At 34.9% G+C, this 115,343-nt stretch carries 89 protein-coding genes, 1 CRISPR repeat array and 2 riboswitches (1 of these 92 running past the window's edge); of the genes, 52 read left to right on the top strand and 37 right to left on the bottom strand.

Features of this window, described 5'->3' with window-relative positions:
* From M0051_RS00445 to M0051_RS00425, 5 genes are all read left to right on the top strand, one after another.
* On the top strand, nt 1–829 hold the 3' portion of the coding sequence (locus M0051_RS00445) for an iron ABC transporter permease (RefSeq protein ID WP_306739577.1). It extends 224 nt beyond the left edge of the window; the window shows 829 of its 1,053 coding nt (coding positions 225–1,053); its start codon lies beyond the left edge, outside the window; the stop codon is at nt 827–829.
* Entirely contained in the window at nt 822–1,868 is a 1,047-nt protein-coding gene (locus tag M0051_RS00440) for an ABC transporter ATP-binding protein (protein WP_306739576.1), read from the top strand. Before M0051_RS00445 ends, M0051_RS00440 begins: the two co-directional genes overlap by 8 nt.
* A 62-nt stretch (nt 1,869–1,930) precedes the next feature.
* A riboswitch (cobalamin riboswitch) is annotated at nt 1,931–2,141 on the top strand.
* A 161-nt stretch (nt 2,142–2,302) separates the two neighbouring features.
* Nucleotides 2,303–4,426 (top strand): TonB-dependent siderophore receptor, encoded by a 2,124-nt coding sequence (locus M0051_RS00435; protein ID WP_306739575.1) that lies wholly within the window; start codon nt 2,303–2,305, stop codon nt 4,424–4,426.
* A gap of 139 nt (nt 4,427–4,565) precedes the next feature.
* Nucleotides 4,566–4,771: riboswitch (cobalamin riboswitch) on the top strand.
* 91 nt (nt 4,772–4,862) lie between these two features.
* Nucleotides 4,863–6,848 (top strand): TonB-dependent siderophore receptor, encoded by a 1,986-nt coding sequence (locus M0051_RS00430; RefSeq protein ID WP_306739574.1) that lies wholly within the window; start codon nt 4,863–4,865, stop codon nt 6,846–6,848.
* 11 nt (nt 6,849–6,859) lie between these two features.
* Nucleotides 6,860–7,936 (top strand): hypothetical protein, encoded by a 1,077-nt coding sequence (locus tag M0051_RS00425; protein WP_306739573.1) that lies wholly within the window; start codon nt 6,860–6,862, stop codon nt 7,934–7,936.
* 396 nt (nt 7,937–8,332) lie between these two features.
* Here M0051_RS00425 and M0051_RS00420 read toward each other — a convergent pair whose 3' ends face one another.
* From M0051_RS00420 to M0051_RS00400, 5 genes are all read right to left on the bottom strand, one after another.
* Nucleotides 8,333–8,968 (bottom strand): hypothetical protein, encoded by a 636-nt coding sequence (locus tag M0051_RS00420; protein ID WP_306739572.1) that lies wholly within the window; start codon nt 8,966–8,968, stop codon nt 8,333–8,335.
* 108 nt (nt 8,969–9,076) lie between these two features.
* On the bottom strand, nt 9,077–10,279 hold the full coding sequence (locus M0051_RS00415; protein ID WP_306739570.1) for a 6-phosphofructokinase: 1,203 nt from the start codon (nt 10,277–10,279) through the stop codon (nt 9,077–9,079).
* Nucleotides 10,280–10,639: 360 nt separating this feature from the next.
* Nucleotides 10,640–11,302 carry a DUF4159 domain-containing protein gene (locus M0051_RS00410; RefSeq protein WP_306739569.1) on the bottom strand — a complete coding sequence of 221 codons (663 nt, stop codon included), beginning with the start codon at nt 11,300–11,302 and terminating at the stop codon, nt 10,640–10,642.
* A 1-nt stretch (nt 11,303) separates the two neighbouring features.
* Complete coding sequence (locus M0051_RS00405; protein WP_306739568.1) at nt 11,304–12,005, bottom strand: 16S rRNA (uracil(1498)-N(3))-methyltransferase; 702 nt, start codon at nt 12,003–12,005, stop codon at nt 11,304–11,306.
* Nucleotides 12,006–12,056: 51 nt separating this feature from the next.
* Nucleotides 12,057–13,250, bottom strand: coding sequence for a Pycsar system effector family protein (locus M0051_RS00400; protein ID WP_306739567.1), 1,194 nt, complete (start codon nt 13,248–13,250; stop codon nt 12,057–12,059).
* Nucleotides 13,251–13,423: 173 nt separating this feature from the next.
* Between M0051_RS00400 and M0051_RS00395 the strand changes: the two genes are divergently transcribed.
* The 3 genes from M0051_RS00395 (at nt 13,424) to M0051_RS00385 (ending at nt 20,560) form a co-directional block, all read left to right on the top strand.
* Nucleotides 13,424–14,353, top strand: a complete 930-nt coding sequence (locus M0051_RS00395) for an SdiA-regulated domain-containing protein (protein ID WP_306739566.1) — start codon at nt 13,424–13,426, stop codon at nt 14,351–14,353.
* Between the two features lie 43 nt (nt 14,354–14,396).
* Nucleotides 14,397–18,002, top strand: a complete 3,606-nt coding sequence (locus tag M0051_RS00390; protein WP_306739565.1) for a BamA/TamA family outer membrane protein — start codon at nt 14,397–14,399, stop codon at nt 18,000–18,002.
* A gap of 194 nt (nt 18,003–18,196) precedes the next feature.
* Nucleotides 18,197–20,560 carry a type IA DNA topoisomerase gene (locus tag M0051_RS00385; RefSeq protein WP_306739564.1) on the top strand — a complete coding sequence of 788 codons (2,364 nt, stop codon included), beginning with the start codon at nt 18,197–18,199 and terminating at the stop codon, nt 20,558–20,560.
* 56 nt (nt 20,561–20,616) lie between these two features.
* Here the strand turns inward: M0051_RS00385 and M0051_RS00380 are convergent, their stop codons facing one another.
* From M0051_RS00380 to M0051_RS00355, 6 genes are all read right to left on the bottom strand, one after another.
* A complete protein-coding gene (locus M0051_RS00380) occupies nt 20,617–21,114 on the bottom strand; it encodes a histidine phosphatase family protein (RefSeq protein WP_306739563.1) in 498 nt (165 codons plus the stop codon).
* A gap of 32 nt (nt 21,115–21,146) precedes the next feature.
* Nucleotides 21,147–23,252, bottom strand: coding sequence for a polyphosphate kinase 1 (ppk1, locus tag M0051_RS00375; RefSeq protein WP_306739562.1), 2,106 nt, complete (start codon nt 23,250–23,252; stop codon nt 21,147–21,149).
* Nucleotides 23,253–23,541: 289 nt separating this feature from the next.
* Nucleotides 23,542–24,015 (bottom strand): transposase, encoded by a 474-nt coding sequence (locus tag M0051_RS00370; protein ID WP_306739561.1) that lies wholly within the window; start codon nt 24,013–24,015, stop codon nt 23,542–23,544.
* A 146-nt stretch (nt 24,016–24,161) separates the two neighbouring features.
* On the bottom strand, nt 24,162–24,623 hold the full coding sequence (locus M0051_RS00365) for a hypothetical protein (RefSeq protein ID WP_306739560.1): 462 nt from the start codon (nt 24,621–24,623) through the stop codon (nt 24,162–24,164).
* Between the two features lie 15 nt (nt 24,624–24,638).
* Nucleotides 24,639–25,079 (bottom strand): hypothetical protein, encoded by a 441-nt coding sequence (locus M0051_RS00360; protein WP_306739559.1) that lies wholly within the window; start codon nt 25,077–25,079, stop codon nt 24,639–24,641.
* A gap of 15 nt (nt 25,080–25,094) precedes the next feature.
* Complete coding sequence (locus M0051_RS00355) at nt 25,095–25,337, bottom strand: putative signal transducing protein (RefSeq protein ID WP_306739558.1); 243 nt, start codon at nt 25,335–25,337, stop codon at nt 25,095–25,097.
* Between the two features lie 304 nt (nt 25,338–25,641).
* On the opposite strand from M0051_RS00355, the gene M0051_RS00350 reads away from it, so the two are divergent.
* Nucleotides 25,642–26,115: a hypothetical protein gene (locus tag M0051_RS00350; protein WP_306739557.1), complete on the top strand. Its 474-nt coding sequence runs from the start codon at nt 25,642–25,644 to the stop codon at nt 26,113–26,115.
* Between the two features lie 567 nt (nt 26,116–26,682).
* Nucleotides 26,683–28,490: direct repeats of the CRISPR family, unit length 36 nt; unit sequence GGTGTTAATAGTTTTCAAAAAGAAACCTATCACACC.
* 9 nt (nt 28,491–28,499) lie between these two features.
* Here the strand turns inward: M0051_RS00350 and M0051_RS00345 are convergent.
* Both M0051_RS00345 and M0051_RS00340 read right to left on the bottom strand, forming a co-directional pair.
* Nucleotides 28,500–31,838, bottom strand: a complete 3,339-nt coding sequence (locus M0051_RS00345) for a hypothetical protein (protein ID WP_306739556.1) — start codon at nt 31,836–31,838, stop codon at nt 28,500–28,502.
* Nucleotides 31,839–31,889: 51 nt separating this feature from the next.
* The gene (locus tag M0051_RS00340) at nt 31,890–32,543 is read right to left on the bottom strand and encodes a hypothetical protein (protein WP_306739555.1); all 654 of its coding nucleotides are present in this window, start codon (nt 32,541–32,543) and stop codon (nt 31,890–31,892) included.
* Nucleotides 32,544–32,922: 379 nt separating this feature from the next.
* On the opposite strand from M0051_RS00340, the gene M0051_RS00335 reads away from it, so the two are divergent.
* The gene (locus M0051_RS00335) at nt 32,923–33,120 is read left to right on the top strand and encodes a YwbE family protein (protein ID WP_306739554.1); all 198 of its coding nucleotides are present in this window, start codon (nt 32,923–32,925) and stop codon (nt 33,118–33,120) included.
* 363 nt (nt 33,121–33,483) lie between these two features.
* Here M0051_RS00335 and M0051_RS00330 read toward each other — a convergent pair whose 3' ends face one another.
* The 5 genes from M0051_RS00330 to M0051_RS00310 all read right to left on the bottom strand — a co-directional run bounded on the left by M0051_RS00330 (nt 33,484) and on the right by M0051_RS00310 (nt 41,616).
* On the bottom strand, nt 33,484–37,956 hold the full coding sequence (locus M0051_RS00330) for a hypothetical protein (protein ID WP_306739553.1): 4,473 nt from the start codon (nt 37,954–37,956) through the stop codon (nt 33,484–33,486).
* A 161-nt stretch (nt 37,957–38,117) separates the two neighbouring features.
* Nucleotides 38,118–38,954 carry a 50S ribosomal protein L11 methyltransferase gene (gene prmA / locus M0051_RS00325; RefSeq protein ID WP_306739552.1) on the bottom strand — a complete coding sequence of 279 codons (837 nt, stop codon included), beginning with the start codon at nt 38,952–38,954 and terminating at the stop codon, nt 38,118–38,120.
* Nucleotides 38,955–39,054: 100 nt separating this feature from the next.
* Nucleotides 39,055–39,810, bottom strand: a complete 756-nt coding sequence (gene tpiA, locus M0051_RS00320) for a triose-phosphate isomerase (protein WP_306739551.1) — start codon at nt 39,808–39,810, stop codon at nt 39,055–39,057.
* 8 nt (nt 39,811–39,818) lie between these two features.
* Nucleotides 39,819–41,057, bottom strand: a complete 1,239-nt coding sequence (locus tag M0051_RS00315) for a BT_3928 family protein (RefSeq protein ID WP_306739550.1) — start codon at nt 41,055–41,057, stop codon at nt 39,819–39,821.
* 16 nt (nt 41,058–41,073) lie between these two features.
* A complete protein-coding gene (locus tag M0051_RS00310; RefSeq protein ID WP_306739549.1) occupies nt 41,074–41,616 on the bottom strand; it encodes a DUF1599 domain-containing protein in 543 nt (180 codons plus the stop codon).
* 139 nt (nt 41,617–41,755) lie between these two features.
* Between M0051_RS00310 and folP the strand changes: the two genes are divergently transcribed.
* The 17 genes from folP to M0051_RS00225 all read left to right on the top strand — a co-directional run bounded on the left by folP (nt 41,756) and on the right by M0051_RS00225 (nt 64,973).
* Entirely contained in the window at nt 41,756–42,589 is an 834-nt protein-coding gene (gene folP / locus M0051_RS00305; protein WP_306739548.1) for a dihydropteroate synthase, read from the top strand.
* Nucleotides 42,590–42,642: 53 nt separating this feature from the next.
* Nucleotides 42,643–43,434, top strand: a complete 792-nt coding sequence (gene cdaA, locus M0051_RS00300; RefSeq protein ID WP_306739547.1) for a diadenylate cyclase CdaA — start codon at nt 42,643–42,645, stop codon at nt 43,432–43,434.
* 65 nt (nt 43,435–43,499) lie between these two features.
* The gene (locus tag M0051_RS00295) at nt 43,500–44,354 is read left to right on the top strand and encodes a TIGR01777 family oxidoreductase (RefSeq protein ID WP_306739546.1); all 855 of its coding nucleotides are present in this window, start codon (nt 43,500–43,502) and stop codon (nt 44,352–44,354) included.
* 219 nt (nt 44,355–44,573) lie between these two features.
* Complete coding sequence (locus M0051_RS00290) at nt 44,574–47,015, top strand: response regulator (RefSeq protein ID WP_306739545.1); 2,442 nt, start codon at nt 44,574–44,576, stop codon at nt 47,013–47,015.
* 36 nt (nt 47,016–47,051) lie between these two features.
* Entirely contained in the window at nt 47,052–48,440 is a 1,389-nt protein-coding gene (locus tag M0051_RS00285; RefSeq protein ID WP_306739544.1) for a sigma-54 dependent transcriptional regulator, read from the top strand.
* Nucleotides 48,441–48,787: 347 nt separating this feature from the next.
* Entirely contained in the window at nt 48,788–49,213 is a 426-nt protein-coding gene (locus M0051_RS00280) for a hypothetical protein (RefSeq protein WP_306739543.1), read from the top strand.
* 153 nt (nt 49,214–49,366) lie between these two features.
* Nucleotides 49,367–49,555, top strand: coding sequence for a helix-turn-helix transcriptional regulator (locus M0051_RS00275; RefSeq protein WP_054720643.1), 189 nt, complete (start codon nt 49,367–49,369; stop codon nt 49,553–49,555).
* A 186-nt stretch (nt 49,556–49,741) separates the two neighbouring features.
* On the top strand, nt 49,742–54,517 hold the full coding sequence (locus M0051_RS00270; RefSeq protein WP_306739542.1) for a gliding motility-associated C-terminal domain-containing protein: 4,776 nt from the start codon (nt 49,742–49,744) through the stop codon (nt 54,515–54,517).
* 1 nt (nt 54,518) lies between these two features.
* Nucleotides 54,519–55,538: a PorP/SprF family type IX secretion system membrane protein gene (locus M0051_RS00265; RefSeq protein WP_306739541.1), complete on the top strand. Its 1,020-nt coding sequence runs from the start codon at nt 54,519–54,521 to the stop codon at nt 55,536–55,538.
* Nucleotides 55,539–55,650: 112 nt separating this feature from the next.
* Nucleotides 55,651–56,232, top strand: a complete 582-nt coding sequence (locus M0051_RS00260; protein ID WP_306739540.1) for a CsgE family curli-type amyloid fiber assembly protein — start codon at nt 55,651–55,653, stop codon at nt 56,230–56,232.
* An 18-nt stretch (nt 56,233–56,250) separates the two neighbouring features.
* Complete coding sequence (locus M0051_RS00255) at nt 56,251–56,673, top strand: curli production assembly/transport component CsgF (RefSeq protein ID WP_306739539.1); 423 nt, start codon at nt 56,251–56,253, stop codon at nt 56,671–56,673.
* Between the two features lie 39 nt (nt 56,674–56,712).
* The gene (locus M0051_RS00250) at nt 56,713–58,167 is read left to right on the top strand and encodes a CsgG/HfaB family protein (RefSeq protein ID WP_306739538.1); all 1,455 of its coding nucleotides are present in this window, start codon (nt 56,713–56,715) and stop codon (nt 58,165–58,167) included.
* A gap of 364 nt (nt 58,168–58,531) precedes the next feature.
* Nucleotides 58,532–60,247: a hypothetical protein gene (locus M0051_RS00245; protein ID WP_306739537.1), complete on the top strand. Its 1,716-nt coding sequence runs from the start codon at nt 58,532–58,534 to the stop codon at nt 60,245–60,247.
* Nucleotides 60,248–60,594: 347 nt separating this feature from the next.
* A complete protein-coding gene (locus tag M0051_RS00240) occupies nt 60,595–62,235 on the top strand; it encodes a hypothetical protein (protein ID WP_306739536.1) in 1,641 nt (546 codons plus the stop codon).
* Nucleotides 62,236–62,307: 72 nt separating this feature from the next.
* Nucleotides 62,308–62,841, top strand: coding sequence for a hypothetical protein (locus M0051_RS00235; protein ID WP_306739535.1), 534 nt, complete (start codon nt 62,308–62,310; stop codon nt 62,839–62,841).
* A 173-nt stretch (nt 62,842–63,014) separates the two neighbouring features.
* Nucleotides 63,015–63,401: a hypothetical protein gene (locus M0051_RS00230; protein ID WP_306739534.1), complete on the top strand. Its 387-nt coding sequence runs from the start codon at nt 63,015–63,017 to the stop codon at nt 63,399–63,401.
* Between the two features lie 30 nt (nt 63,402–63,431).
* Complete coding sequence (locus M0051_RS00225) at nt 63,432–64,973, top strand: carboxypeptidase regulatory-like domain-containing protein (RefSeq protein WP_306739533.1); 1,542 nt, start codon at nt 63,432–63,434, stop codon at nt 64,971–64,973.
* 108 nt (nt 64,974–65,081) lie between these two features.
* Here M0051_RS00225 and rplS read toward each other — a convergent pair whose 3' ends face one another.
* The 3 genes from rplS to M0051_RS00210 all read right to left on the bottom strand — a co-directional run bounded on the left by rplS (nt 65,082) and on the right by M0051_RS00210 (nt 69,389).
* Nucleotides 65,082–65,429: a 50S ribosomal protein L19 gene (gene rplS, locus M0051_RS00220; RefSeq protein WP_306739532.1), complete on the bottom strand. Its 348-nt coding sequence runs from the start codon at nt 65,427–65,429 to the stop codon at nt 65,082–65,084.
* Between the two features lie 370 nt (nt 65,430–65,799).
* The gene (locus M0051_RS00215) at nt 65,800–67,518 is read right to left on the bottom strand and encodes a dipeptidase (protein WP_306739531.1); all 1,719 of its coding nucleotides are present in this window, start codon (nt 67,516–67,518) and stop codon (nt 65,800–65,802) included.
* Nucleotides 67,519–67,661: 143 nt separating this feature from the next.
* Entirely contained in the window at nt 67,662–69,389 is a 1,728-nt protein-coding gene (locus M0051_RS00210) for a M23 family metallopeptidase (protein ID WP_306739530.1), read from the bottom strand.
* A gap of 135 nt (nt 69,390–69,524) precedes the next feature.
* Here M0051_RS00210 and M0051_RS00205 point away from each other — a divergent pair, with 135 nt between their 5' ends.
* The 3 genes from M0051_RS00205 to rny all read left to right on the top strand — a co-directional run bounded on the left by M0051_RS00205 (nt 69,525) and on the right by rny (nt 71,837).
* Entirely contained in the window at nt 69,525–69,821 is a 297-nt protein-coding gene (locus M0051_RS00205; RefSeq protein ID WP_306739529.1) for a hypothetical protein, read from the top strand.
* Nucleotides 69,822–69,830: 9 nt separating this feature from the next.
* Nucleotides 69,831–70,121 carry a cell division protein ZapA gene (locus M0051_RS00200; protein WP_110361748.1) on the top strand — a complete coding sequence of 97 codons (291 nt, stop codon included), beginning with the start codon at nt 69,831–69,833 and terminating at the stop codon, nt 70,119–70,121.
* A 183-nt stretch (nt 70,122–70,304) separates the two neighbouring features.
* Entirely contained in the window at nt 70,305–71,837 is a 1,533-nt protein-coding gene (gene rny, locus M0051_RS00195) for a ribonuclease Y (RefSeq protein WP_306739528.1), read from the top strand.
* A gap of 53 nt (nt 71,838–71,890) precedes the next feature.
* Here the strand turns inward: rny and M0051_RS00190 are convergent, their stop codons facing one another.
* Nucleotides 71,891–72,736, bottom strand: a complete 846-nt coding sequence (locus tag M0051_RS00190) for a transglutaminase family protein (protein WP_306739527.1) — start codon at nt 72,734–72,736, stop codon at nt 71,891–71,893.
* A gap of 92 nt (nt 72,737–72,828) precedes the next feature.
* A complete protein-coding gene (locus M0051_RS00185) occupies nt 72,829–73,701 on the bottom strand; it encodes a nucleoside phosphorylase (RefSeq protein ID WP_306739526.1) in 873 nt (290 codons plus the stop codon).
* Between the two features lie 190 nt (nt 73,702–73,891).
* Between M0051_RS00185 and M0051_RS00180 the strand changes: the two genes are divergently transcribed.
* The 3 genes from M0051_RS00180 (at nt 73,892) to M0051_RS00170 (ending at nt 78,032) form a co-directional block, all read left to right on the top strand.
* Complete coding sequence (locus M0051_RS00180) at nt 73,892–74,704, top strand: prohibitin family protein (protein WP_306739525.1); 813 nt, start codon at nt 73,892–73,894, stop codon at nt 74,702–74,704.
* A gap of 319 nt (nt 74,705–75,023) precedes the next feature.
* Nucleotides 75,024–77,372 carry a DUF5916 domain-containing protein gene (locus tag M0051_RS00175; RefSeq protein ID WP_306739524.1) on the top strand — a complete coding sequence of 783 codons (2,349 nt, stop codon included), beginning with the start codon at nt 75,024–75,026 and terminating at the stop codon, nt 77,370–77,372.
* A 198-nt stretch (nt 77,373–77,570) separates the two neighbouring features.
* The gene (locus tag M0051_RS00170; RefSeq protein WP_306739523.1) at nt 77,571–78,032 is read left to right on the top strand and encodes a DUF4293 domain-containing protein; all 462 of its coding nucleotides are present in this window, start codon (nt 77,571–77,573) and stop codon (nt 78,030–78,032) included.
* Nucleotides 78,033–78,270: 238 nt separating this feature from the next.
* Here M0051_RS00170 and M0051_RS00165 read toward each other — a convergent pair whose 3' ends face one another.
* Nucleotides 78,271–78,882 (bottom strand): flavin reductase family protein, encoded by a 612-nt coding sequence (locus M0051_RS00165; protein WP_306739522.1) that lies wholly within the window; start codon nt 78,880–78,882, stop codon nt 78,271–78,273.
* 406 nt (nt 78,883–79,288) lie between these two features.
* On the opposite strand from M0051_RS00165, the gene M0051_RS00160 reads away from it, so the two are divergent.
* Together M0051_RS00160 and M0051_RS00155 are read left to right on the top strand one after the other, a co-directional pair.
* Nucleotides 79,289–79,465, top strand: a complete 177-nt coding sequence (locus M0051_RS00160) for a hypothetical protein (protein WP_306739521.1) — start codon at nt 79,289–79,291, stop codon at nt 79,463–79,465.
* Between the two features lie 126 nt (nt 79,466–79,591).
* Entirely contained in the window at nt 79,592–79,882 is a 291-nt protein-coding gene (locus tag M0051_RS00155) for a tetratricopeptide repeat protein (protein WP_306739520.1), read from the top strand.
* Between the two features lie 160 nt (nt 79,883–80,042).
* Here M0051_RS00155 and M0051_RS00150 read toward each other — a convergent pair whose 3' ends face one another.
* From M0051_RS00150 to M0051_RS00120, 7 genes are all read right to left on the bottom strand, one after another.
* Nucleotides 80,043–80,933, bottom strand: coding sequence for a DNA adenine methylase (locus M0051_RS00150; protein WP_306739519.1), 891 nt, complete (start codon nt 80,931–80,933; stop codon nt 80,043–80,045).
* Between the two features lie 109 nt (nt 80,934–81,042).
* A complete protein-coding gene (locus tag M0051_RS00145; RefSeq protein WP_306739518.1) occupies nt 81,043–82,650 on the bottom strand; it encodes a ParB/Srx family N-terminal domain-containing protein in 1,608 nt (535 codons plus the stop codon).
* 142 nt (nt 82,651–82,792) lie between these two features.
* Nucleotides 82,793–83,008: a hypothetical protein gene (locus tag M0051_RS00140; RefSeq protein WP_306739517.1), complete on the bottom strand. Its 216-nt coding sequence runs from the start codon at nt 83,006–83,008 to the stop codon at nt 82,793–82,795.
* Between the two features lie 77 nt (nt 83,009–83,085).
* The gene (locus tag M0051_RS00135; RefSeq protein ID WP_306739516.1) at nt 83,086–83,721 is read right to left on the bottom strand and encodes a hypothetical protein; all 636 of its coding nucleotides are present in this window, start codon (nt 83,719–83,721) and stop codon (nt 83,086–83,088) included.
* Between the two features lie 154 nt (nt 83,722–83,875).
* Nucleotides 83,876–84,697, bottom strand: coding sequence for an ion transporter (locus M0051_RS00130; protein ID WP_306739515.1), 822 nt, complete (start codon nt 84,695–84,697; stop codon nt 83,876–83,878).
* Nucleotides 84,698–85,031: 334 nt separating this feature from the next.
* Nucleotides 85,032–86,171 carry an MBL fold metallo-hydrolase gene (locus M0051_RS00125; RefSeq protein WP_306739514.1) on the bottom strand — a complete coding sequence of 380 codons (1,140 nt, stop codon included), beginning with the start codon at nt 86,169–86,171 and terminating at the stop codon, nt 85,032–85,034.
* A gap of 21 nt (nt 86,172–86,192) precedes the next feature.
* Complete coding sequence (locus M0051_RS00120) at nt 86,193–87,101, bottom strand: AraC family transcriptional regulator (protein ID WP_306739513.1); 909 nt, start codon at nt 87,099–87,101, stop codon at nt 86,193–86,195.
* An 882-nt stretch (nt 87,102–87,983) separates the two neighbouring features.
* On the opposite strand from M0051_RS00120, the gene M0051_RS00115 reads away from it, so the two are divergent.
* From M0051_RS00115 to M0051_RS00105, 3 genes are all read left to right on the top strand, one after another.
* Nucleotides 87,984–90,350, top strand: coding sequence for a GAF domain-containing protein (locus M0051_RS00115; protein WP_306739512.1), 2,367 nt, complete (start codon nt 87,984–87,986; stop codon nt 90,348–90,350).
* Between the two features lie 24 nt (nt 90,351–90,374).
* Nucleotides 90,375–92,579 carry a patatin-like phospholipase family protein gene (locus tag M0051_RS00110; protein WP_306739511.1) on the top strand — a complete coding sequence of 735 codons (2,205 nt, stop codon included), beginning with the start codon at nt 90,375–90,377 and terminating at the stop codon, nt 92,577–92,579.
* 95 nt (nt 92,580–92,674) lie between these two features.
* On the top strand, nt 92,675–93,769 hold the full coding sequence (locus M0051_RS00105; protein ID WP_306739510.1) for a DUF6268 family outer membrane beta-barrel protein: 1,095 nt from the start codon (nt 92,675–92,677) through the stop codon (nt 93,767–93,769).
* 51 nt (nt 93,770–93,820) lie between these two features.
* Here the strand turns inward: M0051_RS00105 and lysA are convergent, their stop codons facing one another.
* From lysA to M0051_RS00080, 5 genes are all read right to left on the bottom strand, one after another.
* Nucleotides 93,821–94,975 (bottom strand): diaminopimelate decarboxylase, encoded by a 1,155-nt coding sequence (gene lysA, locus M0051_RS00100; protein WP_306739509.1) that lies wholly within the window; start codon nt 94,973–94,975, stop codon nt 93,821–93,823.
* A gap of 28 nt (nt 94,976–95,003) precedes the next feature.
* A complete protein-coding gene (locus M0051_RS00095) occupies nt 95,004–96,314 on the bottom strand; it encodes an aspartate kinase (RefSeq protein WP_306739508.1) in 1,311 nt (436 codons plus the stop codon).
* Nucleotides 96,315–96,654: 340 nt separating this feature from the next.
* A complete protein-coding gene (locus tag M0051_RS00090) occupies nt 96,655–96,999 on the bottom strand; it encodes a phenylpyruvate tautomerase MIF-related protein (protein ID WP_306739507.1) in 345 nt (114 codons plus the stop codon).
* A gap of 126 nt (nt 97,000–97,125) precedes the next feature.
* Nucleotides 97,126–97,479, bottom strand: a complete 354-nt coding sequence (locus M0051_RS00085) for an arsenate reductase family protein (protein ID WP_306739506.1) — start codon at nt 97,477–97,479, stop codon at nt 97,126–97,128.
* Nucleotide 97,480: 1 nt separating this feature from the next.
* A complete protein-coding gene (locus M0051_RS00080; RefSeq protein ID WP_306739505.1) occupies nt 97,481–98,389 on the bottom strand; it encodes a LysR family transcriptional regulator in 909 nt (302 codons plus the stop codon).
* Between the two features lie 94 nt (nt 98,390–98,483).
* Here M0051_RS00080 and M0051_RS00075 point away from each other — a divergent pair, with 94 nt between their 5' ends.
* The 10 genes from M0051_RS00075 to M0051_RS00030 all read left to right on the top strand — a co-directional run bounded on the left by M0051_RS00075 (nt 98,484) and on the right by M0051_RS00030 (nt 107,941).
* Nucleotides 98,484–99,155, top strand: coding sequence for a type 1 glutamine amidotransferase domain-containing protein (locus M0051_RS00075; protein WP_306739504.1), 672 nt, complete (start codon nt 98,484–98,486; stop codon nt 99,153–99,155).
* Between the two features lie 20 nt (nt 99,156–99,175).
* The gene (locus tag M0051_RS00070) at nt 99,176–100,330 is read left to right on the top strand and encodes an iron-containing alcohol dehydrogenase (protein ID WP_306739503.1); all 1,155 of its coding nucleotides are present in this window, start codon (nt 99,176–99,178) and stop codon (nt 100,328–100,330) included.
* Between the two features lie 203 nt (nt 100,331–100,533).
* Complete coding sequence (locus tag M0051_RS00065; protein ID WP_306739502.1) at nt 100,534–100,860, top strand: helix-turn-helix transcriptional regulator; 327 nt, start codon at nt 100,534–100,536, stop codon at nt 100,858–100,860.
* A gap of 46 nt (nt 100,861–100,906) precedes the next feature.
* Complete coding sequence (locus M0051_RS00060; RefSeq protein WP_306739501.1) at nt 100,907–101,332, top strand: arsenate reductase ArsC; 426 nt, start codon at nt 100,907–100,909, stop codon at nt 101,330–101,332.
* A gap of 160 nt (nt 101,333–101,492) precedes the next feature.
* Entirely contained in the window at nt 101,493–102,575 is a 1,083-nt protein-coding gene (gene arsB / locus M0051_RS00055; RefSeq protein WP_373568293.1) for an ACR3 family arsenite efflux transporter, read from the top strand.
* Nucleotides 102,576–102,846: 271 nt separating this feature from the next.
* Nucleotides 102,847–104,373, top strand: a complete 1,527-nt coding sequence (locus M0051_RS00050) for a cell wall metabolism sensor histidine kinase WalK (RefSeq protein ID WP_306739498.1) — start codon at nt 102,847–102,849, stop codon at nt 104,371–104,373.
* Between the two features lie 29 nt (nt 104,374–104,402).
* A complete protein-coding gene (locus M0051_RS00045) occupies nt 104,403–105,092 on the top strand; it encodes a response regulator transcription factor (protein WP_306739497.1) in 690 nt (229 codons plus the stop codon).
* Between the two features lie 282 nt (nt 105,093–105,374).
* Complete coding sequence (locus M0051_RS00040) at nt 105,375–105,740, top strand: hypothetical protein (protein WP_306739496.1); 366 nt, start codon at nt 105,375–105,377, stop codon at nt 105,738–105,740.
* A gap of 56 nt (nt 105,741–105,796) precedes the next feature.
* Nucleotides 105,797–106,852 carry a beta galactosidase jelly roll domain-containing protein gene (locus M0051_RS00035; RefSeq protein ID WP_306739495.1) on the top strand — a complete coding sequence of 352 codons (1,056 nt, stop codon included), beginning with the start codon at nt 105,797–105,799 and terminating at the stop codon, nt 106,850–106,852.
* 15 nt (nt 106,853–106,867) lie between these two features.
* A complete protein-coding gene (locus M0051_RS00030) occupies nt 106,868–107,941 on the top strand; it encodes a beta galactosidase jelly roll domain-containing protein (RefSeq protein ID WP_306739494.1) in 1,074 nt (357 codons plus the stop codon).
* Nucleotides 107,942–108,242: 301 nt separating this feature from the next.
* Here the strand turns inward: M0051_RS00030 and M0051_RS00025 are convergent, their stop codons facing one another.
* Nucleotides 108,243–108,521, bottom strand: a complete 279-nt coding sequence (locus M0051_RS00025) for a hypothetical protein (protein ID WP_306739493.1) — start codon at nt 108,519–108,521, stop codon at nt 108,243–108,245.
* 621 nt (nt 108,522–109,142) lie between these two features.
* On the opposite strand from M0051_RS00025, the gene M0051_RS00020 reads away from it, so the two are divergent.
* The 4 genes from M0051_RS00020 (at nt 109,143) to M0051_RS00005 (ending at nt 114,959) form a co-directional block, all read left to right on the top strand.
* A complete protein-coding gene (locus tag M0051_RS00020) occupies nt 109,143–109,766 on the top strand; it encodes a hypothetical protein (protein ID WP_306739492.1) in 624 nt (207 codons plus the stop codon).
* A gap of 554 nt (nt 109,767–110,320) precedes the next feature.
* Nucleotides 110,321–111,748, top strand: coding sequence for a biopolymer transporter ExbD (locus M0051_RS00015; RefSeq protein ID WP_306739491.1), 1,428 nt, complete (start codon nt 110,321–110,323; stop codon nt 111,746–111,748).
* A gap of 188 nt (nt 111,749–111,936) precedes the next feature.
* Entirely contained in the window at nt 111,937–113,493 is a 1,557-nt protein-coding gene (locus M0051_RS00010; RefSeq protein ID WP_306739490.1) for a VPA1262 family N-terminal domain-containing protein, read from the top strand.
* Complete coding sequence (locus M0051_RS00005; protein ID WP_306739489.1) at nt 113,475–114,959, top strand: hypothetical protein; 1,485 nt, start codon at nt 113,475–113,477, stop codon at nt 114,957–114,959. The genes M0051_RS00010 and M0051_RS00005 overlap by 19 nt, the downstream gene beginning before the upstream one ends.
* Nucleotides 114,960–115,343 lie beyond the last annotated feature (384 nt).

Genomic DNA, 115,343 nt, shown 5'->3' with positions numbered 1-115,343 from the left:
ATCAGTAACAGGATTGATGATGCAAACATTGTTTAGAAATCCATTAGCGGGCCCTTTTGTTTTGGGAATTAGTTCAGGTGCTAGCTTAGGTGTTGCATTAATGGTAATGGCCTCGGCAATTGTTCCAGCCTTTTTTGGAGTTGTTTCTGCTTTTCTCGGGAATTGGGCTTTGGTGGTTGCTGCTGTTGCAGGTGCTTCACTTGTGTTTTTGCTGGTAGCGCTGGCCTCAATTCGAATATCCGATAGTGTCTCTTTATTGATTATTGGAATCATGTTCGGGAGTATTACTGGAGCAATCGTTAATATATTGCAATACTTTAGTGAACCCGAACAGATACAGAGTTTCATTGTATGGACATTTGGTTCTTTGGCCGGTGTAACATGGACTGAAATGCAGGTAATGGGGCCCATTGTATTTACAGGTTTAATTTTGGCATTCTTCCTGATAAAACCTATGGATGCACTGTTGTTAGGTGAGAATTATGCCAGAGGAGTTGGAATATCGGTAAATAAAACCAGAATTGCTGTAATCATTAGCACGGCTTTAATTGCTGGAACATTAACGGCATTTACTGGTCCGATTGCTTTTGTGGGTGTTGCGGTTCCGCATATTGCTCGTTCCATTTTTAGAACAGCAAGTCATAAAGTGTTAATGCCTGCTGTAGTTCTCATTGGAGCAGCAATCATGTTAATCTGTGATATATTTTCTCAATTACCGGGTAATCAAAATACATTGCCTATTAATTCTGTAACTGCTTTATTTGGAGGGCCGGTTGTAATATGGGTAATCATGAGGAGTAGAAATGTAAAAGCATCCTTTGGTGGATAATGGAAGTATGAAAGAGGAGAGAGAGCATCAAAATATATTGGTTACCAAAGATCTTGCAATTGGTTACAAACAATCGAAAAAAGATACTTTGTGTCTGCTGTCTGATATTAACCTAACGATTCGTAAAGGAGAGATGGTTTGTTTACTTGGCCCTAATGGAGCTGGTAAATCAACTTTAATGAGAACCATTGCCGGTATACAATCTCCATTGGATGGTCGCACTTTGGTAGAGGACATTCCCATTCGAGATAGAAACTTTAAAGAAATTGCACAGCTTCTTAGTATTGTTCTTACGGAAAGGATTAATGTTGGTAATCTTACGGTGTATCATATCGTTTCTTTGGGGCGTCATCCGTATACTTCCTGGATGGGGAAATTATCTGATGCTGATAATGAAAAAATAAAATGGGCTCTCGAACAAGTTGGATTACTGCATTACGCAAATCACTATATTAATCAATTGAGTGATGGTGAACGTCAGCGAGTAATGATAGCAAAGGCTTTGGCACAAGATACTCCTTTGATCATGTTGGATGAACCTACAGCGCATCTCGATCTGCCGAACCGTGTTGAAATTATGCGTTTATTGCATCGTTTGGCAAGAGAAACCAACAAAGCCATTTTGATGTCTACTCATGAGTTGGATTTGGCTTTACAAGCAGCCGATTTAATTTGGTTGATGGCAAGAAATCAACCCGTAAAGGTAGGTGCTCCTGAAGATTTGGTATTGAATGGTAGCATTGAAGATACTTTCCAGAATAAATCTTTCAATTTCGATAGAAAGACCGGTAATTTTATCATGAATTACCAGAAAAAACAAACCATTCAACTTTTGGGTAATGATGTAATGGGATTTTGGACACAGCGTGCCTTGTCTCGTGAAGGATACCAGGTTACCTGTGAGCAAGTGGGCGACTGTTGCGTGAAATTAATGGAAGATACCATGAAATGGGAAATCCATCAGAATGGAAGCGTTACATGTTGTAACAGTATTCAGGAGTTAATTGCCTGCCTAAAAGAAACTTTACACACGAATTAATTGAGCTTGAAAAAGATTTTGAATAAACGATCTTTTTAAGAAAGTTGTAGCGAAAATTTGTATACATTTGCGCTGCATTTGGTTTTTTACTTCTCTATTATCAGAAGTAGAAATGAAAAGGGAATCCGGTGAAAATCCGGAACTATACCCGTAGCTGTAAGTTCTAATATAGCTTTTTGAAATACTCCTTGCCACTGTTCCAAATTGTTAGGAATGGGAAGGCCTCAAAAAGTAGAACAAGTCAGAAGACCTGCCACTGCAAACATTAAGTCATTGCTTTCGGGAAAAAGAGCAAGCGAACGAAAAACTAATCAATAACCAAATAAGGATTTTTCTGCCATAACTGGTCCTTTACGGTATATTGTGAAATTTCTTTTAAGCTCCCTGTCTGCATTGCATTAGTTAATCTTATTTTCATTTTATTCTTTAAAAACATGAAAAGAACATTTTTAACTGCTTTTGCATTGCTGTCATTATTTAACGCTGTAGTAAAAGCTGATGAAGTGCCAAATTCAACTGATGACAAAACGGTTGTAAAGCATTTGAATTTAGAGGAAGTTGAAATTAATGCTTCCAGAGTGAATACGAAAATGAAGGATCTTCCTCAAAAGGTAGAAGTAATTACCAAGAGAACGATAGAGGCTACTCCTGCGAAAGATATGGGAGAATTATTGAAGAAAACTGCAGGGGTGGACATTATTCAGTATCCAGGTATTTCTTCGGCAGTTAGTATGAGAGGTTTTGCTCCTTCAACATCAAACAAATATAATGTGATTTTGATTGATGGTAGACCTGCCGGGACAACTAACATTGCTACAATCGATATGTCGAATGTGGAGCGCGTTGAGATTTTAAAAGGACCTTTCTCAGCACAATATGGATCATCTGCAATGGCCGGTGTAATTAATATCGTAACCAAGGAGAGCACAAAGGATATCGCTGGAAATGCTAGTGTTTCTTACGGAAGCTTTGAGAATCTTACTGGAAATGTGAGTGTAGGAGGAGCTTTATCTGAGTCTATGGATTTTGATGTGAGTTATAACCATCAAAAGCAGGGGAAAGATTACAAAATTGGTAAGAAGAACTTCTTTGGAAAGAGCGATGCCAAAGAAATTCTTGATCCTGCCTCTTATGGTGAGAGAATGGAGCATTCTCAGTTCGAAAGACACAATGCAAGTGCGCGTTTGGGATTTATTTTAAACGAAAACTGGAAGATAAATGTACACCAATCGGTATTTGTTGCAAATGGGATTGAAACACCTGGATCTTTCTGGCAGGTGTATGGCAAGAACTCAAAGGATATGAACAAGTATACAACGAGTGCTGATGTGCTTGGAAAGATTGATATTCATAACCTAAGTCTATCACCATTTCACAGCAAAGAGGAATCCACTTTGTTTAATTCCAGGTATGGAGATACCGAAAACATTCATAAGAATTATGGTTTCATTTTGCAAGATGCTTTTAAGCTAGGAGATCATTCTTTTGCATTTGGTATCGATAGTAAAACAGATGAGTTTGAAAGTAATAAATGGACCACTGAAGGAGATGTAACCAAGCCTTCTGCACCAGCTTATAGAAATATTTGTACAGGAGTATTCGGACAGATCAATACTAAGGCATTGGATGGAAAATTGAATATTGCAATGGGAGCAAGATATGATTTGATCGATCTTAAGCTTGACGCAAATAAACTATTGGGAAATGAAGCAAGTTCTGATGAGTACAGAGTATTTACCCAAAATATTGGTGTGAAATATGAAATCTTACAAGGTTTATCAGCGCATTCAAGTTGGGGTAATGCATTTTATGCTCCTGATGCATTCCAAAAGGCTGGTTTATACACTTCTGCTTATGGAACTACCAGAGGGAATGCCGATTTGAAAGAAGAATCAAGTAATACTTTCGATGTAGGGTTGGAATACAAGAACTTTGAGAAAGGAATTATTTTTGATTTTACTTATTTCAAGACTCATCACAAAGATATGATTGTCCGTTATACCGAAGATCCTGATGGTACTCCATATAATGGTGATGAATACACAACTTACAAGAATATTAAGGGAGCAGATATGAATGGTGTTGAGATTGAAGCATCATATGACTTTGGTGCAGTGGCTGATTACAATTATTCTTTGAAATTGTATGCCAACTACACTCATATTATTGATGCTACCGTTATTGAAAGCAAGAAGCAGGAGGATGGAAGCTATAAAAATATAGATAACCAGATGAGATATGTTCGCGATAACAATGCCAACTTTGGTCTTGAGTTCGACAACCTAAATGGATTCTCAACCAGATTGAATGCTCGTTACATTGGACATCGTTATGAAGACAACTGGTTTAGATTTTACGATAATCGTCCAGATGTAAAGGACGAAATTTTGCGCCACCCAGTTTCTATGATTTTTGATTATTCAGCTAGCTACTCTTTTAACGAGAACTATACTATTGGATTATCAATTTCAAATTTATTGGATGAAAATTATACTGAAAAAGATGGTTATAATATGCCAGGTCGAGCATTTATGGCGAAATTCTCATATCAGTTTTAAGATGTAATATTTATGACAAAACAAAGGGAATCTATTGGGGTAGATTTCCTTCTTAGTATAAGCGATTGTTTTGTTAATGACTGATAAACAGCATGTTTTAAAATGGTTTTTTAATAGTGGATTTATTGGTCTTTTTTCATACATTTGCAACGCATTTGGTTCTCGTACATTTGTTTCTTAACAAATTGAGATGAAAAGGGAATCCGGTTCAAGTCCGGAGCTGTTCCCGTAGCTGTAAGCTCAAAAAAAGCTTTTATTCTGCGATACCACTGTCCAACAATAGGGATGGGAAGGTTGATAAAAGTTGAGCAAGCCAGAAGACCTGCCAATCTGCATACAATTTTTCAAAACATTCGGAGAAGGTGTTTGGAAAACGATAGGTTTTAGTAGCTCAGACTGTTGTTATCCCAATGTTTTCTTCATTATATAGATGATAATGAGAAGAGTATTTGTATATGTCCTGTTATTCTTTGTTATAAGTCCGGCTTATTCAAATTATACTGATGGCTATTATAGTTCAAATGACAGTACTTCTGTTTATGCAAATAAGAAGAAAATTGTAACAGTATTTGACACCATTCTGCTGAATGAAGTGGTGAGTTATGGCAAGTTAAAGAAATACCAATCAGGGGCAAAAATCGAAACCATTCCAGTTTTGCAATTTGATGCTCATCGCGATGGAAGTTTAGAGCAATTATTATCAAGAACTCTCCCTATTACCTTAAAATCAACCGCAGGTACATTATCTACAATACGTTTGAGAGGTACTTCACCTGACCATACCAGTGTCAATTTTGGAGGTATTAACCTTAATTCATTAACACTTGGACAGTCGAACATGAGTAATGTTCCCATGTACTTGTTTGATGAGGTAGGTGTTCAATTTGGAAGTGCAAGTACCGTTAATGGTTCAGGAAGTATTGGAGGAGCGATTCATTTGGGACTTAAAAACAATTGGACAAATGGTGTTAAAGCGGAGGCTAGAATATCTCATGGCTCTTTTGGTGAAGAGTTGTATGGTGCAAAAATATATTTAGGTAATGGCAAGTTTGAATCGGTGACCCGTGCCTATTATTATAAAAAAGACAACGATTTTAAATTCACGAATACGGAAGTACGTGATTTTGAAAATGGCATTTTTCAGCAAGAGGATAAACAGCGAAATGCAAATATTGAAAACAAAGGTTTAATTCAAGAATTCAATTATAAATTTTCCGATCAGGAAACACTCATATTTAATCTTTGGTTAGAAAAAGATTGGCATTTGATTCAGCAAAACATGCAAACTAATCTTACGAAACCTGATTTTAAAGAACCATATGAAGACAAGCATATCAGATTGTGGACATCTTATAAAAATCATAAAAGAGCCATTAAGTATGAGATTAGTGGAGGATATGTATACGACAATGGTATTCACAATAGTAATACAGATGATACCATTCAGACTGAACGTATAATTGGAGAGGCATCAATTGAGCACGAGCTGAATAAAAATATAAGTTATAAGATCGGTGCAAAAGCTAGTAGGATATATCCAACGGTTTACACTTATTCCAGTGATTTGGATTACGAAGATAGAGTTGATTTTTATGCTTCCTATTATCACAAAATTAACCGTAAACTAAAGGCAACCATTAATTTGCGCCAAGGTTTGGTAACAGATTACAGTGTTCCTTTTACACCAAGCCTAGGTTTTAAGTATCTTCTGTTTTCAAAAGAAATTCATGCACTAAGTATAAATGGAAATATCGCTAAAAGTTATCGTGTACCTACCTTTAATGACCGTTTTTGGGGTGATCAGGGGAATCCTGATCTGAATCCAGAGAAAGGAATGAATTATGAGTTGGGTTTTAAGTGGAATTATTCAGATAATAAGACAACAGGACACTTACAACTAAATGCTTTTTATTTAAATGTTGATAATTGGATACTGTGGGTGAATGATAATGGTTGGTATCCTAAGAATGTTCAGGAAGTAGAAAGTAAAGGATTGGAATTAATGACACACTTGAATTACTCGCTTTTGGGATTAAAGGCAAGTTCAGGATTAAATTATACTTATACCTCAACAGAACGTAAGAAATCACAGACTAATTCTGGTGCAGTTGGGCGACAAATGGAATATGTTCCATTACATAGCGGTAATGTCTACTCAACACTTACTTATAAGAACACCAATCTTTCGATAGATTGTAAGTATACCGACGAACAATTTACCAACGAAGAGGATAAGAACATTCTGTCATCTTATTTCCTTCTGAATTTTTCCGTAGGACACCAGTTTAAATTGAATGACAAAAATAGAATCAAAATTAAAGGTCTGGTTAATAATATCCTTGATGCTGATTATCAGTCTACATATGGATATGCGATGCCAGGCGTTAATTATAGACTAAGCTTAACTTATAATATCAACTAAAATAAATAGAAATGAAAATCAAGTTCAAATTTTTGGCAATGTTAGCTATTGCTGCTACTTTATTTGCTTCATGTAGCTCAAGTGATAGTGATAATGATCCTGGTGTAGGTACTTGTTATGTGGTTAATTATGGTGGTTATGACGGAGCTAAATCGAGTATTTCGGTTTACGATAAGGAAAGTGATATTTTAACCAATGATCATTACGAAACCGTAAATACTGTTTCAATAATTTCTAATGTGCAATATGCCTACAACTACGATGGTAATGTATACATGATGGGTAACAATGCAGATCAGATTTTTTGGGTGGATAGTAAATCATGGAAACAAACAGCAAATGGACTGGAAGATGACATTATCAAACCACGTTATTGTGTAGCAGATGGAAATTACCTTTATGTATCATGTTGGGGTGGAGATATTTGGAATGATATCACACTTTCTTACATTGCAAAGATAGATTTAGATACTAAAAAAGTTGTTAAGAAAATAGCTTTGGAAGGTGGACCAGAAGGTTTAGCAGTTGTTAATGGTAAACTATATGCAGCATTAAATTATAAAAAGAGCATTGCCGTTATAGATATAGATACAGAAGAAATCAGTTATATTGAAACTCAAGCAGTATCAAGTTATTTTGTAAAAGACAATAAGAATAACCTATATGCTTCTCAGGTTAGCAGTTATTCAACTCCTTCAACAGAAACAGGTTTAGCTTATATTAATACAACAACGAATGAGTATGAATTATATAAACTTGATGGTATCAGTACTAGCTATGTAAACATCATGTCAGCAAATGATAATTTTTCAAAGTTATATGTAATGACTTCAGCTTATGATGCTAATTACAATAAGTCTGGAGCTATTGCAGTATTTGATACAGAGGCCAAAAGTTTTGCAGCTAAAAATTTAGTTGAAGGTGTTTCTGGAATAAATGGAGTAGGATTTTACGATAACAAAGTATGTGTATTTACTTCACCAAGTACGACCGCAAATGGGAAGTTAACAGCTTATGATACAGATGGTAATCTGATTAAGGAATATGAAACAGGCATTTCACCAAAGATGCTTTTAGAGATTAAGTAATAATAAAAGCATGAATTGAATCTAAGAGCAGACGAAAGTTTGCTCTTTTTTTTACATTAAATTTACTCGCAAATTCAACCGTTAAATTAGGAAAAGCATATTCATGCGATGAAGTATGATCACATTTACAGTTAAATCCTATCGTCAGCGTGCAATAATCATCTTCTGAATTGGTTCGAGAACTCATTTTCCCCAAAAAGTACCTCCTGAATTGGCTGAGGAGCTCGTTTTCCCAAAAAAGTACCTCCTCAATTGGCTGAGGATCTCGTTTTCTCAAAGAAAGTACTTCCTCAATTGGTTGAGGAGCTCGTTTTCTCAAAAAAGTACTTCCTGAATTGGTTGAGGAGCTCGTTTTCCCAAAAAGAAACTCCTCAATTGACTGAGGAGCTTTTGTAATTAGTTTAAATTCTTTTTCATGATGGATTTGTTATTCTTTTTGTCTGCTTCAAATCCCATTTTCTCCATGTATTTTAGCATTTGTGTAGAATAACAGTATACCGATTTAATATTGTGATCGCTTAAAGTTTGTTTTAAGCTTTTGTACAAATAGTCACCAACTTTAAAATCTCTGTATTGAGGTAGAGCATAATCTAAGTCTATTCTTAGTTCGTTTTCTTCTTGTGTACCAATGAAAATTCCTGCCACGGCCATATTTCTCAATACGAAAATACCCAGCTGTTTTTCTTTCTTTTCAAAATTAGGATAGAAATTACTAATGTCTTTTTTGTAGTAGTCTAAAAGGTGTATTAGCAATTCATCGTTTTCTTTTATCTCAATTACTTTAAAATCTTCTTTTTGTCCATACATTTTTTTCAAATTGTAAATGTTGGCACAAACAATTAAAAAGTTCATGATTCCAACAGGCAATGAGCCAATTAAAAATCCATAAGTCGAGAAGAGAATAGCTCCTGCCAAATTGTACCATCGAAGTTTTATAATCGATGTCATTGTTAATGATACCAATACAAGAACAGATGCAGCGTATCCAATCCATTCCAATACAGAAATACCTAAAATGTTAAATTCTAACATAAGAGTTAAGTTTAAATAAATAATAAATTAAAATGGGAATGGTTGTGAAAGTAGAAACCTTCCAACACAATGTTGAAAGGCTTCTCAAATGTACAAAATTATGAGGAATTACAAACCTGTCATTAAAAACAATGGCTGAAGTTCAAAACTATTATACTTTGGTCGGAGTCTTTCGATATTGTAATAACGATCAACATCTACCAATTTTTTCGAGCTGGTAACAATGTCAATAGGTGCGTTGTCGTATCTTCCGTTGCGCAATGTGATTAAACGCCCATGAATTCCTTTAATAATTAAATCTAGAGCCAAATTACCAAAGGCCATTGGAACAATTGAGTCAATTGCATCCGGATCACCACATCGTACCATATAACCCAGCTTTTGATTGATGACATTAATTGGTTTGGAGTTATTGAATTTAGGAGATAAAATTTTCATCTGTTCCGATACTCGATCTCCAATACCGCCTAGTTTTTTATGTCCATAGTCATCCATTGCATTATCCTGGAAAATCATCTCTTCACCGGAAAAGGCTGCTCCTTCCGAAATCAGTACAACCGAGTATCTACTTGGGTTTGAAAATCGATCCTGAATCATTAATTCAGTAAGACGTTCAATATCGAAATTGTGTTCTGGAATAACACAGCGATTCGCTGCACCTGCCAAAGTAGGCAGAATAGCAGTAAAACCGGCATATCGGCCAAATACTTCAAGTACCAACAAGCGTTCGTGCGAACCTGCCGAAGTTCTTAAGCTGTGAGTAAGTGAAATGGTTCGGGTAATGCATGTACTAAATCCAATGCAATAATCGGTTCCGGGAACATCATTGTCCATGGTTTTAGGAATGGCAATTACCTTAAAGCCTTCCTGGTATAAGCGAACTCCATAGCTTAGAGTATCATCACCACCAATTGGAATCAAATAATCTATATTTAAGAAATCAAGATTGGCAAGCACTTCTTCTGTCAAGTCATTTACATCCTGATCGTATTTGTCTTTTAAATGTGTAGGAACTCTTTCCCTGGATGTTTTAGAAGGATTTACTCTTGAAGTATGCAGAAATGTACCTCCTGTTCGTCCCACTTTATTTACCAACTCTTCGGTTAAAACTTCAAAGTTTTCACTATTGTCTGCCTTTTCATCTCTTACGATATCAATCAGACCTCTCCAGCCTTTTCTAATACCGATTACTTTATAGCCTTCTCTTAATGCTCTAATGGTAACGGCGCGAATTGCAGGATTCAATCCGGGAACATCACCGCCACCTGTTAAGATGCCTATTATCCCTCTACAAGAATTATTATTTTTCATCTGCTTTGTTTTTTATTCATTTATCAGATGGAACTTTTCATTCGCAAATTATTATTGTGGTTCTAGGCTTAATAATAATTTGTTCATGAACGTTTCATAGCAATAAACTTTAGTGATTGATATCAAATGTAATACCTTATCAATTTCAAAATGACTTTGGTATAAAATCACTATAATACCGATTGGTATTTGATAAATTCATTATTGACTTTAGGCGAATAATGAGTATCAAATATCGATAGGCATTATACGACAAATACACAATTAAGTGTATAAGTTATCATTTTGTTAATGAAAATTCAAAATGAGCATGAAATATTAAGGTAGAATTAATAGGGAATCAGTTAATTAAGAATAAATCTAATTACTGAAAGCGAAGGAGATGATGTTAGCGCCCATTTTTAAGGCTTGCAAATGTTTTTCTTCCGTATCATTGTGTACCGAAGTATCTTCCCAGCCATCTCCTAAATCCGTTTCGTAGGTATAGAAGCAAACTAACCTTCCTTTATAAAAAAGGCCAAAACCCTGTGGTGATTTTCCATCATGTTCGTGGATCTTGGGCAGTCCGGTTGGAAATTCATAGACCTGATGATATATGGGATGAGAAAATGGCAGTTCAACCAGATCTTCGTTTGGGAACACTTTTTTTATTTCTCTTCTGAAATAAGCATTCAATCCGTAATTGTCGTCAACGTGCAAGAATCCACCTGCCATTAAATATTTTCTAAGATTAATAACTTCCTGATTACTTAGTACAATATTACCATGTCCGGTTAAGTGGATAAAAGGCAAAGAAAATATTTCCGGGCTACCCACTTCAACAGTTATAGGTTCTGCCTGAATGTTTGCAATTTGATTTTTATTGCAAAACTGAATAAGATTTGGCAATGAGCCCGGGTTTGCATACCAATCACCACCACCATTATACTTTAGCAAACCAATACGCACCGTTGTGTTTTGTGATTGCCCACTAAAGCTAAATAGCAGTATGAACGTGAGGAGTATGTAGTGTGGAAATCTCATTTTAATAATTAGCAAGACTTACGATATTACAGGCAACAACTCCTGCTGTTTCGGTTCTCAGGCGACTTTCGCCAAGGGATATCTCCTGAAATCCATTTGCCTTGGCCAATTCAACTTCTTCGGGACTAAAATCGCCTTCAGGACCAATTAATACCAAACATTTTGCCTTGGGTTTGCATAATTGTTGAAGGTGCGTTTTTTCTCCAGGATTACAATGAGCTATGAATTTATCCCCATCGAAATCAGAAGTTACTAAATCAGCAAATTTGGTCAGGTTGTTTAGCTTTGGATGATATGCTTTTAAAGATTGCTTCACTGCCGAGGTAATTACTTTAAAAAGCCTATCGTGTTTTACCACCTTACGTTCCGAGTGAGAGCTCAAAAGTGGCGTAAACTCACTTGTGCCTATTTCTGTGCATTTTTCAAGAAACCATTCGGTTCTGTCGATGTTTTTTGTAGGAGCCAAGGCCAGGTGTAGCTCATAATCCAACTTGCCAAACTCTTCTTTCTTCTCAATGCATTCAACAGTACATCTTTTAGGATGTGCGTCGATTATTTTAGCTGTGAATAATGTTCCTTTTCCATCAATTAAATGGATTTCATCATCTTCCTTTAATCTTAAAACACGAACACAATGCTTCGACTCAATTTCATCAAGTTGATAATACTGATCTTTTATATCTGGAGTGTAAAATAAATTCATAGTAATCTGCGCTTATTAATTGGGCTGCAAATTTAGTTTTTGTTCAGTTATTTACCACATTAATGGTTGATAAATGGCAGCAAGAATAAATGCGATAACCGATAAAATTAACCCATACATGAAAATTGTATAGGAAATTCTTAAAAAGCGATACTTCTTACCCAGTACTTTTCCTAAATAGTATTGATCTTTAATCAAGCTATCATACAGTTCATCATAGTCGGTCATCATCCCTTTCAAGGCTCGCGAATAAATCCCCAAATCCATATTGTGGAAATTTCCGAAGAAAAGAAGGTTTACTCTTTTCTGTTTTACATCCTCTTCAGAGAATTTACCATCGGTAACAATAGGACGTGTTGCCATAACCGAATAGGTAATGGTAACCAAACAGACGATCAGCAATATAATACATGGAATAATAAAATGAGGAACATCCATTATATTCTTAAAAATAAAGAAGATTGCCGATATGATGATTGAGTTGACAGAGATCATTAAGTTGGCCTTACTATCGGCAATGGAACTCAGGTTAATTTGATTTCGGGCAGTGACCTTGAACATGGTTTCAATACCTCGTTGAGGCATTTTTAGTTTCATGTTCTGACTTTCTAACTTCTCAACCTTCTCATTTAGTTTTCTCAGTTGTTTTTCGTGATATCCCTTGATTTTAGCAACTACTTTTTGGTAATTCTGTTCTTTCTTTTTGGCAAAAAGTTTTTTACCATACTTGGTTTTGTATTTGTGGTTTTGCAAGAATACTAAAGTACCTTCCCAGTATTCTTTTGGGGGAATCTCGCGTTTGTATAAGGCTTGCTTTTCTTCACGCAATTGTTCTGAGCTTTTCATGTAGCTCTTCGAAGCCAAGTGATACAAATCAGCATCGCATAGTGCATTGCAAACGGGGTTTTCACATGGAGGATGAGGAACTTTTGTGTGAAGGATGGCCTGAGTCACCTGATCAATTTTTTCCTCAGGGTAATTACGAGCTTCTAAAAAAACGCTGGCATTACGTGCACTTAGCTCCTCATGATTTGAATAGTCTTCATAATATCCCGAATCATGAAACCAAGCTGCTAAAATAAGAATCTCTTTTTGCTCCTCGCTAAACTCTAATCCTTCACTAATTTTGATGGAATGCTTAACTACATTTTGAGTATGCTCTAAATTGTGATAAGTATATATGGGTTTAATCGCATCTTCAATTAGCTTAGTGACGTATTTTTCAGCCTCCTGGATAATATTCATAATTTGAATTTTTCAGTTCTTGAGATATATTTTTTGATTGAATAAATATAATCATTAAACATGAAATCCTTCTGTTAAATGAATATAAATGCCTCAATTGCCCTTTTTTTATTGGTATTTGAGGCTTATTTGTTAATTTTATGATTCCAATAATTAAAAGATAGATCTTTCGTATGACAAAAATTTTTCACACACTAATTTGCTTATTTGCTCTTGTGTTTTTTCTTGAGGCATGTGCCCAAAAGAAAGATCAGAAAATGATTTATTTATCGGAAAACTATGAAAAGTTTCCATATGACATTTATGAACCAGATAAGAAATATGAACTAAAAGATCATTTGAGAGAAATATCAGCCTTAAGTTATTTTACGGAATATTCTCTGTTGTGCGTGAACGATGAAAAAGGAATTATCTATAAATTCAATCATAAGAAAAAAGAGGTAACCAAAAAATATGAATTCGATAAACCTGGAGATTATGAAGGAGTTGAAATGGTGGATTCATTGGTTTACGTTTTAAGATCGGATGGGAGAATTTTCAAGGTTGATCATTTAAGGGATAAAAACATTCACTCGGTAAAGCGAACCACTCATTTGAATGCTGGTAATGATACCGAAGGCTTGGGATATGATCCTTCAACAAATTCATTGTTGGTAGCCTGTAAAGGAAGTCCGGCACACTCCAATAAATACAGGGGAAAGAGAGCTATTTATGAATTCTCTATAGATAAAAATGAATTGTCGAAAGAGCCAAAGTATCTGATTGATCAAGATCAAATTCGAAGAATATTGGAATTTGATGCCTATTCGAGATTTTCGGTAAGATTAATGGAGAATATAAATCCTGCTCAGGGAGATCTCACTTTTCAGCCATCAGCTGTCGCAGTTCATCCTATTACCAGGAACTTGTATGTGGTAGGTTCTGTAGGTAAGCTTTTAGTGGTGCTTAATCCTAAAGGTGAGATTAAGGCAATTGTGAAGTTGAAGCGTAAAATATTCCGTCAGCCTGAAGGAATTTGTTTTGCACCCGATGGAACCATGTTCATTTCAAATGAAGGGAAAGGAAGTAAGGCAAATATTTTAAAATACAGTTTCAAACAATAATTGAAATCCATTTTTCGTAATTGATTTTATAACATCAAAACTTATGAGAAAGATCTATGCATTTTTAAGCCTATTATTTTTTGCAATGGCGGTTAATGGACAAAACAATGAAGCTCCCAATTCAGATTTATTGAAGCATTCTATATTTTTTATTGGAGATGTTGGAGAAGCTGACATTGTGGATGCCAATATGCAAATGCTTAAATCACAATTAGAAAAGCAAAATGATAAAGCAACACTTGTATTTTTGGGCAATAGCATTTCTAAAGAATACGATAGGGAGGAAATTGAGGTTATCCATTCAGGGGATCAAAATTTAATCAAGCTATTGGATTTGGCTAAGGAATTTAAAGGTGAAAGCATCTTTATTCCCGGAGAAAAAGAGTGGAATCAAGGAAACAAGCATGGTTGGGAAGCCATTATGAATTTGGAAACCTATATTGAGGATTATATTGGCAAGGGAGACGTGTTCTTGCCAACAGGAGGATGTCCTGGACCAGTTGAAATAGAGATCGGAGAGGATATCATTCTTCTTGTAGTTGATTCTCAATGGTGGCTTCATGCCGCTGATAAACCAGAAGCAGAATGTGGACTTGAGAATTCTTCCGATTTTTTGATTCTGTTGAGTGATGCATTAAAGAGAAATAAAGACAAAAAGATTGTATTTGCTTCTCATCATCCAATTTATAGTGCAGGTAAACATGGTGGGAATTTTCCTTTTATAGGGCCAGTAGAATTGTATCGTAAACTTTTCGGAACACCGCAGGATTTTGCATATCCATTTTACAAGCAAATGCGATATATGGGGCGAAAATTAGGGCGAGGATATGAGAGCTTGGTAACAGTTTCTGCCCATGATAATAGTTTACAATTTACTGAAAAGGACAACTCATTTTTTGTGGTTTCAGGTTCTGGAAGTAAATCAGAATATGTATCTGAAAAGAAAATGGATGTTGCTTTGCGAGAAATCGGTTTTACCAGATTAAACTTCTATGCCAATGATGAAGTGTGGTTGGAAATGTGGTCTGTCGGAAAGAATGGTACTGAAGATGCCCGTCTAGCATATCAGACGAAGCTATTTACAAAAACAACGCCTAGCGAAGAAGATCTGGCGAAAAAATACGAAGATTTAAACTTTGCAGATAGCACTATTACTATTGCTGCAAGTGATTTATATTCCACAGATAAAAAGTCGAAAAGGAATTGGTTAGGAAACAATTATCGTAAGGAGTGGGAAACTCCTATTGAGGTTCCGGTTTTTGATATTGGAACGGAAAAAGGTGGGTTGAAAATCTTAAAGAGAGGTGGTGGTCAGCAAACTCGTTCCTTGAGATTAGAGGCAAAAGACGGTAAGCAGTATGTGCTACGATCGGTTGAGAAGTATACAGAAAAAGCAATTCCTCCTGCTTTAAAAGGAACAGTTGCGGCAAAAATAGTTCAGGATGGTATTTCAGAATCCTATCCGTATGCGGCCATTGCAGTGCCTAAACTGGCAGATGCAGCAGGTGTTTATCATACCAATCCAAAAATTGTATATGTGCCAGATGATCCACGATTTGGAATCTACCGGGATGATTTTAAGAATGAATTGTACCTATTCGAGGAACGTCCGAATGATGACATGTCCGATGCTGATAACTTTGGCAATACCAAGGATGTTATCGGAACCGATAAGTTGATTGAAAAAAGATTCAAGAATTCTGATTTGGTAATTGATGAATCAGCCGTTTTACGTGCTAGATTATTCGATATTTTCCTGAATGATTGGGACAGACATGATGACCAATGGCGCTGGGCTACTTTCGAGAAAGATGGAAAAACCATTGCAAGACCAATTCCACGTGATCGAGACCAGGTGTTCTTTTACAGCGATGGAAAAATTCCTTGGTTGATTCGAAGAAAATGGGCGATGCCTAAATTCCAGGTTTTCGAGTCAGTTCCAGAGAATGTTGTGGGATTGGGCTTTAATGCTCGTTATTTCGATCGTAATTTTCTTCAATCCAAGAACAAACAGGATTGGGTTGAAATGGCCAATGAGCTAAAGCAGAAATTGACTGATGAAATCATAGAAAAAGCAATAAAAGATCTTCCCAAAGAGGTCTATGATATTTCTGCTGATGTTATTGTGGCAAAATTGAAATCGAGAAGAGATCTTTTACCAGACTTGGCTGTTGAATTCTACAACTATCTGGCAAAAGAGGTTGATGTTGTTGGAACAAATGGAACAGAGGACTTTGATGCAGAGTGGGATGAGGATGGAAACCTACATGTTAAAGTTCGTCGATTGAGTAAAAAGGGAAATAAGAAAGAAAAACTTTACGATCGCAAATTCATGAAGGATGAAACCAAAGAGGTTCACATTTATGGTTTAGGTGGTAAAGATGAATTTGATATTGACGGAAAATATTCGAAAGGTGTTAAGCTAAGAATCGTTGGAGGAACCGGAAAGGATAAGTTCAAAATTGATAACACTCTAAAATCCAATGTGGTAGTTTACGATAAGTCCAAAACCAAAGTAAAAGGAAATGGTAGCTTCCAAAATCGTCTATCGAAAAATAAGAGTGTGAATGTTTACGACCGAAAATCATTTAAATATGATATTGTTAGTCCGGCAGCCAACTTAAACTATGTAAGCGATGATGGATTGATTCTTGGAGCCGGATTTAATATCAAAAAACAAAGCTTTAGAAAAGAGCCCTATGGTTCTTTCCATAAATTTTTGGTGAACTATGCATTTATGTATCCATCAGCTCAAATTAATTATTCGGGAGAAATGATTGGCGTATTCAAATCTTTGGACCTATTGGCTAAAATTGATTACAATACTCCAAATTTTCAAGGTTATTATTATGGACTTGGTAATGAAACAGAAAGCCCTGAATTGGATGACAAGGAGTACAATCGTATTCGTATGGGAAGAACAGAATTGGCTTTGCACTTGAGAAAAAAAATTGGAACAAATCAGAGTATTTCTTTTGGTACATTCTACGAACAGTTGGAATTAAAGGCAACTCCTGATAGATTTGTAACTGATTTTAGCAATCCGGATAATGACCTGGACCTGCTAAGTGATTTTGATACCAGAAGATATTTGGGGATAAATATCAAACATGAGTGGGATACTCGAGATAGTAAGGTGATTCCTTCTCGAGGAATGTATTGGACGAATTCATGGAGTTTTTATCGCGGTTTAGAAAAAAACGACCATAACTTCCAGAAAATGGAAACCGATATGAGATTCTATACAAGTTTAGGAAGACCACAACGTAGTATTTTAGCACTACGAGTAGGAGCAGCTCACAATACCAGTGGTTATTCTTTTTATCAAGCAAATAAACTGGGATTAAAATCAAACTTAAGAGGATATCGACAAGATCGATTTGCAGGAGATGATATGGTTTATCAGAATACTGATTTTAGATTTAGATTGGCCAGATTTAAATCCTATTATCTTGGAGGGGAAGTTGGTTTGTTAGCATTTAATGATTTTGGCCGTGTATGGATTGATGGTGAAAGCTCTAACAAATGGCATCACGGATATGGTGGAGGTTTTTGGATGTCGCCCTTTAAATTGATGGTATTAACTGCTAATTTTGGCATGTCGGAAGAAGAAAATATTTTCTCATTAGAGTTTAAGTATATGTTTTAGAAATAGAAAGTACTTGGAGTACTTAAAGTGCCTAAAGTACTTACAAGTTTGTCATTTGAAACTTTTAATTTTAAGGAAGTTTGAAGTACAGTTTGAGTAAAACTATGGTGGCTGTTGATTTTATTAAACTATAGGCACTTGTAATTTTAAGTACTTATAACTCAAAATTTAATAATTAACTACTAAGTAAGAATATGAAAGTTTGTATTGCGGAGAAACCTAGTGTAGCACGCGAAATCGCCTTAATTTTAGGAGCAAAATCAAAAAGGGATGGTTATTACGAAGGGAATGGATATCAAATATCCTGGACTTTTGGGCACCTGTGCACCTTGAAAGAACCGCATGAATACGACTTGAATTGGAAATACTGGCATATGAACGATTTGCCTTTAATTCCTCCTCGTTTTGGAATTAGAGTAATTCCCGATACTGGAGTTCAAAAACAATTCGACATTTTGGAGAAATTAATTACAAATGCCGAAGAGGTTATCAACTGTGGTGATGCCGGCCAGGAAGGAGAGGTAATTCAGCGTTGGGTTTTGCACAAGGCAAAATGCAATGTTCCGGTAAAGCGTTTATGGATTTCTTCTCTAACCGAGGAAGCCATTCGTGAAGGATTTGAGAATTTGAGAGAGGGGAGTGATTTTGATCGTTTGTATGCAGCGGGTTCATCAAGAGCAATTGGCGATTGGCTTTTGGGTATTAATGCCACCCGATTGTATACGTTGAAGTATGCTGGTGGTAAATCAGTTCTGTCAATTGGTAGGGTGCAAACTCCTACCTTGGCTTTGATTGTAAATCGCCAAAAGGAAATTGAAAACTTCGTGCCACAAACATACTGGGAGCTTAAAACAGTTTATCGTGAGGTAAGTTTTGCTGCTACCAGAGGTCGATTCGATAAAAAGGAAGAGGGAATTGCATTTCTTGATCAAATTAAATCTGAGCCTTTTGAAATTGTATCGGTTGAAAAAAAGAGTGGAAAGGAACAGCCTCCACGTTTGTTCGATTTAACCTCTTTGCAGGTAGATTGTAACCGCAAATTCAATTTGTCGGCCGAGGATACATTAAGAATCATTCAAACTTTGTATGAGAAAAAGTTGACTACCTATCCAAGGGTAGATACAACCTACCTCTCAGATGATATCTACAAAAAGATTCCTGGAATTTTAAAGAAATTAACGCCTTATAAAGAGTTTGTTGATCCGCTTTTGAAGGAGAAAATCAGAAAATCAAAAAAGGTATTTGATGATAAAAAAGTAACCGATCACCATGCCATTATCCCAACAGGAGTAATTCCTTCAGGACTGCGTTATGAGGAAAAGCAAGTGTATGATTTGGTTACCAAACGATTCATTTCTGTTTTTTATCCAGACTGTAAGGTGAGTAACACCACGGTAATGGGGAAGGTTACTGATATTGACTTTAAGGCAACAGGAAAGCAGATTGTTGATCCAGGTTGGAGGGTTTTATATGCCAAAGATAGCAATGTGGGCGAGGGAGTAATTCTTCCAGCTTTTGTAAAAGGAGAAACTGGTGAACACCAGCCCGATTTGGCTGAGAAGCAAACGCAACCTCCTAAATATTATTCCGAGGCAACCTTATTGCGTGCTATGGAAACCGCAGGAAAGCAGGTGGATGATGATGAGTTAAGGGAGTTGATGAAAGAAAATGGAATTGGTCGACCTTCAACCCGAGCCAACATTATTGAAACCCTGTTCAAGCGTCGATACATTAAAAAGGAAAAGAAGCGATTGGTGGCTACCATAACAGGCATTCAGCTGATTGATACCATTCAGAATGAGCTGCTTAAATCGGCAGAGCTTACAGGGCAGTGGGAGAAAAAGCTTCGTGAGATTGAATTGGGGAATTTTGAGGTGAACCAATTCATGGCAGAGTTGAAGAATATGGTTGTAGGTATTGTTTGGGATGTAAAATCCAGAAAGAATATCAATGCCATTGAGGTAATTGATGAGGAGAAAGAAAAAGAGAAAAAGAAGGCAAAGGCAAAAAAGAAAAAGGAAGCACCTGCTGATTTAACATGCCCTAAATGTAAGGAAGGTAGGATTGTAAAAGGCAAATCGGTTTGGGGTTGTACCAACTGGAAGAATGGATGCGAAATTAGAATTCCTTTCGAGTTTAGCGGTAAGAAACTAACGGATAAACAGGTTGAGACATTGGTGTTAAAGGGCAAAACGCCTAAAATTAAGGGATTTGTTGTTGATGGCAACAAGATCACAGGAAACCTGGTTCTGGATCCTGATTTTAGTTTGAGTATTCTTGAAGAGGAAAAAGAAATATTGACTTGTCCTGTATGTAAATCAGGTACTTTACTGAAAGGAAATGCTGCCTTTGGATGCTCCAATTACAAGAATGGCTGCAAGTTTATTGTGCCATTTGTGTTTATGGAGAAGACGCTGAGCGAAGCTCAAATTAAATCTTTGGTAAAACAACAAAAAACCGGATTAATCAAAGGGTTTACAGATCCTCAAACGCAGGAGAAGGTGAATGGGAAATTGATTTTGGATAATCAGGGAAAAATAATTTTTGGAAAACAGTAAGGACATGCCATGGCATGTCCATCAATGTGGTATATAAGACACGCCATGGCGTGTCTCTACTTGTATTTTTTTGGGAATTCATACAAGCATACCTTACCCGAACGTGCTTCAATATCTTTCCAGTCGTTCACATCGAATTCTATACCGATAACCGTGCAGGTTGGTACGTATTGGTAGAACTCAACACTTAAATTAAAGGCCAGGTACTCAATGCTCGGATTGTGACCAAAAATCATTATCGAATCATTCTCATTGCCGTATTGGTCGAGCATCCCTAAAAATTCGTGGGTGGTAAATCCATCATACAATTCATCTAATTGCACAATGGATTCTTGTTGATAATCCAAGATATCGGCAAACAAACGAGCGGTTTGAATGGCTCTGTTTGCCGTACTGGATATCATTAAATCAGGTTTCACATTTTTTAGCAGCAACTTGTTAGCGATTAGGTTTGAATCGCTGATTCCTCTTTCTTTCAAATTTCTTTGAAAATCAGTAATGTCGTACCTAATTACTTCTGTTTTGGCATGTCGTACCAGAAATAAACGTTTCATAGTGTTGCGATTTAAGTTACTGTGTTTTTGATCTATCTTTTTACCGATTCTTTTTCTTTATGAGCCTTTTCCTTTTCTTTCAGGAATTCTGCAATGGCAATTTGGGATCTCACTTTGAGTTCTCCATCCAATCTTTCAACAGGAATATTATCCAAATTACAGTTTAGGTACCTGGCACTTACATTGTCGGACAGCTGCAGCTTTAAGATGTGAATGATTTCTTTTTTAATATCCGCATCATGAATGGGGAATGCACATTCAATTCTGCGTTGCAGATTGCGATTCATCCAATCGGCAGAAGAAAGATATAACAATTCTTCTCCCTTGTTGTGGAAATAGAATACCCTTGCATGTTCTAAAAATTGATCAACAATTCGAATAATTCTGATGTTTTTAGAATATGGCTGTTCAGGTTTTAGACAGCAAATACCACGAAGTATCAGATCGATTTTTACACCCTTTGAGCTAGCTTCATACAATTTTCGAATCATTTCACGTTCTTGCAGACCATTCATTTTTAAAAGAATGTAGCCTTTTTTTCCATTCTTTACATTTTCAATTTCCTGATCGATTAGTCGAATCAGCTCTCTTTTTAAATTGAACTGACCCACTAATAATTTGTTGAATGTGTAGCCGGGTGTTTTATTTTCAAGATAATCGAATAGCTGTTTCAACTCCTGAATCATAATCTTATCGGAAGTCATGAATCCATGATCGGCATATATTTTGGCAGTTTTCTCGTTGAAATTACCTGTACTTAAGAAGGCATAATCTCTCTTGTCATCCTTTCTGATAACCAAGGCAATTTTTGCATGAACTTTAAGCCCAGGTATGCTGTAAATAATCTTGATACCTGCTTTGCGCATTTCGCGTGCCGAACGTAGGTTGGCTTCCTCGTCGAAACGAGCCTTAACCTCAACAAAAACAGTTACTTTTTTGCCATTGTGTGCCGCGTTGATCAGTGCATTAACCACGGCAGAATTATCGGCAACACGATATTGAGTTGCCTTAATTTCTTCCACCTTAGGATCTAAGGCAGCCTCGTTCAAGAAACGGATAACGTACTTGTACGACTGATATGGAAAGTGTAGAATTCGATCTTTCTTGCGAATGGTTCTAAAGATAGATTTGGTTTCTCCTTTTAATTCCTCAACATTTAGCGGATGATAGGGTTCCAATTCCAAATCAGGATACTTAGGATTTGGAAAGCCAAAGAAATCCTGAAAGTTGTGATATCTTCCACCTTTTACCATGTCGTTAGGTAGCAAGTCGAAAGAGCCTTTCAGGAATCGAAGAAATTCTTTTGGAATCGATTCATCGTAAAGGAATCGGGAAGGAGAACCTGTTTCTCTTTTTTTCAGGCTTCGCTCAATCATATCAATCAAATCGCCCGAATATTCATCTTCAATCAACAAATCGGCATCGCGACTCAGTTTAAAACTAAAGCTTGAATCGATTTTATATCCCGGGAACAGCACCTTCATTCTTAGCTTAACGATATCGTCGAGAAACATGATGTAATGCTTTCCGTCTATTTCAGGTAGCTCTATAAATCTTGGGAAATGATGACATGGAACTTTAATAATGGCATAACGAGCTCTGCGTTTTTTGCTGCTTCCATTTTCTTCTTCCTTTTTGTGTCTTCTCTTATAAAGCTTAACTGCCAGGTAAATGGAGTTGTTTTGAAGGAAAGGTTTAATCTGCTGTTTAAGCAATAACATTGGCTGTGCATGCGGCAGAATATTCTCCAAAAAGAAATCCTTTACAAACTGGTGATGTTCGTTGCACAACATTTCGTCTTGTAACAGAATAATGTTATTCTCACGAAGCTCAGGAATAATATTGTCTCTAAATATCTTTCCAAATTCAATTTGCTGACGATCTACCTCGGCATTAATTTTTTTGAGAATTGTATCTGGATTTTCTCTTAAGTTTTTTTTGTCTTCTGGTGGAAGTTCGGTAAACCTCTTATAAGTTCCTACGCGTACACGGTAAAACTCATCGAGATTTGAAGAGTAAATAGCGAGGAATTTTATCCTCTCGTATAAGGGTAAGTTTGGATTTGTGGCAACTTCCAACACCCTATTGTTGAAAGATAACCAACTTAAGTCCCGGTTAAGGAATTGATATTTTGACATGTATTGATATTGCTAATTGTGAAAATCTATGTCATTAAAAATAGTCAATTTTTTGGTTCTTTGTGTTACGAATGGGTGAAGGATATGGGGATTTTTGGTATTATCGGAATTTCTTGGGAGGATGTCCAAAAAGTTTAATATTATTGTCATTCTGATCCCGAAGGTTCGGGAGAAGAATCTGTCCCTTTGATAAACAGATGTTTCACTTCATTCAACATGACATTATATTCGATTGAACTTACTTTTTGGACATCCTCATACAATAACACATCTATCGACATTTTTAATATTATTCGAAATATTTATCTTCTTTCCAGTTCTTTGGATTGTATTTGATGTAACTGCGAATGCGCTGCAATACTTTTTGATCTCTAATGATATGATCGTAAAATCGGGAATGCCATTCAAATTTTGGATTGATTTTGTGGGCTTCAAATGTAATGCGACCTTTATACCAACGAACCATTTTTGATATATTATCTGATTTCATTGGATTTTCACTTTTACAGACGGCATGAATGCCGTCTCTACCAATACATTTAGAATTCTTTTCAGTGTTTAATTGATCATTATCCGTACAGACAGCATTTATGCTGTCTCGATTATCCTTTCTTTTGCCGACATTATAAGGATCATCAATCACCAAAATGCCATGAATATGATTGGGCATCACAATGAATTCATCCAAATGCACATATGGAAAATGATTAGGGATTTCTCGCCAATAGCTATCAGCCAATTCTCCTAATTCATTCAGGAACATATTTTCATTAGCAACTTTCCGAAGAAATGCTCATTTTCGCAGGTGCAAATCGTAATAAAATATTTGCCATTGCTGCCATAATCCCAATTTTGCAATCGGGTAGAATCGATTCTGAATTTGTTTTGGAATTTGGCAGACATTTCTTTTTAAGCATTGATTATTTCTACTTCTGATTCTTTCAAAAAGGAGATCAACTTATCACATTTACCATCGCTTTTAAATTTGAAGTATTGTTCAAAATCATCATTCAGAACAAATCTGATTTTGGTATTGCGTTTTGTCTTGGCAATGTAAACCGTTTTGATGTCCTCAGGCTTGAATTCTTTGTCGTGCATTCTTTTGGCTTTGCGGTATTTGATGATCAAATAGGATACAATGCACACGCATAAAGAAAAGTTGAATGGATAAATAAACTGATCGAATAGATCGGTGCTATGGTAATGAGAATATAGGCTATAGGCACTAGAAAAGGATAGAAAACTAAATCCCATTATAATCATACCAATTAAACCGGGATCATTTCTAAAACTGATTTTGTGATCGTCAAACAGTAATTCTCCTTTTAGGATTGGTCTACCTTTTAATGTAGTGATTAGTGTGTTTTTCATGAGTTGATAATCCTATTATAAGTAGGTTAAATTTACATCAGCATCCTTTAAAGTCTGAACCAACTTGCCTGAATAGCGATCTTTCGCACAGCCAATTTTGTGGGTGGTATTGTTGTTCAAATGTATGCTGATACGTAAAGAGTTTGCCATTTCTTTGATGGCAACTTCTTCAATATCTTGTGGTGCAAACTCGATGAGGTTAATTTTTCGTGCTGCTAGATATTTAATCACTGAAAATATTCCGAGTACAATTGCTATAAGTCCAATTATAATCGAAGCGATACTAATGCTCGATTCACCAGTAGTATCATAAATGTTGAAAGCACTACTTACTGTAACCAAGCTCATTGCAATCGCACTTAGTAATGCTGCCTTTGGATTGGTATGAAAAGTGATTTTTTCATGATCGAACAGCAAATCACCATCCAGGATTCGCTGTCCGTAAATTTTTGTCATTACAGAATTCATTGTTTATTCTGTTTTGTTTTCCAGAAACTCCTCGATAATGGGTTTAGCGTTTTCTAAATCGCCGCTCGATATGCAAAGTTTTACTGCACCAGCAGTACCTCCGGAGTGGTGAGGAGCAATTATTCCTGTATAACCATCTTTAATAAAGCTATTGATTTTATGATCTTCCAAAATTGTCTTTAGCATTTCAACTTCCCATGAAAGTCCTGTGTATACTTCCATCAATGTATTTTCTGTATTGCTCATATATGTTACGTTTTTTATGTGGTCTTATAAAGATAGTTTTATTGGAGATAAATGCAAATGAATTGAACGTAAAACACAGGCGATTTTAGAGGGTGGAATTGATTTGTAATTTCCAGCTTTTTAAAATATGGGTTTGTGTATGTGTTTGTTGTGTTTCTTAAACTAATCGATATAAAACCAACTGTTAATTAATGTTAAAAGCGGTGAAATACATAATAACAATTGGGATTTTTGAGTTTATGTTTTGTAAATTTAATAGTGGTAATCGATTATTGTAACTTAACTAATCCAAAAACACACAAAAATGGAAAACAAAGTTTCATTCGTATTAAGCGAAGAAGAAAGCACACAAATAATGGATGCATTAAATGTGTTGACTTCAGTTTTAGAACCTAAACTAACCCATTTATCGGCTGCTGATAAAAAGGAGTTGCCGAAAATGGGAGATAAAACAGTAGCCTTTGTTGAAAAATCATTGGAGTATGCAGAACAGTATCCCAATTACATTCCAAATTTTATTGATGTTAACGAGGCTAAAATTGATTTGCAAAGTGTAAGACAATTGCGCCAATTGTTCCTGCCCCTGGAAAGAATTACCAATGGAGTTGATTCTACTATAACATTGGCAGGTAGTGAGGCGTTTAGTTCCTCTCTTTCTATTTATAAAGTGCTTAAAAATGCTTCGGTAATGGGACAATCCGGAGCAAGCGAAGCTGCTGCTGATTTGGGAAGTCGTTTTCCTGGTAAAAAGAAAACGAATGTCGAAACAGCAGAATAAATAGATTTAATTACCCTTTTCGATTACCGCAACTTTACTAACCCGGACCTTATGGTTCGGGTTTATTCGTTAATAATGAGGTCTTATTCTTGCTCTGGAGCCTATGTCAATTGAACAGATAATTTTCCTATTCAGAGAGGGAAATTTCCTTGTTTGAGAGGGAAGATTCCTTTAGGAAGAAGGAACGATGCTATTAAAAGAAGCAATGGTGCTAGTTATTTTTGGAAACATGCTTCCCTGGCAGGCAAAGGTCCTTTCGCAAGAAGGAAACTTGCCTTTTTCATACGCATTAATCCCTATTTCATAGGCAAGCTTCCCTCTTTTTACTCCATATTCCTTATAAAAAGAGGGAATATTGCTGCTTCGGTAGGCAAGTTTCCTTTTTCAACAGGCATCATTTCAATTTGAAATGGCATGTTTGCCTGTTTTATAGTGGTGTTGCTTGTTTGGTTTTGGATAGATGCATCGCATTGCCTTAGATTTAGGGTTTAATAATAGAAGTGCTAGGGTAGAGACGGCATTAATGCCGTCTTTACGTTTTCCACCTATAAATGATGTGTCTAGTTCTCAAAAAGAAACTTACTACACCTTTCAGCCAGTATTCATAGGCGGGACAATGGTGTTAATAGCTTTCAAAAAGAAGCGTACTACACCAAGTTTTGGATATGAATGCACCACAAGCGCGGTGTTAATAGCTCTCAAAAAGAAACCTGCTACACCGATTTAGTTTTAGCGATTGACAGAACAACAGGTGTTTCTAGTCTTCAAAAAGAAACATATCACACCTTAAAAGATCTTAAATAATGACACAAATCAGGTGTTAATAGTTCTCAAAAAGTGACCTATTACACCGACGATTACCTTATTACTTGAAACAAACTAAGGCGTTTTTAGCTCTCAAAAAGAAGCCTACCACACCAAGGACTTCAGAATTTACAATCATGGTATTAATAAGGTGTTATTAGCTTTTAAAAAAGAAGCATACTACACCTAATACGTTATTGTTTCCAAATGACACGCGGTGTTTCTAGTCTTCAAAAAGAAGCCTACCACACCTCAAAGTACTCCTAAAACTAACACAAGTAAGGTGTTAATTGCTCTCAATAAGAAACATATCACACCATTTTCGATGAGTTCCCAAAAACCATTGAAGGTGTTAATAGTTCTCAAAAAGAAACCTATCACACCGTGACAGAATGAAGGAAGTGTTCAACATCAGGTGTTAATAGCTTTCAAAAAGAAGCCTACCACACCAAGGACTTCAGAATTTACAATCATGGTATTTATAAGGTGTTATTAGCTTTCAAAAAGAAGCATATCACACCCTTCTCCCCATCATCTAAGCAAGACAATGGTGTTAATAGCTCTCAAAAAGAAACCTATCACACCTACGTAGGTACCCGTCACTCTCTTGCTATTGGTGTTAATAGTTCTCAAAAAGAAGCCTACCACACCAAAATAAACAAACACAACAAATGTCATGACGGTGTTTTTAGTTCTCAAAAAGAAACATATCACACCACTGAATTTGAAGACCACAACATGTCAACTGGTGTTAATAGTTTTCAAAAAGAAAGATATCACACCGTATTAATAAATTATTTGAAAGAAAACAAAGGTGTTTCTAGCTTTCAAAAAGAAGCCTACCACACCAAAATAAACAAACACAACAAATGTCATGACGGTGTTTTTAGTTCTCAAAAAGTGACCTATTACACCGACGATTACCTTATTACTTGAAACAAACTAAGGCGTTTTTAGCTCCAAAAAGAAACTTACTACACCACGGGCTGTATTTAAGGCGCATTCGATCCAGGTGTTTCTAGTCTTCAAAAAGAGACCTTTTACAACAACGCTTGGTAATATATGCAACATTATTGAGGTGTTTCTAGTCTTCAAAAGAAACCTATCACACCCACGGCAAAGGCATTTATGAGTTTTATCCTGGTGTTAATAGCTTTCAAAAAGAAGCCTATCATACCATTTAAGATACTAATGACTACTACCCTGGTGTTAATTGCTCTCAAAAAGAAACCTATCACACCTTTGATGCTGAATTAACTTTTGAAGCTCTTGGTGTTAATTGCTCTCAAAAAGAAACCTATCACACCCTAATTACTGGCAAAAACTTAAAGTTCTTTGGTGTTAATAGTTTTCAAAAAGAAACCTATCACACCCGCCAAACGATATCCGACGAATGGAAGGCTGGTGTTAATAGTTTTCAAAAAGAAACCTATCACACCAGTACTTATTCTATTGATCATGGTAGTATAGGTGTTAATAGTTTTCAAAAAGAAACCTATCACACCGATGGATCTCGAAATATAGAAGCTCAAATGGGTGTTAATAGTTTTCAAAAAGAAACCTATCACACCATAGCTTTTCTAAGAAATTGCCTCAGAGGCCAAAGCCTCGTAATAGGCATCTTTTTTCTGATATTTTTCGAGCATTTCATCTGTTATTTGTAGCATATTTTTAATTCTATCATCATTTAATTTTTCGTGGTAGCTAAAGTTTTCTGGTATTTTGGCGTGCATGGCATGATTGCGTAGCATGCACAATTCATTTTCATCGGCTTCTGGTAATTCTGCAGCTTTGCAAACCTTCCTGAATTTCAAATATGCCTTTTTGTCTTTGTTCTTGCATTCTATTCTCAAACCTCCTTTAAGCCCATATGGCATGGCATCCACCACTTTTTTCTCCCATTGTAAAATAAAATCGGTACACATTAAAGATTCATAGTAAACCCTGTCCATTTCCTGTTTTAGTAAGGAGTAATCGATTTGATAGTGTCCTTCTTTTTCTTCAATGCCTATTGCTGTTAATTGTTCCTTGCTTTGGTAACGTCGGAAGATTTGGCCAGCCAATTTCTCCAAAGGTTTGCCTGTTATCAGCATAAAATCGCCCAATTGTTTGAATTTTACATTCACGCGGTAAGCTTTGCCTTCATTGGTTTTTCCTTCGTACACGGGAATTGTAGTATTGTGTAGCTGGTTCAGTTGGAAGGTGTCATCAGTCTTGTTGATCAAGAGTTCGGCAATTTCTTTCATAATACCCGAACCAGAATTCTTCAAATAGACCTGAGCCATTTTCCAAACCAATGTATCTAAAGTTTTCAATTGGTTTACCTTGCCTACAATTTTATGCTGGCAGGCTTTCCATTGTTTAATTTCTTGTTTTTCTGCATCGGTATACAAAGAGCTGAGGTAGTTTTCGAATTGGTAATTCTCTTCTATCAGTCCTTTGCTGTTATTGGCATCTTCTCTAAAATCGGAGAACAGGTGCGATACCTGAGGAAAGTTAAATGCTTTCATAACCAAAGCAGGATGCACCAATAACGGCAAGTGTTGCATTTGTTCCAGGTTGTATGCAATATTGGCTTCAGGAACTGGAGTCATTGGGGTTTTAATTCCAAGTTTATTCAGGCAAACTTTCTTCACATCTGGGTTCATGCTTGAAAAATCATCGCGCCACTTTTTAAGTTTGCCTATTGTGGCTTTTAAAACATCATGAAGTAGGCCATCTAAAGAAGTGTTGTCTTCAAGCATTGTATTCAAGTCGTTTGGCAAATGTGTACGAATATCGGTAAACAATTTTCGCCTTAAACCATTTAAATAGGAAACTCTTAAATTTGGTTTAGCCAATGTGTAGTGGTAGATACTCATGAGCTGATATTCGTTTTGTCGCAGAAACTTATATTCGTTGTTGTGTGGATATTTCCAGTCGAAATATTTGTAGCAACGAATCAGCTGGGTATTGATTTCCTTTTTGTTTAACCTGACATCACCATTTGCAATACTTTCAAAATAAGTTACCAAGCTTTCAATTCTTTCACATGCTTTTTGTGTAGCATAAGTCATATTTTCCATATCTAAAACCTCCTTATCGCGCATCATTAGTCTTAAATACCTTGGCATGGTTTTGTTGCACAACAATTTTAAACTCTCATAAGGAAGCTCAATTTGTTTTTGTCCTGCGGCTTGAATTTGGTTGATGTCTGTAATTATTCGTCCCAGAATATTCTCAATAGGCTTATCGTGTATATGAGCAAAAATTAAATTGCGCATGGTAGTTTCTCCAATTCCAAATAAGCGATTGGGTTCATTTTTTAATCTCACCAACACTTGATTATCGCTTAGACTTAAACGATAGCCTTCAGGAATGCAATTGCTGTACGATTTTACTCTTTTTATTTGTGTTTTATCATTTTCACCGGATCTTACTTCTTCGGTTTCGAACTTTTCCATCAACCATTCCCATTCAGGTACCACTTTATGGTCTATCAAGTAATTTACAGCAAACTGCATGAATTGGCTTTCCCTTCTTGGTTTTTGGTCTTTTTCGAAATAGAAGTTGTGATAGATAAGTTCGATGGCATCATCCTTAATCAACTGCAACAATTCGCTCTTGTCCTTATATCCAACACTCTTGTTATTGCTTACTTTATCAATGATTTGCCATAGTTTACCTCTTGTTTTGTCAGGGGCCTTTAGTTTAAAGGTATAATACTCCTGCATTTCGTCTTCTTGTACCAATCCGTTTATAAACTGGTCGAGCTTTTCAGGAAATTCATCTCTGAATTGTGAGAATGTTTTTAGGGTATTATAAAATTCTGTTTCGCGTTTTGGATTGCGAATTACATCTAATAGGAGTTTGTGCAGGGCACTTACTCTAATTTCGAATTGGTAATTGCTGCCTGTATAATTAAACGCAACAGTGTTTTGAATGATATTACCATCTTTATTGCTCAATGTTCCAAATTCACAAAAGCTTAGCAATTCATGATGATATATGAATTCTATAATTTGTTCCGAATTTTTTACTTCTTCGCCATTCCAAAAGAGAGGGAATAGTTTGGTGTCAATCATTTCAACGGGTATATCGCGCAAATATGAAATCATTTTATAAAGCTGGCGAGCGTGAACAATTTCTGTTTGCGATTCCGAATTCAATTGAGAGAAGGCAGTATTCTCGATGCTGTAACGATTTTTGCTTGCACCATCGCGATGTGTGTAGTACCTGTAAAGCAAATGCTTTAGCTTAAATTCAGGTTTGTCATTTCTTTTGCAGCCAGTACGCTGTTGCATGAAACGTGAAATTTCGCCTCGTTTTAAAAAGAAACTTAAAAAGAAGTTTCTACCATCTTGCGAGATAAAATGTTTTCCATCGTGGTGATCAAATAAAGAATTAGATTTACGTTTCTCTTTATACTTGTCCACTTCCTTAGGGTATTCTTTTTGTAATTGGTCCAAAGCATAATCGTGTAAATAGTCTATCCAATTGCAGAACTCTTTCTCACATTCTAAATTAGAGTTTTCGTGCCAGTAGTGAGAATGGAAATTACGAATGTCAGATAACTTTTGAATCATCTGGTGTGTCATTCTTTTGTCTTTCTCGCTTACATTAATATTTGTAGAGTTTTTGGCAAAAAGGTATCCTTTCCAAAGGTAATCTCGGAGCTTTAAATAGTCTGCATCCGAAAGGGTGGAGGTAGCTTCTTCCGTTATGAACTTGTTTATGTATTTTGAATAATCATCGCTCTGGTTTTCGGATTGAGCATTTTTCATATAAGGAGCATATAATGACTTTAAAAAATCACTAATCCACCAGTAAGCAATATTATAGAATACGGCATATTCAGGTGTTTTTGCTCCTGTGAACAAATCATCAATATTAATATCCCTCTTAAAAGGTCTTCTTTTATGGTTGAATGTTCTTTTCATGTTATTAAAGTATTATAGGATTTCGTTTTGAGTTATTTATTTTATTGCTTGCTATTCTTTACTGATATAAACCCAGAAAGTATGATATACAGTTTGCATGGCCATTTTTTTGCGTTGTTTCATCAATTTGGATGAAATAATTAGTGCAGTGAGAAATGATAAGATTAATGTCCAGTTCCAAAGCAGAGCTTTATTAAGTTCTGTAATTCCTAGTAAACTTAAAGCGAACAATACGATTTGAATAATTAATAGAGCAAGCCAGGTACCAGATGTATTCCTAAAGAATCCATATTGTGCCATTAGGGTTTTTATTTTGGAATCTTTCTCTTCCAGTTCTAAATAAGTATAAATGTTATCGTAGGCTTTTCCTGATTCTTTCTGGAGAATAACTCCTTCTTTGTTAATGAAACTTTTGTTCTTGAGTTTACGAATTGATAACTCATTAATTTCCCTTGCCATTTCAGGATTAGATATTAAATAATCCATCCAAAAAGCATGTTTGTGAAAGGTTTCCCTTTCTACTTTTTGTCCTATTAAGCTGAAAAGATGTCCTAATAAATATGATATCACTAAAAAGGGAATGATGAACATTTCCTTCTGATTAATAGTTTGATGAGGTATGCTTAAGCTGAAGTAAAGTACTCCAATGAATGTACCGCCAGGTAGAATGAATGATAAGAAATCATACAAAGTAAATCTTCCCATATTTGTTGTTTTAAGAATTATTCTGTTTGGTAAATACAAATGGAAAGTTAACTAAAAAATATTTTTTAATAGGCAGGGGATGGCATATTTTAGTTGAAAAATAAATATTGTTGCTAGATCCATGACATATCTGTTTTATTCCGATTATATGTCTAGCATCTCCAAGATGCTTGACATGTAGCCTGGAATTTACATTTCAAAAATAATAGGACTAGGGTAGAGACGGCATTAATGCCGTCTTTACTTTGTGCATCAATTAATGGTGTTAGTGGTATTTAAAAAGAAACCAGCTGTACAGATATCAATTACTACCAACATAATATGATAATCTCCCAAAATCGCATTACATTTGTATAAGGGACTATCAAAAACCAAAATTATGAACGAAGGAGATAAAAGAGAAAACATTAAACCTGGATTGAAGGTAAAAATTGTTTTAAAAGAAGATCAGCGCAGCGGAAAACTAACCGAAGGCATTGTGAAAGATTTGCTAACCAATTCGGCTATTCATCCACATGGCATAAAGGTGCGATTGGAAAGTGGGCAAGTGGGACGTGTGCAGGAGATTATGAAATAGGCATAGAAAAATCAAGGTAGAGACGTTGCATGCAACGTCTGTACGAATTAGATAATATTATTTTGTAGAGCCAGCATTTATGCTGGCTTTTGTGTTTTCTGTATAAAAGGGGTAATGGATAGAGAGGGTGTCCAAAAAGTAAGTTCAATCGAACATAGTGTCGTGTTGAATGAAGTGAAACATCTGTTTATCAAAGAGACAGATTCTTCTCCCGAACCTTCGGGATCAGAATGACAATTATATTGAACTTTTTGGACATCCTTTTTGCTATGGAGATATCATAAATAATAACGCCACATTCTAATAGAGTGTGGCGTTATTTGTGTTGCTTTGTGAAACCCTTTGTTATCCTTCGTGTTTAAATCACTTAAAATTCATGCGCTTCAAGAACTTCGTCTTTTTAGAGCGTTGTGTAATAATGTAGGAGTAAGGATTCTTTTTCAATGGATCTTTAAACTCACGTTTGTCTTCTTTGGTTTCGGTAACAATGGTGTTGAACTCATCATTCGACGATCGCACAAACATCACCCCATGATGGTATTGGAAGAAATACCAGGTTGATTTATCGATTTCAAGATAGATGCTAAGTTTGTTACCACTTCGCTTTTTGTCGAGCTCTACCTTGCCTTTAACACTCTTGTTAATTTGCTTGCCGTTGATGTTTCCAATTCCAATATCACCAATCGATTGGTAGGCTTTGGCTTCCTTGTCCCAAATAAAATCGAGGTTGTTGAAGTAAATGGTGTGCTTCAATTCCTTAGGCAGTTCCTTGTATAAGCCATTGGCATCGCGTGTAAACATTGCTTTTTCGGCTTTGGCTTTGCCCATGATTTCGGCAATCTTTTTGGTGTAATTCTTTTTGTGGAGTTTATTGATTGGTAAACTCGCTTTTGCAAAATCATTTTCCATGATTTTCATGGCCTGATCATTCATAAAGAAATCAACTCCATAGATAAGGTCTAGCGTAACGATATCGCTGCTTAAATCGTGCTCGATATTACCCGAAGCCACTTGCGTAATTTGCCCCAATTCTGCACCTAGATCTACTTTGCCTTCTCCTTTGATATTGCAGTTGTTCTGATAGAAGGAAATCATGCTGCCTTGAGTATTCGGATCTCTTAGCTTGTCTTTTTCTGCAATTTGGTAGGCCTGTAATTTTTCGTTGTAGGTAAGGTATCCCTTGGCATCAAGCAAAACATTATCAGTATAGAAAATTCTTCGCGATAGGAATGACGAATAGATGTGAATGGAATCGTTGGTCAGGAAGAATGAGTTGTACAGTTTTAGCCTGTCATCGTCTATGGCATGAAGATCGACAGGAATCAATATCTCATTCGGATCGATTTTCGCTTTAAAATCCAACCAATTGTCTTTAATCTGTCCACACTTGCTGTGTATGTGTGCCTGACCATCAAAAAACAGGGCAGAATCTCTTGCTTCCAGCTTCACTTTCCCCTTGTAATCAAAATGAGGACTTAGGGTAAATGCTTTTTCTTCCGAGATATTTCCCATGGCAATGGTTTGGCCCGTAGAGTCAACATCAATCACATCGAAAGTGAGCAGTTGCTCCTTGTTATCCGCAGTTTTGTAGGTATAACTTCCCGAGCCTGAATAAGAATTCTTGCCATTCACATTAATGGTAGCATCGTAAATTCTGTGGAATTGGTTGATGGTATCGGCAATTACTTCGGCATTTCTGAAAGTTTCCATTCTACCACCTTGCGCAATATTCACAATACCACTGTCCGGATAAAGTTTTGCATCGGCAATGTTTATACTTTCTACAAATTTGGCTGAAATGGTATTGTCCATGGCATCGTATCGAGCAAGTGGAGTTACAAAACTCAGTGAATCTTGTTTCGGATCGATGGAAACAAATGTATTGAGTGATGTTTCATCCAAATCATCAATTTTTCCTGTTTGCCAAAGTGCTGCAAGTGTTGCTTCATCTTCTTTCCCAAAATCGATTATCTGCTCATCCATATACCATTTAAAATTGTTGATATAGCTTAAGTATCGATTATCAGGGAAGATACTTTTTTTGTCGGCATTGGTATTTTCGAAAGCTCCCGTTCGACTCACAAAGTCGATGTTGGCATTTACTGATTCGGTTTCGAAAGAGTACCCGGTTGAATCGGCATTTAAGATTTTAAAACTTGCCGAATCAGCCAAAATGTTTTTTCGGTTGTAGGTAAAATAATCCGATTCAATTTCGGCATTTACCAGCTCCATATTTCCCATACCGGTAATCCCGTTCGGTGTAATCTTAAGCGTCCCCGATAGCGTTGCCAGTTTTTGATACATGTCGAGCGGCAAGGCACTACTCTTCACATACATTTCATCTTTGTATGGAAACCACTGAACGTATATTTGTTTACCGTTTATCTCCGGGTTGTTCATTTTGGTATCGTGCTTCTTCAGTTCGAAACTTTCTGCATTGGTATGCATTTCTTCAGGTCTGAAAATAAAATCATTCGATTTGGTTTCGGATACCAAATAATTTACCGTACCACTACCTCTTAAACCTTGGTTCGAAAGGAAGACTGTATCGGTAAAAATACCTTTGCCGTAGGCCGAAAAACCATTTTCTGGAGTAATGTGTTCAAAACCCAGCGAGTTGTCTTCTCGAATGGTTAAAGGCTCTCTAAAGGTTGGAAAAATGCTATCAGAAACAAAAGTACCTGCCAGTTCAATATCAGAACGATCGAAATTGTTAATGTTCATGATGGTGTAAGGATCCACCTTAAAGTAGAACTCATCGCGTTTGTAAACACCATCCTGGATATGTGGTTTGTCGTAATAAACGTAACTGGAATCAACACTATTGAAGATAGGGTAGTCGGCAAAATTTTTATTTCCAGACTTGTTGTTCGGATCGTCAATCAGTAAATCTCCCGATATGTTCTCTACTACACTACCCAGCAAATTGGTGTATCGATTCCCAAAATTGCTTAAGGAATCAACTACCACATTCATTTGCAGGGAATCGATAGATTTTAGGTCAATCTTAAAGTTATCGTAGGAAAAATCGAAACCTTCACCATGAAGATCAATCAAGCCAGCCATTAGTCGGCCATCAAACTCAAAGTCGCGGTTCTTTTTCAAGACAATTCTGCGATGCTTAGGGAAAATTACCACATTTTGTGAATCACTCACCGCAATTTGTCGAACTCCATTAATCTGTAGGTTCGAACTGCCAATAAAATAAATGGCATCGGATTCTTTGTCCCCGGTTTGTGTGGTAAACTGTATCACATCGTAATCCTGGCGTCCCATTCCACTCCTTATGTAGTCGTCCAATCGTTTTTGCAAAGTCACTTCATCGGTGCTCATGTTGTAGCTTACAAAGCCTTGAAACGATAGAGAAAATAGTTGCTGACGAACTTGGTTTACTGGTTTTTTAATGTAATTGGCATATTCTTCGGCAGTGAAAGTTTCTACATAAATATAGTCGGCAAATTTTCTAAGTAGCACCAGAGGGTTTTGTTCATCCATTCCCTGTATTCTCATGAATCGGTTCATTCTGAAATAGTTTGTAGACTCGAAGTGTGCCTGACGTTTGGTAGCTCCTTTAATGCTGGTAAAATGCATCATGTTTTCATCCAAGCGCCAAATCAACAAGCCTACGTCCATAATCAGGTTGTGATAGTTGTTAAAATATGGACTTTTTGAAATGCCTTCGCGATCGCGAAACAGGTTCAATTCTTTCTTTTCGGGAAAATATTTAAACAATAAGCCCGGATGATAGATTCTACATGTATCAATTAGGATGTCTATTTTGGTATCCTTCCCCGCAATTTGATTGTTTTGGAATGCAAAGTGTTCCGATTGAGCCACCAAGAATAGAGTATCATTTCGGGATATCTGAATTTCGGAAGGGTGCTCAGGGCTTCCTTTTCCGATAAATTTTGCACCATGAATTGCCACTCCTCCTTTGTAATTTACATGTTCGTATATCTCATCAATTTTAATTTCATGTTCGAAGGATTCAAATCGGGGGTAAAGTGCTCTTTTGGGATTTTTGGTTCTGATCGCTTTCTCAATCAGACTTCCGTTAAGCGCATGGTCCGATAAATCAGGATTGAAATATTGAACTGTATCAATAGCAAATTTTGATTTAGACGTATTGACTTGGTAGGAATCGAAGATTGCGTATTCTGTATTGATGTCTTTACCAGCTCGTTCCCAGCTTATTTTTCCTTTACTTCCTTTCCAGATTTTTTCGAATGGGAAGTAAGTCCCTTGGGTATTGTAAATGGTTGAAGTATCTCTTTGAGCAATACAAAGCAAATCGGCTTTATCAAATTCAATACTTAATTTATCATCAAAGATGTATTTGAACTGAGCATTTTCAGCTTTCCACTCCACTGCATACGATTTGTTTACAATGCTATCATTTAATAGGTGCTGAGTTTGAATCAGAAAATCTTTGCTTTTGCTCAGTTTTACTTTTTTGTTGCTTACGTGCTGTAAAAATCCAGAATGCCAGTTTGTAAAGTCACCTGCACTTCTGTTTTGCTGTTGAAACAGCATTAAGGTCTGAAAGTAGTTGTAAAAATCGGGAAAAGATCTTGCTCTTTTTTGTAAGAGGATATCGCTGATTTGATATATTTTTTGTCTTTCGACTGGTGTTAGATTTGGAGATAACCAAAACGATGGGAATTGCTCGGCAAATGCCTTGCTTTCCTTCTTTTTACTTGGGTGATCCATAAATTTCAGGAATTCTTCCTGGAATTGAATGGAATCGTGCGGAAATGATTTTATAGATTGTCCAAATGAATTGAACGAACAGAAAAAAGCAGTTACAAGTAGTAGAGAACGAAAATTTATAGTCATAGGTTTTGTTTTTGCTCAATCAGGAATTGTGATAAGGCAATTTAACAAGAAATAAGGAGAAAGTAATAAGTGAAAAAGTACAAAATAAAGAGATTGGAACATATATTTAAAGAAAGGAAAAAGTATTAGTCGTCTATACTTTTTCCTTTATACTTTAAAACTTATTCCTTTATATACTTTACTGCCACCCAATTCTTATCTACTTTGTGGCTGATATATTTCAAACCATTGTTTTCGGCTTCGGCTTGAATATGTGGCAAATCTTCGGTATAAAACCCACTCATAATCAACTCACCATTTTCAGGTAAACAAGCTACGTAATGCTTCATGTCGTTCACCAAGATGTTTCGGTTAATGTTTGCTAATACTACATCGTAGGTTTTGCCTTCCAATAAGGCTGCATCACCCAAGAATACTGAAATGTTTTTGGCTTTATTGTTCTTGATGTTTTCCAACGAGTTTTTGTATGGCCACTCATCAATGTCTATGGCATCAACTCTCACGGCATTTCTTTTCGATGCTAAAATGGCCAGTAAGCTGGTTCCACATCCCATATCCAACACTCTTTTGCCTTCAATTTCTGTTTCCAGTATGGTTTGTACCATCAATGAAGTAGTAGAGTGGTGACCAGTACCAAATGACATTTTAGGATCGATTACGATATCGTAAGGAACCTTTGGTGTATCGGTATGGAATGATGCACGAATAACTACCTGATCGGAGATAATTACCGGTTGAAAATTTGATTCCCAAACTGCATTCCAATCTTGCGATTCAATGGTTTGATGTGAATAAGAGATGTCATGATTTGGAAGAAGGTTTACCGTAAGTTCTTCCACTCTTTGCATATCGAAAAGAGGAGCTTGTATAAAAGCTTCAACAGTATCGTCGGTTTGTGTAAAGCTTTCGAAATCAATCTCTCCCAATTCTGCAATTAGAATGTCTGCAATGTCTTCATCAAAGGGAGTTATCTGGCATTTTAGTTCTATATAGTCCATCTGTTTTATTAGTTTATTTGTTGTTGCAAGGTATGCAAAGTGTAGAAAAAACAAAAGCCGACACTGCTTGTATCGGCCTTTATTTTATATTATTCTGTTCTTAGAATGCAGTAATAATTCCCATGAAGTCTTCTGCTTTCAAAGAAGCACCACCAATTAAACCACCATCTACATCTGCGTTTTCGAACAATTCTTTTGCGTTAGAAGGCTTACAGCTACCACCGTAAAGAATAGAAGTGTTGTTTGCAACTTCTTCACCGTATTGCTCTACCAAAGTTTTACGGATGAAAGCGTGCATTTCCTGTGCTTGATCAGAAGAAGCAGTTACTCCTGTACCTATTGCCCAAACTGGTTCGTATGCCAATACAACTTTTCCGAACTCTTCAGCTGACAAGTGGAACAAACCTTCTGCGATTTGGCTTTTTACAACCTCGAAGTGCTTTTCAGCTTGGCGTTCTTCCAAAACCTCACCAATACAGAAAATTGGAGCAAGACCATTTTCAAGAGTTAGGTTTACTTTTTTGACCAAAATCTCGTTGGTTTCACCGTAATATGTTCTTCTTTCTGAGTGACCAAGGATTACATATTTACTACCTGTTGATTTGATCATAGAAGCTGAGATTTCGCCAGTGTAAGCACCGCTTTTTTCGTCAGCACAGTTTTGTGCAGCAACAGCGATTTTTTCACCTACAACTTTATTCACTTCAGTTAGGTGAATAAAAGGAGTACCGATAACAACATCTACATCATTGATCTCCGTGTTTTCTACTAGATCATTGATTTGTCCAGCCAACTCAATACCTTCCTCAAGAGTATTGTTCATTTTCCAGTTTCCTGCAACAATTTTTCTTCTCATAATTGTAATCATTTTCTTGCTCTTGATCTTCTGCTAATCAACAAGAATAAGCAGATTAACAACAGCAAAGTTGAAGTAATACTAATAAATACTAGTTTGATATTTAATTTTTGATGTTTCGTAATTGAATAGGCTGCCAAATCACCTTTTAGCTCTTTAACAGCAGGGAAATCATTATAATGCCATTTGTCCAGAATGGTTCCGTTTTTAATCAAAATTAATCCCGGATTTGATCTGACAATTGTTTTCAACTGAATTTCATCTGTATTGTAAAATTCAATTGGCAATTCATGATTTGCTTTAAAGTCTTCACATTCCTGAATTCCTGATGCGGTTAATGCGATAAAAGAATAGCCTTTTTCTAGTGCATACATCGACAGGTTCTTAACTTTAGGAAGACTTTTTTCATTCAGTTTATCAATTTCTTTTGATATCAAAACGAATGTATAATTTTCATCATGCAATACCTGATCGGTAATATCTCCTTCAGTATCATTTGAAATTGAGAAATCGTGAATAGGTGGCGTGTAGCCTTCTTTGATTTTAATTTGTTCAGAATCAACAAATGTCCAAGTGCTGTCTTGCCAAGGATAGTTTGTTTCATCAAACTCTTTCACCACCCCATCTTTCTCATACTTTAGGATGCTTCTGTATTCGTCGGCAGGAGCTCCATCAGGTATAATCATACCATCATTGATATTTGCACCAATGTGATAGGGTCTGAAATCAATAATTGGCAAATGTTTGTAGGAGTAAACTGAGATTCCGATTGAGAAAACAACCGAGAAAGTAACAAGTAAGTTTTGTTCCCATAAAGGATATGATTTCTCTTTTTGTTTTCTACCAAAGAAAATAATCAGAGTAGGAATTAAAATGATAATGTTCTTCCAAAAAGTTTCCCAGTTCGTCAATGTCAATACGTCTCCAAAACATCCGCAATCAGTTACCTTATTGGTAATGGCTAAAACCAAAGTTAGTGGCGTAAAAATGCCCATAAATATGATAGCACCCCAAGCAGAAAGTTGCTTTTTTGCATTGAAAACAAGAGCTACACCAACCGCAAATTCCAAGGTTGATAAAAGAATTGCTAAAGGGAATGCTAGTGAAGTAAGTGCATCTAATCCAAATGCAGTAAAATAATCGGTGAATTTATAGGTCGATCCCATAGGATCAACTGCTTTTACAAATCCGCTGAAAATGAAAATTAAACCAACAATCAGACGGCTGAAAAATCGAATTAAACTCATTTGATTTTGGATTTATTTAAGCGTTTTCGAATTCAATTTTAATTAGACCAAAAACAGAATAGTTAATCATATCAAAATAATTGGCATCAATTCCTTCAGAAATGATGGTTTTTCCCTGGTTGTCTTCAATTTGTTTTGTGCGATTGATCTTCATTAAAATCAAATCGGTGAAAGAACTTACTCTCATACTTCTCCAAGCTTCATCGTAATCGTGATTTTTGGCTTCCATCAACTCTTTTGCTTCCTTAAAGTATTTCTGATACAATTCCAATGCTTTACCATGATCCATTTCTTCATCAGAAGTTCCTAGTTCCAACTGAATAATTCCCATGATTGCATAATTCACAATACCAATAAATTCGGAACGAATATCATCTTCTATTTTACTAGTTCCTTTAGTTTCAATACTTCTAATGCGTTGAGCCTTGATGTAAATTTGGTCAGTCATGGAACTTGGGCGAAGAATTCTCCAGGCAGTTCCATAATCTTGCATTTTTTTAGTGAAGATATCTGTACAGATTTCAATAATATGATTGTACTGTTGGTCTGTGTTATTCATAGTTTATTTAGAAATTTTCCCGTAAAAGTACTAAATAAGGCAAAGCCATGGTATTTTATTTTACTTTTGCTTGGGTATTTGATCACTCAAATTGCTTATGCAAAATTAAAAAACTAATTGTTTTAACAGCGATATTCCTATGATTAAGTGTGGTAATCATTCAATAAATTTTGAAACTCCTTTGGTAATGGGGATTCTAAACATTACTCCAGACTCATTTTATGATGGTGGAAATTATACCGAAGAGAAAACCATTTTAAACAGAGCCGAGAACATTCTATCGGAGGGTGCTGATATAATTGATATAGGAGCATTTTCAACAAGACCTGGTGCCGATGATGTTAGCGAAGCAGAAGAGTGCAATAGAATGGCTCCGGCCATAAAGGCAATTAGAAATGAGTTTCCTCAGGCAATTCTATCGATTGATACTTTTAGATCAAACATTGCAAAGAGAATTGTAAATGAATTTGGAGCTTGTGTAATCAATGATATCTCGGGAGGAACCATGGATGAGAATATGTTTGAAACCATCGGAGAACTTCAAGTTCCATACATCATGATGCACATTAAAGGAACGCCTCAAACCATGCAAAAGAATCCATATTACAATGATTTAATTGGTGAGATCAAGACTTTTTTTGAGGAGAGAATTGTGAAGCTAAATCAATATGGCGTAAAGGACGTGGTTCTGGATCCTGGATTTGGTTTTGGAAAAACATTGGAACACAATTACGAAATTATTGCTCGATTAAATGAGTTTTCTGATTTAAAATTTCCAATTTTGGCTGGTTTGTCAAGAAAATCGATGATTTACAAATACCTTGGGGGTACGCCAGATTCAAGTCTAAATGGGTCTACAGCATTAAACATGATGTGTTTAGAGAATGGGGCAAATATTTTACGTGTGCATGATGTGAAAGAAGCTGTTGAATGCGTAAAACTGCATAATATGATCAAATCACAATTGAAATAATAAATTTACGTATAAAATTGTAATTTTGTTAATAGACCGAATTTAAATATATAATGATTACTGCTTTTATCACTCTTGGACTTTTCGATATTCTGGATATTCTTTTGGTAGCCTTTCTTTTGTATCAAGTTTACCTCCTGATTCGAGGAACCGTTGCTATCAATATTTTTGTGGGATTATTCCTGTTTTACCTAATGTGGCTGCTTGTACGGGCTTTAAATATGGAATTGTTGAGTAGTATTCTTGGCCAATTTATTGGAGTTGGGGTAATTGCATTGATTATAGTATTTCAGCAGGAAATTAGGAAGTTTCTGTTGATTTTAGGTTCAAGGTATAATGTAAATCAGAAGTTTAGTTTAGAAAATTGGTTTACAAAAGACGAGGTTGGTTTTCAAAAACAAGAAATTGCATCAATTGTTTCGGCATGTGAACACATGTCTAAATCGAAAACCGGAGCTTTAATTGTAATTGCAAAAAATTCAGATTTACAACCTTATGCTGAAACAGGAAAGATTGTAAATTCAAGAGTTTCCGGAACATTGTTGGAGTCGATATTCTTCAAAAATTCGCCTTTGCATGATGGTGCGGTAATTATTGCCAATAATAGAATTCTCGCGGCCCGCTGTATTTTACCGGTTACAGATAGTACTAATATTCCTGGAAGTTTGGGCTTACGACATCGAGCTGCCATTGGGATGAGCCAGGCAACCGATTCGCATGTGATAACAGTTTCTGAAGAAACAGGAAATATCTCTTATATTATGGGAGGAAATATTAAAGTACGAATTACGGGTGCTGATTTGAAGAAATTTTTAGCAGGAGATTACTCAGGATTTATCACTTGAAACACTTCATCAGGATCTTGATGATTGCCTGAATGATGTGTAAGAGAATGAAATATTCAAAACAAATGAAAATTGCAATATCAGGAAGTAGTGGTTTGGTAGGTTCACATTTGTGTGATTACTTACAAACTGATTTGGGAGCCGAAATTTTAAAGATTCCCAGAGAAAGATTGTATGGAGATGCGAAATCATTGGCTGCATTGCTTGACGGTGCAAGCGTAATTATTCATCTTTCGGGAGCTTCAATTCTTTCAAGATGGACTAAGAGTAGAAAAAGAATACTTCGTGATAGTCGTGTAGAAACGACTAAAAACCTATGCAAAGCTGTTGCCTTGCTTAAAGATAAACCCAAACAATTTATATGTACTTCGGCTGTTGGAATATACAATAGTAGGGATAGGCATTCAGAGGAAAGTGAAGCATATTCTCATGATTTTTTAGGTAAAGTTTGTATTGAATGGGAACAGGCAGCAATGCAAATGCAAAAGCTGAATGTAAGAACAGCGATATTTAGACTAGGAGTGGTTTTAAGTGAACAAGGAGGAATTATTCAAAAATCATTGCCATTTTTCAAATTAGGTATTGGAGGTCGTTTGGGATCGGGCAAGCAAATGTTTCCATTCATCCACATTGATGATTTGATGAAGGCATATAGTTTTGTAATCAATGAAAGATCTGAAGGAATTTACAATTTGGTTGCACCGGTAAGTATCAATAATGGTGATTTCACAAAAATGATGGCAAAAATAGTAAAACGACCTGCATTTTGTCATGTGCCAGCATTTATTTTGAGGATATTACTTGGTGAGGCTTCTACTGTTCTGTTAAATGGGCAAACAGTTCTCCCAGATCGTCTGAAAAAAGAGGGGTTTCAGTATAATTATTTAACATTTGAGGAGGCTCTTTGTGCTCTTGTTTAGAGTTTTAGTGTGAAAGCTCAGTAGCCATTTTCGGATAGTTGACCAAGATTTTTGTGCTTCTCAAGGAGTTTTAAGCGTGGTTAATCACAATAGCATTGATTTTTAGGCTCATTCGTTTTAATTTTGATTAAACAAAGAATTATAGAATAATTAAAGAGATGCCCAACTTAGGGCCCTTTTATTCTATAAATGGTTTTAGTTAAGATTAATCAGTAGCGTATGGGATTTAATTTTACTCCAGAAGTATTGGTAGTGGATGATAGATTGGAGAATTTGGATCTAATTGGAGCTGTATTGGGAAAATTAGACGCAAAACTAGAGTTGATTCAATCCCCATTGGATGCCATCCGAAAAATAGAGGAGAAAGAATATGCCTTAATCCTTCTTGATATTCAAATGCCACAAATGGATGGTTTTGCTCTTGCAGAGAAAATCCGATCTGGAATAAAGAATTCTGCAACTCCGATTATTTATATTACCGCATTTTATCTTGATAAAGAAAGTGAACAAAGGGGTTACGATTGTGGCTGTGTCGATTTTATAATGAAACCTTTCAATTCAACAATACTAAAAAACAAGGTGAATATCTTCTTGGATCTGTATAATAATAAAAAACAGAAGGAGGATCAAAATGTAAAGTTGAATCTTGCATTAAAAGATAAAGAGCTTTTTGAAAACAGGCTTAAAAACCTTGCAAGCAATTATAGAACCATTATTGAAGGACAGAGTGAGTTGATTCTTAAAATTAACGATTCACTTAAAATAGAGTTTGCAAATAAGGCTTTTACAGATTTCTTTAACTACGCTTTAGATGGGGTTGCGGTGAATTCAGTTGCAGATATAAGTAGTGAGCTTTCCGATCAAATATCGGTAGCCATTAAACAAATGAATGGTAAGAGTAAGTCGATTATCCTAGAAAAGCCGATAAAAAATCATCTGTTGGAACAAAAATGGATAGAATGGACTGTTTTTAAGCAAATGGAATTTAATGAAATGTACTATCATATTGTGGGTAGAGATGTTTCGGATAAAAAGCTCCTGAAGGATTCATTAATAAAGAAAGAATTGATGATCCGTAAGATTCAGAAGCTGGCTCGAGTAGGGAGTTTTGAATGGGATTCTTATACAAATATTCTTCGTGGTTCGACAGAGTTTTATCGCATTTATGAAATTTCTGATAAGGAGATTGACAATGTATTAGAGTGTATAAAAGAGAAGTTTCACCCTGAGGATTTGTTGTCCTTTGATAAAGTTCTAAACCTTAGAATAAAAGAAAATCAAAAACTTGAACTAAAGCATAGAATTATAACAAAGGAGCAGAAAATAAGACATATTCATCTTGAAATAAATGTTGAGTATAATTCGAAAATTGATGTACTTATTTATACAGGAGTTGCTTGGGATGTGACGGAAGATGTTGAAATGGAAACAACTCTGAAAAATAGTCTTGCTTTTGATAGAGAAGAGTATCAAGATAAAGCTTTTATTGAATTGAATGAAAAAAATGAGATTGTTTATATCAATGATTTTGGGTGCAAGATGCTGGAATGCAATGACCTGAAAAGAATAACAAATATAAGTTTCTTTAATTTTATTCCTAAACCTTTTGAAGATAAAGCGGAAGAGTTATTGAATTTTAGAGAAAAGAAGAGAGATTTTGTTTTTGATGTTATTAATCTTCAATCCAAAAGTGGGAATTTGAAGAAGGTAATTTTAATTGCCTTTTCATATAACGGTAGAGGAATACGATTATTGATGAATGAATTGCCTCAACCTAATGGAGAAGGAATGGGTGAGAATAAATATCAATCTGTCATTTCAGATTTAAAGGTGCATGAAAAAGAACTTAAACGAAATGCTACAGAAATGCAGAAGAAAATTAATCATGAACTATTGGTTAATGAGTATCAAAATCAACTGCTAGCTCAAAAATCAGAACTTGAATCTTTAGGTAAAATGGCAAGTAGTGTGGTCAATGAAATCAATCAACCACTTTCTGGAATATCCATGATTATAGACAATGTTTTGCTGAGGTTATCTAAAGATATAATTGATAAGAAATACATAGAAGAGAAGTGTAAGCAGATATTTAAGGATATTGATAGAATTAAAACTTATCTGTCTCAAATTAGCATTTTTAATTCATCTCAAAACGAAAGCTGCGATGCTTCGGTGAATGTAAATAATGTTGTTCAGGATGCTGTTAACTTAATGAAAAAACAGTACAAAAACTCTAGTGTTGATATTCAATTAAAAGTTGATCCTGATTCGCTTTATATATGTGGAAACAAGTACAAACTACAGAAAGTTATTGTCGATATTTTGAATAATTCATATGAATCAATTGGTGAAAAACTGAAAAGAAGCAATTCTAATGAGAGTTTGGAAGATAAAATTCAAGTAAAGACAAAACTTATAGAAAATGAAGTAGTTGTGTCGATTAAAGATTTTGGAGAAGGAATAGATCCAAAGAATTTGAATTCCATTTTTGAGCCTTTCTATTCTACAAAACAAGAAAACACGAATTCAGGCTTGAGTTTGTATGTTAGTAAGAATATTGTGCAGAAAATGAATGGAGAAATTAAAGTTCGTAGTAAGAAAAATCAGTACACAGAAATGAAATTAATTTTCCCATTTGAACAAATGATAGAGAAAAAATAGGTATATTTTAAGAAAAGTTAACACTATACAACCAATATGATTTCAGTAAGTAATCTTAGAATTTTGATTTTGGATGATGAACAATTGGTTCGTGATGAGCTGAGTGAGTTTCTTATTGATCCAAATTTTCAAATTTTTAAAGCCAGTACGCCTTCAGAAGCTTTTGAGATTATAAATCGTAACGAAGTTCATATTGCTATTGTAGATGTTAATTTGCCAGAAATGAGTGGGTTGGAAGTTCTGGAGAAGATAAAGAAGGAGCATTCAGATATAGAAGTAATCATGATTAGTGGTTATAGTGAAATGGATTCAGTGATTCATTCTATGAGACTTGGGGCTTCTGATTTTTTCACAAAACCATTCCGTTTGAGAGATGTTGAACATTCTATTGAGCGAACAAAGAAATTTGTAAACCTGAACAAGAGTTTACAGGAAGTAAAAAGAAACTATTCAATTATATCGAAAGAATTTTATGAGGCGATGGGCTACGAAATTGTCGGGGAAAGTCGCCATATGAAAAATCTTATAAATTTAATAGGTAAGGTAGCCAAAACGGAAAATACATCAGTTTTAATAACTGGAGAAAGTGGCACTGGTAAGGAGTTGGTTGCCAGGGCAATTCATTATTTAAGTAGTAGGAAAGAAAATTGTTTCTATGCGGTGAATTGTAGTGCGATTCCGGAAACCTTGTTCGAAAGTGAATTTTTTGGACATACCAAAGGAGCATTTACAGGTGCTTCCGATACCAAAACAGGATGGTTTGAGGCGGCAAATAAAGGAACTCTTTTTTTGGATGAGATTGGAGATATGCAGTTAAATCTACAAACAAAGTTTCTGCGTGTATTAGAGGACCGAAAGATCAGAAAAGTAGGTTCTAATATTGAAATTCCCTTCGATACACGAATTATTGCAGCAACCAACCAAAATTTGGAAGAGCTAAGTAATGAAAAGGGATTTCGTTTAGATTTGTACCACAGGATAAGTTCTTTTGTGATTCATTTAGAGCCATTACGTAATAGAAAGGAAGATATTCCATTGTTATTGGATTATTTTGTGAAGTATTTTAATAGGATAATGGCTAAAAACATAAATGAGGTAGACGAAGCAGTTGTAAGAAAGTTGTTGGCCTATGAATTTCCTGGAAATGTGAGAGAATTGAAAAATATGGTTGAACGAGCAGTAATTATTTGTGATACGAATAAACTTGGGTTGTCTCATTTTCAGCTAAACGAGGTTAAGGAAAATTATTCAGATCATTACCATTATCCTTCTGAAGAAATTTTAGATTTGGAGTTGGTAGAGAAGAACTGTATTCTCAAGGCTTTAGAGCGTTCGAATTATAATAAATCTAAGGCTGCAGACTTATTAAATATCACCTGGCAATCATTGGATCGGCGAATCAAAAAATACAAAATAGAAAAGTGAAAATCTGGAATAATCCAGATTTTTTTTTGCATCCATTTTCGGATATATCCACATTTAATCTGCAGTTTTAAATAGTAAAACCAACAAAATCAATCAGTTCTTAAGGTTGTAAATGTTAATTAAAATTTGATGTCCGAAATTGGATAAAGCCATTTGAAAAACGTATATGCTGGAATAGCAGGATTTTACTCTTCTGTTTTAATATTCTTAAACTTTCATATCCGATTATGGATATTTTGTAATGTTGAAAAAGTAATCATGAAATGTGTTATTTGTCAGTAAATCAATGATATGTATCTTTTGGCATTTTGATTGAATGCTATTTACCGTTCTAATATCTAATTGATATGGGTGTTTTAATTTTGGAAGGAGATAGTTTTAAAATTCTTCCTTCATCAGGAAAGACAATGAATATTTTATTTATAAAAGAAAACAGATCGCTAATAGGTGAGTTGAAAGACTATATTCACAGTTTGGATGCACAAGCTTACTTTGCTGATAATCCAGTTGAAACTGAAATTATTCTTAATCAAACATCTATTGACTTGGTGATTGTTCCACTTAAAGCACTTTCTAATTTGGATATGCTAAAGTATATAAATGATCATTTTAAGAAAACAAAAGTTGTAATTACCGTTGATAGAGAAGAACAAAGTTCGAAAATAGGAAACCGTAAAACTTTATATACAAATTACGATCTGTTGCAAAAGCAATTAAGATTGTTTGACCTAAAAAAAGCTATTGGTTCCGGATTGGATTATAGTCCGAATTAATTGCTCTATTCACTTTAAAACCTAACCATGATTTGGTTAAAATTTGCAGAAAATTAACTTGGTGTGGGAGTAGGCAGTTTGCTTACTTCCCATCCGGTTAAAAGAAAGAAACAAACCTTAGTACTCAATTCTATTCATTTTAAAATAACAGTTATGACACAAGAAGTTCAAGACGATTTGGTAAGAATTAAAGAGAGACTTAGAATTCTTGATGACAAGAAGAAGAAAGTAGCCAAAATTATTGGAATAACAGATGTTTACTTGTCATATATTCTTAATGGAAAGAGACCTCTAACTGCTAATGTTAAATCAAAACTATTTGATTATTTGGGACTAAGCTAAATTTTTTTAGCAGTAGTCGTTTAACTAATATTAAAAATCAGGGATAGCTTCGAAATATTGAAATTATTACCTGATTTTTTTAATTGGTTTTTTGTTGTGTTCTGAAGATTATTATTTTGTAAATTGAGTGTAAGTGAAAGATAATCAAAGTTTAAGCAAAGATAAACAAGTTCTTAAAATTGATTCATGAGGCTAAAGGCATACATAGTAGTGGTGGTTTTGATTCTTTCTTCTTTCTCGGAGATATTTGCCCAAGGACGTGCTGGGGTATGGTATTTTGGCGAAAATGCAGGTTTGAATTTTAATGTTGACCCTGCGGCACCATTAACCGATGGAGCATTAAATACTGAAGAGGGATGTGCAACAGTTTGCAATCCTCAGGGCGATCTTTTATTTTATACTGATGGAATAAGGGTGTATAATAAAAATCATGCTGTAATGGCAAATGGAGATGGATTGGATGGAAATGTTTCTGCAACTCAATCTTCAATTATTGTGCAGCAACCAGGTAGTAGTGTATTGTATTATATTTTTACTGTTGATGCTCACCAAAATGCTTTAAGAAATGGTTTGAGATATTCAATAGTGGATATGTCAATGAATGGTGGTTTTGGACAAGTTACCACCAAAAACGTTGTAGTGTTTAGGAATGAAGTTTGTGAAAAGGTTACAGCAGTAAAGCATGTAAATGGTACTGATTTTTGGGTGCTTACTCATGAGTGGGGGAATAGAAGGTTTTTAGCTTATCAATTAAGTGCAGCAGGTTTGTCAGCTGCCGTTACTAGTTCTGTAGGTATAGTTCATAATTCTGACAGAAGATCTTCTATTGGTTATATGAAAACTTCACCAAATGGGAACAAGCTTGCTGTGGCAATATATACAGAAAATATGGTGGAATTATTTGATTTTAATTCTTCTACCGGCCAAGTGTCAAATCCAATACAGATTAGTAGTTATACTTCACCTTATGGTGTGGAATTCTCGCCGTCAGGTGAATTTTTGTATGTAAGTTTGTATACTCTTGGTGAACTGTATCAGTTCAATATTTCATCTAATAATCAGGCTAGCATTAATAGTTCAGCGCAACTGATAGGAAGTGGTGCATGGTATTATGGTGCATTGCAATTAGCACCGGATAATAGAATATATTTAGCCAAAACAAATAATTCAGCAACAAGTGGGAGTTTAAATTTGGATGTGATTAATAATCCAGATGTTGCGGGCGCTGGAAGTAATTTTGCGGCAGACTCGAAAAATTTATCAGGAAGAAGGTGTTGGTTAGGGCTGCCCAATTTTGTTACCAGTATTTTTAGTCTGGAATTTGCTTATCAATTCGACTGTGAAGGAGATGATACAGAATTTACCATTACTTCCGATTTAACCAATATTGCAAGTGCATCCTGGGATTTTGGAGATGGAACTTCACAAACAAGTAATGTAAATCCGTTTACCGTAACCCATGTTTTTCCTGCCTCGGGTATTTACGACGTTAATTTAGAGGTAAATTTAATTTCGGGAGGCACTGATAATGTAACACAGTCCATTGTTATAAATGCATTGCCAACGGCTAATGATCAAACTATTTCGGTGTGGGAAGATGTGATTGGTGGTGGTGTAGCTTCAGGAATTGACCTTGCTGCACTTGAAACAGCAATAAACGGAGGAACAGGTATTACTTATGCTTGGTATTCTGATGTTGGTTTAACAACTGTAGTTCCTGATCCTACTAATGTAAGTGCCACAAATGGTCAGCAATTTTGGGTACAAGTAGATGATGGAAATTGTACTGATGTTGCTGTAGTAACTGTAACGGTGAATGCTTTGCCTCAGGCTGTAGATCAAAACCCTGCAGTTTGTGAGGATAATTATAATTCTGGAATTGCTTCAAATATTGATTTAACTCAACTCGATAATTTAATTACAAATGGAAATGCATTACCCGTTAATTGGTTTCATAATGTTGGGCTAACTAACCCGGTTACCAATCCTACTAATAGAACTGTTTCCAACGGAGAAGTTTTTTATGCAGAGGTGTCTACTTCAACAGGATCAAGTGTTGCTACAGTAACATATACTGTTGAAAGCTTGCCGGAGGGCAATGATATAACGATTCAGTTATGGGAAGATACTTTTGGAAGTGGAACGGCATCAGGTGTTGATTTAACTTCTTATGATAGTGCTGTCTCTAATGGAAGTCCAGTTGTTTGGTACGAGGATGCTGCGTTTGCAAATGTGGTTTCTGGTCCTGGAAATATAACAGTAAGTGATGGTGATGTTTTTTATGCATTTATCGATAATGGTAATTGTACAAATCGTGGTAGTGTTGAGTTTGTTGTTCGTTCATCGCCTATAGCCAATGATCAGAATGTTAGTGCTTGTGAAGATATAGCAGGCAGCGGAGTTGCTTCAAATATCGATTTAACTGCCTTGAATGGGGCTATTAATGGTGGAACAACAAGTACTGTTACTTGGTATGATGATGCCGCCCTTACTGTATTAGTAACTGATCCCATAAATGCGGCTGTTAGTGATGGGCAGCAGTTTCATGTTTTAGTAGAGAGTGGAGGTGAGTCTAATACTGCAGTTGTTACATACTCGGTGTTGGCATTACCGATTGCCAATGATCAAAATATTACGGAATTTGAAGATGTTCCGGGATCACTGACGGCGTCTGCTGTTGATTTAACAACGCATAATAATGCCATAACTGGAGGGCAGTCTGTAAATATAGAATGGTTTTTAGATTCAGGTTTGAGTAATTTGGTGCCAAATCCAAATTCACATGACGTGACGGATGGTGATATTTTTTACGTTCTGGTTTCCAATGCAAGTTGTTCAAATGTCGCCACAGTGCAATTTTCAGTATTAAATACTCCTGTTGCCAGGGATGTTTTTCCTGAAGTATGTGAAGATGTTGCCGCAAGTGGTAGTGCATTTGTAGATTTAAGTATGCTTGAAAATCAGATTAATGAAGGGAATGGTGATGCATTTACATGGTTTTTTGATTGGCCAACAGAGCCTAATAGGTTGCCAACAAATCCTATTCCTGATCCAACGAATGTAAATGCAACAAATGGTATTAGATTTTTTGCCGCTGTTGATGATGGTTTAAATACGAATGTTGCGGTAGTAACCTATACGGTCTATGCTTTACCTACAGCATTAGATATTGTTGTTGATGTTTGGGAAGATAGTTTTGGAACGGGGTTGACAACAGGAATAAATCTTTTGAATTACAACTCTAGTGTAAATGGAGGAAGTACTTCCTCCGTCACTTGGTTTACGGATGCAGGTCTGACAAATGCAGTTTTGACACCGGATAATGTTAGTGCTGTTGATAATGATGCTTTTTATGCTTTAGTGCAAGGAGCTAATTGTTCAAATAATGGAAGTGTTACATTTAATGTAAGGCAGTTACCAGAAGCCAATGATCTACAAATTCAACTTTGTGAAGATAACCAAGGATCAGGGGCAATTGCTGGCTATGATTTGACTCAACTAGAACCAGCTGTAAACAATGACCCTGGAACCGTAAAGGAATGGTTTTTAGATTCAGGTTTAACGCTTCCTGTGCCGAATCCATCAAATGTAAGTGTAAGTAATGGTGATGATTTTTTTGTAAGGGTCAGTTTTGGAGTGGAAAGCAATGTAGGACAAATAGATTTTACGATTAACTCACTTCCTCAGGCTCAGAATTATTCCGTGGTTCTTTGCGAAGATAATTTTAATACAGGTGTTGTTAATGGTGAAGACCTTAGAATTTATGAGAATAATATCAGTTCAAGTCCTGGTATATCTTTGGTATGGTATTCCGATGCTTCATATACAAATGCGATTGTGAATCCAGGTAATTTGCAGGTTTCTGATGGCGATATTTTCTATGCTCGTGTTTGGGATGGAACTTGTGAAAGTTTTGGTGAACTTGATTTTACAATTATAGCATTGCCTGAAACCACAACCATAACAGAAAACCTATGTGAAGAAACTTTTGGAAGTTCAACCATTGGTAACATTAATCTTACTGATTTTGAAAGCTCATTAAGTCAGGACCCAAATGCTACGATTCAGTGGTATGAGGATGATCGTTTAACCATATCAGTAAATGATCCATCTAATCAAACAGTAAGTGATCAAAGTGCTTATTACGCATTGGTAACGAATAGCAATAGCTGTGAAAATACTGCCAGATTAAACTTTTTTGTGGATCCTTTGCCATTAGCGAATGATCTAACCATTGAATTGTGCGAGGATGAAGCTGGAGGAGGAGTGGTCAATAATTATAACCTGTCAGATTTAGATCAAAGGATATCTGGAGCAGGTTCAATTATATCATGGTTTGAGGATGTAGATTTATCTGATGCTGTGAATACCCCTTTATCGTATCAAATAAGCAATAATTTGACTTTGTATACTCAGGTTACTGATGGTATGTGTGAAAATTCATCCACTGTTAATTTTACCGTTCACGAAAGACCTACTTTTGATTTAGGTGTGGATACAACCATTTTTTATACAGAGAGCAAGGTATTGACTCCAGCAATTGAGATAAGGTTTTTACCTGGTACCTACTTGTGGCAAGATGGGGCTACATCATCAACTTATACAGTAACTGAGGAAGGAAAATACACTTTGGTATTTACAGATGTTAATGGATGTGTGGGAGAAGATGAGATTATGGTATATGTAGATCGATATAGGATTTTTGTTCCTAACGCATTTACACCCAATGGCGATGGGTTGAATGATACATTTGGTCCGGTAATTACAGGAGATATAGTAGGAGAAGAGATTGAAATGTATATCTATAACCGTTGGGGGGAAATGATTTATGAATTTACTGATTTAGGAGTTGGATGGGATGGAACCTATAAAGGGAAACCTGTAAATACTGGAGTTTATGTTTGGACTCTTATTATTAATGGGAAGTCAAAGCAAGATGGCTCCGTATCTTTGATAAGGTAAGATGTTAAAATGGAGAATTGTTCATATCATCATATTGATTGTGCTTTTGCAGAATGTCAAGGCACAGGATATTGAATTCTCTCAATTCTATGCCAATCGTTTGTACTTAAATCCGGCTTTAGCTGGATCAGAATTTGCTCCGGTTGCCTCATTGTCCTATCGAAATCAATGGCCGCAAAACAACAAACCTTTTGTAACCTATACAGTTTCTTTCGATCAGTATGTTGATATCATGCATGGTGGATTGGGACTTTTACTAATTCAGGATAATCAAGGAGATGGAGCAATTAAAACCACCATGGCTTCAGGTATGTATTCGTACTCCCTTAATATAAACAGAAATTTTTCGGTGAATACAGGTTTGAAAGCTACATATGTCCAAAGAAAGTTGGATTGGGAATCTCTGGTCTTTTCAGATATGATTGACCCTTTATATGGAGTAATATATCCAGGAAGAGAGATACAGCCAGGGAGTTTATCTCATTCTTATATTGATTTTTCGCTAGGGATAGTAGCAAATTATAAAAACTTTTACCTGGGAGCAGTTGCTGATCATTTATCAGAACCCGATGAAGCATTTGATAGTGATAACAATTCAGCTGTTTTGCCAAGGAAGTATACCGTTCATGCAGGAGCAGCAATTCCCATAGGATACTCCAGGGGTTTAATGAAAAGTGATTTTATGATATCACCAAATATTTTGTATCAAAAGCAGCAAGATTTTGAGCAAATTAACTATGGTTTATACTTTTCCAGAACCAATTGGGTTGTTGGTACTTGGTTTAGACAAAATTTATCGTTCGATTTTGATGCGTTCATTGTGCTTTTAGGATATCAAACAGACAGATTAAGAATAGGCTATTCATATGACTATGTAGTATCCAAATTAGTTAAAACCAACTCTGGTGCTCATGAGATTTCTCTAACATATTTATTAGGGAAAACTCGTACATCTTGTTCAGGATCACACTATTTTAAAAAGAAAAGAAGGATTAGAGCAATTCGATGCCCGAAATTTTAATGGATAAAAAAAGACCAATTGTCAAAGAATTATATTTATCTGTTTAAGTTTAATTAACTGGTTAACAAAAGTTAAGATTTCTTAAGAGAGGTCTAATGTGGTGTAAAACTTTATGAATTTAAAATTAGAAAGTATATATTTATATATTGTGAAGAAGGCTGATTATATAGTATTTAGAATGTTAGGTTCGTTAAGAAAAAAGACCTTATTGGTATTTGTTTCTTTATTATTTTGTTGTTCATTTTCAACTCATGCACAGCAATCCCAAAAAGAGAGAGATTCTTTGCGAACTTTGAAAATATTAAAGGATGCTTTGAACAGTGCTATGCAAAACAATTCAAGTACAGAGTCAGCTGAACTTGATATGGAAATCGATGGATTGATTATGGATGAAACCATATCAAAAGTAGGTCGGGATTTTTTTGATATGTTTTATGCAACTTGGAGTGCGCCTAAAAATGCTAAAAACTTTACAATTACTATTAAGGAAATGGTTTTGCCTGGGTTGGCAACTCAAATCACAATATTAGTTAATGATGAAGAGGTGTTTAAGCAGAGGGTTCAGCCGCGTAACGATATTATGGAACAAATGTCGAACTATGCAATATATAAAACAACAAGATATTTAAGCAACTACGAAAGAATGAAATCTCAACTTGATGGAGATGATCAGTCAGGTTCGGGTATTTTTTAACCTTAAAATGAATACACCATGAAATATTTAAAAGCAATAATCATAGTCGCTGTTTTTTTTCTGGTCCAACCTATTGGAACAATGGCGCAGGATTTTGTTTATACTCCAATAAATTCAAATTTTGGTGGTAATCCATACAATTACAATTGGTTGATAAACTCGGCAAAGCAGCAAGATAAAATCGAAGATCCTACTGCGCAGGATAGTTATCAGACAGATCCACTTGATGATTTTGAAACCAATTTAAATAGACAAATATTAAATCAGCTATCGAGTAGATTGGTGAGTCAAATTTTTGGTGAAGGAGGTGATTTGGAGACTGGTAGTTATAACTTGGGGAGCTATAAAGTAGATATAATGGAAGATGCGAGTGGTGTTACCGTTAATATTCAAGATATACGCAATGGAAACTACACTAATGTCGTCATACCAAGCTATTAAAATTACTACTAATCGTTATACCTCTTTAAATCTCTCTATATGAAAAGATTTATACCATTTTATCTGCTGTTAATTTTTATTATCAGTGGATGTGTACCATACTTTAATCAACCATTAACGGAACAGCGAGCAGAAATTGGCGCAGAAACTCCTGTTAGAAAAAACCTGGTCGGACTACCAGAACCACGTGAGAAAATCGTAGCGGCAGTATATAAGTTCCGAGATCAAACTGGACAGTATAAGCCTTCTGAGACGGGAGCAAATTGGTCGACAGCTGTAACTCAGGGTACAACCTCAATATTATTAAAGGCAATTGAAGAATCAGGCTGGTTTATACCTCTTGAACGAGAAGGATTGAATAACTTATTGAATGAGAGGAAGATTATTCGATCAAGTAGAGCAAACTATGCTGGTAAAGATGATAATACTCAATTGTTGCCGCCATTGCTGTTTGCAGGAATTGTTTTAGAAGGTGGAGTTATTAGTTATGATGCCAATGTAATTACCGGAGGTGCTGGTTTAATGTATTTTGCAGCTGGAGGTTCAGGCCAATATCGTCAGGATAGGGTTACCGTATATTTGAGAGCAATTTCTACTAGTAATGGTAGAATATTGAAAACAGTTTATACTTCAAAAATGATTTTGTCTCAAAAGGTTGATGCAAGCCTGTTTAGATATGTGAAATTTAAGAGACTTTTAGAAGCAGAAACTGGCTTTACTTACAATGAACCATCCGAAATGGCTGTGAAGGAAGCAATTGAAAAGGCTGTTGAATCCTTAATTATAGAGGGTGTTATTGAGGGATTGTGGGACCTTAAGAATCCAGAAGAGGTTAATTCTGATGTAATTACCAGGTATGTGGAAGAGAAGGAAGAAAATCAAGAGTCAGATTTCTTTGATCAACTGATTAGGAAGAGACGTCATAAATTTGGAATAGGTATTGAAGGAGGTTCATGGCTGTACATGGGAGATTATAGTCATACAGAAATGGAAGCCTGCGGAGGTGTATCCTTGTTGTACGACACCCAATCTTTTATGCAGTTTAAGGCAAGTATTACAAGAGGAGATTTGGCTACCACAAAACATTTCCAAAAAACCTTTAATTCTATTGATGTAACAGCAAAATATCGACTCTTGCCCTATAAGGATTGGACACCATATGTTGAGGGTGGTGTTGGTTTGTTCTCAGAGCATGATAAATCAGCATTTACATTTGATCTGTCAAACTCCATACATGCACAAGCAATTTATGGTGCAGGGGTTGAATTTTTACTCAACGATAGATTTGGATTAAACTTTTCAATCCTGAATCATTACATCTTCAATGATGAAGTAGATGGATTAAAGCAAGGACACTACAATGATTATTTTTGGGAAGGTAAAATAGGACTTAATTTTTACTTTGATAAGCTCTGGAAGAAGAACAATAAAAAAAGAGTAAGGAAGCAGAAAGTTAGGAAAAAACCTAAAAAAGAATCAAGTCCTACTGAATAAAATATTAACAATTTATGAACAGGTTAGAAGAAATTCTAACCTGTTTTTTTATGTGTTGAATATTTGAAAATAGATGCTGGTAATATATTGATTGTGCCATGTTTGTGGAGTTCTGTTTAATTTAAATTAACAAAACGACTTGATTTTAAAAGCTTTGTAATGTTTGATCAATATCTTTTAATAATTCATCATAGTAATTTACTGTTTGATGTAAACTAACATTTTATTTCCAATATTACTTTCTAATTTAGTTTTTGAATTAAAAACATAAATCATCAAATCGCACTTTAGTGGTGCATTAAATTAATTAAAACAATTCACTCAGGGAAACCTGAATTTCACTTTAAACCAAAAATTTCAAACCATGAAAAAGTTTTTATTTGTCCTTGCGACAGTTTTATTAACAGGAGCATATTCTTTTGCTCAGGTTAACGTTTCAAATGTTGAGCAATATGGCTATGATAATACAGCTGCAGTTCAGCAAGTTGGTGTTCTAAATATTAGTGATGTTTTCCAAGGAGGAATGGATAACGTTGCAGATATTAATCAAAATGGATTTTTAAATATGTCATTTGCTACTCAACTGGGTTTAGGAAATGAGGCATATGTGACTCAAGTTAAATCAAACTTTTCAAAAGTATTCCAATTAGGATTGTATAACAAAGCAACTATTGACCAGAAGGGGTTCAACATTTCTACAGTAAATCAGTTCTTTTCGGCAAGAGGTGTTGCAGATGTTAAGCAAAGAGGATTCTTAAATAGATCAGAAGTAAACCAGTGGTTTAGTTATGGTGAGTATGCAAAAGTAATGCAACATGGTGCTTTTAACTTAGCAGATATTGACCAGGTATTTGGTAGAGAAGATAGAGCTACTATTAGTCAGTGGGGAATGTCTAACAAGGCATATATCAATCAATTTGGTACTTATAAAAATACTGCTTTAGTTAAGCAACATGGTAAGAATAATTTTGCTGTTGTAGATCAAAAAGGTGGATGGTTTAATAACGCTGAAGTTGATCAACATGGAAGATATAACCGTGCATATGTTGATCAAATTTGGGGTGCTGGAAACGATGCTAACATTGATCAGCATGGTCGTCGCAACTATGCAAAGTCATACCAAAAAGGTGGATATATGAATGATGTTGATATTGACCAGCATGGTAGAAGAAATAGTGCGTATGCTAAGCAAGTTGGAGGATGGTTTAATGATTCTGAAATTGATCAGCATGGAAAGAAAAACTATGCAAAAACTGTTCAAATTCATGGTTCATCTAACGATGCAAGTGTAGATCAAAGAGGTAAATCAAATGATGCATTCATATTACAGAAGTTTGGTTCTAGAAATGATGCATATGCAATCCAAAGAGGTAAAGAAAACGAAACTGATATTAAGCAAATTAAAGGTTATAATAATACGGCTGTAACTTATCAGCATGGTAAATACAATGAAGCTGAAGTTACTCAAATTAAGGGTAGTAATAATTTGACAGCTGTTGCACAGCTAGGAATGTCAAACGATGCTTACGTTAAGCAAATTGGTGGTTCTCATACTTATGCGTTTATTGCTCAAGTTGGTGATTATAACGAAGCTGATGTATACCAAAAAAATAATACAGGAACTCTTGCTGCTATTGCTCAGTTAGGTGATTCTAATTATGCTGGAATTTATCAGGAAGATAATTTCTTAACTGCTGCTGCTATTGCTCAGATAGGTAATTACAATGAAGCTTATATTTATCAGGCAGAATCTGATTTCTCTTATGCTTCAATTTTACAGAATGGTAATGAGAACTTTGCTGCTATAGCTCAGTATGATGTATCCGGAAGTTCTGCAGTAATTGAACAAGATGGTGATAATAATGTTGCTTTATCTACTCAGTTTATTGGTTCTAATAATCATGCAAATACAAATCAAGTTGGTGATTATAATTTCTCAGCTACATTCCAGCATGGAAGTAATAACACAATTGATGTAGATCAGTATGGAAATGGACACATTTCATTTGTAACACAATTTGGTAATGGTAATACCGCAACTGTTAGCCAGTACAATGCAGGTATGACTCCAACTCCATAATTTTTATGAATTGATTTGATTGATTTATAATAAAAGTAACCGCCAAATTGCTGAAATAATGCAGTTTGGCGGTTTTTTGTTATCGTTTATTTTAAGACATTTTAAACATTTGTTTAAGTTTTCTTATGCTTTTTTAGACTCTTTAAAAATTAGTATGTGGAGAATACGGTTTAATCAATACTAATAACTCGTTGATGTAAAAATAAAGGTGTTTGGAAAGGCTTTTTTTTAATTTAGATAAAAGATCTACGAAGACTATAAGTGGTCTTCATGAGGTCGAATCAGAGCTCTTTATACTATACTAGATTTTATTTTAATTCACTTTAAAACCTTTAAAAAAATCAACCATGAAAAAATTATTATTTCTGGTAGTTGCTGTGGTTTTTGCAGTATCATCTGCATTTGCACAGGTAAACTACTCTACAGTAGACCAATTTGGTTTTGGTAATACAGCTGGTGTTACCCAAGTTGGATGGTACAACATGAGTGATGTTGACCAATTAGGACTTTGGAATGACGCTACAGTTGATCAAAAAGGATTGGCTAACATTTCTGATATCAATCAGTGGTTTGTTGGTAATTCAGCTATGGTTAGTCAGCTTGGCGTTCTTAATGTGTCGTATGTTGATCAGGTAGGTTTCTTTAACATGGCTTACGTTGATCAGATGGGATTGCACAACATTTCAAGAGTCTTACAGTTAGGTTTATTAAATATGGCAGGTGTTAGCCAAACAGGATGGTTTAATATGTCATACGTAAATCAGTTTGACTTCTTAAATACTGCTATGGTAATGCAATTAGGATTAGCTAACCTGTCAACTATTTTGCAGGCTAATCACAATAATATTGCTACCGTAGATCAAATGGGATTCTTCAATAGAAGTAATGTTCTTCAGTTAGGAGCATTAAGCAGTGCTCATGTTATGCAAATGGGAGTTCGCAACTCTTCTAACATTACTCAAATTTTACCAATTTTTACTGATGCAACTGTAATTCAGTATGGCAGAATGAATCGTTCTGATATTTTGCAAAGAAGAGGTGCATATAACAGTGCATTTGTAAATCAGTGGGGATTACGCAATAGTGCAAGAGTTACTCAATTTGCTGGTAGATTTAATACTGCAACTATTTCTCAGCTATATGCTTTCAATAGAGCAAGTGTTATGCAAATAGGAGGTTTCAGTAATGTTGCAAATATTCACCAAAATGGAATTTGGAATATGGCTTCAACCTACCAAAGAGGTGGTGTAGATAATGAGGCGTATATCATGCAAAATGGTCGTGCGAATCGTGCACGTACGGTTCAAATTGGTGGAGATCATAATGTATCAAGAACTTACCAAATTGGTACTCGTAATTATGCTTTTGTTGAGCAAATTCATGAATCGAAAGGTGATGTTGAGGTGTTCCAAAAAGGATACAGACACTTTGCTGATGTAACTCAGAAGTTTGGTTCAGGTGATCAAGCAACGGTTAAGCAATTTGGTGATCATCAAACAGCTTACATTTCGCAGCTTTATGGAACCAAGAATAAAGCTAAGATTACTCAGAAAGATCATGGAAACTTGGCAATCATCGATCAAATTGGAGGTAAGAAAAATAAAGCTAAAATTTTCCAAAAAGGTGAACACAACTTCTCATTTGTTGGTCAGTTTGGTGGCAAAAAATCAGATGCATTTGTTGAGCAAAGAGGTGACTTCAACAGAGGTTGGGTATTCCAGTTTGATCAAGAAGAAAGTTTAGCTGATATCTTGCAAGATGGTGATCGTAATGTTGCAGTAATTGCACAAATGGATGGAATGTATAATAGCGCTACTATTGTACAAACAGGTGATGATAATACTGGTTTGACTTACCAGTGGGGTGATAACAATACCTCATTCCTTGAGCAAATTGGTAATGATCACTTCGGTCTTGTAATCCAGAATGGTAACGAAAACTTCGCTGTTACTCAACAAGGTAATGCAGGTGTTGTATTCTCACCATGATCCAATAAAATTATCATGTGAAATTCCCACTTTAGTGGGAATTTCCTGATTAAAATCTTCACTAAATCGCTTATGCTTTATTTAAAGAAATACATTTGGTGCGCTCTGTTCTTATGTTTTAGCAATTTTGTAATTGGGCAGAATTATAATCAGGAAGACCAGCTTCTAAATCAATTGAATTATGGTCTTGCCAAAGCCATCGAAGGAGAAAATGTTATCTCTGCTATTCAATTTGGAAATGAGAATGAATTATTGATTTCTCAATTCAGTAAAGAACAGGTGGCAATCATCCAACAGGTTGGTGTTGAGAACATATTAGAGGCAGTTCAGAAGGGAAATCGCCAAATTATTGAGATTTTTCAGCAAGGAGATTTAAATTTTGTGGAATCTGCCTTAAATGGGAACAACATTTCCTCTAGCATTCACCAATATGGTGATAACAATTCATTGCAACAAGAAGTTATTGGGAATAATAAGAGCTTTGAAATTACACAAGTTGGAAATGACAATGAATTAATTCAAATAGATACCGGAAATACTACCAGAGGTTACAGTGTAAGTCAGGTAGGAAATGGTATGACTGTTATAATACAAAGTGGTTTGTGAATACAGAGCAGGTTTAAATGGTTGGGGTATCCTTTGGGATACCCCTTCTTATTTTAAGATATTTTATGAAGATTAAATAAATTTTTCATCAAATTATAGTATTTTAACGATTTCCTTATTGATTTTATATTAACTATTAGATATTTTTAATATTCGTAATCAATTACTATAAGATGATGCTAAGAACTTTTATGTTTGGAAGTTTATTGTTTTTGATAATTAATACTACTGCGGCCCAATCTGAAAAGGATGAAATGAAAGCTTGGATTAAAATAGAAGGTAAGATGAAGTGTCTTACAGTTTGTGCCAAATTCAAAAATGAGGGCAGTAAAACAATCGCCATTAACTACGTTCTGAAGACTAAAAAAGAAGGTCGATCAGGGAATTCAACTTCGATACAAAAGGGAAAATGTATCTCTCCAATTGATAAACAGCTTACCTTATCCGAAGTGAGGATGAATTTATCTCAGAAGGATAATTTATTTGTGAGTTTGTTCGTTTATCACAATAAGCAGATAGTTGCTCAAGATTCGGTTGTTTTACATGGAGATAATGAGTAAATTAAGAAAAATTAAAATAGCTACCGGAATATGAAAAAATTCTACACACTCTTTGGACTATTTTTTGTCTTTGGATTATTCATGTTTGTAATATCATGTAATGAAAGTACAGTGGAACCTGATCTGTATGGCTCAATAAGTGGAACAGTAAAGGCTTCGTCCGATAATTTACCCATGGAGGGCGTAACCATTACCACTAATCCAGGTACTACTTCAGTAACAACAAATGCTGATGGGGAATTTAGTATTGAGAAAGTGCTAGTTGGTGACTATTCTGTTACAGCAACTAAAGAAGATTATTCTTCACAAAGCATAAATATTAAGGTCACTGAAAATCAAAATAACTCAATGAGCTTTTTACTTACAGTAGCTCCTCTTGATGCTAAAATTCCAGATGATATTACCTATGTTTCTCCTGCTGATATTGAGGATGATCAAAGTAAGTTGTCAACAGAGGTTGAATTGAAATGGAGAAATGGAGAAACGGAAAAGGGAGATACTTTACGTTTTGATGTCATATTGTATGAAGGAGCAGATGACGCTGAAGGAACAAAAGTTGTGTCGAATATTTTAGATACCACTTACACAGTTAAGAATCTGAAATTTGAAACAACTTACCTTTGGAAAGTTGTGGCCAGGAATAAGGAGTTGGATGAAGTAGAAGGTAAGAAATGGAGATTTGCAACAGAAGACTTTCCTACAAATCCGTATTTATTTGTGAAGGATACATTGGATTCACGTGATATTTATTCTTGGGATTTGAAAGAAAATCATCTTGTACAATTAACTGATGGAGGAGGAGATGAACTGCATCCTAGTATTATGCCGGGAGGTAATTCCAGGATAGCCTATTCTGCTATGAAAGATGGAAAGTTTCATATTTTCACAATGGATTTAAAAGGTGAAAATGTTTTTCAAGTTACAGGAGATAAAGCTATTGAAGGAAATCATAATGATGGAGGAGGATTTGCTTGGTCTCCTACCGGTGATCAATTAATGTATGGGCACCATAATGAACTCAGAATTATAAATCAAGATGGAACAGGTGGTCGTAAAATTGCTAATGCTCCTGAAAATAGAGAATTCACCCAAATGGATTGGACATATCAGTTTAATAACCATAGTGAAGAGAAAATTGTGGCATTGGCACAAGGAGACCAGCCATTTGATAATGAAATTTACTTGATGAATCCTGATGGTAGTAATATGACTTTGCTTGTGGATAATTTAGAAGGAACCCTGTCTAATCCGCAATTTTCATTTGGTGGTGATAAGGTTATTTTTTCATTGGATTCATTGTACGAAGATGATAGAGGAATTCAAAAAGATGCCAGAATTTATAGTATAAATGTTGATGGCACTGGTTGGACAGATTTATCAGGAGATGATAAAACAGGTAATGATTTACAAGCAAGATTTTCAGAATCTGGGGAGAAGATAATTTTTATGAATGCATCTAATTCAGGTTCTCCGGAAAATGAGAAAAGAACAATTTGGACAATGGATCCTGATGGCAGTAATAGAGAACAATTGATTTTTAATGGGGAGATGCCAGATTGGTATAATCCGTGATATTAGTCCTGTTTAAATAATTTAGCATCTGGGAAATTCTCAGGTGCTTTTTTTGTAAATAAAAAAAGCCTTCCATTTGGAAGGCTTTTGTATTTTTTCGAAGTAAGATTAGAATCTTCTTTCTTTGATTCTTGCTTTCTTACCAGTAAGTTCGCGTAGATAGTAGATACGAGCTCTTCTAACACGACCTCTTTTGTTTACTTCAATTTTTTCAATGAATGGAGAAGTGAAAGGAATAATTCTTTCCACACCTACGTTACCAGACATTTTTCTAATGGTAAAAGTTTTAGTAGATCCTGTTCCTTTAATTTGGATTACAACACCTCTAAACACCTGAGTTCTTTCTTTGTTTCCCTCTTTAATTTTGTAAGAAACACTAATAGTATCACCTGCTTGGAATTCAGGAATTTCGATACCACTTTTGAAAGCTTCTTCTGCAACTTTAATTAAATCCATTGTTTTAATTTATTAAGGTTTAACGAGCGCAATATTCACAATTTAACTATAGATCTGCCAGAGATTACGCACGATTTCGCCGCAAAATTAATAAAAATATCTTAGGTAAAAAGGTATGTAATAGAATTTTTGTGAAAAATCAGATTGTTACCTTAAAATTGAATCTCCAAAATACACAAAAACGATTGTAAATAGGAGTCCATGCACTTGCAAGATCAGAAACCATTGCGTGCAAAAATCTTGTTGCACTTGTAATGTAATCAAAGTATCTGCTTATATACTCTGTATCCAGGAATGTTAGATTACCTAAAAAACATATAAGCACAAAAAAGGAGCCCTTAAGCTCCTTTAAAAATTGAAATAGTATTTCTTAGTGTGAAGCTCCTGAAACTTTTAGTTTGTCACCAGTTGTTTTCACAATTGTTTCGTAAAATTCTTTGCTGTAACCTGGTTGTTTCATTTTAGGATTCTGATTGTTACCATCTTTTTCTTTGATGTTTCCATCCATGAATTTAGCAAATAAGTAACCGTAGAATTCTCTCCACTCATCGGTAAGGTTATCACCTTGGTTGCATGAGAAATCAGTTAAGAATTCAACAGCAGCAGCTTCGTCAGTTTTAAACATACCTTCTGCAGCTAGGTCGATAATCTTAGTAAATGAAAGATATTTCTTTTCCAGAGCTTTTTGTTTTTTAGCAATTTCAGGGTGGATTGCGTTATAACGAGTATAAGCGAAGTTGGTTACTTGGTTGAATACCCAGAATGCAGACTTGTTTGTGAATTCCATCATTTTACCATTACCAACAGCGAACGACTTAGGTACTCTGGTGCTACCGCAGTACATTGGGAAATATACCGATGAAGCAGCATCATCTACTCCAAACCAGTTAATGCCACCTACAGCATCAGGTAACCAATTTCTTGATTGAGCAACGAAAGAGAAACCAGTTTGCTGAGTTGCAGTTGCACGCTCGTTACAATATGTTACGCCATCAACTTTCCAGGTTAGAGGTCTCCAACGGTAAGGATTTCCGTAAGGGCCAGCACCCATATCTTTAGCCATATCCAATTCGGTTCCTTCCAAGTGATTTCTCATGAAATCCATCACTTCAAGAACGTTGATTTTGTTGTCTGGCTTAATCCATAATGGCATACGATTGGTTGCATAACCTTTATCATCATGTTCAACCTTACCTTTACAGTAATCGAAATATTTATCCATTCCTTCTTTTACATCGTTAAAGAAAGACCAAACACGAATTTCACAGAATCTTGCAGCACCAAAATCTACTGGAGCATAAGTATCCGAGAAACTAAACTCTTTGTTCTTACCATCTTTTGGATAGTAACCTTTTTCTTTTGCAAATGAGATAACGTCTTTTGCATAAACATTGGTTACTTCTGGATTGAAGATTTTATCCATTTTATCTGAAGAGATAGAATTTTTTCCTTCCAATGGGAAAGTAGTAATTCTAGCTTGGTTTGCATGACCACTAACATATCCATCAGGAATCATTCTTGCTACCCAAACAGCACCTTTTTCTCCGTTACCTTTACCAATCATCTCTAAGATCCAGATTTCATTTTTATCAGAAATAGAGAAAGATTCACCTGAACTGTAATAACCATGGTTTTCTACTAATTCAGTCATCACTTTGATAGCTTCACGAGCATTTTTTGCACGCTGAAGAGTAAGGTAAATCAAGCTACCATAGTCGATTAAAGCTCCTTCTTGTTTACCAGTTCCTAGTTCTGATCTACCACCATAAGTAGTTTCACCAATTGCCAACTGAAATTCATTCATGTTACCAACTACAGAATAAGTATGTGGAACTTGTGGAATTTTACCAAGGTATTTTCCAGTATCCCATTCGTAAACATCAATCATTGTTCCTTCAGCCCAATCAGCAGCAGGACGGAAATAAAGTTCTCCGTACAATACGTGCGAATCAGCAGCGTAAGTAATCATGTTAGAACCATCAGTACTTGCACCTCTTGTTACAAGATAGTTGGTACAAGCTTGCGAAGTTGTTGTCGAAAAGACGATAATTGCCAATAAAAGAGAGGCAATTGCATAAATCTTCTTCATGTTTAAATATTTAAGTGAATTTAATTGCTATAAAATTTTCACGATTCCTACAAAAATAGGAAAAAATTACAAAGTTAAAGCTGACAAAAGTCTTTATCCGTAAAGTCTATGAATCGTGGTTTTTAATTGTTTTTCTGATTTTTCTACCAGAAAAATTTAGTTTGAAACTTGGTTTTATTGCCAAGCTTATCAGTAACTTCCAAATTCAAATCATGCTTTCGATTTGGTAATAATCTTTTTTTGTCGAATTTATAGAACAAGTGGTTGTTTTTAGCATCAAACTCGAAAAGAACCCATTTACCATCTATTGTTCCTTTATAGTTTTTAATGCCAGACAATTCATCTTTAATGGTAAAGGAAATTTTATCTCTTACTGATAAGTTCTTTAATTTAAAGTTTGTTCTCGGCTTAACAGTAGGTGGAATTGTATCCTGTACAATTGCAAAATCTCCAAAAACATTGGTTTTTGATTTTACCCATCCATTAATGTAAGCACCACCAACATTCGAAATTTTATCAGGTTCTTCTATTGTAGCAATGAACAGTTTGTTTTCATTTTTGAATGTTCTGTTTGGTTTTATAGCAATGGTGTAATATGTGTGAACAGGGGTTGTTCTTTTGTGTATTGAATGTATATCCGATAAGTAAGTGGAATCGGCTTTTTTTGAATACTTAAATTTAATATCTGAATAAAACGAATTGGTCGGGAACTTTAGTTCCAACTCATCTTTTTTGAAAATATTTTCATTGGTACAAGATAATAACTGGTTGAAATCAGATTGTTTAAAAGCTTGAGACGGTTCTTTAGCCTGCGCATACATTCTTAATTTAGCGAGGTTATTTTTTGTATCATAAGCTAAAAAATCAATTTTATATCTTGTTCCCGCTTTAAAATTGTAGATTCCACTATTGCTAAAGTAATTGTACATGGAAAGTTTATTGTTAGGCTCTTTAAAGCATTTGTGAATTCTTCTTTTTTCTTTAATATTTAAAGAATAGTCCATGTGAGAATTGATATAACGTGACTCGTCGAATGAAAACTCCTTAAAAGTATAATCGGTTAGTAAAGAATCATTCACCTTTACTTTCATTTTATAAATCCCGCATTTTCCCCAGGTGTTGTCCAAATAGTCGTTTACCTGAATGCCAAAGCCAATGTTTCCCGAAAGAATAATTTTAGGATCTCCTTTTAGGTGATAGGCATTGTTGTAATAGGTAACAGGAAATTTTTGTCGGGTATTCTTTCCATTTACGCTACTTAATGAATCCATTGGATAGACATACAGGTTAAAAATCTTTGGAGGAGTGGTATCTTTGATTTTAAATCCGAAAAGAAGAGGATTTAAAGGATGTTCAGATTTTGTATCTCTGATTTCGAAATGCAAATGAGGTCCGGCGGAAGATCCCGTATTTCCTGAGATTGCAATTATCTCTCCTTTTTTTACAGGGAATCTACCTTTCTTAAAATTCAGATCAAATTCAAAAGTGTTTTTACTGTATTGATGCGCCTTTACAAATTCATTAATGGTTTTATTAAAACCATCAAGGTGGCCATAAACTGAGGTGTAACCATTTGGATGATCAATATAAATTGCTTTTCCATAGCCACCTGCAGAAATTTTTATTCTGCTTACAAACCCATCAGCAATGGCATATACTTTTTTACCTGTGGTAAAAGTTCTAATATCAATGCCTGAATGGAAATGATTGTTTCTAAGTTCAGCAAAATTACCAGATAAGGTAATGGTAAAATCTACAGGTGATCTAAAGTAATTTTTAGGATAATTTTTTTGCTGAGCCGAAAGTGAATTTGGAGAAAGAAAGAATAAAATTGATAAAAAGGTGATTATGTTTGTTTTAATATGCTTCATTTTCTTGTAGTGTTACTCTTGTATTGTTCGTCAAAACTACAAAAAAAGCTTTTTTTTAGGAAGCTTAAGCCAAAATACAAACCAATAAATTTGATAATCTTCTCAGCAATGTTAATTTTGTAAAAGAAATTTAGAATGATGGATCAGGAATCAAACGAAATTATAATAAGTTTAAAGCAACGCATTGACGAACTTATTTCGTTGTACAAGAAATCCAAGGAAGAAAAGGAGACTTTAATTCATGAGAAAATGGAGCTTATGGAAAAAGTAGAAAATCTTTCGAGGGAAAAAAGTGAACTTGAACATCATTACGATACATTAAAGTTGGCCAAAACGTTATCTTCTAATAGTGAAGATTCTCATGAAGCTAAACTTAAAATAAACCGAATTGTGCGGGAGATTGATAAATGTATTGCTCTTTTGAACAGATAGAATTTGTTTATGGATAACAAACTTTCAATTAAAGTTAATGTTGCGGATAGAACCTATCCTTTGAATATTGATCGCAAACAAGAGGAGGTGATCAGAAAGGCCGCAAAAATGATTAATGAGAAAGTTATGCAATACAAACAAAGATATAAAGATAAAGATACTCAGGATTTTCTGGCGATGGCTTCTTTGCAATATGTAATTAAAGTGATTGAATTGGAAAATAAGACAGATGTTGCACCAGTGTACAATGAATTAAAGGCAATGGAGCGCGAGCTGAGTGAATTTTTGGAAAAAGAGTAAGAAAAAACGTTCTTTTAAATAGTAAAAGTAATAACCCGCATTATTCCTTGAACTTTTAACTTGTTGATATTGTGTGATTTCCTTTGGATTTGGGAATCGTTTGATATGATAAGCTTATTGGTTTGAGTGATGGTGCGGGTTATTTTGTGTATAATAACTAGTATTGACTTAATATTCTATAATATGATTGAAATAATAATAGGAATTCTTGCCTTTGTTGTAGGTGGGATACTTGCATATTTTATATTGCAAAAAGCTCTCAAATCGAAGAGCGAAAAAATAATACAGGAAGCTCAGACAGAGGCTGAAGTGATTAAGAAGGACAAAATTCTTCAAGCAAAAGAGAAGTTTTTCCAATTGAAGACTGAGCACGAGAAGCAAATTAACTCTAAAAATAACAAGCTTTTAGCTGCTGAAAATAAAATCAAACAAAAGGAAAATACCTTAAACCAAAGAATTGATGATTTTCAGCGTAAGAAGAAAGAAACTGATGCGATTCGTGAGAATCTGAATCATCAAATTGATTTGGTTGAGAAAAAGTCTGCAGAACTTGAAAAAGCTAAAAAACAGCAAATTGAGCAGCTGGAAGAAATTTCAGGCTTGTCTGCTGATGAAGCTAAAAACCAATTGATTGATTCGTTGAAAGAGGAGGCAAAAACTGAAGCCATGTCTTATGTGAATGAGATTATGGAAGAAGCGAAAATGTCTGCTAATATGGAAGCTAAAAAAGTTGTTGTAAAAACAATTCAAAGAGTAGCTACTGAAACTGCAATTGAAAATTCGGTAACCATATTCCATATTGAATCAGACGAAATTAAAGGTAGAATTATCGGTCGAGAAGGTCGTAATATTCGAGCTTTGGAAGCTGCTACAGGCATTGAAATTATAGTAGATGATACACCTGAAGCAATTGTTCTTTCTGGTTTTGATCCAGTTCGTAGAGAAATAGCAAGACTTGCATTGCACCAATTGGTAACAGATGGTCGCATTCACCCTGCAAGAATTGAGGAAGTTGTAAATAAAGTACGTAAACAAATTGAAGAGGAGATCGTTGAGACAGGTAAGCGTACTGCAATCGACCTGGGAATTCACGGTTTACACCCAGAATTGATTCGTTTGGTTGGTAAAATGAAATATCGTTCATCTTACGGACAGAATTTGTTGCAACACGCCAGAGAAACAGCAAACTTGTGTGCGATAATGGCAACAGAACTTGGATTAAATGCTAAACGAGCTAAACGAGCTGGTTTGCTTCACGATATAGGTAAGGTGCCAGATGATGAGCCAGAATTGCCACACGCAATTTTAGGTATGAAGTTGGCTGAGAAATACAAAGAGAAACCTGATGTATGTAATGCAATTGGTGCTCACCATGATGAAATTGAGATGACATCTATGATTTCTCCGATTATTCAGGCTTGTGATGCGATTTCAGGTGCACGTCCGGGAGCTCGTCGTGAGATTGTTGAATCATATATCAAGAGATTGAAAGATCTTGAGAACTTAGCATTGTCTCATCCTGGAGTGCTTAAAACATATGCTATTCAGGCAGGTCGTGAGTTAAGAGTTATAGTGGGTAGTGATAAGGTATCCGATAAGGAAGCTGAAACATTATCATTGGATATTGCACAAAAAATTCAGGATGAAATGACTTATCCTGGTCAGGTTAAGATTACAGTAATTCGTGAAACACGTGCAATCAATTACGCTAAATAATAAAGCAATTAAATAGAAAGAGAAACCCGCTTCAATTTGAAGCGGGTTTTTATTTATATAGACTTATAAAGTTCTTTAAAATTTGGCACGTGAGTAGTTAGTTTGAGTTTTTTGTAAACGTTGATATTGTGTTTTACCAGCCTTTTTATCAGGCTTGAGTTATTGGTTGCTTTATAATACTTTGGACGATTTACAATTTTTTTTGATTCGATAACGAATTGTAATTCTGCTCTACCAAAAACTTTACCTCTGTCAATTGGGTTGATGTAGAAAAGAATCTCGTCTTTATTGGAGGCATTTTTATCTATATAGCACAAAAGCACACTATCTGTTAGGTTTATTCCATAAACTGGAATTCCTAACTCCTGTGCGATACCTGCATAAATTATGGATATGATAATGTAATTGCCTTGTTTTTGTGATAAGACTGTACCAATATCTCCATCCCAATTTGTTGGTTGATTGGGCGATAATGCCTGGTAGTTGTAAATGTTGTAGAAAAAATGATTGAGAATCTTGATTTTCTCCAGTGCAGTGAGTTGATCGTTCAATTCTAGCCACACATCCTTCTTAATCTTCTCGATTTCCTTCCTGATTGAATCAGTAATCAAGTTTGGATTATAGCTTTTGTTGACCAGAATGGCACCTTCAATCAAATCCTGAGAATCGGTTTTTCCCCAAGTAATTAACTCATTTTTTACATGAGTAAATTGAATTTTATTGATGACTTGTTCTAGTCGTTCCTGAAGCAGTGTACTTTTGGAATCCAACCAATAATCTTCGAGTTGAGGAATAGCAGAAACTGGCAAGTTAATCAACTCATTTTCGATTCTTTTATAGATTTCCGGTGTAGGATCATCCAGTAAAGATAATAGAGCGGTGAGTTTATTCTCGTTCATAACTTAAGGTTTTGGCCCGAATAAATATAAGAAAACCCGTAAGTAAAAACAATCTTACGGGCTATTTATTTGAAAATTAGGCCAAAACCAACTTAGCTCAATCTGTCAAGAACAGTATTGATTAAGCGTTTTACTGTTGGTTTGTAATCTTTGCTGGCATCTTTGGTGATACGATTGGCAATAATTGCGCAAACCGCAGCAGCATTGTGTCCTAGCATTTTTGACAATCCAAAAATGGCAGAACTTTCCATTTCGTAATTGGTGATTTTTTCGCCTTTAAAATCGAACTTTTCAATTTTATCATTTAAATCAGGATCTAGAGTTTGTAAACGCAAAACTCTACCTTGTGGGCCATAAAATCCGTTGGCAGATATGGTTACACCTTGAATCATATCCTCTCCATCAAGTTGGTCGATTAATTTTTCTGATGCAGGAACAACATATGGTGAAGCCAATTTAGCATCCCAATTAACGAATTCTTTAAAAGATTTTTCAAAATCAAGATCCGAAACATTGTCACGATCAGCATAAAAGTTTAGCATCCCGTCGAATCCAATTGATTTATTGGATAATAAAAATGAATCTACAGGAATATTACCTTGAAGAGCTCCTGATGTTCCAATTCTTACCAAATTAAGGCTTTTGTGTTCTGCTTTAGGTGTTCTGGTTTCTAAATCAATATTAACCAAAGCATCTAACTCATTTACTACGATATCGATGTTATCGGTTCCAATACCAGTTGATAGTGCAGAGAATCTTTTTCCCTTATAGGTACCAGTTGTGGTAACAAATTCACGATTAGAAATTGTGCATTCCACTTCATCAAAGAAGCTAGCAACCAATTCCACTCTTCCTGGGTCTCCAACTAAAATAACCGTATCGGCTAAATGTTCAGGACGAAGGTGCAAGTGAAATACACTTCCGTCAGGATTAATAATTAGTTCTGATGATTTAATTTTTTCCATATTCAAAAAATTTGATAGCAAGGAGCCGAAACTATAGAAAATTTTTTAATCTACAAACTAACAAAATGTAATCTTTCGATTTCTTTGCTGTAATTAGCATGAACAAGTGTTTAAAATCGATTTTTATTATATTATTGTGCTATATTTAAATGAAAATAGAATCATAAATAAAAATTATAAATACAAGATCATGAAGAAGCAACCCTATTTTTTAATTGTACTGGCATTTTTTGCTATTATCCTAATTTTATCAGGATCAAGTATGTTCATTACTCTTCAGCCTGGTGAGCGAGGTGTAATTTTTAGAAAGTTTTCTGGTGGATTGGATAAGGATAATGTTTATATGCCAGGATTCCAGATTATTGCTCCATGGAACGATATGCATGTTTACGATGTGAGAGAACAAAAAAGTGAAGAAACTATGGATGTTTTGGATAAGAATGGTTTGTCTGTAAACATTGATGTTTCGGTTCGTTTTAACCCACTTTATAATAAAATTGGGTATTTGCACGAGATCTTTGGTAAAGATTATATCAGCCAATTGGTAATTCCTGAGGTTCGTTCTTCGGTTCGACAAGTTGCGGGTAGATATACAGCTGAGGAGATTTATTCAACCAAAAGAAAAGAAGTTGAAGAAGCTATTATTACTGAAACTTCTATGGTGTTGAAGAATAACAACATTCAAATGAGAGCTCTTTTGATTCGTTCGATTAATTTACCAGAGAAAATTAAGGTTGCCATTGAGAGCAAATTGCAGCAAGAGCAGGAAGCTTTGGCTTACCAGTTTAAATTGGAAAAGGAAAAAAGTGAAGCGGAAAGAAAAAGAATTGCAGCTGAAGGGGAAGCTAGAGCAAATAAGATTATCAATAGCAGTTTAACTCCATCACTTTTGAAAATGAGAGGAATTGAAGCAACTATTAAGTTGTCAGAATCTCCAAATTCGAAAGTTATAGTTATTGGAAGTGGAAAAGATGGAATGCCATTGATTTTAGGAAATAATTAACAGTTTCTGAAAAAAAGCTAAAAGTTATAATTGATAAATTTGAGTCGCTTGCGTTTGCAAGCGACTTTTTTTCGTTCGTACGCGTACAGCTATTGTCACGTGAGCGTTCACTTTAATCGTATAGAAAATAGTGCAAATAATTAATAATCAAAAAATAAAAAATGATGGCATGATAAGTGAAGTAACGCAAATGCTATTGAAACATTCAACCAACCATTAAAGAAAACTAAAATCAACCATGTTAAAACAAATTTTATCAACCTTATTAATTGTTATTCTGGTATTACCAAGTTTCGCCTTACAACCAAAGAAAGAAATTATGGCTATAAGAGTATCAAAAAAACCTTTAATCGATGGAATTCTTGATGATTCTGTGTGGAAAGGTGTGCCTGTAGCCAATAATTTTATACAAATGGAACCAGATAATGGAGCAGCTACAAATTACAAAACAGAAGTAAAATTTATTTATACCAACAATTCAATTATAGTTGGTGCTAAAATGTACGATCCAGAACCAGAGAAAATATTAAGGACACTAAGTAAAAGAGATGCAATAAACAATGCAGATTTTGTATCCCTGGTAATAGATCCGTTTAATTCAGGATTAGATGCTTTTGAATTTATTGTTACAGCTTCAGGTGTTCAGTGGGATGCAAAAGTTGTAAAAAGTCGTGAAGATACCAGTTGGGATGCTGTCTGGAATAGTGCAACAAGCATCCATGAAGACGGATGGTCTACAGAGATTGAAATACCTTATTCGGCATTGCGATTTCCAAGTAAAGAAATACAGGAATGGGGTGTAAATTTTCTTCGAAATATTCAGAGAGATAGAGAGAAAACAAGTTGGAACTTTATTGACAAAGAAGAAGATGGATGGATTAATCAAAGTGGAGTTCTTCGTGGTGTGGAAAATGTAGAACCTCCGGTTCGTTTGTCTTTTACTCCTTATTTTTCTGCTTACTATGATAAATTTTCTGATGAATCGAAAGGAGAAACAAATTTTAGAGGAGGAATGGATTTAAAATATGGCATCAACGAAAGTTATACTCTGGATATGATGTTGATTCCTGATTTTGGTCAAGTGCAATCGGATGATGAAGTATTGAATCTTTCACCTTTTGAAACAAAATTTTCGGAAAAACGCCAATTCTTTACCGAAGCAACAGAGCTTTTTAACAGAGGTGGTGTTTTTTACTCCAGACGTATTGGAGGCAAACCTAGATATGCATATGATGTTTACGATAATCTGGGCGAAAATGAAATAGTTACCGATAATCCTGCAAAAGCAAAAATTATTAATGCTACCAAGGTTTCTGGTAGAAATTCAAAAGGACTGGGAATTGGTGTGCTTAATGCAATGAACAGAAATACTTATGCAAGTATTAAGGATACTGTTACGGGTGAATCACGCAAAGAAAAAATTCAACCATTTACCAATTACAATATGTTGGTGGTTGATAAGAGCCTGAAAAATGAATCGTTTGTAAGTTTATTCAATACCAATGTTTATATACCCGAAACGGATTATATTGCAAATGTTACTGGTACCGAATTCGATTTCCGGAATGAAAAAAGATCACACAATGTGAAAGGGAAGGTAATTGCTACTCAGAGATATCAGGATGAATCCAAAGATCAAATAGGATACATGCATGAGGTTCAGGTTGGAAAAATTCAAGGAAAATTTACTTGGAATTATTTTCACAGAGTTATGACAGATAAATACAATCCTAATGATTTGGGCTTTTTGTATCGTAACAATCAAATTAATAATAATTTGAACTTTTTCTACGATAATTTTGAGCCTAAAGGGGCGGTTATTCAACGCCATGCCAGGTTTCAAATACATCATGAAGCCAGATATGAGCCACGTAGATATACTAGTATTTCACTTTACTATAATGCCAGGTTAAAGTTTCGCGATCATTTTGCAATGGGATTTTATGGAAATACCCGTCCTATGCACAGATATGATTATGAAGAGCCACGGGTTTCTGGAATGAAGTTGAGAAAAGGTTCATCAACATTTGCTGGCCTTTGGATTTCGACAGATTATAGAAAAGCTTTTGCCTTGGACATAGATGCGAACTATGGTGTTCGTATGTCTACGGATGATCTAAAATCTTTCAGACTTAAAGTTTCACCTAGATATCGTGTAAACGATAAGTTATTAATGGTATATGAGACAGCTTGGAGTAGAAATCTGGATGAGCTTGGTTATGCAAGTTCTGAAACGGATATTAATGATTTAACCACCGTTTACATAGGAAATAGAAATACAGCAAGGTTAGAGAATAAACTCTCGGCCAATTATATTTTTAACAACAAAACATCTTTGAGTTTTAGAATGCGCCACTATTGGGCAAAAGCCGAATACAAGGATTTCTATACACTAATGGACAATGGGAGAGTTGCCGACTCTGATTACAATGAAAACCACGATGTAAATTTCAACACATTTAATGTGGATATGGTGTACAATTGGCGATTTGCACCAGGTAGTGAGTTAGCTCTGGTTTGGAAGAGTTCAATTCGTGATGCACAAGATGAAATCAGACATGGTTTTGTAGACAATTTGAAAGATACGTTTGACGCAACACAGCTTAATAGCTTTTCGGTTAAACTAATATATTATATCGACTACATGTCCTTAAAGAGAAAAGGTTAATGGTAAACCTACTTAAATTTTACGGGCCTTAACTTTCCGTGAAAGCTTATGAGTTTAGTTTTGAAGGGTTTTAGGGGAACTTCTTCAAAAGCAATTTTTAAGTGTGATTAGTTAGTGTTAAGTAATAACGATAAAAGCAGCAAATGAAAGTTTGCTGCTTTTTAATTTAAAATTAAATTTGTACAAAAATTAATAACTATGATACAAAGAATACAATCTTTATACTTGTTGGGAAGCTTTATTTTAATTGGGATCATGTTCTTTTTCCCATTGGCTGAATTAATTGATACTGCAGGTCAAACTTACGAGTTTTTGTACAGGGGAATTCCTGCAGTTACTGAAGGTGCTCCTGCAATATTTATTGCCTACCCAGTAGCAATTTTATTATCGGTGATTGCACTGGTGAGTTTAATTACCATTTTCTTGTTTAAAAAGCGAATGATTCAAATTCGCCTTACCATCTTTAACATGATTTGTATGTTGGGTGCAATGGGTTTAATTTACTTCAGCATCAACAGTCAGGCAGGTGAATTAAATGCGATTGCAAGCTATAGCATTATCAATGCATTTCCTTTGGTAGCTTTAATCTTAAGTTACCTGGCATTAAGAGGAATTGGAAAAGATGAAGCAATGATTCGCTCAATGGATAGAATTAGATAAGCAGAAACGATATAAACTGAAAATACCGGCTCAAAAGGCCGGTATTTTCAGTTTATATCATGTTTATAGATCATTATGCTGTTGGACTAGCATAATACTCCGGGGAGATGAAAAGAATAATTAAAACATAGATCCATGACACAGCCTCGGATTTACAACTTGTAATTGTTGTAGAGACAGCATTAATGCTGTCTTTACAAGATAAATAAAATAAGAACCTGTATTTTATACTTTCTCTTTAGGCCTTTCTAGCCTTCCCCTTTTTTCCTTTCATTTCTCTGGTCTTCTTTTTCATCACCGAGTGCCCGAATTGCCCAATCAGTTTGCCCAGTTCAAAGTAATAACCGTGCGAGTAGGCAATAGGACGAGCTTTGCTAAGCAAGAACTTGCCCGTTTTCTCGTTGATATATCTTTCATCAGCCTGCACATTAACCACCTCTGCAATAAACATATCGTGCGAACCCAATTCAACAATGTTTTTCACCTTACATTCAATGCTCAATGGCGATTCTTCAATAATAGGTGCCGATATTTCTTTCGATGGAGCAGGAGTAAGCTTCATTTCTTCGAACTTATTGAAATCCTTTCCCGATTTAACTCCGCACCAATCGGTAGCATAGGCCAGGTTTTTGGTTGTTAAATTGATTACAAATTCTCCCGATTCCTTAATGATATCGTAAGAGTGTCTGTTCTTACGCACCGAAATGTAACACATTGCAGGATCGCTGCAAATGGTTCCTGTCCAGGCAATTGTTATGATATTGTAATCTTCAGGTTTCGATCCGCAACTAACCATTACAGCTGGTATGGGATAAACCATGGTTCCCGGTTTCCAATGTTGTTTTGCCATTATTATTTTGCTTGATTTAATTCAACGTACAAACTTACAAAATAGACTCGATAGTACAATTTATGGACATGGAGATGTGATAACTTAATGAGAGTTCGGTTCGGAATGCATCGAGAAGAAATCAACAGCTTTGAAGATGAAATCAGAAGAAGGTAAGTTTTATTCAGAGGGCTGCGAGGATGATTCAGTTCGCTGCGAGGATGGTTCAGCGAAGGCGTTGTTCTTTTCAGTAGACTGAAAGAATCGTTCAATTCACACCTTGGGTGATTCAGTATGCTCTGAGTATGGTTCAAAAGGGCTTGTGATTAATTCATTGCGTGGAGAATTTCATTTATAAGGAGCTGATTGCGTTTCAGTAGACTGTGATTTTAATTCAGTAGAGAGTGATGACGTTTCAATAGGATGTGTGTCTGATTTATTAGGTGATGAAAATAATTCATCGACCAGTGAGATCCATTCAATGGCCTTTGATCCTTATTCAATAGATGGTGAGATCGTTTCAGTAGCCTTGAAATATCATTCAGTGGGTGCTAAGATCAATTCAGTAGACTTGAAGATCAATTCAATGCATTTGGGAGATTGAAGAATATCCTGTAATGTTTAATAAACTGCACATACTTCTTGCTACATGCTTTGATTGGTAAAGGCTAATGCTTACATTTGCTCAAAATTAAATTGAGATTTTATCCATTAGGTAAAGGATTACATCATGAGTAAGGAAGTGGAAAAATTAATGGTGGAAGCTGCAGAGTTGGCCAAAGCAGAAAAATATGAAGCAGCAATTGAAATGTACAAATCTGTATTGGAGCTTGATGCTAAAAATATTGAGGCTCAGTTTCAAATTGGTGAATTGTACCATCAAATGGGGAACCTGCCAGAAGCACTAAGTGCATACCTACACACTACCGATTTGGATTCCGAACACAAAAAAGCCAATGTTAAAATCGAGATGATCAAATCGATTATGGATTTCTTTAATCCGGATCTTTACAATCCATAGAGAGATCAAACATAAATCTACTAGAACTATTGTTTGTTGAGTATACGTCGATTTTTTATCTCACAGGTTTGATTTTAATATATGTCTATTGAAATATATTTGTATATTCACCTGTAGACAAAGGTGTAGAGGGCTTTCATTTATAGTAGTGAATTTTCTGCTATAAATATAATAAAGCTTTTTCTTTTTTACTTAGAGTTATTGTTTCTGGAAGAATTAATGAGTCCGAAAAAACAAGAAGTTCTTTGCCATCCTTCTTATCTTGTAATGTGTATTTTAAATCAAATGAGGCTTTTGGTAAGTCTCCATAAAGATCAACTATTTGAGGTGTATTGTCATAAGAAACTAACCAATTAGCGTTTCTAAAGTTTAAAAGGTAGTATGCTAAATTTTGATGATCTTCGTGAGTGTAGAAATTGAGATATAAGTTTTTTCCCTTATTGTAATAAGGAGGATCTAAATATAAAAAAGTGTTATTTTGTTCTAATGATTCTCGGTTATTGTTAAGGTATTCTAACGAGTCAGAATTGGAAATTGTAATATTGTTTTTCTTGTTTGCAATTATTTCAATGCGTTTGATTAAATTTTTTTTGTTGTATCGTGCATCGATTAGGTAATTTCCTGTTTGTTCTAAACCTCCTATTGGTCCTGCCTTTGCTAGTATTCCAGAGCGATTAGTTCGGTTAAGAAAGAAAGTGGAAAAGCCCAGTGAGATCAAATCAAAACTTTCAGGAGAGGCATAAATCTCTCTGTTTTTATGCCATTCCTCCATTGTGACAGGCGTTTCTTCAATTCTTTTAATAATCTCCTCTGGATGGTGTAATACAGAATGCCAAAACGCATATATGTGTATATCAGCATCGTTTAGGTGGATGTTTTTCACAACATCATTTAATAAAAGATAAAGCGCAGCACCAGCTCCACCCGCGTATAGTTCAAAATAGTCACATCCCTTTAGGTTGTTAGATTCTATTATAGATTCAAGGAATCCTCCAATTACTCCTTTTCCACCAGGATATCTAAGAGGACTATTGCGTGAGGTAAAAGCCATATTATTCAATTTTCGGGTGCAAATTAACAATTTTTCTATGTAATAGACTAATTAAAATATTAGTCTGGAGAATTAAAATTCCACACCTACCACTTAAATGTTGTAATTGCTAGTTTAATTGAGGTTGTTGTTTTTCTATATTTTTTTTGTTTAAATCTTCTATTAATATTTGAATAACACCGGATAAGTTATCCCATAATTCTTTTAATTCATCTTTATTTGGTATAACAAATTCGTTGTGAACAAAAAGATTAAAATCGTGATGATTTAAAAACTTATTTCCTTTGCTTATATATTGTTTTAGTGCATGATGAAGTTTGGGATCTTCAATAATCTGATTTTCCACAATGAATGATAGCATTATCATTAAGGAAGGCAGCCAATCTTTAGGAACTCCTCCATTTAAACTTCTAGGAAATTCTTTATTTGGATCTAATGTTATTTTGAATTCAAGAGATGCTAACTCTTTAAGAATTTTTTTTCCTATTGCTTTATGATTTTTCATGATCTCTTTACTTTTCATCTTTTTTAGTTCTGGTAGGAGATCGTTTGATAATATATACCTATAGGTAATCATGTCTAAAAAGCTTCTGAATAGAATTGCAGCAGCGTTAGGCATTTTGTCTAGAGATAATTTATTTTGTAGCTCATCTGCAATTGTATCGATACGAATAATGCCAGTGTTACAAATGAATTCCTTGGGAATAAGGTAGTTTTTTCTTGTTAATTTGGGTTTACGTTTAGATTTTGTTGAAGTATTTTGATCCTCTAAAGGCAGGCTGCTTTCCAAACCTTCTTGCCCAATTTCATTTAAGGTAACATTGATGTTTTCTTTGTCCATCTTAATTGATGAGTCAAAAGTTCCATTATTAAAAAAGTCTTCTAGGTAGGATTTGAGTTCTTTATCTTTATTCATAGTTCTTGAGTTGAACTTGTTCTCAAGTAATCCTTCTACGATAAACTTCAATCGGTTGGTGTATTCATCTTCAGGAATATGTCTGTTAAAGGTTCCATCTGGATTAAATGATACTCCAAGGAATTTTTTACCTGATTTAAAATTAAATATTCGTTCTAAATTGGTTAAAGGAAATGATGTTTCGTTATTTAGTTTTTCCTTCAATTCACCATTGAGGTCTAACTTTTTAGTTTCTTCATACATGAAATATCTACTTACATAAGCAGTAATTTCATTAGTTTGGAACTTTTTTTCTAAACTCTCTATTGTTTCACCCTGAGTAAGTTTATAGTAATAGAATCGTGCTTTTTTAATTACCCCCCATGGTTTTATCTGTGGATTGGTGTGTCTTGCTTCAATGATGATATCAACATCATCTCTTGATGGAGCTATTATTGATTCTATTTTTTTTAATAAAGCAGGTTTTATGTTTTTTGCAAGATTTATAAAAGTTTTTTGTTTGTTTTTGGGTGCCAGCATCGGATCCAACAGTACTTTGCATGCAGAAACGCGCCTGTTACCTTCAATTACTACGAATCGACTTCTTTCCTTAACAATGTAAGGCATCTCATTTGGCCAATAACCATGTTTCGAAATACTTCGAGCTAATCCAATTAACCCTTCTTCTTCAATAAGATGATTAATAATTTGTTTTTCAGAGGCTTTCCCTTGTAACTCTTCAGGTAGTCTTGGGTTGTTTCGATCAAGGTGTATATTTGAAACTGCTCTAAAATGCTTTGGCCATTTACTATAGTCGATCATGTAATTTTAATTTTGGGTGATAGTTTTTATTTCTTTTTTTTATGTCTGGTAGATATAATAAATGAAAGAAGGGCATTAAGAAGATTTTTAAAATTCAATTCCAATATGACTCTATCTTTCGTTATCCAGGCATGTGAGTTGATTAGAATTCAAAAATAACTTTACCAAATGATTTTCTTGCTATTTCTTCTAATTCAGAGGTGCGTTTGGGTGATGAGTTACGCATTATAATAGTAGTCTTTTCATATGAATTTTGGACTAAATTTATTAATTCTGATTGGCGATATGATTCAGCATCAATGCTAATTCCGCCTCCCGCTTTAACTATACTTAATAATTCACTTATTTTTTTAGGCATTTTATTATGTGTTTAAGATTAATGTTAATCAAATGTACAAATTGTGTATTTGCTATCAAAATTGTATTAAGTTAATTTTAATCTTCTTCGATTTCATCTTCAAGAAATATATGCCTGTATTTAAATGCTAATATGGATATTATTGTAATTTGAATAAATATATTAATTAAGTAGTTTAATTCTAGATTGTTTGGTATAGCAGGAATGTAACCTAATAGAAATTGGAATAACCAAACAAAGAAAAGAAATGCAGGAGTAATAGCTATTAATCCAAGTATTATTTCAGGATCATATTTATCTTCTCCTATAAATAGTGCTATCACAATTATTATAAACAGAATTGCCCAAACTGAAATAGCAGATATAAAGTGTTTTATTGGAGCTTGCGATCTAATGGATTTGTAATCTTCGTATCCGACAAAAGAAATGAATTCAATTGTCGAGTCTAATAAGCTTTTTCTGTGTAAGATTTCTTTTTCGATTTTATTTAACTCAGACTTAAGTTTAGGATCAATGCCCTTATTGGTTTTAATTTTCTCAATTTTTTCTATTTGGGTTAATTTTTGATTTTTGGAGTAATTGTACGTAAATCCAAAGTGGTCGTTTAGTATAAAAGCTAATGCAATAACCGATGTTATTCTAATAGCTAATACGGTATTTGAGACTTTTCTGTCTTTAAGAAACTTAAATATAAAATTCCAAAGTTCGTTCATGGTTTTTGTTAACTTTTGTGTTTAGAAATGCAAAGCTAATAACAACCATCCCAAGCAACCAAAATTATGACATTTTAATTATGTTATCATGTAAAAAAGACCAATTATTTTTTGGTCTATAAGTAAATTTTGTTGTTTTCTATTCTTTAGGAAATCAATTCTCATGACCTATGATTTCCTTTTGTTTTGGAACGCCATTGTGAGATTCATTTTGCTTTAGCAATACATCTATCTTTTTTTCCAAATTGTCAATTTTCTTCTCTAGTTCGTCGTTATTATCGCTCACCATTGCATCAACAAAAATGGAGTTTACTAAGGACAGACCAAAAATACCTCCAGTAAGAAGAATAAAAATAAAGTAGAAATAAGTGAAAAAGGCTGCCGTAGGAGAGTAGCCTTGAGTTATTTCTTCGGGTATTTCAAACCATCCCTCTACAGTAAAAATCTTAAATATGGAATAAAGAGAGATCAGTGGATTCTTAAAGTATTGCGGCGCGCTTGATTCAAACAGGTAAAAGGAGAATACGCCAATAATGAAAATGTAAATGGCAAATCCGATTAGTACAATAACCGAGGCCTTTAGGGCTCTTTTAATGTCTTTGAATAGTTGATCGACACCAGGAATAAACTTTAAAAATCGGAATGATTTAAAAACCCTCATTAATCGAAATACCAACAAGAAGCTGATGTCAGAATCATGTTCATGAAAAATGAAGGTAACAAATGCGGGTATGGAGAGAATCACCAGTACAAAATCTAACTTGTTCCAATTGGAAGCAAAATAACCTTTTAAACCAAACTCATTGAGTTTAATACCCAATTCAATTAAAAACAAGCCTGTAATTAGATTATCCAGAGTGTGAATAAAAAATGTATGAAACTCAGAAAGGGTAAAACCGCTTATAAATAACAGGATAGCATTAAACAGGATTAGGCTGAGAATTATTTTATCGTTTAGGAACAGTTTTTTTATCATGGGTTGTTTAATAGGTTTTGTATGGGCTAGCAGCGTAAAATTTAAGTAGTTTGTTGGCGACTGATCAAATTTACAAAGCTTATGCAAATATTCAAATTTTTGTTAAATCAGAAATTGTATGAAGAATTGTTGTTTTGATATAATACCGATTATTAATTAGTATGAGCCTTTTGTTGGTATTACTCCAAAAGACTAACTAATTATATCGGCATTTCAATTTAATATTCCACAGTTTCGTTAAAACTCACTTTGAAATTTAAATGGTATAAATTGTACGACAACAAAAAGAGGCTGTCCCAAAAGGAACAGCCTCAATCAAATTGAAAATTAAAGTTTACTTGCCTGCGATTTCAACCCACCATTCAGTGGATTGTGAAAAATCGTGTTGGTTTAAATTAATATTTTCTCCAATTCGGGGAGTTAGTATGGTAACTTCAAGTTCTTTGGCTTTTGTCTTAAATCTTTCCACAGGCTCTGTCCATGCATGGTTTGCCAATCGGTACGAACCCCAATGGATTGGAATGACTCTTTTTGCTTTTACATCCAAACCAGCCTGAACCGATTCTTCGGGCATCATATGTACATCGGCCCAAAGCTTATTGTATTGTCCGCATTCCATTAAACCAATATCGAAAGGGCCATATTTTTCGCCAATCTCTTTAAAATGTTCACCATATCCGCCATCGCCACTAAAATAGATGCTCTTGTCTTTTCCTTTTAATACCCACGACCCCCAGAGTGTTGATGATTGATCTGCCAATCCCCTGCCAGACATGTGACGAGTAGGAGTAAAAGCGAATTGGATTCCTTCGAAAGAACTTTCATCCCACCAATTGAATTCCTGAATCTTGCTTTCATCAACTTTCCACGATGTTAGGTGATTGCCAACGCCAAGTGGAACAAAAAATCTATCAGTTTTGTCTTTTAGGTTTACAATGCTGTAATAATCCAAATGATCGTAGTGATCATGAGAGATAAAAATTGCATCAACATGTGGAATGTCGATTAAATCGATTGGCATCTGATTGTTGTATTTCTTTCTTCCAAAGAAGGAATGTGGGCCGGTTTTTTCGCTAAATACCGGGTCTAGCAAAATGGTTTTGCCATTTAGCCTGATCAGGAAAGAAGAGTGTCCCAGCCAAATTACTTCGTTTATAGAATCTGCTTTAAGTTCTAAATTATCTGAATTTAAACTTACTACCTCAACATTCGATTTTGGATTTACGTTGGGATCGGGACTCAGCATTTCGCGAAACATTTTAGAGAAAGAGCGCATGCTCATTTCCATTTCAATCTTTTCACGATTAATGAATTTTCCATCCTTATAGTTTGGCAGCAGAGCATAGGCTTTTTTCTGTGTAGCATTTGCTCTTCGTCCAAATTGTGGACTGACATAAATAAATGAAACTCCAATAATACAGGTAATCAACAATAAAATTCCTAATCCTATTCCCATCTTTTTCAATCTTTTCATTCTTATTTTCTTGGTGCAACTCTAATTTAAGTTGCGGTACTCTACTGGCGATAAACCAGTTTTCGATTTAAAAATTTTACTAAAATACTGTGGGTATTCAAAGCCTAGTTCATTGGCTATTTCGCTAATCGAGTTGGTAGTACTCAGTAATTTAGTTTTGGCTTTTTCGATTAATCGATAATGAATGTGTTCCTGCACGCTTTTGCCACTTTCTTTCTTAATTAGGTCGCTCAAATAATTGGGCGAGAAATTCAATTGTTCGGCGCAATATTTCACGGTTGGAATGCCAAATTGTTCTGCTTTGTCGGTATTAAAGTAATCTTTTAGTAAGCTTTCCAGTTTGCTTAAAATGTCCTTGTTGTAGGAGCTTCTTGTAATAAACTGTCTGCCATAATACCTGTTGCAATAGTTTAAAAACAGTTCCAGACTCGATAGAATTACATCATTGCTAAAATGATCAAGATTAGCACAGTATTCATCTTTAATTCTTTCTAAAAGGTCTGAAAGGTTTTTCTTTTCCTGATCTGATAAGTGAAGTGCTTCATTCACTTCGTATGAGAAGAAAGTAAATTCCTGAATCTTTTTTGCAAGAGCACTTTTGCGGATTAAATCAGGATGAAAAAACAACCCCCATCCCGAATATTCATCAGACTCATCTACGTTCTCTTTGGTAATTACCTGGTTTGGAGCCATGCAGAAGAGAGTTCCTTCTTGAAAATCGTATGTTTTTCGTCCATATCTTAAATGCCCACAATTGGCACTTTTCAGCATGACCGAATACAAGGAGGAAACCACTTTAACATTACTTCCTAAATTTATAGGTTCAACCTTCGAAAAATCTACAATAGAAATTAATGGGTGCTGGGGCTTCTCAAATCCCATTATATCATGAAGTTCCGATATGGTCTGGATGTTTATAATGTCGCTCATTTCTTTATTGTTTTGTCTTAATATAGTCAGATAATTGGAAACTATTCCCCATCGAATTGTTAATTCCTACTGATATCGATGGAGAATTTACCCAGTACAAAAAATTGCTAATGATCGTAGTTACAAATTTACGGTTTACGATTTTTGATGATTTATACCAATTACTGAGGCTTGTATACAAATTACTGATTGTGTATAAATGTGAAAATCAGAATACAAAAAAAACTATTCCTGAGTTCCATAGAGTTTATTTAAATGTAAACCTGCCAATCGTGAATATAGCAGTGGAAATAAAAGTGCCAGGCACCAAGCTTTATGGGTTGAATTTTAATTCCTTAATAAGCTAAAAAAAACAAAAAAATTAATCCTTTTGTCACCCCATATTTAAATGAAGCTGTTATAGGTATGATTAAAGAGAAAAATTGTTTATCCAGTTAGGCCACAGGCCTATTTTTTCATAGATAAAAAACCCCGAGATGTAGTACTCGGGGTTTTTTGATATCTGCTTTAATTGAAGAGTGTATTTTAAAAGGAGATTTATTTTAGCAGTCTCCATCATCATAAATGCAGTTCGAGACTTTATTTGTAATGTTTAAAATTATAAAGAACTTGATTTGGCAATTCAATCCTTCCAGAAAAACCATTGCAGGTAAATAGAGTCCGTTATCACCCATCTTAAAGTATATTTGGAATAAGAAAATTAAATGAAGAGTTTAATATCATGCGGATTGACACGGTGGGGTTTCTATCCGCATTTTTGTATCTTAGAACAGAGATGTTAAAAATGACTTAATTGTTTCACAGAATGACGCTTTTGTCTTTTACAGGGATTTAAAAAGAACTACTTTAGTAGTTTGAAAATTGGGGAAATATATAAATATTATGAAACTGGATCGCTTAAAGCTTAACATAGAGGAAATTCCATTTAAAAAAACTCTGAGTTTTGTTCCATTAATTAACAAGTTAAAAGAACAAAAAAAAATAAATGGCAGTCTTGATATCCAAGGTGAGGCTATTTTAAAATTAGTAGAGGAGAAACCTGAATTAGCACGTGCAGATTTTGATGTAAATGATGTTGAGAAATTCAAAGATGAGATTCATATTTTAATGGGGTATTTCTTTACTCCTGTTCAATATCGTGAAGAAATTGGGGTTGTTGCTACACCTTTTGATGATCAGAACTTTTATTTTACCCCTAAATACCTGGAATTATATGGAAATGAAAACTTGATCGTTGAAATGGTTGAGCAAAAAGATCAGGATAAGTGTTTTAAGACATTTGGGATGCTTTTTTATGCTTATTCTATGATTCTAAAGCGATATTATAATTTTGAGTTGGGGCTTGGATACCTTTTCATGTATAAGGTGACGGATAAGCTCAACGATCTGGTAAAATATTATAAACTTGAGGTTGAGAAGTCTTGTATTGATATTACCTATACTGGCAAACTACCTAAGCTTAGTGAAGAGCAGTTGCATCAAATGATTAATAATCCTTTGGATATGGATTTTTGGCTGGAAACCTTGCCGTTGGATCAGTTTAAATTCTCAGGATTTTTACCATTTCGATATGTTGATATTAGCCAGATAGAAGTGATTTCATCCCTTAAATCTCAATTGTTGGAGAAATCTTCAATCATCAACAGAAATAATTTTAATCAATTAGAACAAAATATCAGATCTCTTCTTGAATTACCAAACCTAAAACTGGGAATAATTGCATTTGGAATGAACGAAGGGAATGTTGAAAACCCTTCTGACTTTTGGCATGGATTTTTAAGTGCAGATCGTTTTGGTTGTGAAGATTATAGGAAAACCATTTATGAAGAAGCTGGTGAGCAAGGTACTCCAATCCTAATCAATGATCTTTCTAAAAGAGAAAATCTGAATGAAGTAGAGAAAGCCTTGCTTGATGAGGGCATAAGAAACATAGCAGTTGTGCCTCTCTATAATGAAGATGAGATGGTAGGTGTAATGGAACTCGGCTCTACCAAGGCGTATGATATTACATTTTCTAAATTGCGTATTATTAAGGATATCATTCCTGTATTTTCAATTGCAATACAAAGAACCAGTGAAGAGTTGCAGAATAAGATAGAAGCCATAATTAAAGAAGAGTGTACCGCTTTGCATCCAAGTGTGGAATGGAGGTTTACTCAGGCGGCTTCTAATATGTTGTTGAAGAAAGCAAAAGGGGAATCTGCTAAAATGGAAGAAATCGTTTTCCCAAATGTTTACCCTTTATATGGCGCGATTGATGTAAGACATTCCTCAGTAATCCGAAATCAAACAATTCAGGATGATTTATTGGAGCAATTGGAACTGATACGGAATGTTGTATCGAGTGTGAATGCCATTAATAGTATGCCAATTTACGATCAGTTAATTTATAAAATTGACTATTTCAAAGACGGTATTAAAAAGGGCTTGTCATCAGGAGATGAAATGAATGTGTTGAATTTTATCAGACATGAGGTTGAGCCACTATTCCCTCACTTCAAAGATAATGGAGAAGAAGTAATTCTTGCCATAGATAATTACAAAGAAAATATCAACCCAGGATTAAATCTGGTATACAAAAGAAGGAAAGATTTCGAGGACAGCTTGGGTCTTATTAATGATTGTGTAACAAATTACCTAGAACAGGAAGAAGAAAAAGCTCAGGCAATGTTTCCTCACTATTTTGAAAAATACAGAACGGATGGGGTTGAGCACAATATTTATATTGGCGAAAGTATAGCGAATCATTTAAATTTTGACAGAATTTACCTTAAGAATCTGAGATTGTGGCAACTTATTGTAAGTGCTGAGCTGGCTAGAAAAACTGAAGCTTTAAAAAAATCTCTGCCAATACCAATGGATACAACAGGATTGATTTTGGTTCATAGTCAGCCTTTGGCAATACGATTCCGTCAGGATGAGAAGAAGTTTGATGTGGATGGTGCTTACAATATTCGTTATGAAATTGTGAAGAAGAGAATTGATAAGGCTAAAATTAAAGGAACTGATGAGCGATTAACCCAACCGGGGATGTTGGCTATAATTTTTAGTCAGGAAAAAGAAATGGCGGAATATCAGAGATATTTGGAGTACTTGATTTCAGCTGGCTATTTTGAAGACCAAATAGAGTATCATACCTTGGAAGATTTACAAGGAGTATATGGTTTGAGAGCAATTCGAGTTAAAGTGAAGAATGGGAAGGAGAAGGATGTTTTGAAACTTGCAGAAGATTTAAAAATTGAAAATTAAATTCAAATTGAACAAAATAACAGAATGAAACATTCATTACTAGTAATCCTTTTTATATCTCTGAATTTTATATCATCAGCTAAACTTAAATCTGATACGCTTGAAAATAAAAAGAGACCAAAAATAGGCTTGGTTCTAAGTGGTGGGGGTGCCAAAGGATTTGCTCATGTTGGTGTATTAAAAATTATCGATGAATTAGAAATCCCTATTGATTACATTTCTGGTACGAGCATGGGGAGTATTATTGGAGGTTTCTATTCTATTGGGTACTCGGCTAATCAGATTGAAGAGATGATTCTAAGCCAAAATTGGGATAAATTGCTGGCTGATGAAATTTCCAGAAAATATGTTCCATTTCATGAGAAACAAAATTATGAACGCCATGTGCTGTCTTTTCCTATAAAACCTAAAGGAATTCAATTGCCTAGTGGAATTGTTAAAGGGCAAAATGTGATCAATTTGTTTGAGAGATTATCTATAGATTATCATGATGTAACTAACTTTAAAAATCTGCCAATTCCCTTTGTATGTGTAGCTACGGATATTGAAACAGGAGAAGCCGTAATTCTTGATAAAGGTTATCTTCCCGAAGCCATGAGGGCCAGTATGGCTATACCAACAGTATTTTCACCGATTGAAATTGATGGACGATTACTGGTTGATGGGGGGATGGTAAATAATTTTCCTGTAAAGGAAGTAATTGATATGGGAGCCGATATTGTAATTGGCGTTGATGTGCAATCGGGACCGAAATCTAAGGAAGAATTAAACTCATTTCTTGACATTATCAATCAAACGGTTTCTTTAATGGCTTTGAATGAATTCAAGAAGAATGTTGATTTTGTGGATGTGTACATTAAACCTGATATAAATAATTATTCCGTAGGGAGTTTTAACGAAGCTGATTCTTTAATTCGAAAAGGGGAAGAAGTTGGAAGAAAGTATATTTCTGAGCTGAAAGAATTAAAAGAAAAATATCAACTAAAAAAGAAGAAAATAAAAAAATACAAGCCTCCCGTTGATAGTACAACCTACTTCGTTAAAAATATAGAATTTGAAGGATTAAACGAAGTTAGCAAATCTTTGCTTGCTGGTAAGTTGAACTTGGACACTCCTGGAGAGGTTTCATTGCAACAGCTAAAGAAAGGGATAAACCGAAGTTTTGGTAGTAGATATTTCGATAATGTGGATTTTAAATTAATTGGGAATAAAACCAAATCGCTTCAGGTTAGGGTAAAAGAGAGAACTACCAAGAGGTTTAATGTAGGATTAAGATACGATTCAGATAACAAAGCGGGAGTTCTATTAAATACTACTTTTAGAAATAAACTGAGAAGTGGATCGCATTTGTCTTTTGATTTAAAATTGGCCGAAAATCCAAGATTTGTAACAACTTATGCAATTGATAACGGCTTAAAACCGGGGCTTACTTTACAAGCTGAATATAATGATTGGCGGGTTGATGGTTTCGAGGATGGCAAAAAAGTTGGAAACTATGATTTAGATTATTTCAAATTAGATTTGAATACTCATTCTATTTTAAAGGAATCTTACTCGGTAGGTGTTGGGGTCAAGGCTGAATATTATAAAATAAAATCAAACTATAGCCTACCCGATGTTGAACTGGAGGGGACCGATGATTATTTTTTCTCATATTATACCTTCTTAAGGTTAGACTCTCATGAAAAGGCTTATTATCCTAAGAGAGGAATTAGTCTATATGGAGAATATAAACTTGTTACAAATAATGGAGCAAGTTTGGATGGTATGGAAAGACCTGCTTCAATTGCTTATTTAAAAGTTCAGAAAGCAATTAGTATTTCGGATAAATTTACGGTTTACCCAAAGTTCTATGGGCGAGTGATTTGGGGTAAGAATATTCCTGAATTCTTTATGACATATACAGGAGGTATTGACCAAACAGATTACTTTGATATTCAAATGCCGTTTGTTGGATTAGAAAGAATGGAAGTTGCATCTACAAATTCTTTTGTTTTTAGAGGAGATTTTCAATATGAGTTATTTAAGAATAACTATTTGATTTTTAAGGCAAATGTTGGTAAAATTACCGAAGATGTAAATGAATCATTAAGTACAGGAGAATGGATTAGTGGAGTTGGTGTTACCTATTCGTATAACAGTATTATTGGTCCAATGGAATTTTCATTGATGTATTCCAATAAAAAGGATAAAGTGTTAAACTATGTGAGTCTTGGTTATTGGTTTTAATATTATATGAATTGCAACAAATCAATTATAATCGTATTTTGAATCAAAGTGTTAATTGTTTTTTTTGTTATTGCATTAAGTAAAAAATACACACTATGAGTTTGAGGAAACTGTTTATATTTCTATCATTTTTAATTATGGGAAATTGTGTTTCTGCACAGTTGTATTCGGATTCAACCCATTATGACTGGAACCCTAGTGTTGTTGGTAGTGAACCTGTTCGAGGATACGAGGCATCTTATACTGGAATGACTGGTTTTGATGTGGGATCTAAATCGGAAATCTATGGTGATGGGAAGTCCAAAATTGATTATAATCGAATCTTTAAAACCAAATTGCGTTTTCCGATTTTGATAAAAAAGAATCTAAAAATTGCTGGAAGTATTGAGTATAGCGATGAAGAAATTCATTTTCAAGACAGTAAAAATATAAGCTATCCATTTTATCGGAGCTTGCATGATAAAAATATGAAGAGTTTAGGAGGTAGTTTGTACCTTATGACTCAATGGAAAAGGAATAGGTATTTCATGTTTCGTTTTAATGCGAAGTTAAGAGGAGATTACTGGAAAGAACACATTGGAGACGTTAGCAAATACACATTCTTAAAAATGGAAGTTTCTCCTGTGATTGGATGGAAAGTTAATAAGTATAAATCTTGGGGACTTGGAGTTGCATTTTCATATACTTTTGGTGATCCACTGGTTTTTCCAATTTTTGCTTACAATCATACTTTTGCTGATAAATGGGGAGTTGTAGCTTTTCTTCCTGCTAAAATTAAATTAAGATATCAGCCTTCGGAACTTTGTTTTATCAGTGCTAAAACTTACCTAAAGGGAGGAAGTTACAGTATTCATTTTGATGAACAGACTCAAAGTGAGGAAATATTGAACCCGGATAATCCTGCATTAAGTGATTTTAAAACCTTAGAATTTCGTAGATCGGATATAAACTTTTCTCTTGAAATAGAAAAAGGAATTACTGATTGGCTATGGTTGTCTTTTGAAGGAGGATACAGAAGTAATATCAATTTTGATGTTACAAATAAAAATAGCACGCTTAGTTTATCTGGAAGTAAATTAACGAATGAGGATAATATCATTGATTCCTATGCCAAAGGGGGGATGTTCTATAATCTGACCTTGTTTGTTGTTCCTTCAAAATCTCTTCTTAAGCAAATTGGATTTAAATAAAAAGGCAATACTCCGTAGAATATTGCCTTTGTATCCAAACTAATAATCACACTACATTTCATTAGAGAATACCGATTCAGCGATGTCTCTAAGATTGTATCTGGAAGCCATTGCTTCGCCATATGCTCCTGCAGAACGGAGAGCAATAATATCGTTACGTTTTGTAGTGGGTAAACTAACAGCTTTGCCAAAACAATCAGATGATTCGCAGATAGGACCAACTACATCATAAATTTCTTCTTGGCCATTCGAACTAATATTTTCAATTTTGTGATAAGCCTGATACAGTGCCGGACGCAATAGTTCAGTCATTCCTGCATCGAGTATAGCAAATTTTGTATTTACCCCATTTTTTACATACAAAACTTTGGAAATTAAACTACCGCATTGTGCAACTACTGATCTACCCAATTCGAAATGCAATTCCTGGTTAGGAGCAAGGTTTAAAAACTCATCAAATATTCCGAAAAAGGTAATAAAATCAGGAATTGGGTTTTCATCAGGATGATTGTAATCCACACCAAATCCACCTCCAACATTAATATGATTGACCAATATTTGACGTTCTTTAAACCACTCTTGAATCTCATTAATTCTAAGACAAAGACCTTTAAAAACGCTTAAATCTGTAATTTGAGAACCAATATGAAAATGCAAACCAATCAATTCAATATTTTTTGATTGTTTTAATGTTTCTAAAACTGATTCGAATTCCCAACGGTTAATTCCAAATTTATTCTCTTCAATTCCGGTGGTGATGTAATGATGTGTATTGGCGTTCACATTAGGATTGATTCGAATGGCAATTCTTGCTGTTTTATTGGTTTGCTCCGCCAATTCATTTATTAATTCGATTTCTGGTATCGATTCACAATTGAAACAGAAAATGCCAGCCTCAAGTGCTGTTAGAATCTCTCGATCTGATTTTCCTACACCCGCATAAACAATCTTGTCAGCTGTATAACCAGTTTCCAATGATCTTGTTATTTCATTTCCACTCACACAATCAGCACCAAATCCATAAGCCTGAATTAACTTCATGATTTTAGGATTGGCATTGGCTTTAACTGCATAATGAATATGATATCCATACCTGGATGCTTCTGTTTTGATAAGATCCAAGGTGTTTTCTAATAACTCCATATTGTAATAATAAAATGGAGTGGGAATATTTTTGAATTGATCTATTCTTGTACTGTTGAACATGATTCAATTAAATTTTGAATGTAAAAACCTAAAATAAATTTCTGCTTAAAGCTTGTAGTGCCAATGCTTTATCTTCTTGATTTACAAGAACAGATATGTTATGCTTGCTACCTCCATAAGAAATCATTCTGAGAGGAATATTTTCCAAGGCCTCCAGTACTTTTTTAGCACTCCCTGTTGATTCAGAAATAAAATCACCAACAATACAAATGATCGACTGGTTTTCATCGATTTCAACATTTCCGAATTTTACCAATTCCGATTCAATTTCTTTAAGTTTACTATCATCATCAATGGTTAATGAAATTGCAACCTCAGAGGTTGTAATCATATCGATAGGTGTTTTATAGATCTCAAATATTTCAAACACCTTTCTTAAGAATCCATAAGCCAAAAGCATTCGTCCGGATTTTATTTTTAGCGCAGTGATTCCATCTTTTGCAGCTATGGCTTTAATTCCTTTCCCGGTTTCATCATCTGTAATTAATGTTCCCTCGTCAGCAGGACTCAGCGTATTTTTTAATCTAACTGGAACACATTTTAGCTTACATGGCATAATGCTCGATGGGTGCATGATTTTTGCGCCAAAATAAGCCAACTCCGCAGCTTCATCAAACGATAGTTGTTTTAAGGCAGAGGTGTTTTCAACATATCTTGGATCATTATTGTGGAAACCATCAATGTCAGTCCATATCTGAACTTCATCAACTTGCAGTGCAGAACCAATTAATGAAGCCGTGTAATCGCTTCCACCTCTTTTTAAATTGTCAACTTCTCCGTAGGCATTTCTACAAATAAAACCTTGAGTAATAAATAATTTGTGTTCTGATTCTTCAGCAAGAATTCGTTCCAAGTTTTCCTGGATGTAGAAATAATCAGGTTCACCATCTTTATCGATCCTCATAAAGTTTAAAGCTGGTAAAAATGCAGAATCAACACCAATCTCCGATAAATAATAATGGAACATGGCAGTAGAAATTAATTCTCCTTGTGCTAAAATGGCCTTTTCCTGTAATGCAGTAAAACTTCTGTTTACAAAGTTTTTGATGTAATTAAAATGAGAAGTAATTAACTCGTTTCCTTTGCTTCTGAAATCTTCTGTGGTAAATAATTCCTCGATTCGTTTTCGATACTTTTCCTCCAACTTACTGATTTGCTCACTCGCTTTTTGCATGTCCTTTCGGTAAAGGAGTTCAGTAATTTCAACCAGGGCATTTGTGGTTCCTGCCATAGCCGATAAAACGATGATAACTGGTTCATCACACTGAACCAATTGAGCCAAATTCTGAATTCTTTCAGGAGATCCGACTGAAGTACCGCCAAACTTTAAAACTTTCATTGGTTAATAGTTTAATTTGTTATCCCAATTGAATGGGAGTTTATTTGTTTCGCTTTTATTGATATTTTCTAATTGAACTGATGAGTTTAAAAAAAGCCTGCAGAATTTCTGCAGGCTTCTATATTTTTAAGCTTTACATTATTCTACAACATCACACAAAAAACAACTGTTTATTGCGTTTATTCTGCTTCTTGTATTTAAATGTAAATCTCATCAGTGCTGTCAATTTTTATTTCGGATGTAAAGGTGTATAAAATTTTTATAAAAACAATAAAAATTAATCAAATTGTTAAAATATTAACTGAAATTTTATTTTTACACGATATGGGCATTGGTATCTTTAAAACAAAATGCCATTCCATCCCCAGAAACCTCTGGGCACATCCATAAATTCAATGTAAACACGATCTTTTGGAATTTTAAGCTGCTCCTCAACCAGGTTGGCAAATTTGCTTGATAAATCTTTTGTTTTTGTATCTGGTAAACCAATGCTCTTTAGCTGAAGAAATACAACAGGATCGTCAGAACCTCCTAATGTCATTTCTATTTTGGGCTCGAATGCTGTCATTACGTACTTCTCTGGTTTCCCCAGTTCAAATGAGATTAATGTGGAGCTTTCTTTTAAAAAACTTTGTTGTTTCTTGCTAGAGAAACTTTTGTTGGTCTGAACTTTTAAATATGGCATAAGTAAAAGTTTTAAGGTTACTGATAGAACGAAAAAAGATGCAAATTGCACCTTATTTAATTTTTATGCACTGCATAAGTTATTATTAAATCAGAAAAATACAAAATAGATTCCTCTGTTGTTTTACTACTTGCCCAATGCTTTTTTGGCATTCTCAACCGTTTTTTTTGCGTTGCCGACAAATATTTCTCCATCAATCAAAAGTACCGGACGTTTTAAAAATGTGTACTCAGATAGGATATACTCTCTGTAATCATCCTCACTCAAAACCTTTTCTTTTAAGCCAAGTTCTTTATACTTCATGGCTCGTCTGCTAAACAAACTTTCATACGATCCACTTAGGTCTTTCATTTCCTCCAATTGGGACTCAGTTATTTTTTGCGTTTTAATATCCTGTAGTTCAAAATCTGAATCAATATCTAATTCTTTTATAACTCTTTGGCAAGTTGAGCAGCTGCTTAAATGATAAATTTTCTTCATATTAATGAGTTTTACACGTATTGTTATTAATAATGATTTCTATGATTTCTTCGGCCTGTTTCAGGTTTTTACTTTGTGTATTTATGGCAAAATATTTATTGTAGTATGTGGTTTCTATACCTTGCCAAACTTCAATAATTTCTTTTTCTTCCAATGCTTCCTGGCACAAACTCGAAGGCAATATACAAATCCCCTTGTTTAACTGAATTGATTGTAGCATCCCACTTAAATTGGGAATCACATAACGAGGTTTAAAATAAGGCTTTTTCTTAAAATTTTGCATCCAAAAGGATTTAATGGTTTCCATTTTATAAGTGTAGGAATACCAATTTTGCTGGCTTAGCCATTTTTCAGCTTCATCTAATTTTTTCTCGTAAATAAATCGGTTAAAAGGGATGGTGTCCAAATGCTTGCTACTTACCAGGAGTAATGCTTCCTGACAGAAGTGTTTGTATTCTATATTCTGGTAGTTATGGTGCAGTGTGGTAATGGTCAAGTCCAATTTTTTGGCAAATAGTTTGGTTTGAAGGTCTTCATATTCCCCAAAGGTAAACTCAACATTCATTTCCAGATCATCTAGAATATTGGCGAAAGCATGGTTAAACATTTCGATCGACATGCCTATCTTGGCAGTAGGACGATTGATTAAGCTTTTTCGCTTGAAGTTCTCTTCTGTTTTCTCCAATTGCAATATGGCTTCTTCAACTTGGTTGTAAAGTTGCATGCCGTGCGGAGTGGGTAACATTTTTCTGGGTTTTCTCTCGAAAAGCTTAACCCCCATATAAGTTTCCAAAGCGGTGAGCTGTTGACTTACACCAGGTTGAGTGATGAGCAAAATTTCAGCCGCACCGGTTAATGTTCCCTGTTCATATATTGCCTTAAATGTCCTGTACCATTCCAGATTTACCATGCATCTATAAAATTATTTATACAAATGTATAAAAAGAATAAGTTTATTAATACAAAAATGAGATATACCTTTGTTGTGAAAATAATTTAAAAACATGGCCAAAGTTTTATTTGCATTAACAAGTCATTTTAAAGATGAAAAAGGATGGGAGTCGGGATGTTACGTTCTTGAGGTAGCCGTTCCATATTTTCATTTGGTAAAAAATGGAATTGAAATTGATTTTGTATCACCCAAGGGGGGTGAGGTTCCGGTTAAGCAACTGGATTTGGATGATGCGAAAGTAAAATCGTTTTTTAAAGATAAAGATGCTAGGCATAAATTCCTGAACTCATATCAGCCTAAGGATGTTTACGCAAATAATTACGATGCCATTTATTTTCCTGGAGGACATGGGGCTGTATTCGATATTCCTTTTGATGAAGATATCGCAAAAATAGCTGCCGAAATTTATGAAAATGACGGAATAGTTTGTGCAGTCTGCCATGGAGGAGCCGGATTGTTAAATGTTAAACTTAGGGATGGAAGTTATTTGGTAAATGGCAAACAACTTACTGCATTTAGTAATCAGGAAGAAGAGGCTATTGGAACCGATCATAAAGTGCCTTACTTGTTGGAAACGGCTTTAATCGAAAAAGGTGCAATATACTCTTGTAAGGCGAATTGGCAGGAATATGTAGTGATAGATGGTAGATTAATTACCGGTCAAAATCCAGCTTCTGATTTATTAATGGCCAAAGAGCTTGTAAAAGCACTGAAAAAGAAATAGTAATAATTAAACTTAATAAGATGGAAAACTTTGATTTTTTTAATCCAGTAAAAATTCTGTTTGGAAAAGGTAAAATTGCAGAACTAGGAAATCATATACCTAAAGATGCAAAAATTCTAATGACCTATGGTGGTGGTAGCATCAAGAAAAATGGTGTTTACGATCAGGTTATGGAAGCTTTGAAAGATTATAACATCACAGAATTTGGTGGAATTGAGCCAAACCCACATTTCGAAACCTTAATGAAAGCTGTTGAGATTGTAAGAAATGAAGGGATCGATTTTCTTTTGCCTGTTGGTGGAGGTTCTGTTCTTGATGGAACAAAATTTATTGCTGCAGCTGCTTACTATGAGGGAAAAGATGAGTGGGATATTTTGGCAAAAAGAGCTGAAATTACAAAAGCAGTTGATTTAGGAGCGGTTCTAACTTTGGCAGCTACAGGATCTGAAATGAATAGTGGTGGTGTGATTACCAAGGCTGCAACTAAAGAGAAATTGGCTTTCGGGAACCCACTGTTATTCCCAAAATTCTCAGTTCTTGATCCGGAAACAACCTATTCATTGCCAATGCGCCAGATCACAAATGGTATTGTTGATGCTTATGTGCATGTAATGGAGCAATATTTGACATATCCGGTAAATTCACCTGTTCAGGATCGATTTGCAGAAGGATTATTGTTGACATTAATTGAAGAGGGACCGAAAGCAATGGCTATCGAAACTCCTGACTATGAAAACAGAGCCAACTTAATGTGGGCAGCAACAATGGCCTTAAATGGATTGATTGGAATGGGTGTAAAAAGCGACTGGGCAACTCATATGATTGGTCACGAATTGACAGCTTTCCATGGAATTGATCATGGTGTAACTTTGGCAATTGTTCTTCCTGGACTATTGACCAAATTGAAAGAAGAACGTGGTGAGAAATTATTGCAGTATGCTGAGCGAGTTTGGAATATCACAGAAGGTAGTGAGGAAGAAAGAAAAACTTTGGCAATTCAGAAAACCGAAGAATTTTTCCAAAATGTTGGCATTGCAACTCGTTTAGGAGATCACAATGTAGGACAAGATAGCATTGATATCATTTCTAAAAGATTTATTGAGCGTGGCTATGTTGGAATGTTACCTGATGTTGCAGCGGCAGATGTTGCAGAAATATTAGAGTCTAGATTGTAAGCAATCAAGATAATTTACAGAAAAGGTCCTTCTCATTTCGAGAAGGACCTTTTTTAGTTTTGGTATTCAATTTGTTATGAGTGAAGAGATGAGTGGTTATAGACTTGGTTCGGTGTTAATAAATTGTAAATTTTTAGGAATTAGTTTGCACTTTTAATTTAATGACGTATATTTGCGACATTAGAAATAAGCAATGGAGAACTATGAAGAAATTAGAATTATTTGATGAAAAGCAGCAGGAAATTGCCTCTCTGGCAAAGGTACTGTCGCATCCTGCAAGAATTGCCATATTGCAGTTTTTGGCTTCTACTCCAACCTGTATCTCTGGTGATATCTCGGATTATTTGCCTTTAAGCAGAACTACGGTTTCGCAGCATTTAAAAGAGTTAAAATCCATGGGATTAATTCAAGGGGATGTTGAAGGTTTAAAAATTAAATATTGTTTGAACAAAGAAGGGATAGAGAAATTGAAAAGCGTATTTGGAGATTTGTTTGAAGAAATCACTCCATTAGAAATTAAAATTTGTTAATACTCACTCGGCTATTTTGCTGAAAAATTGAATAAAAGAAAATAAGATGAAAGTATTGGTGTTGTGTACAGGAAACTCATGTAGAAGTCAAATGGGTGAAGCAATTTTAAGAGATATCAATCCAGATTTGGAAGTTGTATCGGCAGGAACAAAAATTGCAGATCAAGTACATCCTTTAGCGATTAAAGCTATGGCTGAAATAGGAATAGATATCAGTTCTCACCGTCCAAAAATGGTAGATGAATTCCTGGATGAGGGTGTTGATTTCTTGATTTCGGTATGTGGTGGTGCCAAAGAGGCATGTCCGGCATTCCTGGGACCAGTAGGAACCCGTCTTCATATTGGTTTCGATGATCCAGCTTACGCAGAAGGAACTGAAGAAGAAATTTTCGATGTATTCCGTCGTGTTCGTGACGAGATCAGAAGAGATTTTGCAAAATTCAATGAAGAGTACATCTTGAAGAATGCATAAAACAATGGGTAATGAATAATTGGTAATTAATAATTATTCAATCCCGAATACTTATAAACTTTTTACTTACAAACTTAAGTTTCAATATAGGAGGGAAGTGTAAAACAGGAATTGCCGGAGGGCAAAATCAGGTTTAGCTTTTCCTTTATACTTAAATATTATGGGATCATTAAATAAAAAATTGTCCTTTTTGGATAGATACCTAACCTTGTGGATTTTTGCTGCAATGGCAATAGGTGTGGGAGCAGGTTATTTTTTTCCTGCCATGGCTGGATTTTGGAATAAACTATCAGTGGGAACAACAAATGTTCCGATTGCCATAGGACTGGTGATCATGATGTATCCTCCATTGGCAAAGGTGAAATATGAAGAGCTAAAGGATGTGTTTAAAAATCGTAAGATCTTAATCTTATCCTTGGTGCAGAACTGGTTGTTAGGTCCAACTTTAATGTTTGCTTTGGCAATTGTTTTTTTGCAAGATTACCCTGAATACATGACCGGTTTGATTTTGATTGGTTTGGCAAGATGTATTGCCATGGTAATTGTGTGGAACGATTTGGCCAAAGGAGATCCTGAATATGCAGCAGGATTGGTAGCTTTTAACAGCATATTCCAGGTACTGTTTTTCTCAGTATATGCTTACGTGTTTATTACGGTATTGCCGGAGTATTTTGGTCTTCAAGGTTCGGTAGTGGATGTAACGATGGGCGATATTGCCGAGAGTGTATTAATCTACCTTGGAATTCCATTCTTTGCAGGAATGCTAACTCGTTACTTCGGAATCAAGGCAAAAGGAAAAGACTGGTATCAGAAGAAATTCATTCCAAAAATTAGTCCGCTTACCTTGTTTGCATTGTTATTTACCATTTTTGTAATGTTTTCTCTGAAAGGAGAATACATTGTGCAGTTGCCATTCGATGTGGTGCGTATTGCCATTCCATTGGTCATCTACTTTGTGGTAATGTTCCTGATCTCATTTTTTATGGGACACAAATTCAAGGCAGGATATTCGAAAACAACAAGTTTGTCGTTTACTGCAGCCAGTAACAATTTCGAATTGGCCATTGCAGTAGCCATTGCAGTGTTTGGTATCAATTCAGGGGTAGCTTTTGCTGCTGTAATCGGCCCATTGGTAGAAGTACCTGTATTAATTGCATTGGTAAATGTAGCTCTACGATTAAAAAATAAATATTTTGGTGGCAAGGTAGATGTCGTTAAATGTGCCACGAATTCTGAAAGTTAAGCAAGACAATATTTTTAATCCAAATCGGGTTAATAAATCTAAAGCCATGATTCATTTTGAGTCATGGCTTGTTTTTTTATAAAGTCTGGAAAAGTGGAAAGATAGAAAAGTGAAAAAGTAGAAAAGAGGAAAAATTGTCAAATAGCAAGTTTAAACAAAATGCAACATAAGGGTTAATTGAAATGCTGAGTAAGTTTTATGGGACTGAAAAGCTTCATCTGTTTTATCGTCATCATTAATGCTTATATTTGGGTAAACAAAAGCTTTGCGAATGATAAAACCCGGATTGAAAATCGGTATTGTTTTAACCCTGATATTGGTGCTGCCATCATTGTTCTTTTCTGCCTACGAAATCAGTAATTTAAGTAAGAACGAAGCTGTGATTGATTCCATTTATTCAGGGCAGTTGGAGTCGGTTCTATTTTCCTTAAACCAATATTCTGATGATGTGCTGAGTGGTTGGGCCAACCGCTTGGAACGTGAGACCGAAGACATCAGTACTTTATTATTAAAAAATTACTCGATAGGTGCTGTAGGAATCAGAGATGTTGATTTTAAATTGTTCACAAAAGAGAAAATCCCGGAAGATAGTTTAGCCCATCTACATTCAATCCTTGAACTCGATTTTGCTGCCAATCTGAAAAAGATTGAGCAGCTACAGCGCTATGTCAAAAGTGGTTATCGAAAAATTGAAGCTTTACCCAATTCATTGCCAGGCAAAAGTTTGTTTGCATTTGCATTGCAGAAGGATACTTTATCTGTGAAAACAGTGCTGCTACTGGTTGATACAGATAAGTTTATTAGTGAAAATATGGGGCCAAAGATTCAGTCGGTGGCCCAGGAACGTTTCTACATTTCTGTTTTTAAGAATGAAACAGAAGAAGTATATGCCAACCAGATTCAGTCCGGTGAAGATAAAAATATCACTCAGAAGAAAGATATTTGGTTGTTTCCTGCTTACCAGTTGGGCATTCAGATGCGAGGAAATACCATTGAAGATTTGGTTCGGGAAAGAACTCGCACCAATATCATTCTTTTGATTGTGATGGATATCATCTTGTTGCTGGGGGCCTGGTTTGTATACAAGAATGTCAGGAAACAGATTCGCTTGAATCAATTGAAAACCGATTTTATTTCCAATGTTTCTCATGAGATCAGAACGCCATTGGCTTTGATTAATATGTACTCCGAAACCCTTGAAATGGGACGAATTCCGACCGAAGAGAAGAAAATGGAGTATTATAGGGTAATCAATACCGAAGCCAACCGTTTGTCGAGAATGGTGAATAAGATCTTAAATTTTAGTCGAATTGAACGAGGGAAAAGAGAATATCATTTTACCAATACAAATTTGAATGCCGAAGTTGAGAACATCATAGCCAATTACCAACAACATTTCGATCAGAACGGTTTTGAGATTGAGCTACAATTGGCAGATCAGATACCTGATATCAAGCTAGACAAGGAGGCAGTTGCCGAAGCCATTATCAATTTAATTGACAATGGAATAAAGTACAGTGCAGATGTGAAAAAAATAGAGGTGAGTACCTGTTTGGATGGCGATTTTGTTCGTGTGGATGTGAAGGATTATGGCATTGGAATTGAGAAGAAAGATCAGCCATTGGTATTCGATAAGTTTTACAGGGTTACAACAGGCAATTTAGCGCACAAGGCCAAGGGTTCTGGTATTGGCTTAAGCATTGTAAAACACATTATGGAAGCACATCATGGTAAAGTTGAACTGGCAAGTGATTTTGGAAAAGGATCATGCTTTAGTTTGTTGTTTCCGGTAAAATAGTAGTTGAATAATTTCAAATCATATAGAAAATGTATCCCATTTTAATAGTAGAAGACGAGCCCAGCATGTTAATGGGTTTAAAGGACAATTTAGAATTTGAATCGTACGAGGTGGATACGGCTGAAGATGGAGAAATTGGCTTGAATAAGATAATGGAGAACCATTACAGCCTGGTACTGCTGGATGTTATGCTTCCTAAAATTTCGGGATTCGACATCTGTAAAAAAGCAAGAGCCAAAGGCATTCAAACGCCAATTATCCTGCTTACAGCAAAGGGAGAAGAGATTGATAAGGTATTGGGCTTGGAACTGGGTGCCGATGATTACATTACCAAACCATTTGGTTTGAGAGAGTTGTTGGCCAGAATTCGTGCCGTTTTGCGCCGTACTCAGGATGTATCGGTGAGTAAAGAGATTGAAAAAATAGAGCTTGGACGATTAAGCGTTGATTTTAAATCCTTCGAAGGTTTTGTTAACGGAGAAGAGGTAAAGATGTCGCACAAAGAAGTGGAAATTCTTCACTACCTGTGGAATCACAAGAATAAAACAGTCAGCAGAGATGATTTGTTGGATGAAGTGTGGGGAACCGAATATCAGCCTACCTCAAGAACCATTGACAATTTTATATTGAAGCTAAGACAAAAAATAGAAGATGACCCAAATCATGCCAAAATTATTTTGACGGTGCATGGTGTGGGATATAGGCTAGTTAGCAATTAGCAATGTACAATTAACAATGTACAATGATCAGTTATCAGTTATCAGTTGTACTTGAATACTAGGCTTTTTTGGTATTATTCATTGTTCACTATTCACTGTTTACAGATCACTGTTCACTGTTGATGACAACTTATGACAATTGCTGATTTTGCCGTGACACAAATGATGTAAAGTCGCCCTAATTTTACATTAGAAATTTAAGATTAGAAAAGAACGGAAGGCGCGCGATTCTGTTCCTCTAAAAAATTTCTAACCGAAATGTAAAAACTAAAAAATAGGGTCATGAAAAGCTTAAAAATAACAATGATTGTTTTGGCATGTTTGCTAAGTGTGAATTTGGGAATGGCAAGTTCGCCTGAAACAAAAAATATAGAAAAAGAAAAAAGCGCAGTTTTAAAGAAGATTCAAAAAGTTGCCAGCCATATTAGTTTTACCGACTACGTAAGAAGTGGCGAAACAGAGTTGATCGTATTGCGATGTACGGTAAATGAAAACAATGAAGTAGTGGTAAGCAAGGTGATTGGTTTTGATGAAGAACTAAAGGCGGCAATCCGCAAGAAGTTTGAAAACAAGAAGATCAGAACAAGTGCAGCATTAAGTGGTGAAGAATTGGCATTGCGATTGAAGTTTGCAATCCATGAGAAATAAGAACAGAATTCAGGTTAATAGAAATAAAAGTGAATAGCAATATAAAAATATTGGGTTTGAATAAGATTTTGATACTTGTCATTATCATAGCATTCTCGGCGGGTAATGCACATGCCAAAGAATTGAAATCCTTGGTAAATCTGAAAGGATACTGGAAATTTTCAATCGGGGATGATCCCCAGTGGGCCAGCCCCGATTACAACGATTCGAAATGGACAAAGGTATTTGTCCCTCAATCGTGGGAACAGAATGGATTTCAGAACTACAATGGATATGCATGGTATCGAAAAAACTTTACCATTACGCCTCCCAAATCGGCTCAGTATGTATATTTGAACATGGGAAATATTGATGATGCCGACGAAGTGTATGTAAATGGGAGACTGGTAGGTGCAAGCGGGCAGATGGGCCCCTTGGCTCAAACGGCACATGGCATTCCAAGAATGTATCCTGTACCCGGGAACATTTTAAATAAAGAGGGCTCCAACCTGATTGCGGTTCGCGTTTTTGATGATTACAATGATGGCGGCATAACAGGAGGAGAGATTAACATTTCTTTCGATTCCGATCAGTTTAAAATGACTGTAGACCTTTCGGGATATTGGGATTTTGAAAGCAGTAGGCAGGTAGATAAAAGCAATCGAAAAGTGATTACCTACCGCGAAGGAAAGATTTTTGTTCCCGGCTTTTGGGAAGCCAGGGGATACAATCAGCTTGACGGAAGAGCCGTTTATACCAAAGCTTTTACCTATCCTGCCAATTTAAGTACCAGAGATCAGGTCTTGTTTGCAGGGGTAATTGATGATGTGGATGAGGTATATCTGAATGGTGAAAAAATCGGATCGTCCAGTCAGTTGAGAAGAAAGAACAGAAGGTATTCATACGTCTCTGATAATTACATACTCAGAGCTTACGATATTCCCGATCATTTATTGAACAGAGGAGGGGAGAATACCATAGAAATTATGGTGAGAGATCATACAGGACCAGGTGGAATTTATGATGGACCGATTGGAATTACAGATCGTGAAACGGCAAGTCCAATCATTAATAAATCAATGAAAGACAATCGAAATTCATTCCAAAAGTTTCTGGATTACTGGTTCGATTGATAAAATAAAGCACAAATGACACAAATTTTAAATTGCTGTGTCAATAAAGTTATCCGAATAATGATTCAAACTTCAAACATAACCTATTTGCGAAGCAAGCTCAGCTTGATTCTGTTTCTTTTAATGGGCTTGGCGAGCATCAGTTCGGCACAGGATTTAAAAAAGGTAATGGATTTAAGCCATCGCTGGAAATTTTCCATTGGAGATAAGCAGGAGTGGGCCAATCCTGAATTTAACGATTCAGACTGGGAGTGGATCGATGTTCCATCAGCCTGGGAGAACCAAGGTTTTCATGGTTACGATGGTTTTGCCTGGTATCGAACTACTTTTAGTGGCAGGCAATTGCCCGACAAACAAGCTTTGTACTTGCAGTTGGGATATGTTGATGATGTACATGAGGTGTTTGTGAATGGCGTAAGAATCGGATTGTCAGGGAAATTTCCACCCAGATTCTCAACGGCATACAATGTTTTCAGAAGTTACAAACTGCCTCCTGATTTATTACAAGAAAGCAATACCATTGCGGTGCGTGTGTACGACGCTGGGGGAGAAGGCGGGATTGTTCATGGAAATCTTGGCATCATGATGGATGTTGATGCAGTTCCCCTGGATGTTGATTTGAGCGGAAGCTGGAAGTTTAAAACAGGACAGTATGCACATGAAAACATTGACCAATTGAATCGTTGGGACAACATTATTGTTCCGGGAAACTGGGAAGATCAAGGCTATAAAAACTATGATGGCTATGCCTGTTATGCCTTGGAATTTAAACTGAAAGAAGAATTCGTAAATGACAGAATGGTACTAATTCTGGGAAAGATTGACGATATCGATCAGGTGTTTGTGAATGGCGTTCTGGTAGGACAATCGGGCGAATTTAAACCACAAACCGTTCGCGAACGATCCAATTCGTGGCAACAATTAAGAGGCTATTACCTGCCTCAAAACCTACTAAGCAGCAGCGAAAAAAATACCATTGTAGTGCGTGTTTATGACGCCATACAAGGGGGAGGAATCTACTCAGGTTCCATTGGTTTAATTTCTCAGGACCATTACATCAAATATTGGAACAAACGAAGGAATAAGTGATGTTGCTATAAATATGTCTTGCATCTTCAAGATGCTTGACATGTAAGGAAGCTTATAAAGGAAAGATCCTCAAAGTATTGATCCTAAGTATTCTTGTGTAAAAGAAGTCTTAGGAAAAAATAATCATAATACTTGTATGAAATCAAGTAAAATTCAAGATTTTCGATCTTGATTTAGCCCCGAAAACAAAAGCCTCTTTTTGCTTTTTGTAATTGTTGAATAAAAGACCCTGATATCACTATCTCTCTCAAAGTCAATTCCTGCAGGCATTAAGCGAATTTTGAAGACTTGCATGATGAGCTTATTCTTCGTTTTTAATTAACAATAACTCGCGTGAGAGCTCTTCCACCGCGCGGTGGAGCACCTCTACCGCCCGTTTGAGCATCTCTTCCGCACGGAGGAGCAAGATTATCGTGCGGTGAAGGAGCTCAAGACAGCGAAATTTATCCATAACCGCACGAATATGATCAACTTTCTTGCGAATGACGAGCTTCTCCGCGCGGTGAAAGTGCTCCACCGCCCGTTTGAGCTGGAATTTCGCGCGGAGGAAGCCACCAAACGCGCGGAAAAAGTGCTCCACCGCGCGAATGAGCTTTATAAACGCACGAAAATTAAGTCCAATCGCGAGAATTTTCTGCGCTTCCGAAAAGTAAACAATAAATAATTTGCTGAAATTTTGCGCATGGGAGCGAAAAAAAATAAAGAGAGCAGGCTAAAAAAGCCTCATTTTTTTACCAAATGTGATTTCGTTTTTAACAAAAGTTCGGAAAAGCCAATAAATTAAGGATAAATAGGAATTTTCTAAGGAGCTGTTGTGTAATAAAAATATATGTTCTGAATGCGAAAGAGGGCATTTTCGCGATTGTGCCAAAAATAAAACCTGCTGTTTTTTACATTATGGGAGAGAGGGTGAAAGAAATTAAAATCTTTGAAAATTTATTAGATTGCAAATAATCAGACTTTTAAAATTGAACAAAATGATAAAAGCTAAAAATATTCTATTTTACAGGCATTTTTAAAATAGAGGTACTAACTTAGATATTGTCTTTTGATATGTACAGAGTAAAGTGTAATTGAAAAGAGTTTAATGTTAATCTATAATTTAATTTTTAGCTCTTTGTTTTGACTTTAATGATATCATATTAAAAGGGAGTAATAAAGAATAAATTACAGCTACTATGTTTAATGTAAATTTACAGTTATGGTTTTAATAAAAAGACGTTATGATTTTATTAAAGGGAATGTAAAAGAGTTTAGACAAGCTTGTTTAAACTATATTGCGAAAATTCAGATTCATGGGCCAACACTGGGCATGACTGAGGAAGAGATTGCTGCAGAAATAGCACGTATCAACAAGCTGTTGGCTTTGATGGATGCCAGGGACCAGCTTGAAGTACAATTGAAGGCTGCAGTGAAAGAAGTACATGTAGAGAAAGATGATTTCGTAGCATACATTCGTAATCGTAGAGAGACTGTTCGTGAAAATCCGGCCTGTACTGATGCCATGTGGATTGATCTTGGTTTTAATACTACCTATGCGAGTGAGGATTCTGCCGATATGGTTCCTGAACTAAAAGCAAGGCTTGAGGGAGAGTACCCGGTTTTAAAATGCCAAAAGAATTCTACCGATGGATGGAGAGTTTATTCGCGTATTGATGGGATTGGACAGTTTCAATTGCTTGGGGTATCAACCACTGGGAAGTATATGGATGTGCGACCAAAGGCAGATCCAGGAAAGAGCGAAAGCCGCGAGTATTACCTCTTTTACATGCTGAAAGACGAGGTGATTGGCCAAAAATCAAATATCGTAGAATTGGTGCTGTAGCCCTTTGATGCATCCCTGCAAAGAAAGAGGGTGTCCAAAAAGTTCAATAGTATTGTCATTCTGAGTCAGCGAAGTATCTGTCCTTTTCATTAACAGATGTTTCACTTCATTCAACATGATATTGTATTCGATTGAACTTACTTTTTGGACACCCTCTTTGTTTCGTTGCCCCCACAAACACCAGCACAAGAATAAAGGATGTGTATTTCCCTTAAAATTTATTACTGTAAAATGTTTCGATTAAAGATAATTGTTTATAAATTTGATTTATCACCAATGAAAATGGTGTATTGGATTGGAACAAGGAACAGATTTACCTTACATACAAAATATTTTAGGCATGGCTCGAGTAAAACAAGAGAGATTTATACTCAATTTGCAAAAAGCGAGATTTCTAAGTTTAAAAATCCAATAGGTGATATTTTTAATAACTCTACCTAAAGGTTGGGTTAGCCAACTATATTAGTGGAGTAAACAAACTTATATAATCAAAATAAACCAACTAGGTTGGGTTAGCCCGACGTTAGCACCCATGCAAGAAAGACACTGCAACAATGAAAAAACGGATTTTAAATATTGATTCTAAAATTTTTGAAATACCAAGATTCAGACTGATTACTGGAATCTTAATTGGTTTATTTTATTCATTTGCTTTTTATTCTTTCTTGTACTTGATTAGAGAGGTTTTTCGGATTCTCTCAGTTACAGAAGATTATGATTTGTGGATTTTGACCGACAAAGAGGTGTATTTTTATAATCTCTTTTTTGCTTTTATATCTGTAATCATATCTCAATCCGTTTGTTTTGCATTTTGGTTCGATAGACCCAGAAAGTTTTTTGAGAAACGACATTATAGGAAAACTACGATTGTTAATGACCAAAGAGTTTTAAACTGGTATTTCTTAAGCTGGTTTTCAAAATTGGCAATTGTTTTCGGTATAATGTTCGGACTTGCATTTCATGGAGGATTTTATGTTTTTAGCTTTTACCCTGATTACAACTATATTTTCATCCTTATTATAATTGTTCTTTTTCTACAAACATGGAACACAATTGGGCTGACTTTTAAAAGAAAAAGCTTAAAATGGATGTTATTAACAGGTGTGATTATTTCTATAATCGCTTTCGGTTTATCAAGGATTAATTTGATTGATTACAAAGCAATTAATCACAATTATCTTGTAAAAAACATACACAATAATTATAGACTTGAATTACCAGAAACAAACAGTTACGAAAGATTATTTCGACGTTCGTTGATTGAAAATATTTATGTTGTTAAATCTAAGAGTCAAAATGAAAATGAACCATTTATAATTGTCGAAAATAAAAAAATAGACCTCTATGAGCTAAAGGATAAAATAATGGATTGGCAATCTATGCGAAGTGAATATGAAATACCTCATATGGTATATCAGCTGCACATTGATAAGACAGTAAAAATGGGATTTGTTAACCAACTAAAAAATGAATTAGCAAAATCAGGGGTTACAAGAATTGCTTACGCTGTTGTTCCAATAAATCCTGAATATGACATTAGATATTATAAAGATTTTTCATTTCAAACATGGCTGCCAAATTGGTATTCTGATTGGTTTAATCCCAAAGAGATTTACGATGATATAAATAGAACTCAAAATATTATCGAAATAAAACAGGGTACATCAGGGAAATGTTTCATAAATGACAAAACAGTTGAAAATGATAAAATCAAACAAATATTAAAGCACTTGATAACAAATGATTTGGATTATATAATAAAATTTCACGTAAATGATAGTGTTGAATTTTCTGACTATTTTAGAGTAATATCCTATTCAAGAGAAGTCATAAATGAATTGAGAAATGAATATTCAAAAGAAACTTATTCAGAACAATTTGACTGGTTGGACTATGAAAAAGAGAAAGAAGTGAAAAGGAAATATCCACTTCGGATTTTTGAATTGACAACTGATTTTAAGAAAATGATAAACGAAGAATAATGCACAGGGTGCTAACACGCGGTATAAAAAATTGCCGGAACAGTAGGTTATTCAAGGGTTGTAGCCCGCTTCAACTTTTGTGTAACTTGACAGGAATTCGCCCGCAATCGGCAACATTTCATACCGCCAACCGTTAGCGGTCATGTAAAAAAAAGAGCAATCTGCCAAGAAAATAGAATTGTAAGATTATGGATTTTAAAATCTTAACAGAAAACGGAAATATTGGATTTTACCAGAGTTGTGAGATTACAGAATTGTTTTTAACAAGAAAGAAGGACAATACAACTCTTAATTTTTATACAATTGCCGTATTTGAAGAGAAACCATTTGTTGGTAGAAATCAACAATTTCTGTGTAGGCCTATTTCAGTAAATAAAGATTATAATTTAGGTATTCAAAGGTATTGGCTTTCTCTAGATGAAGTCGAACAAAATTACGAAACATTAAAAACCAAAGGTAAATGGCTTTATGAAGGTAAAAGTATTTCAATATTTCCAAAATTAAATAGTTTAACAAAGCAATATGTACCATCTGTTGATGGAAATCGAATAAATAAAGTTTTAAAAAATAATCATGATGGTTCATATATTCTTGAGTTCTTTGACGAGGACAAATCAAATTTTAGTTATCTCCTTGATATTGACAAGCTATCTAAACTCAATACTTTAAGTGATAAGATAAATAAAATAGTTCCTATTGATTTATCTGTAGTTAGAGATAGGATAGGTAATTTCATTTTTCAATTTCCTGTTAATGTTCTACACTCAGATGCACGTGCTTTAAAGACGTGGGATGGCGTAGTCGTTGATTTTGCGTGGCATAAAAAATTAACTTCAATTCCTGAATGTTTGCTTCAAGTGGAATCTACATTTGACAAAAACTATATGGGAAGTACTATTGAAGAGTATAACCAAGGTTTAACTCAAATTGTGAAAATTGGAAATCTTGACCAGATAAATCACATTAAAATTTGGAGAAAAGAGCCAAGCTTAATACTATCGACATTCTCAGGAAGTTTTATTCGTGAATTCTCTTTTAATATGGGAATTGTAAGTCCCGAACCAAGGTTATTCGAACTTGATGGTGAAATGGTGAAAATTCAAGTATCAAGTAAAGATGGGAATAGGAGAAAAAATACAAAGCATAGCTATACTGATTTTATTAATAATAATTTGTACGACGAAGAAAAGAAACAATTGGAAAAATCTTTGGCTTTCAAACAGTACAATTCCTCTGGTAAAGGAACTATTGAGGATTTACGATTATTAATAAAGCAACATGGAGAAAATGGTGTTTTCATTTGGGACCCTTTTTTAAGTCCTAAAGATATTTTTAACACTCTATATTTTTCAACAGTTGGAGGTGTACCATTAAAAGCTATTGGTTCAATTACTGATACTGTAAAAAATGTTTATGACCAAAAGGGTAAAACTGTTTCTGATATAATACATAGTTATCAGCTTGAATTTGATAACCCGAAAAATAATAATTTCCATATGAATGTTGAGTTCAGAATACAACATGGAAATTTTGGATGGTCATTTCATGATAGGTTTCTAATCTTCCCAAGTAATGAACTAAAAAGGTCGAAAGTATATTCATTGGGAACTTCGATTAATTCTTATGGGAAAAGTCATCATATTTTGCAAGAGGTATCCCACCCTCAGCCTGTCGTTGATGCATTCAATGAGCTTTGGGACAAGTTAAATAATTCAGATTGCTTAGTATGGAAAAATCCGAAATAGTAGTAAAAGAAGCCATCGAGCAACTTGGTTCGATAGAAAATCATTCTTCCCTTGTTGAACACTTAATGTCTTTTGAAGATGAAAATATTGAGTCACTTTTAAATATTGAGTGTAATAATAAACTAATTAAAACAGATAATGAAATTAGACAGATTGTTTCAAAGGCAAAAAATAGTGCTACAATTTCAGGTATTGACCAAAATTCGGAACTCACTAAAATAGTACATACCTCAAATGTCTATTTAGTCAAAAGCATAAAAGAAGCTGATTTGAAGTCGCTCATTTTGTTTTTAAATGTGAACTGTTACTTATTGGCGGATATTAAATGCTTTTTACAATTTAACGGACTTACAAACAAAGATACAGAGGGTATTGCAGAAAAAATCGTTGAATTGTTAAGTAAAGTTTCTTTCGAGGTAAAAGCACAATCAGGTGCTCCATATCATGAAATAGAAATGATGAAAGAATATGAAGATGGTGTTAAAAATAGCAACATTAAAAGTACATATAGTTTAATTGAAGCAATTGAAAGAAGTGGACGAGGATTTCATTTTAATTTTCTTTTAGAAAACATAGTTAAAGCTTTATACATACTAAACTTTCAGTTTTTTCTTAAAGCAATAGGTAAATTATCTAAACCACAGAGTTTTATATTCTTTTTGCAAAGTTTGACAAGAGAACATCTTTACCCGATATCGGAAGAAAAGTCATTAACTAATAAATGGTTGAATTTTGAATTAATACGACAAACAACAAAACATGAAACAGAGGGCGATTTAAATAGTGAAAATCTTCAGGTAGTAAAAAAATGCCTTTTAAAACTGATGCCTCATTCTGCTTTTTTTAAGCAATCTATTAAGTATTTCAGAAAGAGTAGGATATTTAACAAAGCTTTAGCTGAAGTTTTAGCTTTAAATTCAAACGAATTGTTAGAGGAAATTGTAAATGATTGCTTTGAGATAAATAAAAACATCTTTTTACATGAAGCTAGGAATGATTTCATGATTAGTTTTAAAAATTCTGTGCCAGAGGATAGGTATCTAAGAATGCTTGAGCTAATATTTTGTAAATGGGACGATTTTTTTAATAAATTGAGACATTCTGACGAATATCAAAACGAACTATTGCTTACAGATTACTGTGACTTTATCGTAGAGTATTATTATATGACACTTGATGAAAACGATATTATAAACGAGATGAATTATTGTCTCAATGACTTAAAGTATATTGATTCTATTTGGTCTGTATCTCAAACTCATCAGACTACGATTTTTAATTTAATACTAACACGTTTGTATTTGTTAACTTTTACATTTCGTGGTAGAGAAATAATAAATGAACAAATTATTGAAAACTTTTCCGACTTTGAATCAAATAGCATAATGAATAAACGATTTATAGAAGGAAAAGGAGATGGATTAATAAAAATAATGAAAGAAAACATAGAAAGCACGAACCGCTAACAATGGCTGCTATGTAATGCAGAAACCTTAACACTGTTCAATTTACGGCATTATTTTGGATTTTTCATCTTGTAAATGCCTAAACAAATGGCAATAAGAGGTTCTGTCATACCCCCAGCTACCGCACTAATCCTTTCGCGTAGCACTGCAATAAAGTCACAGGAAGGGATTGATATTATAACACTTTGTTTTGAGCAGAAGTAGATGGATATCCAAAAGATACAATAAATGAAAAATATATTTGAAATCGGATAGAATAGGTGACGATTAATTACAAATAATAAAGAGATTGGATAAATCGCTCGAACTTATGCCACTCATATCGGAGCAAAGTGTGCCACTGATTTCGGTCTAAGTTGTGCCACTTTTTGTAGATAGTATATC

The sequence above is a fragment of the Marinifilum sp. D714 genome, from assembly GCF_030851345.1.
Classification (GTDB): Bacteria; Bacteroidota; Bacteroidia; order Bacteroidales; family Marinifilaceae; genus Marinifilum.
This window is presented reverse-complemented; position numbering and strand designations above follow the sequence as displayed.

Excerpts from the sequence above, each read along its gene's own strand:
- M0051_RS00435 (WP_306739575.1), top strand. The coding sequence starts at position 2,303 with ATGAAAAGAACATTTTTAACTGCTTTTGCATTGCTGTCATTATTTAAC.
- M0051_RS00430 (WP_306739574.1), top strand. The coding sequence starts at position 4,863 with ATGAGAAGAGTATTTGTATATGTCCTGTTATTCTTTGTTATAAGTCCG.
- M0051_RS00425 (WP_306739573.1), top strand. The coding sequence starts at position 6,860 with ATGAAAATCAAGTTCAAATTTTTGGCAATGTTAGCTATTGCTGCTACT.
- M0051_RS00420 (WP_306739572.1), bottom strand. The coding sequence starts at position 8,968 with ATGTTAGAATTTAACATTTTAGGTATTTCTGTATTGGAATGGATTGGA.
- M0051_RS00415 (WP_306739570.1), bottom strand. The coding sequence starts at position 10,279 with ATGAAAAATAATAATTCTTGTAGAGGGATAATAGGCATCTTAACAGGT.
- M0051_RS00410 (WP_306739569.1), bottom strand. The coding sequence starts at position 11,302 with ATGAGATTTCCACACTACATACTCCTCACGTTCATACTGCTATTTAGC.
- M0051_RS00405 (WP_306739568.1), bottom strand. The coding sequence starts at position 12,005 with ATGAATTTATTTTACACTCCAGATATAAAAGATCAGTATTATCAACTT.
- M0051_RS00400 (WP_306739567.1), bottom strand. The coding sequence starts at position 13,250 with ATGAATATTATCCAGGAGGCTGAAAAATACGTCACTAAGCTAATTGAA.
- M0051_RS00395 (WP_306739566.1), top strand. The coding sequence starts at position 13,424 with ATGACAAAAATTTTTCACACACTAATTTGCTTATTTGCTCTTGTGTTT.
- M0051_RS00390 (WP_306739565.1), top strand. The coding sequence starts at position 14,397 with ATGAGAAAGATCTATGCATTTTTAAGCCTATTATTTTTTGCAATGGCG.
- M0051_RS00385 (WP_306739564.1), top strand. The coding sequence starts at position 18,197 with ATGAAAGTTTGTATTGCGGAGAAACCTAGTGTAGCACGCGAAATCGCC.
- M0051_RS00380 (WP_306739563.1), bottom strand. The coding sequence starts at position 21,114 with ATGAAACGTTTATTTCTGGTACGACATGCCAAAACAGAAGTAATTAGG.
- ppk1 (WP_306739562.1), bottom strand. The coding sequence starts at position 23,252 with ATGTCAAAATATCAATTCCTTAACCGGGACTTAAGTTGGTTATCTTTC.
- M0051_RS00370 (WP_306739561.1), bottom strand. The coding sequence starts at position 24,015 with ATGTTCCTGAATGAATTAGGAGAATTGGCTGATAGCTATTGGCGAGAA.
- M0051_RS00365 (WP_306739560.1), bottom strand. The coding sequence starts at position 24,623 with ATGAAAAACACACTAATCACTACATTAAAAGGTAGACCAATCCTAAAA.
- M0051_RS00360 (WP_306739559.1), bottom strand. The coding sequence starts at position 25,079 with ATGACAAAAATTTACGGACAGCGAATCCTGGATGGTGATTTGCTGTTC.
- M0051_RS00355 (WP_306739558.1), bottom strand. The coding sequence starts at position 25,337 with ATGAGCAATACAGAAAATACATTGATGGAAGTATACACAGGACTTTCA.
- M0051_RS00350 (WP_306739557.1), top strand. The coding sequence starts at position 25,642 with ATGGAAAACAAAGTTTCATTCGTATTAAGCGAAGAAGAAAGCACACAA.
- M0051_RS00345 (WP_306739556.1), bottom strand. The coding sequence starts at position 31,838 with ATGAAAAGAACATTCAACCATAAAAGAAGACCTTTTAAGAGGGATATT.
- M0051_RS00340 (WP_306739555.1), bottom strand. The coding sequence starts at position 32,543 with ATGGGAAGATTTACTTTGTATGATTTCTTATCATTCATTCTACCTGGC.
- M0051_RS00335 (WP_306739554.1), top strand. The coding sequence starts at position 32,923 with ATGAACGAAGGAGATAAAAGAGAAAACATTAAACCTGGATTGAAGGTA.
- M0051_RS00330 (WP_306739553.1), bottom strand. The coding sequence starts at position 37,956 with ATGACTATAAATTTTCGTTCTCTACTACTTGTAACTGCTTTTTTCTGT.
- prmA (WP_306739552.1), bottom strand. The coding sequence starts at position 38,954 with ATGGACTATATAGAACTAAAATGCCAGATAACTCCCTTTGATGAAGAC.
- tpiA (WP_306739551.1), bottom strand. The coding sequence starts at position 39,810 with ATGAGAAGAAAAATTGTTGCAGGAAACTGGAAAATGAACAATACTCTT.
- M0051_RS00315 (WP_306739550.1), bottom strand. The coding sequence starts at position 41,057 with ATGAGTTTAATTCGATTTTTCAGCCGTCTGATTGTTGGTTTAATTTTC.
- M0051_RS00310 (WP_306739549.1), bottom strand. The coding sequence starts at position 41,616 with ATGAATAACACAGACCAACAGTACAATCATATTATTGAAATCTGTACA.
- folP (WP_306739548.1), top strand. The coding sequence starts at position 41,756 with ATGATTAAGTGTGGTAATCATTCAATAAATTTTGAAACTCCTTTGGTA.
- cdaA (WP_306739547.1), top strand. The coding sequence starts at position 42,643 with ATGATTACTGCTTTTATCACTCTTGGACTTTTCGATATTCTGGATATT.
- M0051_RS00295 (WP_306739546.1), top strand. The coding sequence starts at position 43,500 with ATGAAAATTGCAATATCAGGAAGTAGTGGTTTGGTAGGTTCACATTTG.
- M0051_RS00290 (WP_306739545.1), top strand. The coding sequence starts at position 44,574 with ATGGGATTTAATTTTACTCCAGAAGTATTGGTAGTGGATGATAGATTG.
- M0051_RS00285 (WP_306739544.1), top strand. The coding sequence starts at position 47,052 with ATGATTTCAGTAAGTAATCTTAGAATTTTGATTTTGGATGATGAACAA.
- M0051_RS00280 (WP_306739543.1), top strand. The coding sequence starts at position 48,788 with ATGGGTGTTTTAATTTTGGAAGGAGATAGTTTTAAAATTCTTCCTTCA.
- M0051_RS00275 (WP_054720643.1), top strand. The coding sequence starts at position 49,367 with ATGACACAAGAAGTTCAAGACGATTTGGTAAGAATTAAAGAGAGACTT.
- M0051_RS00270 (WP_306739542.1), top strand. The coding sequence starts at position 49,742 with ATGAGGCTAAAGGCATACATAGTAGTGGTGGTTTTGATTCTTTCTTCT.
- M0051_RS00265 (WP_306739541.1), top strand. The coding sequence starts at position 54,519 with ATGTTAAAATGGAGAATTGTTCATATCATCATATTGATTGTGCTTTTG.
- M0051_RS00260 (WP_306739540.1), top strand. The coding sequence starts at position 55,651 with ATGAATTTAAAATTAGAAAGTATATATTTATATATTGTGAAGAAGGCT.
- M0051_RS00255 (WP_306739539.1), top strand. The coding sequence starts at position 56,251 with ATGAAATATTTAAAAGCAATAATCATAGTCGCTGTTTTTTTTCTGGTC.
- M0051_RS00250 (WP_306739538.1), top strand. The coding sequence starts at position 56,713 with ATGAAAAGATTTATACCATTTTATCTGCTGTTAATTTTTATTATCAGT.
- M0051_RS00245 (WP_306739537.1), top strand. The coding sequence starts at position 58,532 with ATGAAAAAGTTTTTATTTGTCCTTGCGACAGTTTTATTAACAGGAGCA.
- M0051_RS00240 (WP_306739536.1), top strand. The coding sequence starts at position 60,595 with ATGAAAAAATTATTATTTCTGGTAGTTGCTGTGGTTTTTGCAGTATCA.
- M0051_RS00235 (WP_306739535.1), top strand. The coding sequence starts at position 62,308 with ATGCTTTATTTAAAGAAATACATTTGGTGCGCTCTGTTCTTATGTTTT.
- M0051_RS00230 (WP_306739534.1), top strand. The coding sequence starts at position 63,015 with ATGATGCTAAGAACTTTTATGTTTGGAAGTTTATTGTTTTTGATAATT.
- M0051_RS00225 (WP_306739533.1), top strand. The coding sequence starts at position 63,432 with ATGAAAAAATTCTACACACTCTTTGGACTATTTTTTGTCTTTGGATTA.
- rplS (WP_306739532.1), bottom strand. The coding sequence starts at position 65,429 with ATGGATTTAATTAAAGTTGCAGAAGAAGCTTTCAAAAGTGGTATCGAA.
- M0051_RS00215 (WP_306739531.1), bottom strand. The coding sequence starts at position 67,518 with ATGAAGAAGATTTATGCAATTGCCTCTCTTTTATTGGCAATTATCGTC.
- M0051_RS00210 (WP_306739530.1), bottom strand. The coding sequence starts at position 69,389 with ATGAAGCATATTAAAACAAACATAATCACCTTTTTATCAATTTTATTC.
- M0051_RS00205 (WP_306739529.1), top strand. The coding sequence starts at position 69,525 with ATGATGGATCAGGAATCAAACGAAATTATAATAAGTTTAAAGCAACGC.
- M0051_RS00200 (WP_110361748.1), top strand. The coding sequence starts at position 69,831 with ATGGATAACAAACTTTCAATTAAAGTTAATGTTGCGGATAGAACCTAT.
- rny (WP_306739528.1), top strand. The coding sequence starts at position 70,305 with ATGATTGAAATAATAATAGGAATTCTTGCCTTTGTTGTAGGTGGGATA.
- M0051_RS00190 (WP_306739527.1), bottom strand. The coding sequence starts at position 72,736 with ATGAACGAGAATAAACTCACCGCTCTATTATCTTTACTGGATGATCCT.
- M0051_RS00185 (WP_306739526.1), bottom strand. The coding sequence starts at position 73,701 with ATGGAAAAAATTAAATCATCAGAACTAATTATTAATCCTGACGGAAGT.
- M0051_RS00180 (WP_306739525.1), top strand. The coding sequence starts at position 73,892 with ATGAAGAAGCAACCCTATTTTTTAATTGTACTGGCATTTTTTGCTATT.
- M0051_RS00175 (WP_306739524.1), top strand. The coding sequence starts at position 75,024 with ATGGCTATAAGAGTATCAAAAAAACCTTTAATCGATGGAATTCTTGAT.
- M0051_RS00170 (WP_306739523.1), top strand. The coding sequence starts at position 77,571 with ATGATACAAAGAATACAATCTTTATACTTGTTGGGAAGCTTTATTTTA.
- M0051_RS00165 (WP_306739522.1), bottom strand. The coding sequence starts at position 78,882 with ATGGCAAAACAACATTGGAAACCGGGAACCATGGTTTATCCCATACCA.
- M0051_RS00155 (WP_306739520.1), top strand. The coding sequence starts at position 79,592 with ATGAGTAAGGAAGTGGAAAAATTAATGGTGGAAGCTGCAGAGTTGGCC.
- M0051_RS00150 (WP_306739519.1), bottom strand. The coding sequence starts at position 80,933 with ATGGCTTTTACCTCACGCAATAGTCCTCTTAGATATCCTGGTGGAAAA.
- M0051_RS00145 (WP_306739518.1), bottom strand. The coding sequence starts at position 82,650 with ATGATCGACTATAGTAAATGGCCAAAGCATTTTAGAGCAGTTTCAAAT.
- M0051_RS00140 (WP_306739517.1), bottom strand. The coding sequence starts at position 83,008 with ATGCCTAAAAAAATAAGTGAATTATTAAGTATAGTTAAAGCGGGAGGC.
- M0051_RS00135 (WP_306739516.1), bottom strand. The coding sequence starts at position 83,721 with ATGAACGAACTTTGGAATTTTATATTTAAGTTTCTTAAAGACAGAAAA.
- M0051_RS00130 (WP_306739515.1), bottom strand. The coding sequence starts at position 84,697 with ATGATAAAAAAACTGTTCCTAAACGATAAAATAATTCTCAGCCTAATC.
- M0051_RS00125 (WP_306739514.1), bottom strand. The coding sequence starts at position 86,171 with ATGAAAAGATTGAAAAAGATGGGAATAGGATTAGGAATTTTATTGTTG.
- M0051_RS00120 (WP_306739513.1), bottom strand. The coding sequence starts at position 87,101 with ATGAGCGACATTATAAACATCCAGACCATATCGGAACTTCATGATATA.
- M0051_RS00115 (WP_306739512.1), top strand. The coding sequence starts at position 87,984 with ATGAAACTGGATCGCTTAAAGCTTAACATAGAGGAAATTCCATTTAAA.
- M0051_RS00110 (WP_306739511.1), top strand. The coding sequence starts at position 90,375 with ATGAAACATTCATTACTAGTAATCCTTTTTATATCTCTGAATTTTATA.
- M0051_RS00105 (WP_306739510.1), top strand. The coding sequence starts at position 92,675 with ATGAGTTTGAGGAAACTGTTTATATTTCTATCATTTTTAATTATGGGA.
- lysA (WP_306739509.1), bottom strand. The coding sequence starts at position 94,975 with ATGTTCAACAGTACAAGAATAGATCAATTCAAAAATATTCCCACTCCA.
- M0051_RS00095 (WP_306739508.1), bottom strand. The coding sequence starts at position 96,314 with ATGAAAGTTTTAAAGTTTGGCGGTACTTCAGTCGGATCTCCTGAAAGA.
- M0051_RS00090 (WP_306739507.1), bottom strand. The coding sequence starts at position 96,999 with ATGCCATATTTAAAAGTTCAGACCAACAAAAGTTTCTCTAGCAAGAAA.
- M0051_RS00085 (WP_306739506.1), bottom strand. The coding sequence starts at position 97,479 with ATGAAGAAAATTTATCATTTAAGCAGCTGCTCAACTTGCCAAAGAGTT.
- M0051_RS00080 (WP_306739505.1), bottom strand. The coding sequence starts at position 98,389 with ATGGTAAATCTGGAATGGTACAGGACATTTAAGGCAATATATGAACAG.
- M0051_RS00075 (WP_306739504.1), top strand. The coding sequence starts at position 98,484 with ATGGCCAAAGTTTTATTTGCATTAACAAGTCATTTTAAAGATGAAAAA.
- M0051_RS00070 (WP_306739503.1), top strand. The coding sequence starts at position 99,176 with ATGGAAAACTTTGATTTTTTTAATCCAGTAAAAATTCTGTTTGGAAAA.
- M0051_RS00065 (WP_306739502.1), top strand. The coding sequence starts at position 100,534 with ATGAAGAAATTAGAATTATTTGATGAAAAGCAGCAGGAAATTGCCTCT.
- M0051_RS00060 (WP_306739501.1), top strand. The coding sequence starts at position 100,907 with ATGAAAGTATTGGTGTTGTGTACAGGAAACTCATGTAGAAGTCAAATG.
- arsB (WP_373568293.1), top strand. The coding sequence starts at position 101,493 with ATGGGATCATTAAATAAAAAATTGTCCTTTTTGGATAGATACCTAACC.
- M0051_RS00050 (WP_306739498.1), top strand. The coding sequence starts at position 102,847 with ATGATAAAACCCGGATTGAAAATCGGTATTGTTTTAACCCTGATATTG.
- M0051_RS00045 (WP_306739497.1), top strand. The coding sequence starts at position 104,403 with ATGTATCCCATTTTAATAGTAGAAGACGAGCCCAGCATGTTAATGGGT.
- M0051_RS00040 (WP_306739496.1), top strand. The coding sequence starts at position 105,375 with ATGAAAAGCTTAAAAATAACAATGATTGTTTTGGCATGTTTGCTAAGT.
- M0051_RS00030 (WP_306739494.1), top strand. The coding sequence starts at position 106,868 with ATGACACAAATTTTAAATTGCTGTGTCAATAAAGTTATCCGAATAATG.
- M0051_RS00020 (WP_306739492.1), top strand. The coding sequence starts at position 109,143 with ATGGTTTTAATAAAAAGACGTTATGATTTTATTAAAGGGAATGTAAAA.
- M0051_RS00015 (WP_306739491.1), top strand. The coding sequence starts at position 110,321 with ATGAAAAAACGGATTTTAAATATTGATTCTAAAATTTTTGAAATACCA.
- M0051_RS00010 (WP_306739490.1), top strand. The coding sequence starts at position 111,937 with ATGGATTTTAAAATCTTAACAGAAAACGGAAATATTGGATTTTACCAG.
- M0051_RS00005 (WP_306739489.1), top strand. The coding sequence starts at position 113,475 with ATGGAAAAATCCGAAATAGTAGTAAAAGAAGCCATCGAGCAACTTGGT.